Source organism: Nitrospirota bacterium (assembly GCA_016194305.1).
GTDB lineage: Bacteria > Nitrospirota > Nitrospiria > JACQBW01 > JACQBW01 > JACQBW01.
In genome coordinates this window covers 1-115343 of the sequence record JACQBW010000019.1, presented here as the reverse complement: position 1 = coordinate 115343, position 115343 = coordinate 1, and the positions used below count along the sequence as shown (strand labels likewise).

Here is a 115343-nt window from a genome sequence, read left to right as displayed (position 1 = left end):
GGGGGTTTTGCTCCCAATTTGAGTTCAAATGCCCAGGCCATTGAATTGCTTCTCGAGGGAATTCAAGGGGCAGGTTATCGAACAGGTAAAGATGTGGGAGTGGCGCTGGATGTGGCAGCAAGCGAATTGTATCATCAAGGCAAATATCGCTTGAAAGCCGAAAAAAAAGACAAATCCATGGAAGAGATGATTCTTTATTACGAATCGCTTATCAAGCAATATCCCATTCTGTCTATTGAAGACGGTCTTTCAGAGAATGATTGGAAGGGATGGAAAGCGATGACGAAACATCTGGGAAAGAAAGTTCAGCTGGTGGGGGACGACGTGTTTGTGACCAATCCGGAAATATTTGAAAGAGGTATTTCCGAGGGGATTGGGAACGCAATTCTGATTAAGTTGAATCAAATCGGAACATTGACCGAAACCCTGGAAGCCATTGAAATGGCCAAGAAAGCGGGTTACACCGCAATTATTTCACACCGCTCCGGGGAAACGGAAGATACAACGATTTCTGATCTGGTGGTGGCAACTAACGTAGGCCAGATCAAGACGGGCTCGATGTCGAGGACAGATCGCGTTGCGAAATATAATCAACTCATCAGAATAGAAGAAGACCTGGGAGAAGCTGCGAAATTTGATGGCTCCAAAATATTCTATAATTTGAATTGAGATCAGACATGACCCCGAATGTATCTCGTCAACAAATCGAAATATCGAAAAAGAAGAAGAAGAAGATGGTTTACTGGGGGACCACTTTTGTTCTCGGATACCTTCTCGTACTCGTTTTATTTGGTGAAGTGAGCATTCCCCATTTTCTTTCAATGAGAAATGCGTACCACAAGATGCAATCGGAAATCAGCGATCTAAAATCTGAAAATGGCCGCTTGAAAAGTGAAACGGAAGCGCTCCGTTCCAATCCGGAACAGATCGAAAAGCTCGCCCGGGAAGAGCTTGGTCTGGCCAAAAAAGGAGAGATCATCTATGAGTTTCCAAACAATAATTCCCCGACTTCCCTGACGTTCAAAAAGTAAACACGCCGTTTCAACTGACCTTTTTTTCAATCATCATTTCAAATTAATGTTTTTTGTATTCTCAAAGAGACCGTATCTGTTAAGATACAGATAGCGTGATCAGTGTGGAACAGAACCGGCTCTCATTCTATCTGAGCCCGAAGGGGGTAAACCGTGCAAGGAAGAAAATTCAATCGGGAGCGAATACTCGTCGTAGATGATGATCCTGATATTCGAAGGATACTTCAGGATCGATTGGAATCGAGCGGTCACGAAGTCTGGGTCGCTGAAAGTGGCACAGAAGCGTTGAGCAAAGTGGATCAAAAAGACCCCGGACTCATGTTACTCGATCTCCAGATGCCAGAAAAGGACGGTTTTTACGTGCTCGATAAACTTAAAGGAAGAACAACGCCCAGTGTCATCGTGATGACCGCTTTTGGTTCGATCGATAAAGCCGTGGAAGCGATGAAAAAAGGCGCCTTTGACTTTGTTACGAAGCCTTTTACTCCCGATCATCTGGACCTGGTCATATCCAGGGCCATCGAGTCAAAAGCGCTTAAGCAGGAAAACTTCTATCTTCAGGACGCTCTCAATACCCCCTATCTTCAAATCCTGGGAGAGAGCAAGATTATTAAGAAGGCGATCGAGAATTCCAGAAAAGTTTCGACGACCTCTTCGTCCGTCCTGCTGCTGGGCGAAAGCGGTACGGGAAAAGAAATCTTTGCCAGGACCATTCACCGCTGGAGTCCGCGATCAAAAAAACCTTTTGTTGTAGTCAACTGTGTCGCCTTGCACGAGGATCTGCTGGAAAGCGAGCTTTTTGGGCATGAAAAAGGTTCGTTTACCGGAGCCTATCAGGTTAAGGAGGGAAAGCTCGAAATTGCGAACGGAGGGACTGTATTTCTGGATGAAATTGGGGATTTCAATCCCGGCCTCCAGTCCAAATTGCTCAGAGTCATACAGGAGCGCGAATTTGAACGGGTAGGCGGAAACCGTCCCATCCGCGTTGATATCAGGATTATCGCGGCGACCCATCGTGATCTGGTTAAAGAAGTTAAGGAAGGCCGTTTTCGTGAGGATCTTTTCTTCCGGCTGAATGTCGTTTCCATCGCTCTGCCGTCGCTCAAAGAGCGAAAGGAAGATATTCCCCTGCTTGCTGATTTTTTTCTGGAACGTTTTAGCCGGACGATGGGTAAACCAGGAATGAAGATCTCGGAAGCGGCCAAACGTCATTTAATCAATTATCATTGGCCGGGAAACGTCAGAGAGCTGTCGAACCTGATTGAGCGGGGAGTTGTCCTTGCCAATGACAATGAGATCAAGCCGGATGATTTGCCTCTTCAGGTTTTCAAGGATGACCGGCATGATATGGTACAGGAATTACTGGAGGAACCGTATCATGAAGCTGTTTATCAGTTTCAAATTAGAGTCATCAAGAATGCGCTTCAAAAAACCGGAGGCAATCAGGCCCGCGCGGCAGAAATTCTCCGGCTTCAAAGAACCTATCTATCCCGTCTCATCCGAAATTTCAAAATTAAAACGACTTCATCTTGAAATGGTAACGTTGTGAAAATCAGGTTTGTCGCTTTTGTTACTTTAGCCGTTCTGGTCACTTGCTCCTTTCTGGGTCTGAAGGGATTGAAGGCTGAAGAGATTTCTGTATTGTTGAGCCAGGATATTTCAATTTATCGAGACGCGCTTGAAGGGATCAAAAAGATCCGGCCCGGCGAGATCAAAATCTATCACTTAAAAGGCGATCCGAATGAGACAAAACGGGTCATGTCACAAGTCAGGAGGCACCCGGGTGACCTGGTTATATCCATCGGTTTACTGGCATCACAGGTCGCCCGTGAAAATATCAAATCAACACCCCTTTTATTTTGCATGGTCTATTATCCTGAAAGATATTCTTTCTTTAATCAAAATACGACCGGTATTCGACTGGAATTTTCCCCAACAGAAAATTTTTCAGAAATAAAGAGAATATTCCCTGAAGTCAAAAAGATCGGAGTCCTTTATGACCCGAAGAAAACGGGCAAGGTCATCATTGAAAGCCGCGAGGCAGCAAGGAATATGGGCCTTTCTCTCATAGAAATGAGACTCGGAACCGAGAAGGATTTGCCGGCAGGACTGAATGCTCTTCAGGGAAATGTCGATCTTCTCTGGTTGATTCCCGACAGCACCGTGGTTTCGCCCCAGTCTATCGATAAAATTCTCTTGGCGTCATTCAAATTCAACATGCCTGTTATGACTTTTTCTGACGAATTTGTTGTAAAGGGTGCCGTGGCATCCCTCACACCGGATTTCGAAGCCACCGGCGAAGAGATCGGTCGCCTGGCCGAAAAAATTATTCTAGGAGAGCTTCCCTCCCGTTTTCCGATCCGTTCGGTATCGAAGAAACGTCTTTCCCTCAACTTAAAGATGGCAAGAAAAATGGGAATTGAGATCGCGCCAGAGGCGATTCAGAAAGCGGATAAAGTTTATGAATAGCCGATCTCTGAAATTCAAATTCTCGCTCTTCTTTGGTTTGATGACGGTTATTATCTGCCTTTTCCTGGGAGGCTTCCTGTTTTATCAGATTCGTAAGGAAATGACGGATGATTTTATTTCCAGGGGGATTTCCCTGGCAAATGATTTGGCTCTGGATGGCCAATATGCGGTCTTCCTGGAAGACCGCACAGCTCTGGAAGGCATGATTCGCGATATATTTCATCTTGAAGAGATCGTGTATGTCGATGTGTTTAATCGGGACGGAAAAATTATCATTCGAAAAATCAATGAGCCCTTTATTCGGGAACATTTGAAAGAAGGTTTCCTTCCGCCCATGGGCTTAGAACCGGTCACAAAGGGAACCAACCGGATCGAAATGACTCATTCCTACAGTGAAGAAGATCTATATCAATTTACTTCTCCGGTGATCTTTAAATCCGTTTCGGAAGAGAGGGAACGGTCTTCTTTGAAAATGCTGGAAGAAGAAAAAAGGGGTGCCATCAAGGTTGGAGAGGATGTGAATGAGGGATGGATCCGAATCGGCATGTCGACGTTCCACCTGACCCATCAGCTCAGATTAATGATGGTGCGGGGCATCATTGTGACCCTTTTGATGATGGTGGCCGGTGTCCTCTTTATTTATGGACTGTCGTCCCGATATTTCAAGCCTCTTGAAACGCTTGCTTATTTTACCAGAAAGGTGTCTGAAGGAGATCTTTCTCAAATTGCACCCGTTGTCAATCAGGATGAAGTGGGCGAACTCACTGAGATTTTTAATCAGATGACCCGGTCTATCGCTTCCCGGAATCGCGAGCTCAAGTCGAATGCGGAGAAGTTACAAGTGCTGAACGCGCAGTTGGCCGAAGCCAATGCAACTCTTGAAGAGAAAGTGATTCAGAGAACGAATAAAGTGGAGTCTGTTTTGCAGGAGGTGTTATATGAAAAAAAGAAAAGCGAAGGGATAATACGAGAAATAGCCGATGGTGTAGTCGTGGTGGATGAAAGACGGGACATCGTGCTCATTAATCCCGCTGCCGAAAGGATGTTTGCAGGTCAGAGCGGGGAATTCTTAAAGGATGTCTTTAGGAATGAAAGCCACGTTTTTAGCCACGATATCGAAATTCCGGGAAGAAATGGCGAGAGCTCACGAATGATCAGAGCGACCATTGCGCCGATACAGGATGAATCGGGAATTCCGTTCGGACAAGTTGCGGTATTTCATGATATTTCACGGATGAAAGAGGTTGATCGCCTAAAATCCGAGTTTGTCTCTCACGTCTCCCATGAGCTCAAGACACCATTAACTTCAATCAAAGGATACATCGACAACTTGCAGGATAGAATACCAGGACCCTTAACTGAGAAACAATCGGACTATCTGGAAAGAATGAAAAAGAACGCGGATCGCCTTATCCGTTTAATTGACGATCTCCTGGAAATTTCCAGAATTGAATCGGGAAAGATTGAAATGGTGCCGGTCTCGATTGCATTTCGCTCCTTGTTAGATGAAGTTATCCTGGGCTTATTGTCTCCGATGAAGGAAAAAAATATTGAAATAAAGGTGGAAACTCCGGGGGATGTCATGGTACGCGGGGACAAGGACAAACTTGAAGAGATTTTGATCAATTTGCTGGATAACGCAATTAAATTTTCTCCTGCATCCGGCATCATTAGCGTTTCGTTTCAAACAAACGCCGGATTTATGACGACGACGATCAGTGACCGGGGGATTGGAATTTCTCCGGAAGATGCCGAGCGGATATTTGATCGTTTTTACCGGGGTAAAAATAATGCTTTAGCCGGGACAAAAGGAACAGGATTTGGATTATATATAACCAAGAAGCTGATTTCGATCCATGGAGGCGAGCTATGGGTATCGAGTGAGTTGGGAAAAGGGAGTCGATTTTCTTTTACCTTGCCATTATCAGGTCTTGAAATATGATTTCAAATCAGTATAATGCCTATCGATGAGAAAAGAGATATTCGTTTTCGTATCGCTCCTTCTGATTTTACATAATGACGCCTTTTCGGAAGACCTTTCTTCGCATGATTCCGACGCGTTATCTGTTATGTCCGAGGAACAGATGGTGGTTACCCCCTCGAGACACCTCCAATCTGTCTACCAGTCCCCATCCACGATTTCAGTCATTTCTGCCGAGGAAATTCAGGCGAGCGGCGCCACGAATCTTCCGGATCTGTTGCGAGGCGTTCCAGGCATGGAAGTGATGGAGACCACATCGGCCGAACATATTGTGAGCATCAGAGGTGACAATCAACTCCTTGCAAACAAGCTCCTTGTCCTCATCGACGGGAGAACTGTGCATGAAGAGCTTGAAAATCTGGTTTTTTGGAGCTCTTTCCCGATTGGTCTAAATGAAATTGAACGGATTGAAATTATTCGAGGCCCGGGTTCTGCCGTCTGGGGTGCCAATGCCTTTGATGGTGTCGTGAATATTATTTCCAAGAGTCCCGCTGATGTGAAAGGGATCCACATTTTTCTCACTGGCGATGGGAAAGATTATCCCAATGGTCATTTCCTCTTCGGGGGAGAAACAGGATCTGTTGAATATAAAATCTCGGGGGGCTATGAAAGATTCAAAAAGTGGAGGGACTCGGGCGCTATCGGGAAGGAGGTTTATCGAGGCAATTTCCTGGCACTCCATGAATTTGAACCAGGGAAAAAAGTCAGTTTTTCCGCCGGCATATCAGATACGCCCCGTTATGATGGCCCGCTATTCGATAATGGACTCGGTTCGAGCGGGATTCGCCAGGCTTATCTTCAAGGAGGTTACGAAGAGAAGGAATCTTATCTTCGGGTGTACTGGAATACGTTCAATTATAAAACCGACTTTTATTACTTCGATACGGATCCCGTACTTTTTCCAAGCTCACTGAGTCAGCTTCCATATTATCCGGATCCCCTTCTCAATTATGCCTTTGATCTCTATCATGTGGAGGGTCAACATCTGTTCCTCCTTTTCCCGGAATTCGAGCTCGTCACGGGAGCGAACTACCGATTGACCGACGTGAGAGGCGACCTGATCGGCGGAAGACATCAAATCGAGTTATTTGCAGCCTATTTCCAGGGAGAGTGGACTCCGCTAGATGCACTCACCCTTATCGCGGGTGCGAGATATGACGATATCAATTTTGACACGATGCATCCCCGTCTCGTGTCACCCCGCGAGTCGCTGATTTACCGATTTGAAACCTGGCATCAACGGATTCGATTGTCTCACAGCGAAGCGTATCGCACTCCGACGCCTCTTGAGATGTATCAAACATTTATAGCCCTTCCAACCTCGAATCTCAATCCCGAACGGATCGAGTCCTATGAGGCCGGTTACTCCGTGCTTCTTTTTGAACAACTGACTACCGAAATAAATCTTTATTATAATCAGTTAAAGGATCTGATCGATGTTCAGGGTATCTCGATTACCAATCTCATCAATGTGGATATCTATGGCGGAGAAATATCCGGCCAATTGTCGGTGAATAGAAGACTAAAACTCTTTGGTAATTATGCCTACCAGGAGCTTCATCAATCACTGGAAGGTCTTGATACGGTCCTGAATCCTTATAATTCAGCTGTCCGGGCCGGACCGACTCAGAAGATCAATGCAGGTGGGGAAATTAAATTTTTGAGGAATTTTACGGCTCGAACGGAAATTTATTACCAGACAGCGGTTCATTTTCCTACAACGGAGCTAGTCGGCCCGGTGGTTCTGACCGATATTCCTGCATATACTCAGGTGAATTTTAAATTGGGTTACCGGTTCTGGAAAGATAAAATGGAACTCGGAATTTCTGTCTTCAATCTTTTACATGCCGTTCATAGGGAATACCCGCTCGGCGATGAAATAGGAAGCCGTCTTTTGGCGCAATTAAATGTTGAGATTGACTAGTTTGTATCCTTTACGATTTATCTTTGTATCTGTTTAGATAATAATCCTGAATAGAAAATTCCAATTAATTTCGTTTTTGCTCGCCTCCAAAAGCCAATGTAATATTTAACTATCTGATATTGCTTGGTATTTTAGTTCGTCGTTTTCAATTTTTCTATTTCCCTCTTTAGGGCATACTTTATGCTCTTTTATACTCGCAATAATTTAGATCCTTTCTATCTATCTTCAGAATAGGTCCTAAAATGAATTTATGGAAAATTTCTATTCAGGAACAGAAAGAGATTTTCCCGGGCAAACGGAAGAGCCGACACGATTCCCATTTGTCTTTTGATTCGGAAGAAATAAAGGATCGCTGGATGTCAGGAAAAAAGAGAGTTCTGGTCGTCGATGACGAAGTGAGCGTCCTGGAAGTCGTCCGGGAGATGCTTAGATACCTTGGATTTGAAGTCACCACGGCAGAGGGTGGAAAAGAAGCCATCCATCACTTCAAGAAACATCATGAATCCAATCTGAATTTTGACTTTGTTATCACGGATTTGACCCTACCGGGAGATCTTGACGGTATTGAGATTTTGAAACAATTGAAGGGAATTGATCCTGGCGTGAAGGTGATCATTTCGAGCGGCTATTTTAACGACCCCATTATGGCGGACTACAAGAGGCATGGTTTTCTAGGCGTCATGGTCAAGCCTTATACCGTTCATGATTTAGAAAAGAAACTCAATCAACTCAAAATTTGTTCGAAATAGCCCTTCAGGTCTCAAGTCGTCAATTTTTTGTAGATCAGGGGAAGTTTAATGGGTAAAGTTTCGATATCAGAAATATAAGTAAAGTTTACATCCTGGTACATCTTCTTAATATAATCGTTGGCCTGCTTGTCCACCGTGATACAAAAAGGGTGGATTCCTTTCTGCCTTGCTTCTTTTAACGCCTGTTTTGTGTCTTCGAGCGCATAGAGGTCGGAATAGTCGTCATCCAATGGCTTGCCATCGCTAATGGTAATAAATAGCTTCGTCCTGGCGTCCCGATGAGAAAGTTTTTCAATCAGGTGACGGATGGCCGCGCCATCCCGGTTCTGTCCGAGTGGTTCAAGGGATTCCAAATTGATTCGCATCGAAGAATCATTCTTCATATTGAAATCCTTAATGATATAGAATTCAACCGAATTGCGGGATTGTCCGGAGAACCCGAATATACCGTAGTCGTCTCCGATTGTTTTTAACGCTTCGGCCATCAGGTGCAGACTCTCTTTTTCTATGTCGATGACTCTTTTCTTACTTCCAGGAATCGCCTGGCCGGTCGAACCGCTCAAATCAACCAATAAGGCGACCGAGATGTTCCGGACTCTCTTGGCTCTTCTGATATAGAAATTCTCAGAGGGCGGCGTTCCGGTCCGGATATCGACGACCAGGTCGACAATTCGATCAAAATCAAGTTCTTCTCCCTCATACTCTTTTCTTGTTTTATGAATATTTTCAGGTTTCAATTTTTCAAAATACCTCCGAATCGAAAGGAGGGATCCTCGGGAGCTTTCCATCACTGCGGACGCCTTTTGTGAAGAATCTACCCTTTTTTCGATGACGCTGCACCAGCCGGGTTTGTAATCCTGAATCATCCAGTCCCATTCGTCGTAACTGAAACCTTCTGATTTATTCCCTTTCCAGTTCAAGGGAAGATTTGCTTCATCTTTATTTGCTTGAACATTTGGAACAAGAGGATTCCCCTGTTTGGAAGAGAGATTGTCTTTTTCGGTCATGTTCAGATTACGGATGAAATTGTTCTGCGCGGAATCAGTCTGAAACGCAAGTTCAGGTGTGATCAGACCATGATGTGAAAAGGCACTCTCGGGAATGATACCGTAATTTGGAATCATCTCTTCAACTGGAATAAGTTCCGGGGTCTTGACTCCAGGAAGGGATATGTTGATCTTGTTTTGGATCTTTTGATAAATAACGCAAACGGTATGGAGTGTATTCTCGTTCGAACTTCCAGGGCGCCAGAGCGTTTTCAGGTCCGCAAAAACAGAGGAGACAAGATTGGCAATCGGGAGTGGAACCACGATATTTTCGTGGACGGAAAGCTGGAAGAGAGCCTCCATAATCCCTTTTTCTTCCGGGAGATTAAACAGGTCAGGCCGGACTGACTTTTGAGATTGTAAAATAGGACTCAAATCTTTAACAGCTCCGGGATACTCGGATCGAAGGAGAAAATCGATCCGTGATTCCTCCGCAATGGTCCATAGATTCTGGGCTAGCACCGGATCCGGAAAATAATTCCAGACCGGACACGGATCTACAGAAAGGCCCCTGTTTCCAGGGAAGAGGGTTTCGAGTTCCTCGAGAGCGTGGAGGGAGAGAGGCGCATAACTTCCAAATTCGATATGAGCCGACTCATGTAAAAGCATCATTTTATAAAGTTTATAATTGTCTTCCTTGTTCGTATAGCGATTAATTTTTTCCGGCAAAAGAATCGTTCCCGTTTGATTTTTAAAATAACTTGAAGGAATGGGACCCGGCAGAATTTCAACCGGATGCCCGGTAATCATCTCCGCAAAGTAAGTAAGACGTTTCCTGACTTCGGACAGAAAAATGGCATGGGACAACTCTTGAATTGCCTCAATCGATTTTTTTGACTTTAGAGAGAAAAAGGATTTAATTGCGTCAGGAGGTGCATGCATCTGACTGCCCGTTTCGACAAACCTTTTTAATGAATGGAGACTTCCATTCATCATTTTCAATACGTCTGTTGCATGAGTGAGGAAATCAACAACAGCGACCGGCGTCTGAAACGCAAGTTCTGCGGCAAGTGAAAAAATAAGTTCCGTACCTTCGTTCTGAGGGAGGTTTTTAAATATTTGCGGGAGCGTTTTAAAATAGGACAAGGTATCCTTTGGCACTTGCAAGGCGAGCGCGTGTCCGATGTATAGGCATTGCGGGTAAAAAGAAGCTTTCTTGACCTGTCTGAAGAACTCCGGGGTCGTACGGAAATATTCCAGGGTCATGAATGATTTATTGAGGCGATCTTCCTGAGATAGCAGGAGACCGATACTGCCCCAGGGTTTCAGCAGGGGCGGATCCAACACATTTAGAATGGCCGATCCAGATTTGAAATATTCCGATCCTGTCAAATAGTCTGTTTCGGCAATCTCTTTCCCGATATCAGCCCAATGGGAGATGACCTCTGCCGGATAAATATGAATCAATTCGGAGAGCATGCGGAAATAGTCCAGCGCCATGCTGTTTTGAGCAAATCCGAGTTGAATTCCCTTTTGAAGGAGAAGGTTCAAAGAGGCGTGTGAGGCCATTTTTCTGATCTGTTGGCCGCTTTCGTTAAAATATCGTATTCCGTTGGCAGAGGAAGAGTAGGAAATCACGGAACCCAGGTGAAACCAGGATTGAAACACTTCGGATGAAAGTTCTCCGTGGAGTTCTTCTCCGATCGTCTGGAACGCACGTGCGGCTTTTGGAGAGATGCCATTCAAATCGTGATAAAAATTATCCATTTCACTAGGCATGAAATGCCTTTCTCCGAAAGTAGATATAGCCCGAGATGACCAGGAGTGAAACGATAAAGATCATACGGATTCTTCCGTAACCCAAAAAATAGAGATTGGCAAATGCATTGACGAGTCCAAATGCGGCATAGGCCATATAAAGGAGATAGGACCATCGTTTGGTTCTTATGAATCCAATGCCAAGCAGGCCATGTAAAATGGGTGATTGAATTTTAAAGGCCCATCCCGCCCATCCCGAGAAATGTGTTCCAAATATTTTTAGAGAATAAGTCGGATTGGCAAAAATGAGGTAACTGTCGAGAAGGAGATTCGTCAGAAAAATCCAACCAATAAGAATAATATCGTATGGCCTACTCATTTACGAATCCGGTTTTGCCTTTGGATAGTGCGCACGTTGGCACGAAGAAGTGCCAATAATCCTGTGCGCGGGTGCGAGACGGTGAGCACCCGGAACGACGCGAGCCCCTATTGGAGATCCAGCGAGCAAAGCGAGCGAGAAGGGGAGGCTCCATAAGGCTATGCCGTTGGAGGGGGCGACGCGAGCCCCTTTCATAGTATGGCAGATACAATTTCTGCGATACTCTTTTGCATTTCAGGGTCGTCGGTGACCGGTTGACCTAATGCGGTTCTGCAGGCGAGTAGAGGCTCAATACCATTTCGAATCAGAGTGCCGGCGTAGATCAGAAGACGGGTACTGACGCCCTCATCAAGGCCTTGGTTCTTAAGGTTTCGGATCTTGTGGCCTATTTTGACCAGTTTCTTGGCCAGTTCATCCTTAATTTCAGCCTCGTGCCTGATAATTTCTACCTCCTGTTCAAACAGGGGATAGTTAAATTCCAAAGCGAGAAATCTTTGCTTTGTACTCTGTTTCAATTCTTTTAAAACGCTTTGATACCCGGGATTGTAGGAAAGAACAAGCATAAATTGAGGGTGGGCTTCGAGAACGCTCCCTCTTTTTTCAATCGGAAGCAGACGTCTGCTGTCCGACAGAGGATGTATCACCACGGTTGTATCTTTTCTGGCCTCGACAATTTCATCAAGATAGCAGAGGCCTCCTTCTTTTACTGCAGTCGTGAGAGGACCGTCCATCCAGACGGTTTCGCTCCCTTTCAGGAGATATCTCCCAACCAGGTCGGAAGCGGTAAGATCTTCATGGCAGGAAACTGTAATCAGCGGGACTTTGAGCTGATGGGCCATAAATTCGACAAATCGGCTTTTTCCGCATCCGGTAGGGCCCTTTAGGATGACAGGAATCTTGGAATGAAAGGCGATCTTAAAGAGAAGTGCTTCGTCGCCGGTAGGGAGATAATAGGGTTCGCTGGAAATGGGCACCTCGTTCTTTAAGAGTTGATTTCAGTTTTTAAATATAGCATAGTAACTTTTTGCCTGACAAGGCCCAAAAAGGGAGGATTGAAAATGAATAATGCCGGAAATGGAGAAGAAGGAGCTATTCCGCCCGATCAACCCGAGGCTCGGAATCTCCTGAAAGGGGCTTACGAAACAACCTATCGCTGGGAGAAAGGTTTTAAAGGTTTTTCCTCCGATCTTGAAGTTATTCTAAACGGAAAATCGTATAAAGGGAGGGCCGAAGTTCAGCTTCCTGATCAAGTTAAAGTCCTGCTGAGTGACATGGAGGCTGGAAAATGGGCAGAAGGACAGATTGGAATGATGGCGGTCCATAGGGCTTACCGTCTCTTTGATGCCGGTGACGGAAAGCATTCATTGAGCTTAGGAGAGTTCGATTTACATCCACTTGGGCAGCTCGTCCGAATTCATGGAGATGGTCTGAACACGCGATACCGAATAAAAGAGAATCGGATCCTCCAGATTAATCGGAATATGGGTCCTGTTCGTTTTACGATTAATATCCAGGATTCGATCAAAACTTCTGATGGAAAATACCTGAATACCCGCTATGTGGTCTATTATTTTACGCCAAAGGGGGATTTAAAACAGGTTGAAAGTTTTAATGATGACCCGAAATGCGTCGACGAAATCTATCTCCCGGGGAGAAGGAGAATTTTCCTTTCGGATGGAGGAGAGGTTTCCGTCAAGGAGCTCTTATTTTCAAATCATCAGCTTTATTAAGTCAAATTCTTTACGGGGTCATTGTCTGTCTGATCCCCGTAACCGGACTCGCCGAAGATTCCGTAGAAAAAGCATATGAATTAAATCGAAAGGGCATGATCGATATGTCGGAAGCCAAGTTTGAGGAAGCGATTGTGCTGTTTCGACAGGCTTCAGAGCTCAGATCGGACTATGAGATTACCGGCAGGCCTCTTCTTTATACGCCGCTCTTTATGACCGCCTGGGCTTATGAAAAGATTGGCAATTCCCGTAAAGCCTGCGAATTCTTTCATCTTTTTGCCAGTCGATCCGGAAAACTTGCTGAACTCACTAAAAAAGAACATGCCGATCGCTTTATCAAAAATTACTGCTCATAATATGATCATCGCAGGGGGGATCATTCTCGGCTTTACGGGAGGGGTGGTCGGATTTTACCTGGGGAAATGGATTTCTATTTCGATTGGATCGATCTTGGGAGCTTTACTCGGCGGATTTGTCGGCGCATTGGGCGCCAGGATATTCTTTTTCTCTGTGGTAACGGGCGCATTCATATTGGGGATCACGGGGTATTACATTGGAGGCTGGGAAATACTGGATATTTGTGCGGGGACAGGTGCTGCAATGGGCGGTTTTACCGGAATTGTTATCGAAAATTTCTTGAAACAGCGGAAAAGAAGCGATGAAAATAGGTTTATGGATTCAGGACTCTACCGGTAACGAATTCTTGATTTGTAAAGATAGCAGGGGTTATCCCCACCTCATTTCATTTCATGCCAAAGAGGTTTTTTTTCAAGAACGGGGTGCGCCTCAGGTTCTCTCCATCGAAGAGGGAAAAAAGCTTTATCAGGAAATGACCGGAAAGGCTTATCCGTTTGGTCATGCGACGACGAGGCAGGTTCTGTGGGATCTCATAGAAGCCGCCCTCAAACAACTTCCGTAGCAGGTTGCTGAGAAATGCTTTCTGCTGCGTTCTCAAATCTCGGCTTCGTCAACGTATAACCTCATACGCCTCCGTCGCCTCGATTCTGTGGCCTGGCATAAAGACTTTTCTGACCAACCTGTAAAACTTTGCTTTCACTAAATACTTAAGGATATAGGTAGTTATACTCTATGAATAATAAAATGCAAAACGCGGCAAGATCAGTGCTGCTCGCAATGTTTGGTCTCATGCTCACGGCGGTCATGATTCCCCGTGAATGTTCACGGGAAGAGGCAAAATATCTGGAACAATTTCAATACATCACGCATCAACCGGGTTATCAAAAACCGAAAAATGGAGAAATCACTTTTTACCAGACCAATGGACCCATCGCCGGAGGAAGTGTTTCAGCCCTGATTCATGAAGATCGTGTTGTTTATGCCGGAATATTTGGAGACGGAGTCTACCGCAAGAATCCGGAAGATGATCTTTGGGAACCTCTAAGCAAAGGAATAAGAGATCCCTTTCTTCTTTCTCTCAGCAGGTCAAAAGACGGAGTCTTTCTGGCCGGAACGATCAAAGGGGGAATTTTTAGAAGCGTGGATAAGGGAAAAACCTGGCTCCCCTCGAATTCGGGATTGACTAATTTTGAAATTGCGACCATTACGGAATATCACGGCGAATATTTTATCGGAACCGGTAGCGGTGTTTTTAAAAGCAGGGATCAGGGATTGAGCTGGGAAGGCCTGAATAAGGGAATGGAATCGACTCTGGTCAGGGCTTTTCTCATCGACCATTCAGGGACCTATTTCGAAATGAAAATTATATCAGGGCTTTTGTCCAATCTCCAAAAAACTTTCTCTATGCGGGAACCTTTGGAGGAGGCATTTTTCGGTCAACCGACGGGGGTCGAAGATGGATACCGGTCAATTCCGGCTTAACCAATAACTCCATACGTTCGCTCGTGATGAGCCCTGATGGATCGTTAATTACCGGAACAGGAGAAGGGATTTTTGTCAGTTCGAATGAAGGGGAAAACTGGAGATCGGTGAATGGTGATCTGCCCGATAAGAATGTTCAATCCATGATGCTGGCACTCGATCAGCTTTATATCGGAACAGCCAGTGCGGTCTATCGAAAACCGATGAATGAGACTCATTGGACTCAATTGGATAAAGGGATAACTTTTCCTATCGTGTCCTCTTTAACCGGAGATCCGGAAAGGGGCTTTTATGCCGGAACGGACGGCGAAGGGGTTTATAGAAGCAAGGACGGCGGATTCTCCTGGTTTCCAATGAATGAAGGTTTGGCAGATTTGAATGTTCGTTCAATTGTTGAAGACGCAACCCACACCCTGTTCATCTTAACAGAGGAGGGGATCTATAAGGGAGACCGGGCTAAAAAAAGCTGGGTTCTGATGAAGGAAGGTATCGGTCAGAAAGGCATTCACGCGCTCTATCTGGATTCGGAAAATGTTTTATACAGCGGGACAGATAACGGACTTTTTAGGAGAGATGTGGTCTCTAACTATTGGGAAAAAATGATACTTCCAATAGACAGGGCGATCAAATGGGTGGCTGGAGGCAAAGGCAGGCTCTTTGCAATTTCCGATCAGGAAATTTTCTATATTCAAAAAGGGGAATCCAATCCAGTGCCGATCAGCTTTCCGGAACTTCAGGGAGATATTCGAGGTGCCTACTTTAACGACAATCTTTATATCTGGACCGGAAAATCTATTTATGAAGGGAAATTTGAGAAACAGGATCTCTTCTGGAAAACATTGCCTGATATCCCTGCCGGATTGAACTGTCAGACTCTGGATGTTGAAACTCTCAACGGGAAGAAAGTGATCATGATCGGTACTGACAAAGGAGCGTTTTGGAGCGACAATTCCGGTACGTTATGGCACCCTGCTATCGGAAAAGGGGCCTCGGTGGACGCAAGAAGCTTTTTTTCTCCTTATCCCGGAACTCTCCTTTTGGGAACGGGCGATCGAGGTGTGTGGGTGGGAATCGGTCTATAATGAAAACTCGATTCCTGGTCCTGGCGATATGCATGGTTTTCTTGGTCACGGGATGCGAACACAAAGAGCCTACTGTTTTTACTATTGCTATGAATCCTTCGAATCCGGACATCATGTACATTGCAACGATGAAAGGAGTTTACAAAAGCAGAGATGGGGGTGAAACCTGGGAATTTCGGAGCCAGGGTTTGGGAGATGCGCACGTCTTGTCCCTCGGTATTGATCCCGCATCTTCTTCAACCGTTTATGCGGGAACTTTTGGAGATGCGATCTATAAGACCCAGGACGGAGGTCAACAATGGTATCCGGCAAATATTGGACTCAAGGGGCATGTTTCGGTCGTCAACGGCTTTGCGTTCTATCCCAAAGATCCTAAAACTATTTTTACGGCAACGACTGTGGGAATATTTAAAAGTCCGAACGAAGGAGGAGAATGGATAGAAAAAGTGGGAAGCATGGAGTCTGTTTATACGGTTTCTCTCCTGTTCAATCCCCATAATCCGGACATTCTTTTTGTCGGAACGAGCGGTGGAATTTATAGGAGCAGTGACTTGGGTGAACGCTGGGAAAAGAAGAATGAAGGTTTAATCAAGAGCGATGTCGGTAGCGCAATGGCGCTGGGTGTGAATAGCATCCTGATGAATCCAAAAATCGCGAATGAGATTCTCATTGGGACAACTGCCGGAATTTTCAAGAGTCAGGACGGCGGCGACCACTGGTCGAAAATGACGGAAGGAATAGGTTCCCGGTTTGTCATTGGTCTCGAACTGGATGAAAAAGATGGCAAGACTGTCTATGCCGGAACGGATTTGGGAGTCTATAAATCTTTCGATGGAGGGCGAAGTTGGTCGCAAAAAAACAGGGGACTTGAGTCCAAAGTCGTTCGTTCTATCGCACTTAATCAATCCAGACCGGAAATTTTATTTGCCGGTACACAGAACGGTCTCTATAAATCGACGGATAGCGGCGAAAATTGGAAGATTATTAAAAGGTTCGAAAAATGACTCCTCCCTTTAACTCATCGGAAGTGACGGGTGTGGTACTGATTAATTTGGGAGGGCCGGACTCTTTGGAAGCAGTGGAGCCCTTTCTTTTTAATCTCTTTTCCGATCCCGATATCATCGCATTGCCGTTCGGATTTCAGTGGATGCTCCCTTTTTTGGCACGTTGGATCTCGCGGCGAAGAAGTCCAATCGCGAAAGGGTATTATCGGGCCATGGGAGGGAAATCCCCCATTGCGGAACTGACAGAGGATCAGAGATCCGCATTAGAAAAGGCTCTTGGAACGGCTGGAAAATACCGTGTCGTCGTCGGGATGCGGTACTGGCGTCCCAACCTTGAATCGGCTCTGGACCAGATTATTCGGGAAGGAATTAGACAGGTTGTCCTTCTCCCCTTGTTTCCGCAATACTCTATCACTTCGTCCGGTTCGGGCGTGAACGAGTGGAACCGCTTGGTTGAGAAAAGGAAAGTTCAGCTTCAAACGGTTGTCATACGGGACTGGTATTCCCACCCGACCTATATTCAAGCCGTGGTTGAAAATATTCAGATCGGTAAAAAGTCCTTTCCAGAAGAGGTTCCAGGAGAGATTCATATCCTTTTTTCGGCCCACGGCGTGCCGGAAAAGATCATCATGAAAGGCGACCCCTATCAAAGACAGATCGAAGAGACGGTTGAGTTGGTGCGGAAAAATTTGGAAAACGGGGAGAGAATTCACCTGGCCTATCAGAGTAAAGTCGGACGATTGAAATGGATCGGTCCGTCTGTAGAAGAAAAATTAAGAGAGCTGGCCGATCTCAAGATAAAAAAGATCCTGGTCGTGCCCATTAGTTTTGTCTCTGACCATTCTGAAACGCTTTATGAAATTGATATCATGTTCAAAAAGATTGCCGACGAGCTTCATATTCCGTTTTTCTATCGTATGCCGTCTCTCAACGCTTCTCCTACTTTTATCCGAGCTCTCACAGAGATTGTGGCTGGAAAGTCCAAATGAAAGAATATATCAGACCCAGTGAAATAAAAAATATACGGGGTGTTGGTATTCATATGACCTGGGAAGATGGTCACTTGAGCGATTATTCGTATGAATATTTAAGAGTTTCCTGCCAATGCGCGGCATGCGTTGACGAATGGACAGGAGAATCGCTGATTAAACGGGAAAGTATTCCGAAGGACATTCACCCGGAAGACCTCTTCCCGGTTGGAAATTACGCGATTCAAATTAACTGGAGCGACGGGCATACCACCGGAATTTATTCTTTTGATCTGCTCCGGAAGATCTGCCCATGCGAATCCTGCATGAGTCACAACCGATGATCATGGACTATCTGCTGCGTTCTCGCCACTCGGCAATCCTCATGTACTGATGATGTACATTCCGGATGCCTCGCGCCTGCGGCCTTGCATCTAATCCATTCTCTTCGGTTTAGACGTCATAGGTTTCTGTTCACTTTAAAGACTTAATTAATTGCTTTGCCGGGCGTGGGAACAATCAACTTGATTCCTTTACCTCTTTTGTTCAGAGCGGTTTTAAATTCAGAGGGAGTGCCGGGAAGATTAAAAGTGCCACCATAGTGCATGGGGATGACATATTGGGGGTGAACCAGTTCCACGGCCATTGCGGCCTCCTTCGGACCCATGGTATACACGCCTCCGATTGGAACCAGCATCAGATTGGGATGATAGTAAGTATTGTAGGTTTTCATTTCACCAAAAAGTGCCGTATCGCCTGTATGATAAATTTTAAATCCGTTATTCATTTCAATAATAAATCCCGCCGCTTCACCTCCGTAAGTGAGACTTTTTGGAGAAAAAGGTCCGATACCTGAACTATGAACCGCCCGGACCATCGTGATTTGAACGTCATTCACCTTTACGCTTCCCCCGATATTCATCGGTACGAGTTTCTTTTGATCGACGCCTTCCTGCCACAGGTAAGTCATGAGTTCAAAAATAGAGACTATTTTTAACTCTTTCTTAGATCCAGGATCATTCGCAATCGGAATGGTGTCTCCCAAATGATCAAGATGCCCGTGAGTTATGAGAATGATATCGGCGGATAGAAGCGGAGAAAGATCAGGTTCTCCGGTCGAATTTTTGTAGGGGTAGAGATTATTCCCTTTGGCCCAGGGATCAATAAGAATAACCGTTCCGCTGGGTGACACAATTTTAAATCCCGCCTGGCCTAGCCAGGTGATTTCAAACTTTTTTCCGATTTCCGCCGCGGCGGAAATTGAGTTCAGGAAAAAAAGGAATGCCAGAAGGACTAATAGGTGAAAACGACTTTTTGATCCCATTCTATTCGGCCCTATCAGGGGTTATTCTGCCTTTTTCAGCGCTTCCTCGTTTATGGTAACTTTTCCCTTAGATTTCAATTTTTCAATTTCGTCATTAATAATCGCGGTACGAATGGTTCTGGTATTTTCCTGGGTTAACTCCTCAAATTTTTGATTTTTAACTTCCAGGACTTTAATCAGGTGGAATCCAAATTGGGTCTTGACGGGCCCGCCCATTTCCCCTGGCTTTAATTTGAATGCAAGGTCCGAAAAAGCGGGAACCATCTGTTTCCGACTGAAAAATGAAAGGTCTCCCCCTTTTGAACCCGATCCGGGATCGGTGGAATATTTTTTTGCAAGTTCCGCAAAATCTCCTCCCGCAGCGAGTTCCTTCTTGATTTTCTGAGCTTCTTCTTCTGTTTTGACTAAGATGTGGCTCGCATGGACTAGCTGAAATTCCTTAATATTTTTATTGAAATAAGCCTTGATCGCATCGTCACTGACTTTGTCTTTGTTTAATTTCTGAGCCATAATATTGACCAAGATCTCTTTTTTGGCCAATTCCACTTCTTCCAGATAGGCAGGATCTTTATCCATTCCGGCCTTTTTAGCTTCCTGGGAGAGGACTTCCCGATCGACAATAATATTCAGAAACTTTTTCTTTTCCTCAAGTGTTGAGAATTGACTTTTCATTTGGGGCGGAACCTGGGCCATATTCTTTTTGTAATCTTCGGTGGTAATCGATGTGCCATTGACATTGGCCAGCTCTTCGGCAACAGCGGGATAATTAACTGAAAGCAACGCAATGGCGCAGAGTGTTAAAAACGGCATTCTTTTCACAGTTTTCTCCTATCTTCTTGTTAAAGACCAAGTGATGGTTAAGATTAATAATAATCCGCTGAATGTACCACGGGTTATTGTTTTAGGCAAGTCTTAACATGATAGAAGAGAAATCCAGGCGGATCATTTTATCGCAATGCCCGGCTATTCCATTCCTCTAGACCGGTTGATGGTCTTGATGAGGCGTTCTATGGCGTCGCGCTCGTTGCCCGAAATTTTGCTAAATTCGATTCCCATTCCGGGAAAGTGAAGAACCTTTTCAAACTGGTTTCTTGTCCAGACCACTTTTCCCTTTGTTTTAACGGTTTGGGGAGGACTGTCAGGAAGAAACAGTTCAAGGGCGATGTCGGAGCCTTTGTCAAAGGGTGAAGGGGTTTCAATAAACAGCCCTCCGGTACCCAAAGTTCCGGTTATACTTTCTTTCCAGGAACCATTTTCACTCTGATATTTTATCTTGACGGCCATGGTTGTTCTCAAATGCTTTCTTCGGGTTCCCATTTTTGATTCAAGCAACAGGCTCGCCATTTCATCGAAAGTCGCGGATTTGAGAAAATTACCTTCTCCGTCGAAAAGGGAAACAATTTCTTTTCCCGGTTCAATTCTAAAAAAATGTTTCCTGTGCTCTGATGATTCCGTTATCAAGAAATCCATCTAAAACTCGATCCAGGGCTCAAGCTCGGTCAAATATTTCTTTCCTTTAAAATTGAGTCGGGTTCTTATCCGGGAAAATTTTTCACCGAGGACCAATTTAACAAGTTCTCTCACGGCTTCTCCGGGGGTGGGGTAATGAGGTGACTCCAGAAATAGCTCTTCATAAGAAAGCTGAGCGGAAAAGCTCCTTTCTTTCCTGTAGACAGAAATATTTCTGTTAAACATTCGGTTTCTTGGGTCAAATCCTTCAATCTGATGAATTTCAACCGGTTCCATATCCGCTCCAAATTCCAGGCCTATGAGAATTCATAATATAGGGGAATAAACTCATAAAAATAGTTAAAAATCAAAGAGTTATATTTAGGGTGAGTTATACATTAATTTTCTGTTTTTGTAAAGCAAAACTTATCATTTTACTCGAACCTGGGTTGACATGTAAATCAAATTGACCCTATAATCTTACCCTTGTTCCCTGATGCATATTCCGTATTCAATTTCGCTCTTTGGAAACCTGCTCATCCCTTTTTTCATCAATTGCCTGGTCTACGTTGATTATCAAATTGATCCCGGTATAAGTCTCTGTTATTCTAGTGAGCCGGGATGTCGTTTTGGTCATGGGCGCAATAATTCTGGAAAAGGTTCAGATCGAGGTCAATATTACTCCGACCCTGGTGGGAAAAGGTTCCATTATATATACCGAGGTTTTATTAAATAAATGAAGATTGCTGAAGTCAAAACAATGAGGCCAAAGGGTCTGCTCATCGTCAATGTGGAACCTGGAAGCATTGCCGAAGAGGTGGGCATCGAAAAAGAGGATGAGCTTTTGACTGTCAATGGCAAATTTCTCCGGGACGTTATCGATTATAAATTCTATTCAACTGAAGAAGTGATCACAGTCGAACTGGCGAAACAAGATGGCGAAATCTGGGAGATCGAGATCGAAAAGGAATTCGATGAAGGGTTGGGTATCGAGTTCTCTCCTATGAAGATTCGACAGTGTCCGAATGAGTGTGAATTTTGTTTCGTCGATCAGATGCCGGATGGATATCGCAAATCCCTTTACATTCGTGACGAGGACTATCGTTTTTCGTTTATGTTTGGAAATTATATTACCTTAACCAATCTTTCCAGGAAAGATAAGGAGCGAATATACGAACAGAAGCTCTCTCCCCTATATATTTCTGTTCATACAACCGATGTCGAGCTAAGAAAAGACCTCCTGAAAAATGAACATGCTCCTCCCATCCTGCCACAGATTTCGGAATTGACCGCACAAGGAATTCGTCTTCATACCCAGATCGTCCTGACGCCGCAACTCAACGATGGCGATTATCTGGAAAGGAGCGTGAGAGACCTGGCGAAATTCTACCCGGGTGTCATGTCGCTCGCGATCGTTCCAGTCGGGCTCACGAAACATCGTGAAAATCTCCCTTCTCTGCCGACATTTACCCCCGAATATGCCAGAAAAACCATTCTTGCCATTGAAGCCTGGCGAGAGGAATTGAAGCGGGAGATAGACTATCCGTTTCTCTTTCCGGCGGATGAAATGTTTATTATCGGAGAACTTCCACTCCCTTCTTTGGACTATTATGCTGATTTTCCTCAACTTGAGAACGGTGTTGGAATGGTGACCGCATTTTTATCGGAAATGGAGATGTTTATAGGTCAATTTCCGGATAAAATCGAGGGAAAGAAAACAGTTTCCCTGATCACGGGGGCCTCATTTTATCCCTATTTGAAAAAGATTTTGGATCAAATTCAAATCGACGGAGTGACTTTCCAGCTTTTTCAGATTCAAAATGATTTTTTAGGGCATTCGGTTACGATGACCGGATTAATTGCAGGCGGCGACATCCTGGCGCAGCTTAAAGACAGGGATTTGGGCGATGTTCTGCTCATTCCATCTGTTGCACTTAATGAATTTAATCAGTTATTTCTTGACGAGACGCCTTTTGAAAATCTGGAAAAGGTTCTGGGTGTTGAGACCATTCTGGTTGAATCAACGGCGAAAGGACTCGCGGAATTTATAGAGAATCTGGGATGAAGGGAGAAAATACCACTTACCTGGCCATTATTGGCCATCCCGTTTCGCATTCCCTCTCACCCCAAATGCACGAAGCCGCGTTTAAAAAGCTGAATCTTAACTATCGTTATCTTTCCTTTGAGATTTCCCCACTAAACCTTAAAAACGGAATTCAAGCACTCAAGAACCTGGGATTTAGGGGTTTCAATGTAACCCTTCCTTTTAAAGAAAAAATCATGCCCTTCCTGGATCAAATTTCTCCGGAAGCGAAAATGATCGGTGCGGTGAACACCGTCCTGATTGAAAACGGAAAATTAAAAGGATTCAATACAGACGGAGCAGGCTTTTTAGCATCTCTTAAAAAAAAATGGAACTTCTCGGCGAAAGCGAGAACCGCGGTGATACTCGGCGCGGGGGGTGCGGCGAGAGCTGTCGCGATTCAGCTTTGTCTCGAAAAAATTAAAGTCATCGGAATCGCGAATCGGACAGCAGAAAACGGGATGAAACTTAAAAAAACGCTCAATCGGTATTTTCCCGGCATTAAGGTTGTTTCCTTATCTCTCCACGATCCTGAATTAAAAAAGCTCATTTTGAATTCAGATCTTCTCGTTAACACGACTTCGGTCGGACTTTTTCCGGGTGAACCTTCGCCGATTCCCTCTCACTATTTTCATGCGAAATTAAAGGTTTGTGATCTCATCTACAATCCCCCTTCAACCGCCTTTTTGAAAGCAGCCCGGAAAAGGAGGTGTTCCGTGATTAATGGGGCAGGAATGCTCCTTTTTCAGGGTGCCTTGGCTTTTCAGATCTGGACCGGTAAACGGGCCCCATTGCGTGCCATGTCCGGAGTTCTTTCAATCCGGTCATCTTTCTTAAAATAGTCCTTTCCTCCAAATTATAATTCCCCTTTCGTGTCATGTAAGTTTTCATTTCCAAGAGCCCTCGAATCCTCCGTTCAGTCCGGATGAAAGTCCCCCGTGCTGGTTTGACAAAAAAAAGGTTCGTGGATACACTTCTTATCAGGTTGTCAGTCAGTTTGGACACCTTTTTTTCTCCTTCTTTTTACATTTTGGAGTCACAATGGTTCCTGAAAAATTGGGAAAATTACTTGTGCAGGGCAATCTCATTTCCGAAGACAATTATCAAAAGGCGCTCGTTTCGCATAAGAAAGACGGAGGTATATTCGACTCCGTATTAGTCAAAATGGGTGCCATCGAGGAAATTAAACTCCTTCAGTTTTTGAGCACACAGCTGAGACTGCCTTACATTGATTTAACTAAAGTAGAGATTGAATCCAGCGTGATCAAACTGGTTCCTTCAGAGCTTGTCCAGAAATACAAAATTATTCCGGTCAAGAGATCGGGCGCTCTGCTTCATATTGCCATGATCGATCCATCCAATATTTTTGCCATTGACGATATCAAATTTATGACCGGTTATGATGTCTCGCCGGTTCTCGCGTCAGAAAGTGGCATTTTGTCTGCCATGACAAAATATTATAATTCCTCGGATCAGATCAATACCATGCTTCAGGATATTGAAGAAGAAGAGGTGGACGTCCTCCAGGATGAGGATGACGATGTCGATCTGAATAAGTTAAAGGCCGAGGTTGAAGATGCTCCGGTGATTAAATTGGTGAATCTTATCTTGACCGAGGCAATCAAAAAAGGAGTGAGCGACATTCATATTGAATGTTATGAGAAGAAATTCCGGGTGCGTTATCGATTGGACGGCGAATTGCAGGAAGTCATGGCGCCTCCCATGAAGCTGAAGGCTGCTCTGACTTCAAGAATTAAAATCATGTCAAACCTCGATATTTCCGAACGGCGTCTTCCCCAAGACGGAAGAATCAAGCTAAAAATGACAGAAAAGGAGGTCGATCTCCGCGTTTCCATTCTCCCCTGTCTCTTCGGTGAAAAGATCGTGATGAGAATTTTGGACAAAGGGAATCTGAACGTGGACTTGAAAAAACTTGGTTTTGAGCCCAAGGCAATGGAAAATTTCCTGAAAGCAATCGAAAGTCCCTGGGGAATGGTGCTCGTGACCGGACCAACCGGAAGCGGAAAGACGACAACTCTTTATTCCGCGATGCATCATATCAATACCGTCGATATCAATATTATGACAGCTGAAGATCCTGTCGAATATAACCTGGAAGGGATTAACCAGGTTCAAATGAAAGAAGATATCGGCCTGAATTTCGCAGCAGCACTTCGGTCATTTCTCCGTCAGGATCCGGATGTGGTGATGGTGGGGGAAATCCGTGATTTTGAAACCGCAGAAATTGCGGTGAAAGCCGCTCTGACGGGTCATCTCGTCCTGAGTACCCTTCATACCAATGACGCGCCCGGAACGATTAACCGTCTATTAAATATGGGAATAGAGCCATTCATGGTGGCATCCTCCTGTGTGCTGATCCTGGCCCAACGACTTGTTAGGAGAGTCTGCCAACAGTGCAAAGAGGTTGAAAAAGTCCCCGCCGAGACTCTCATCCTCATGGGCTTTTCAAAGGAAGAAGCCGGTTCTATCGTTTGTTACAAGGGTAAGGGTTGTACCGCATGCAGCAATAAAGGATACAAAGGAAGGCTTGGCCTCTACGAGGTACTTCCAGTTGGAGACGAGATTAAGGCTTTGATTTTGCAGGGAGCGAACGCGGATGAGCTCAAGAAAAAAGCCATTGCGGTAGGAATGAAAACCTTGCGAATGAGCGGGCTTGAAAAAATAAGAGAGGGGTTGACATCCGTTGAAGAAGTGGAAGGTTCCACGTTTACGGACTGACTCCTGATGGTGGTATTTAACGGGCCATGTTTCAGCCTCATGACACTCCGTCTCTATTCAATCCGGGTTACGGTGGATTGAGGGAATGAGAAAGACGAAGAGCGTCTTTTAAATTATTAAAGTAGTACATTCATAAGAGAGGACTAACATGGCGAATTTACAGCAATTATTACAAGCCTTATTGGAGAAAAAGGGAACGGATTTACATATTACCACCGGGACCCCTCCCCAGATGCGCATTGACGGCTCCATGGTCCCCATGGCAGTACCCCCCTTGTCGCCAGTTGATACCAAACAGCTGATTTATAGCATATTAACAGATGCCCAGAAACATTCCTTTGAAGAAGAAAATGAGCTCGATTTTGCATTTGGACTTCAGGGTCTAAGCCGGTTCAGAGTGAACGTCTTCATGCAACGGGGAGCCTGCGCGGCAGCCATTCGTGTGATTCCGTTTAAAATCAGATCTTTTGAAGAACTGGGTTTGCCAAAGGTGATTAAGGATCTCAGCGAGAGGCCGCGAGGCCTGGTTCTCGTGACTGGACAGACCGGGAGCGGAAAATCAACAACGCTTGCCGCCATAATCGATAAAATCAACTCGGACAATCATTCACACATTATCACCGTGGAAGATCCGATCGAATACATTCATCCGCATAAGAAATCGATTGTCAATCAGCGCGAGGTCAAGCAAGACACGAAATCCTTTAAGTCTGCCCTTAAGTATATACTACGGCAGGATCCTGACGTCGTTTTGGTTGGAGAAATGCGGGATCTGGAGACGATTGAAGCCGCTCTGACTATTGCCGAAACAGGGCATCTTACCCTGGGAACGCTTCATACCAATTCCTGCGTTCAGACCATGAATCGTATTATAGACGTGTTTCCTCCCATTCAACAGCCCCAGGTTCGTGCTCAACTTTCGATGGTATTAGAGGGCGTGGTCTCCCAACAACTGATTGAAAAACACGGGGGAGGAAGATGTCTGGCCATGGAAATCATGATTCCGAATGCGGCCATTCGAAATCTGATACGTGAAGACAAGCTTCATCAGATTTATTCAACAATGCAGACGGGTCAAGGAAAATATGGAATGCAGACAATGAACCAGGCTTTATATGAACTCGTGGTCCGAAAGCAGATTTCCAAAGAAGTGGCATTGCAAAGGTCCAGTGCCCAGGACGAACTCAACGCGATGTTCAACCGTGGTGGATTAACGCCGACTCCCGGCGGCATGAAAGATGGAAAAATGGCGCATGTCTGATCTCAAAATGGGGATTCAAAGTCTAACTGTGCAAGTACAATTCGCACTTCGCGAGAGCGGGTGTCTGGTTTCGGTTTATTGATAGAAAGAGGAACGTTATGGCAACATTTGTCTGGACAGGAAGAACAAGGCAAGGGGGAGTTCAAAAAGGGGAAGTCGCCGCTGCCAATAAAGATGAGGTGGTCAATATTCTGAGAAAGCAGAATATTCTGGTGACGACTGTCAATCCGAAACCGGCAGGAATTAGTCTTTCGTTTGGAGGAGGTAAGGTTAACGAAAAGGACATTGTTATCTTTACACGGCAATTTGCCACGATGATCGATGCAGGCCTTCCACTGGTCCAATGTCTTGAAATCATCTCGACCCAGTCCGAGAACAAACTATTGGCGAAGACGCTCGTCCAGGTTCGTCAAGATGTGGAAGGGGGAGCTACCTACGCAGATTCACTGAGAAAACATCCTAAAGTGTTTGATGATCTTTATGTCAATATGGTCGCCGCCGGCGAGGCCGGAGGAATCTTAGATACAATTTTAAACCGGCTTTCCAAACATATTGAAAAAAATATGAAACTCAAGAAACAGATAAAATCCGCTATGGTTTATCCGGGTGTGATTGTCAGCGTTGCGGTCATCGTGATCACGGTATTGATGGTGTGGGTCATCCCGCAATTTGCAAAAATGTTCACTGATTTTGGAGGAACTCTTCCTCTCCCGACGGTCATCGTCATTTCAATTAGCGAATTCATGCAGCACAACATTGTTTATATCGTGATGATCCTGGTGGCGATAGGCTATGTATTCAAGAGGTACTATAAAACGCCCAAAGGAAGACGCCTTGTGGACGGACTCCTTCTTAAAACGCCCGTTGCAGGAGATCTGATCAGGAAAGCCTCTGTGGCCGGATTTACAAGAACCCTGGGCACGCTCATCAGTTCAGGCGTTCCCATTCTCGAGGGACTTTCCATTGTGGCAAAGACCGCAGGAAATAAAGTGGTCGAAGAAGCTTTGTTGTCAGTGAAACAGAGTATCAGCGAAGGAAAAACTATTGCTGAACCGTTGAAAAAGACGAATGTCTTCCCTCCGATGGTGGTTCAGATGATCGGTGTCGGGGAGTCTACCGGCGCCCTGGATGCCATGTTGGAGAAAATAGCCGACTTTTATGATGATGAAGTCGATTCGGCTGTGACGGCGCTCACTTCTCTTCTTGAGCCAATGCTCATGGTGTTTCTCGGAGTGACGATCGGGTTCATCGTGATTGCAATGTACCTGCCGATCTTTAAAATGGCCTCTGTAGTTGGATAACCCTCTACCGAGTCGTTTATCCTTTCAAATCCCATTTTTTATGAAAATTGCCACGGCGGAAGAGAAACTCAATATTCGAATGGAGGACCTGAAGGAAAGAATCAAGTGGTTAAACATCGTCAGAGTCTCCCTGATGACGCTTCTTTTCGGAGCCTCTCTCCTTTTTCAGATCGGGACCATTAATTCACCTCTGTCTCTCTATTTTCCCTCCGTCTTGCTCGGTTATATTTATTTTCTCACTTTGGGCTATTTTTATCTGTTAAATCGGATGGAAAATCTCGTCCATCTTTCACTGGTTCAGCTTTCGATAGACGTGTTTATTGAGACCTTGCTGGTGATGTTTACCGGATCTGTTGAAAGTCCGTTCTCGTTTCTTTATATCCTTTCCATTATATCCGGGGCTCTCTTATTAAATCGTTTTGGAGCCTTTTTTGTCGCATCGCTTGCATTCATATTATACGGTACCGTGGTTGACCTGGAGTACTTTAAATGGGGCGTGTTTGGCTATTTCAGTCCGACTAATATTTCAGAACGCGAGGTGTTTTACTCTTTTTTTCTTTACCTTATTATTTTCTTTACGGTTGCATTGATGAGTGGTCTCCTTTCCGAGAAATTGAACAGGACCCGAAAGGAACTGGCTGAACGGGATCGGGGATTATTGGCGTTACGGGCTTTTCATGAAAATGTGGTACGCAGCATGGGTAGCGGATTATTAACCACGGACCTGAAGGGAAGCATTCTATCCTTTAATACGGCCGCTGAAACCATTTCGGGTTATCTTCGGGAAGAGGTTATCGATAAAAAATGGTGGACTGTTTTCGGGTGGCCGGGAATTCCCGTTTCCCAGGAGCAGTGGGAAATGAAATTCGGAACGATTCGATTTGACAAGGAAGGCAAAAAGAAAAATGGAACTCGTCTCCTGATTGGCATGACGTTATCGGCGTTAAAAAACGATGAGGGTGAACAAAGGGGTTTTGTCGGAACCTTTCAGGACTTAACCAAAATTAGAGAGATGGAAGAGTCTATTAAACTTAAGGAACGGCTGGCTCACTTAGGAGAGATGGCCGCAGGTATTGCCCATGAGATCAGGAATCCACTGGCGTCCTTGAGCGGTTCAATGGAAGTCCTCAGGCAAGAATTGAACTTAAAGGACCATCAACATAAATTGATGGAAATTGCGCTGAAGGAGGCAGAGAGATTAAATCATTTGATCTCCGATTTTCTGAATTACGCGAGGCCTCGCTCCCCACAAAGAACGATGACACAAATAAAATCCTATATTGAGGAAGAAATCTTTTTCTTTCAGAACTCCGGAGCCTGTGCTCAGGGGGTTCAAGTTGACCTGATCCTGGACCCCCTGTTAGCCACTGTGTTTTTAGATCAGGATATGATCAAACAGGTGTTCTGGAATCTCCTGTTAAACGCATCTGAAGCCATGCCGAACGGGGGAATCATAAAAATTCGAGCCGGAAAGGAACCTTCGAAAAATGAAAAGTCGTATTGGTTTCTTTCATTTGAGGACAATGGTATCGGAATTCCGAGCAATTCAATTGGTAGGGTATTTAATCCATTCTATTCCACTAAAGATCATGGCACCGGACTCGGTCTATCCATTGTTCACCGGATTGTTGAAGAAAATGGCGGAAAGATATCCGTTAAAAGTGGTTCCGGTGAAGGAACCGAATTCAAACTTGTTTTTCCAATTTTGCAAGATGAACAAACGTTAATCGTGGATCGCGTCAAGGAGTATTTGATTGGCTAAAATTCTGATTGTCGATGACGAGAAAAGCATGAGGGAATTCCTGGGCATTGTTCTCTCCAACGAAGGATATGCCGTGACGACCGCATCTGACGGTGAGGAGGCCATTCAGCAGATCGGAAAGGACATTTTTGATCTCGTCATTACGGATATCAAGATGCCGAAAATGAGCGGCCTGGATGTATTAAAAGGGGTCAAAGAAGTCTCTCCGGACACCCTTGTCTTAATGATAACTGCATTTGCGACGACAGAAACCGCGATAGAGGCCATGAAGCAGGGAGCCTACAATTATTTGATAAAACCGTTCAAAATTGACGAGGTAAAGCTGATCATTCGAAATGCGCTCGAAAAACAGTCTCTCCGCAAGGAAAACAGTCAGCTGCGCCATTCCTTGAATGAACTGGTTTCGCCACGAAATATTGTTGGAAAAAGCCAGGCTTTGAGTAAAATTCTCGATTTGATCGAAAAAATCTCTGATAGCAGCAGCAATATCCTGATTACGGGAGAGAGCGGAACCGGAAAGGAGCTGGTGGCCCGTGCTATTCACGAAAGATCGGGACGAAGGGAAAAACCTTTTGTGACCGTAAACTGCAGCGCTCTCCCAGAGAACCTGCTGGAAAGCGAACTTTTCGGACATATGAAAGGATCTTTCACCGGGGCCGTTATGAATAAACAGGGACTGTTCGAGATTGCGGATGGCGGAACACTCTTCCTGGATGAAATAGGGGATACGTCGTTATCCATACAGGTCAAACTGCTCCGAGTCCTCCAGGAAAGGGAGTTTAGAAGAGTGGGCGGGACGAAAGATATTAAAGTTGACGTGCGGATTGTCGCCGCGACGAATAAAGATTTGGTAAAAGCTGTTGCCGAAAGCTCATTTCGGGAAGATCTCTTTTACCGTCTTGATGTGATTCCGGTTTTCCTTCCTCCTTTAAGAGAGCGAAAAGATGATATTCCGCTGTTGTCCGACTTCTTTCTAAAAAAATTCAATAAGCTTTTAAATAAGCAACTTCTCGGTATTGATCAGGAAGCGATTAATGTCTTGATGGAACAGGAGTGGAAAGGAAACGTTCGAGAACTTGAAAATATGCTTGAGAGAGTTGTCTCGCTCACCTCAAATTCCAGGATCATGAAAGAAGATGTATTGGCGAGCATGCGTCCTATCGCGTTGTCGGATTCTGTAAAGATTCGGGAAATTCCGGAAGCTGGAGTGGATCTGGAAAAATATATTGAAGAAGTCGAAAAGGACATTTTAATTAAGGCGCTGGAAAAGACCCGCTGGGTAAAGACGGAGGCAGCTAAATTGCTCCATCTGAATTTCAGATCCTTTAGGTACAGGCTCGACAAGTACCAGATCGACAAACAACCCTCGTAATCCGCTGAAAAAAGATTTATCTGTTACGTTCTCGCCTTCCAGTCCTCTCAACGTACCGTAATCGTACGCCTTCGTCGCTCGAAAAATTGCGGCCTGACGACCTACGACCAGTTTTAATCCAATAGTGGAAGTCCTCCACAGGCGACATCTAAACCTTTTTGAGCAGATTAAGGGATTCTTGTCTTTCGGGCAAGAAGCATCGCTTCCTGGCTCGGAACAAAACCGAATTTTTTGTAAAATTCCGGCTGTTTGGTGTTTAACCAGAACCGATCGACGTTTCTGAGTGAGGGATGGGCAATGATTTTTTCAACGATCATCGATCCGATCCCTTCTTGTTGGTAATCTGGACGAACGATGACATCCCAGATAGTTGCTCGAAAAACTTTGTCCGACAAAACTCGTGCGAAACCGACCAACAGGTCCCTTTCCCATGCAGAAATCACCAAAGTAGATTGTGCGAGGGCTCTTTTGATGTCAGCAAGTGAACGATCTTTGGCCCAGGGGGCATGTTGATAGAGTTCTTTCAGAAGAGCGATGTCGATGCTCTTGGACTCTTTAAGGGTAATCTGTTTTGGCATGCTGAAAAAGTTTCAGAATCGGAAGGGAAGAATGAGTCCTTCTGTAAGGTGTCAGGGGTAAAGGGCAAGGGATATCAAGACCTGAACTTTGCCCCCGACGCTTCACCCCTGTCTCCTCACAAGATTCTAAGCGATCAGTTTTGCATCCATCGTGATCTTGGCATTTAGCAGACGAGAGATGGGACAACCGGCTTTTGCATTGTTGGCGGCTGTTTCAAATTTAGATTTGTCGGCTCCCGGAATTTTAACGGTCGTATTCAAATGAATTGAAGTGATGGTAAATCCCGCTTCCAGTTTTTCCATCGTCAAAGAGGCCGTTGTTTCAATACTTTCAGCGGTCATGCCAGCATTGCCTAGCTGTCCTGAAAGAGCCATTGAGAAACATCCAGCATGGGCGGCCGCGATTAATTCTTCAGGATTTGTTCCCGCAGCATTTTCGAAGCGTGTTCCGAATGAATACTGGGTGTTTTTCAATACTCCGCTCGGCGTTGAAATCGTTCCTTTTCCTTCCTTTAAATTTCCGTTCCATGCGGCTGATGCTTTGCGATTGATGGACATAATTGCCTCCTTTTTGATTCCCGTTATTAATGGATTGTTAATTTGAGCGAATTCTCTCAAGTTCTCATTCAAGACGCTGAAGTGGGTAGCCTAACATATTTAGATCTTTGAGGGCCAGAAAAAACTTGGCCAGCTTGGCACCCATGAAAGTAATGGTTTAAAAACAAGATGAATTTTATTATGATGGAAAATCGAAGTGACCTCAGAGGGTTTGAAATGAAACGATTCTATTTCTTGTTGAAAGTCGTGATGACCGGATTTCTCCTCACAGGATTCGGGAGTGTCCCGGGTTTTGCGTATGAAATGGGAGAGACACTCCATGGTGGATCTCTGACAGGGAAGGTCAAATTGAGGGGGCCTGTTCCTGAAAATCGAACGTTTCCGATCGCCCTTTATGAATATGGCGTCTATTGCAAAAAGATTTCTGATGGAAACGGACATGTACTCCTGAAAGAATTCCATGTTGATCTTGAAGGAGGATTGCAGGATGTCGTGATTGCCATTCAGGATGTAAAAAGAGGAAAACCATTTCGATATATTAAAAATGAATTCGTAGCTGTGAATTGTATGTTTCACCCCTACGATGTAGCTGATGCCGAACAGTTTGAGACCCATGAAGGAACATTGACCCATGTCCATCCTCTCGTGATGATTCTGAGAAACGATTCTCCGTTAGCTGTTTTAAATCGTGATCCAATCGTGCACAATGGACAAGTGTATCAGCCGGAAAAAGGCAATGTCATCTTGAACTTTCCGATACCGGTCGCCGACAATAGGCATGGCGGGAGTCTCCACTTTGAAGAGGGAATGAAAATAGCACAGATGATTTGCGGCATGCACGAATATATGCAGACTTGGGGTTGGATTGTGGACAATCCTTACTATGCTAAAACGGGGAAAGACGGGAAGTATATGATTGATCGAATTCCGCCTGGGAGTTACCACGTTACGGCGTGGCACCCGCATATGAAGCCGGTAGAGAAAGAGATTGTGATTCCACCTCAGGGGGCAGTTGATCTTGATTTTGAATTTGAATCTCAGGAAGTTGAACGCCCCTTATATGAAACGCAGGAACAGTTCCGCATTGGTCCCGGTTATCGTCCGAAAGAAGATCTCATGGGCTGTGAAGGACCGTACTGTGTCCATCGACACGACCACTAACTTTGGAAAGCTCGGTTCCCGAACTTGGGCTTGAGGCGGAATTTCTCAAAACGGTTCGGTTGAATCATGAAGTGCCTTTTCCAGAAATCTTGCTATGAATTCGGGTGGCTGGGCTCCCCGGACGACGTAACGGCCGTTGATCAGAATGTTCGGCACCCCCAGGACGCCTCTGTTGTGAGAGAGCGCTTTTTCGACTTGAACCTCATCTTTTCCCTGGGATGAATCGAGAAATGGTCTCACTTCGGCGGGGTCAAGCCCCGCGGTTATGGCGATTTCAACGAGTGTATGATGATCTCCAATAAATTTCCCTTCAAGAAACACGGCTCTAAAAAGAGCCTCTACGAGTTGATTCTGCCGGCCTGTCCGGTTGGAAAACCAGACCAGACGATGCGCATCAAATGTATTGGGCAGACGCTCGATACGATCAAATTCAAGATGCAGTCCTATTGATCCGGCGGCTTCCTGAACCCGATGCTGAACATTTTGAAACTCCTCCTCATCTCCAAATTTATTTGATAGATATTCGTGATAATTGACACCACCTTGCGGAAGGTGAGGGTTGAGTTCAAATGGTTTCCAGGAGAGTTTCAGTTCCGAAGAAGTTGAAACGAGAGTCAACGCTTTTTCGAGATGCCTTTTCCCGATAAAACACCAGGGGCAGACCAGATCCGAAACAATATCAACATTCAAACTTTTCTTTCCGGTGATCGTCACCCTTTAGACTTCCTGACCGGACCCCACTGCGGAAGAGTCATGATGACTTCCCATTCCCTGGCCGTGACGGGTTGTACTGAAAGCCGCATTCCGCGCTGGAGCAATTTCATCTCTTGAAGAGACGGAATCGTACGGAGCTGTTTCAGAGAAATGATTTCGCGACATTTTCGGACCAACATAATCTCGATTGTGAACCAGGTGGGCGATTTCGAAACGCTCTTGGGATCGTAATGAGGATCTGCCGGATTGAATGCAGAGGGATCTGGATATCCCTCCCGTACCACGACTGCTTCACCCGCAATTCCGATGGAATCTGAACTGCTATGATAAAAAAGAACGCCGTCGCCTTTTTTTATCTGGTCCCGCAGAAAGTTTCTCGCCTGGTAATTCCGGACGCCGTCCCACGAAGCCGTACCATTTCTGGACTTTTCCAGATCCTCAATCGAGAATGTGGAAGGTTCTGATTTCAAAAGCCAGTGCTGTTCTGTTATATTCAATTTTGAGTCGGTCACAAGATTGTCCTATATGATGTAATCATAATTGGATCAGATTTTCAACTTCGGAGTAGCCTTAACGTTAAAAACATTGTATGTTACCTGGATTAGAAGTTCAGCGCATGCTCACTCGAGGTACATATGACCTATACAATCGTGGCTCTCCAACAAGGTGAGAGGGAATGGCTCGACTGGCGATGTCAAGGAATAGGAGCGTCGGATGCTCCGACGATTATGGGAGAAAATCCCTGGAAGACACCCGAGGAACTTCTGTCCGAGAAATGTGGAGGCAAAAGAGAAGGCCCGAATGCTGCGATGATAAGAGGGACGGCGCTTGAACCTTTGGCAAGAAAACAGTTCGAGGCCAAAGTTGGCATTCAGGTCGATCCCGCCTGCCTTCAAAGTGTTGAATACGAATGGCTCCGTGCAAGTGTCGATGGTTTAGCCAGGAATGGAAATACGGTTGTCGAAATTAAATGCGGCGAGAGTGTTTACCGCAAGGCTTCAATTTATCGAAAAGTGCCAGACTATTACTACGGTCAGTTACAGCATATTCTGGCAGTCACTGATCTTCCCGTCATCGATTTTTACTGTTACCTTCCGGATAAGCCGGATATACATCTTCAAATTGCCAGAAACGATCATTATATTATACGTCTGCTCGAGACAGAGAGTTTATTTTGGGAGCAGGTTCTCGAAAAGAAGAAATTGATTGGTTGACCCGAACTTGATTTAATCCGTAATAGAAACGCCATATTGATTTAGGCATTCATATAGGGAGACTCAAAATGATTAAAGAATTTAAAGCTTTTATCATGAGGGGTAATGTAGTCGATATGGCAGTGGGAATTGTCGTTGGGGCCGCATTCGGCAAAATCGTGGCTTCTTTGGTGAACGATGTTTTATTGCCGCCGATAGGCCTCCTGATAGGTGGCGTTGATTTCAGCAATCTATTTATTACCCTCAGAGGGGAATCCTTTCCGACGTTGGCAGCCGCACAGGCGGCTGGAGCCCCCACATTACGGTATGGGGTTTTCATTAATTCCCTTGTTGATTTTTTAATTGTTTCTGCCGCAATATTTATGGTGGTTAAAGCGATGAATCGTTTGAGAAAGGGAGAAGTCGCAGTCCCAAAAGAAATAACGACGAAGCCATGTCTGGAGTGTCTGTCTGAAATTCCGATTGCAGCAAAAAGATGTGCGCACTGCGGTTCTCCCGTTCAACCTTGAACCGGCCGGAGTGAAAGAATGGGAAGAATCAATAGTATAAGGAGATTGCCTCCTTTTGAACATTGGAGTCATCCAGCCCCATCAAACTTCTTCTCGTCGAAAATAGCCCGAAAAAGATCTGGAATGTCGATCGTAATCGGGACCCTTCAGTTGCGAATTATAAATCGTATGGATTTTCAGGTTTTATCGCAAGGGCTCACAGCCTGATTGATCTCAGTAATATTCTCCAGAAAATAATTCCATAGAATAATCCGTAAGTACAAAATCAAATTATTTCAAATAAAATTTATTAATCTCCCGATCGTCTTGTTTTCAAGACCCGCTTCACGGCCTCGCTCACTTCAAAGGCGCGGTACGGTTTCTTGAGTCGATCTGAAAAGCCAAAACGGTTAAAATCGGACATGGCCGGATCATTTGAATAACCACTTGAAACAATCACTTTCACCCGGGGTTCGAGATCGCGCAGCATTTGCAGGATCTCGACTCCGCCCATATCTCCCGGAACAGTCAGATCTGTGATGACCAGATCAAACGGATGACCGGAATTTAATTCATCTTTATAGATTTGAACAGCTTCGGTTCCTTTTTTGACTAATTTGGCGGAATATCCGAGATAAGTCAGAATTTCGCCGGCGAGACTAAGGATACTCTCTTCATCATCCACGACGAGAATCCTCCCATTTCCTCTGGTCATGGTATCGGACTCAATAACTTCTTGAGGAATAACGGCGAGAGGTGCGGCAGGCAGATAGATAAAAAAGGTGGTTCCCCCTTCCGAATTGGATTCCGCCGTAATATATCCCTGATGTCTTTTGATAATCGAATGCGTGATCGAAAGACCCAGACCGCTCCCATGGGTTTTGGTCGTAAAATAGGGATCAAAAATCTTTAAAAGGTGTTCTTTCGGAATGCCGACCCCTTGATCCTTTATCGTGATGAGCAGGTAATTTCCCTTTCGGATGGCCATCTCATGTGTGGCCGAATCTTCCACCGAATGGTTACCGGCTTCAATTCGAATCGCCCCTCCGGACGGCATCGCCTGTTTCGCATTGATCGTCAAATTTTGAATGACCTGGATGATCTGTCCCTCATCTGCTTCAATCGGCCAGAGGCCTTCTTGAAAGAAATGCTGGCATTGGACATTCGAGCCCGTCAGGGCAAACTGGACGGAGTGCTCAATCAGGGTTTGAATGGAAACGATCTTCTTGATAGGCGCTCCCCCTTTGGAAAAGGTAAGAAGCTGTTTTGCGAGTTCTGAGGCCCGCAAGGTGGCCCGTTCCGCCTCGTCCAATCTGGTCAAGAGCTGCGATCTTGACTCGAGGAAAGATTTGGCGAGCGAGATATTTCCCAAAACCGCTGTTAAGATATTGTTGAAATCATGGGCAATTCCTCCTGCCAGAAGTCCCAAAGACTCGAGTTTTTCTATCTTCATCTCGTCCTCCTCCCGGCTTCTGCGATCCGTAATATCGGTAGAGACACCACACACAGCGTATACGTCTCCATGATTGTCTACCAGCGGGAATTTTACAGAAATATAGTAATGAACTCCATCACCATGAGGTGCGGTCTCATCGAATTCCAGGGGCGCTTTCTTTTTGATGACCTCCCGATCATTGGCTCGAAATTTTTCTGCCAGTTCGGCCGGAAAAATATCGTAGTCCGTTTTTCCGACGACGTCATTTTTTGAAATGAGGAATAATTCTTTAAATTTTCTGTTAACCAGCAAATACTTGCCGTCGAGGTCTTTCAGATATATGACGGCAGTCGAGTTATCGATTACGGCACGAAGTCTCTCTTCGCTTTTCTGCAGGATTTCTTCGGCGTTTTTCTTTTCCGTAACGTCCCGGCTAATACCAAAAAATCCGATTATTTTATCTTCATGGTTCCGGACGGGTCCTCTTGTTGTTAAGAAAGTACGGTCCGTTCCATTGATCGATATCCTGGTTTCACTGGTATCTATTTTCCCAGACTTCAGGATCATCCGGTCTTTTTCTTCGAAAATTCGGACGTATTGGGGTGAAAAGAATTCTGACATATGTTTCCCGACGATTTCTTCGGAAGGCTTTCCGAGAATTCGCGACGCACTGGAATTAATCATTAAATAACGTCCATCAAGATCAATTAAATAAATCGAATCATTTGTTCCTTCCACGATTGATCTTAATAAGTTATGACCCTCTCTCAGCCTGGTTTCGGACAGTTTTTGATTGGTGATGTCAGCTATTGTGGAAACCATTCCAATCTTGTTTCCGTGCCCGTCCGTAAGAGGAGCGCTCTTGATGAGAACAGGAAAACGTTCACCATCCTTTCTCTGAAACCGGATTTCAATTTCCGGTGGACTGTCGGTCAGAAAACGGCTCTTTAAAATCTCGAAGATCTTATCCGTGTCTTCGGGTGGCCAAAATGGGAAGGGGGGAGTCTGCCCGAGCAGTTCCTGTTCACTCCATCCCACGATTTTACAAAATGCAGGGCTCACGTATATGATCTTTCGGGTTATGTTGGCCATCGCCACAACGCCTGCCTGCATGGCTTCTTCGATCGGTTTACGATAGGCATGTTCCGTCCGAAGAGTTTCCTCAGCGAGTTTCTGTTGGGTAATATCCCGACTGATACCGATCAGCCCGATAATTTTTCCATGATGGTCGCGAAAGGGCGATTTCGTCGTGAACATGGTTCTAGGCCCCTCAGGTCCATTGAGAGTCACTTCGTACGATATTGATTTCCCTGTTTGAAAAACCGCCTGGTCCGTTTCTTCCATGGAGTTTTTGCTCATACTCGGGATTGGCAAATCTCGGTTTGTCTTCCCAATCATCTCCTCAGGTCTTTTCCCGAGGTTGCCTGCGGCAGTTGAATTGAGCAGTAAAAACCGACCCTCATTGTCTTTGACGAAAATCGTATCTGTTGTTTCTTCCATAAGGGCGAGGAGCAGATCATGGTACTCCTGATGTTTTGTCTGAAGCCGGGATTTTTTGGCAAGCTGTCCCTCCATTTTATGGAGTGATATTTCCATCTTCTTGAATTTTATCGCGTAATTGATGGCTTGAAACAATAATTGGGGATCTAATTTATTTTTGAACAGGCAGTCCTGAGCACCCAATTGGAGAGTCTCGTTCGCAAAGTTCTTATCGACTCGATCCATGAGGATGATGAGAGGAACATTCAGAGCAGCCACCGTTCTAATTTCATTGATTGACAAAGAGTGCTGAGGACCCTCAGTTTGCACAGAGAGAAGAATAAGATCGAACTTTTTCTCCTTTAGAATGGAAGAAGCGGTTTTTATGGAAGATTTTTGAATCGTTTTAATTGGGGTTTCTTTTGTCCCGACTATCAGTTTGACTAATTTTTTTCTTTCATTTGGACTGCTTTCGACCAATAAGACTCTTATTAGGTTTACGCTCATCAAGTCGACCTCGCGCGAAGAATATTATTTCCAAATCGATAAAGAGGTAGAATATCATTTTCTATATAGAGAAATCGATATTCTCTTTTTCATCAACTCATTGCGGATCGAAAACAGTTTGGAAAGAAGGAATAAATAAAAAGATTAAAGTTAGAATGAGTTTTTGAGTTGGGAATAAGAAAATGCCGAAATGATTCTAGAGAGCGCGAGTCGAGTGTGCATGGGAGTGATTAAAACGTCCTGAAAATTTGAGGACAAGGGATTTAGCGGGGAAAAGGGTCTCCTTTACACAACAAGCGATTAGACGGGACCAAAGAAGACTGTCGGGATTAGATAGCTCCGCTGAAGAAGAGACCGCTCCGCTCATCTAGCAAGGTAATGTCCCCAACGAGATTTGAACTCGTGTTACCGCCGTGAAAGGGCGATGTCCTGGGCCGGGCTAGACGATGGGGACCCTGTGGCAGATTGCTGAAAAAGGGACCATCGACGTCTTTCTCGAATCTCGGCTTCCTCAACGTACCGAAAAGTACGCCTGCGTTGCCTCGTTTCTCGGGCCTTGTCGCTGGACCTTTTTGACCAATCTGCTTGTGTAACTGTTAGCCGCTCAAAAATCTGCGGTTTGGGGGCATCGGAGGATTGCGCTTTGCGAATCCTCACGGGCCCCCAAATATAATATGAGCCGCGTTGGATTCGAACCAACGACACCCGCCTTAAAAGGGCGGTGCTCTACCAACTGAGCTAGCGGCTCTAAAACAAGAGAGCTAATTTAACAAATCAATTAATGCAAGTCAAGAAAAAGGGTGGTCAACGAATATTGTCTGATTTCTTTTTGAACCGGTTGAAATCATTTCGATTTTGCACTGGCACCACGCTTCAATTTTTTTCAGGTAACTTTGAGCGTTTTTTGGAAGTTTGTCGTACTGAGTGATTCCGACTGTGGGTGTTTTCCAACCTGGAAGGATTTCATAGACCGGTTCCGCCCCGAAAAGAATGGTCTGGTCGGTCGGCATCTCCTGGTAGACTTTTCCGTTATACCGATAGGCGGTACAGACTGAAATCGTATCGAATGAGTCCAGCACGTCAAGTTTTGTGATAGCGAGACTTGAAAGTCCATTGACCATGACAGCGTATCGTACTGATAAAACATCAAACCAACCGCATCGTCTGGCGCGACCGGTGGTTGAGCCGAACTCTTTTCCGATTTTCCGGAGGTTTTCGCCCTCGGCACCCTGTAATTCCGAAGGAAATGGTCCGCTTCCGACACGGGTCGTGTATGCTTTCGCGACGCCCAATACTTTGTTAATTGAAGTCGGACCCACTCCCGCGCCGGTACAAGCTCCTCCTGCAACTGCGCTCGATGAGGTAACAAATGGATACGTTCCGTGGTCAATATCGAGATGCGTTCCCTGGGCCCCTTCGAACAAGACCTTTTTTTTATTTTGTATTGCCTGATTGATCATCAAATAAGTATCGGCAGTATGTTCTGTAATCTCTTTGGCATATCCCATATATTCCTGATACACCGATTCAAGTTCAAATCCCTTGGCCCGGTACAAATGTTCGAGAAAAAAGTTCATCTCGGTCAAATTTGTTTTTAATTTCTCACGAAAGAGATGGGGATCGAGGAGGTCAGAAACCCGGATTCCGATCCGGGAGATTTTATCGGCATAACTGGGTCCTATTCCCCGGCCGGTAGTGCCGATCTTTCTGTTCCCTTTTAGGTTTTCACTTTCCCGGTCAATTGCCCGGTGATAGGGCATAATGAGATGGGCACTCTTGCTGATCCAGAGATTTCGGGCAACTTCAATATTTCTTTTGACAAGTAGTTCTTTTTCTTCAATAAATGCCGCGGGATCGAGTACAACCCCGTTTCCGATAATACAGGTTTTCCCCGGATGAAGAATTCCGGAAGGGATTAAATGCAGAATAAATGTTTCCTGATCGACCATGACCGTGTGACCGGCATTATGGCCTCCGGCATAACGGACAATCATATCGGACTGTTCGGATAAGATATCGACGATTTTTCCTTTTCCTTCGTCTCCCCATTGGGCGCCAACAATCACTAAAGTGGACATCTCATTCCTAAAGTCGAAGATCTCAATAAAAAAAGCTCTGAAAAAAATTTCCAGAGCCGATGAAAGGTAAAATAGTAATATTTTGCTTTTATTTTGTCAATGATTTCCTTCAAAAGCCTCTGAATTTTCAAAGGAAAATGTTTTTCTTGACCTCTATTTTTAACTTTGTTAAACTTGACAATCTTAATCATTTTAAAGTCAATCGAAATCCGCATTAAAAAGTTCTTGTAAAATCAATTAGTTTAACTGGAAAAGAGCGTCAAATTGCCTAAAGAAAATCATTCAAAAGAAATCGAAATCGGCCTGACGTTTGACGATGTCTTGTTGCTCCCTGCCTATAGCAATACGCTTCCGAGAGAGGTGAACACCGAAACGTTATTGACCCAAAATATCGCGTTAAAAATTCCGATTGTCAGCGCCGCGATGGATACCGTTACGGAATCACGCCTGGCGATCGCACTGGCCCGCGAAGGGGGAATTGGAATCATTCATCGGGCTTTTTCGATCAAGGAACAGGTGGCGGAGGTCGAACAGGTGAAGAAATCCGAAAGCGGGATGATTATCAATCCGATTACGATCTCTCCGGAACAGAAAATCGGTGACGCTTTTGCAATCATGTCGCAGTTCCATATTTCGGGAATTCCGGTTGTGTTAAATAATAAGCTGGTCGGCATTTTGACCAATCGTGATCTCAGGTTTGAAAAGAGAATGAATCTAAAAGTTTCCGAAGTCATGACGAAGGAGAATTTGATTACCGTTCCAGAAGGAACGACTTTGATGGAAGCTCGTGAAATTCTGCAGAAAAATCGTATCGAAAAACTTCCCGTCGTAAACAGAAAATTTGAGTTGAAGGGATTGATTACCATTAAAGATATTGAAAAAGAAATTGTTTATCCCCACTCCTGCAAAGATAAATTAGGCCGACTCAGAGTCGGTGCGGCGGTTGGAGTCGGACGCGATTCAATGGAGAGAGTGGATGCCCTGGTGAAGGCGGCGGTCGATGTCGTCATTGTCGATACAGCCCATGGACATGCGCAGTCGGTTCTCGATACCGTCAGAAACGTCAAAAGGAAACATCCGAGATTAGAGGTTGTCGGAGGAAATATTGCAACAGGGGAGGCGGCCGCCGCTTTAATGAAGGCAGGTGTGAATGGCCTGAAAGTGGGTGTCGGTCCGGGTTCAATTTGTACAACCCGCATTGTTGCGGGAGCAGGCGTTCCCCAGATTACTGCCATTTCTAAAGTCGCCGAAGTGGCGGCTAAAGGAAAAATTCCTGTCATCGCTGACGGCGGGATCAAGTTTTCGGGGGATATTACTAAAGCCATTGCCGCGGGAGCCAATTCCGTGATGATCGGGGGTATGTTTGCGGGTACTGAGGAATCACCGGGAGAATCTGTGATTTACCAGGGGAGAAGCTATAAAGTCTACCGGGGTATGGGATCCCTCGGTGCGATGGAACGCGGGGGGAGAGACCGATATTTTCAGGAAGGGGAGCCTCAGCATAAATTAGTGCCTGAAGGGATTGAAGGAAGAGTGCCTTATAAAGGTTCGATGTCTGCCATTGTTTATCAGCTGGTGGGCGGTCTTCGATCAGGCATGGGATATTGCGGTTGCGAAACGATTGAAGAACTTAGGAAGAATGGAAAATTCATCCGGCTCACTCAGGCGGGATTGAGAGAAAGCCATGCGCACGATGTCATCATTACTAAAGAAGCGCCGAACTATCAAAGAGAATGGGACCGCTAAATGCATGAGGATCGAGAAAAGGTCGTTATCCTTGATTTTGGTTCGCAGTACACGCAGCTGATCGCCCGTCGAATCAGGGAGAGCAGTGTCTATTGCGAAATTTTCCCCTATAACGCTCCCTATTCCAGAATAAAAGAGTTTCAACCGAAGGGTATTATCCTATCGGGCGGTCCGGCCTCGGTTTACACGGCGAAATCTCCTCTTTGCGACAAACGCGTCTTTGACATGAAAGTTCCGATACTCGGTATCTGCTATGGGATGCAACTCATGACCAAAGTGTTGGGAGGCGAAGTCATCAAGTCAGTCCGAAGGGAGTTTGGAAAGTCTGATATGTTTATTGACGACTCTTCCGATCTTTTCAAGGATATTACCACCTTTACGCTGTCCTCGGTGATCACCGTCTGGATGAGCCACGGAGACAAGATTGAAAAAATGCCCCCGGGTTTTATTAGAGCGGGGCACACTGAAAATTCCCCCATCGCGGCGATGAAAGAGGCCAAAAAAAGATTCTACGGCATTCAGTTTCATCCCGAAGTGGCTCATACCCCGATGGGAATCAAAATTCTTCAAAATTTTGTATACGGTGTCTGCGGATGTTCACCAACCTGGACGGTCTCGTCTCTTTTGCATAAAGTCTCGAAGGAAATTCAGGAATTTGTGGGAAATGACCATGTCATCTGTGCGTTAAGCGGCGGAGTGGATTCGACCGTCGCGGCCTCGATCGTTCATCGCGCAGTGGGCAACCAGCTGACCTGTATTTTTGTCAATAATGGACTTCTAAGAAAGGGTGAAGTTGAAAGAGTTGTACATACTTATAAGAATAACTTAAAGTTTAACCTTCAGTATGTCGATGCCTCAAAACGATTCCTATTGAAATTAAAAAAGATCGTTGATCCGGAAAGAAAGAGAAAACTGATTGGAACAGAATTTATAAAGGTCTTTGAGCAAGAGGCCAAAAAATTGAAGAAAGTGGGCAGAGTCAAGTTTCTGGTTCAGGGGACGCTTTATCCCGACGTGATCGAATCAGTTTCGTTTAAAGGTCCGTCGGCCAAAATTAAAACCCATCACAATGTAGGTGGTCTTCCCAAGAAGATGAAATTCAAAATCATCGAGCCGCTCAGAGAACTTTTTAAAGATGAAGTCAGAAAGTTAGGCCATGAATTGGGCGTGCCGGATGAAATTTTGTGGCGTCAGCCCTTTCCCGGACCTGGGTTGGCCGTTCGAATCATAGGCGAGGTCACTAAGAACCGGCTGGAAATACTTAAGGAAGCGGATGCCATCGTCAGTGACGAAGTTCAAAAATTTCCGATTTACAAGACAATTTGGCAGTCATTTGGGGTTCTCCTTCCCATTAAGACAGTGGGCGTGATGGGTGATGAAAGAACCTATGAAAATGTACTGGCGATTCGTGCCGTCACCAGCCAGGATGGGATGACAGCCGATTGGGTCCGGTTGCCTTACGAACTCCTTGGGAGCCTTTCGAATAGAATTATTAATGAAGTAAAAGGCGTCAACCGGGTCGTCTATGATATCAGTTCAAAGCCACCCGCAACCATTGAATGGGAATAACTTGGTCCCTTGATAAGGAGCCATCTGCGGTGTTGTCGCTTCAGCCTTGATCCTCATGTACTTACATTGTACACTCCGGTACAAGGCTTTGCTCCGCCTTGCATATGACCCCTTCTGAATGGCCCTTATGAAGGATGTTGGTCATCTTCGGAACTGTGGTCTTGCGACCCTCCTCCAAAAGTTTAATGGGGGAAGTCCCCGGCAGGGGATCTCTGAAGTTTTTGAGCAAGCATGTTAACCTGAGTCTGATATAAGGAAAAAGAAGAGTGTTAGAACGATTACAGAAAATCATATCCAAATCGGGGGTGACTTCCCGAAGGAAAGCGGAAGAATTGATCCTGAGCGGCCTGGTCACCGTCAACGGCAAAGTCGTGACTGAAATGGGAAGCAAGGCGGATTCAGACCAGGATCATATCAAAGTGAATGGCAAGCTGATCAATCCCAAACAGACCAAAGTTTGTATTCTACTGAACAAGCCTAAAAACTATATCACTTCGATGAGTGATCCTGAAGGTCGTCCGACGGTCCTGTCGCTATTAAAGGGAATTAAAGGGAGGGTTTATCCGGTTGGAAGGCTCGATTACGATACGGAAGGTCTTTTGTTGCTGACCAACGACGGAGATCTGGCCAACGCATTGATGCATCCCAAAAGCGAAATTCAGAAAACCTATCAGGTCAAATTAAAAGGGGTATTGGAAGAGGGAGAAATCAAGAAGCTGGAGGAGGGGGTCGTTCTGTTCGGAAAAAAAACCGCTCCGGCTTCAATAAAAAAGCTGGGCATTACCGAAGAAAACTCCTGGATTGAAATGAAAATTCATGAGGGTAAAAATCGTCAGATTAAAAATATGCTCTTGAAATTGAGACATCCGGTTCTGAAAATCAAGAGAACCCGATACGCATTTCTTGATTTAAATGACGTTCCGACAGGGATGTTTCGGTATCTCGATTCCAAGGAGATTAAAATGCTCAAGAATCTTGCAGTGCCCCTTGCACCTGCAATTCGTCGAGTTCCTAGGAGAGCCGTCAATCAATTCAATGGTCTTGAATCGCCTCTTCACAGGCCTGGCCACTAACTCTTCCGCAGTTTGATCGCATAGATTTCCGATAGGGTCGAACTGGGACTTTCCCAATAGAGAAAATCATGAAAAGAACAGACTATTGCGGTCACATCGACGATCGATTCATTGGCAGAAAGGTCATTTTATCCGGATGGCTCCACAAAAGGCGCGACCATGGCGGACTGATATTTATTGATCTTCGAGATCGGGAAGGCATCGTCCAGATTGTCATCGATCCGAGGGAAAAATCGGCTTATGAAACAGCAAAGGAGGTTCGAGGCGAGTTTGTGTTATCGGTGACCGGAGAAGTCGTTGCCCGTCCTCAAGGGACGGAAAATCCACATCTCAAAAGCGGCAAAATCGAGGTTCACGTGAGCCAGCTTGAAATACTCAATACCTCCAAGACGCCTCCTTTCTCGATAGAAAAAGGGTCAGAGATGGCCAATGAAACCCTCAGACTTCAATATCGGTATCTTGATTTGCGACGGGCAGAAATGCAGGAGAATCTCAAAATCCGGCATCGGATTACCCGGTTGACACGGGAATTTCTTGACGACAACGGATTTCTGGACATCGAGACGCCCTGTCTAACTAAAAGCACGCCCGAAGGAGCAAGAGATTTTCTAGTCCCCAGCCGACTGAATCCGGGAACATTTTTTGCGCTTCCCCAGTCGCCCCAGCTTTTTAAACAGATTTTGATGGTTGCGGGTTTTGACCGTTATTATCAAATCGTCCGCTGTTTCAGAGATGAGGATTTACGAGCAGATCGCCAGCCTGAATTTACCCAGATCGATATCGAAATGTCTTTTATCGAGAGGGAAGACATCATGAACCTGATGGAGGAAATGATAGCCAAGATTTTCCGTGAAATCAAAGGATTTGCAATTCAAACTCCCTTTAAGAGACTTACTTATCGCGAATCGATGGACCGGTTTGGATCAGATAAACCCGATATCCGTTTTGGTCTCGAACTCAAAGATATTTCAACAAGCGCCAACATAAGTGATTTCAAGGTTTTTAAAGATGCCATTGAAAAAGGGGGCAAAGTAAAAGGACTCAACGCGAAAGGTCTATCCGGTCTATCCAGAAAAGAACTCGATGAATTGACCGAGGAAGCCAAAAGCTTCGGAGCAAAAGGGATGGCCTGGATGAAGGTGACCGGGCAGGGCGTCGAGTCTCCGATCGCAAAATTCTTTAACGAGGAAATTCGAATGGCAATCGTCAAAAAGCTTGCCGGTGAACCAGGGGACCTTCTCCTCTTTATTGCAGACTCGGCGGAGGTTGTTTACAAAACCCTCGGGAATCTCAGAATTTCCCTTGCGGGAAGACTTAATCTTGTGCCCGTAGACAGTTACCAGTTTCTCTGGGTGACAGACTTTCCTCTCCTGGAATATGATTCGGATGAAAAAAGGTATGTTGCGATGCATCATCCGTTTACCTCTCCGATGGATGAGGACCTCTCTTCTCTGGAAAAAGAACCTCTCAAGCTCATGGCAAAAGCTTATGATATGGTATTGAACGGGACTGAAATTGGAGGCGGGAGCATTCGAATTCACCGTAAAGAACTCCAGAGTAAAATCTTTTCGCTTCTTGGAATTTCCGAAGAACAAGCTGTCAAGAAATTCGGTTTTTTACTTGAAGCGCTCGAATATGGTGCGCCTCCTCATGGAGGAATTGCCTTCGGATTAGACCGTCTGGCCATGATCATGACCGGAATGAACTCCATTCGTGAAGTGATTGCATTTCCCAAGACACAAAAGGGAAGCTGTTTAATGACGGATGCCCCTTCCCAGGTTGATGCCAAACAACTTAAGGAACTTGGGATCAAACTGAACGTCCCACCCGTCTGATTCGTTATCATGTCCGGGATACGCGGCTTTCTAATCAAATGCTGGTGCGGAATAGGAATCGGTTTCTGGATCATTGTTTTCAAAGTCTTCAACAAAATCGAAATCCTTGGAAAAGATAACCGGCCTCAATATGGAGAGAAATCTATTCTTCTCCTCTCCAATCATATCTCGGCGATCGATCCCTTTCTCATTGCGGTTACCTCCTATACGATTTTTTCTCCGGTTCGATGGCGCGCTCCCGCAAAGGAGGAATTGTTTCATTATCCGGTTGTCCGAAATATCATTTCGGCCTGGGGCGCATTTCCCGTTCGGCGGGGAAAAGGAGACACGGTTGCTATGAAGCAGATGGCTGAAATGTTAAAAGAGAGTGTCATGGTCATATTCCCCGAAGGGACCCGTTCGCGGGATGGTTGTTTATTGACTGGGAGGCCCGGAGTCGGAAAAATAATCTGGGAGGCAAAGCCCGACAGAATCATTCCGGTTGTGGTTGAGGGAACCAACTGGATACTTCCAAAAGGGAGGATCATTCCCGTAAGAGGGAAAAAAACAAGGATTTATTATGGGGCTCCTGTAGAATTCAAACCTTATGAACCCGCCTGTCCTACCCTTGAAACCAGTCAGAAAATGGTGGATTTTGTGATCGATCGTCTAAAAAAGATGCAGGAAGAGATGCATTTCAAGTTTCAGGAAGAATAGGTTACCTGGTATTTACAAAAGCTTGACATTCTGATTGGAAAAAGCCACTATTTCGTTTGCTGATTTAAAATTATTTCATGTTAAGGAGGAGGAAAAGTATGAAATATCTTCACGTTCTGTTCGCAGTCGTGTTCTTAATCGGATTAACAGCCGTTTCAAAAGGCGAAGAAAAAAAGGGGAGTCCCCTTAAAGGGATGAGCAAGGACGATCTCGTAAAGCTCGCCTTAAGTGCCGCGCCCGCCGCCATTGCCAAAGACGCCACTGTGATGGTGCCCGGAGAAGATGGAAAGATGACGGAAGGGAAAAAAGGGAATAATGGATTCACCTGTTTTCCAGATGTGGATGGTCAGGATGTTCCCGACCCCATCTGTGCCGATCAGGCCGCTTCCCAATGGATCAACGATTTAATGAGTGGCGCACCCAAGCCGACGAATACGGTACCCGGTATTTCTTACATGGCAAAAGGGGGTTGGCATTTTGAGAAGGGCGGAAAAATCTTGATGAAACCTGAGGAAGGTGCAAAACGAGTCAGCGAACCGCCACATTGGATGGTGTTCTGGCCGGTGGATTCCAAAGCCAGCGGAATTCCCGCATTGCCAGGAAAGTTCGGGAGTTATGTGATGTTTGAAGGAACGCCCTATGCTCATTTGATGATCTACCAGAACCCCAATCTGCTTAAATAGCCTGGAAAGGATAGTAGGCCGGTTTTGTCAACGCAGGGCCGGCCTACTAATTGATTCCTTTTTCACGCAAGGTATCTCTAAGTTTCTCCTCCCCCTGAAAGTGTATTGCGTCAATTCCCGAACGTCGTGCTCCTTCGACATGTATTTCAAGATCGTCAATAAACAGACATTCACCGGGTTCGGTTCGCGTCTGTGACAGTACCCTATTGAAAATATCAGGATTGGGTTTCAATGCCCGCATGATAAAAGAATAGAATCGATTGTCAAACTGCATCAGGAAAGGATAGTTCCCCTCGAGATACCGCCAGTGCAAGACATTGGTATTCGAGAGAATCGAGAGTTCATATTTCCCGACCAGGGTTTCGACTAAGCTTATCATTTCGGTCCGCGGAGAAAAGATAGGAGAAAAAGCGTCATCAAATGCGGAGACGGTCAAATCCTGGTCAAACTTTTGATTGAATTTGGACACCAGTTCGACGGGACCGATATCTCCCTTCTCAAACTGGACAAAAAAATCGGACCGGAAGAGGTAATGATATATTTCCTCTTCCGGCATTTGAAATTCCTTCGCAAGCCTTTCTGAAGCGAGGTGAAGATTGAAGTTAATCAGAGTGTTTCCGAGATCGAATATCAGGTGATTAACTGCCAACGCTAATATTCCACAAGGCGTGTTTCCGAAAAGACAACAAGAACGCCTGAATAGTTATGCCATTGTGGTCCGCATGAAGTCGGGGCGATCTCTGCGTAGCTGAAGAATCCGATCAGCGGCATATTTCCGAAATGTTTTCGAATGAGTGCGGTATCGACATTTTTTTTGCCATAGAGCGAATTTCCCCGGCCGCAGCAATTGATATAAATGCCAAATTTCGGGACATTGTCCGGGAACTTGCTGGCAAGCGCGGTCACCATTTCCTCAGCCTCTTGATAGGCCCGCTTCGGGTCGCGAACCATGTAAGAGATCACTTTCCCCTCCTCGATATGGCCGCTGACAGTCAGTGTTCCTTCTTCCGGATTGAGAGAGAGTATATTTCGAACCACATATTCCTTATTCTGAAGCGAGGTATTGCAGGGGTTGAACCCCAAGCCGACAAGAATAAGAGATGCAGCGTCTTCCAACTCCTCCTGGTGATGCAACTTATCCTTGAACAGTTCTGTAAAGGATTGGGTGGCAGGCTTGCCGCAAATCTCGTAGACGACATTCCCTTTTGATTTCGTAACCATCAAAGGCGTTCCAATCGGATGGCAGGCGTGGGTCACTCCGGCTTCGTATTGAAAATTACCGGAAATCAGAAGCCCCGCGATCGCGTTTGACGTGACGCCACGTCCATGGAACTGGAACGTCTCATTCGAACTTCCATCTTCAGATGCTCCTCCTCCAATCATTTCAGGAATAGGGTCGTTGGAGGATTGTATCGCGTTTAGAAAGCCTTGATAAAAATGATCGAACTGGAAATTAAAGGTATCTGGAAAAAGAAGCATGAGCGGACTCACACGAGAATCTGACGCAAGAAGTCTCGATACCTCTGCTCCTGCCTCGGTCTGCCTGTTGAAGATATTCTGTATGAGAAAGGTATCTACGACTATGGATTTCGATGAGAGCGCCAGAACGACAATAGAAGGCCCCTGTTCGACTTCTTCTTTTTCGGTCAGGACACCATATGCCGAACATCCGCAGAGCTGTTTTGGAGTAGCGAGGTCATGTAAAACATTTAAAATGAGGAGATAGTCGTGGTGATAATGAGAGGTGGCGAAAACCAGGATTAAATCTGCCTTTTTAATGCCTGCTTGTTTCATGGCCGCCGAACCCGCTTCTCTGGCGGCATAATCAGATTCTTTATGTTTTGAAATTCCAACTCCGACTTTAAGCATCGATCCTTTATTTCTGAAAGTAATTGCTTTTATTTTATCATTCTTTGAGCACGATAACCATCTCAATCCCTTGTAATTCATTTGATTTCAAAATTGACCGGATGATATACTTTGCCATCCTTCCACAACACAGTAAGGTGAGACAAAATGATTGAAATTGAAATTGCACATCATTCAGGATTCTGTTTTGGCGTCAAGGAAGCCATCGTCAAAGCCACCGAGGCTGCTGCACACTCGACGCTTCCGACTAAGTCTTACGGTCCCTTGATTCATAATCCTCAGGAAATCAAGAGGCTTCAGGATCAATACGGAATTGAAAAAGTGGAATCCTTTGACGAGTTTTTTGATGGAAATCTTGTTATCCGTGCCCACGGGGTTCCGCCGGAGGAATATGAAAAAGCGAAAGGAAATAATCTTAATGTCATTGATGCAACCTGCCGGTTTGTCGTCGATGTTCAGGAATATGCCATTGAATTTTGCAAAAGAGGATACCACTTGATTGTCGTCGGTGAAAAGCACCATGCGGAAGTCAAAGGAATTGTAGGTCATGCCCTTCATGCCTGTCCCGATGCAGAGGTCAGTGTGATTGAGAACTTGAATGATCTACTGGAACTCAATCCGGAAAAGGCTGGCATTGTTTTTCAAACGACCCAGGAATACAGCAAATTCAAGCGATTCGAACAGCATTTAAAAGAAAGCCAGAAAAAGAACTGGAAAATAAAAAATACGATTTGCGGCGCTACCAAAAGCAATCAATATTCAGCAGACGAGTTGGCTCGACGGGTCGATCTCATGCTGGTCATCGGAGGCAGGAATAGCGGTAATACTCAGAGGCTTGCCGAGATTTGTCAAAAATATACACGCACATATTATATTGAGACCCGTGACGAACTGATACCGGATTGGTTCAATTCCGTTACGAAAGTGGGTATTACTGCAGGTGCTTCGACGCCCCAATGGCTTATTGACGAAGTCGTAGAACAGGTTCAGACATTCGGGTCCTCCGGAGATCGATCTTTATAAACTTCTTTTTCCAATTCTCCCAATCATGAGTATTTTGCAAAAATATCACCAGGAAGATTGGCACACTCCTGAAGGAAAATTGCTTCGGGATGTTATTTTCGGACTGAATGATGGCCTGGTCACCTCAATCGGCTTTGTGTCAGGGGTAACCGGAGCGGTTTTTCAAACCAAGGTGATCATCCTGACGGGAATCGCCCAGCTTGCGGCAGGCGGTGTCGCAATGTATATTGGCGCTTATCTTTCAAACAAGTCCCAGCAAGAGTTTTTCTACAAGGAGATCGCGCGGGAAAAAAGAGAAATAAAGGAGATTCCTGAAGTAGAAAAGCAGGAAATTCGGGATATTTATGACCAGATGGGTTTTAAACGGGACGAAATCGAAATGATCGTCAATCGAATTACTTCCGATGAAAAACTGTGGGTGAGGTTTATGATGAGAGAAGAACTTGGCATTCTTGAAGAAGAAATGGAAAATCCGATGAAAGCGGGGATGATCATGGGTGGAACCTTCCTGGCAGGCGGAATTTTCCCTTTGATACCTTACTTTTTTTTTGAGGATACTCTTCTGGCGCTTAAGACAAGCATTCTTCTTTCTGTTTTCGTTTTCTTTATGATTGGAGTCGGAAAATCTTCTTTAACCAAGACGAACTGGTTTAAAAGCGGTATGCAAGTCACTTTATTGGGAGGTTTAGCAGCGCTGGTGGGGTATTTGATCGGCAAGGGTATCTCTTTTATACTTTAACGGAGCGTGCTGCAAGCAACTCATCCAGTTTCTTCCTGGAGTCTGCCATAATGCCTTCATGGAGGCTCTTTCCATGGGCATCCATTGTAACGATAGCCGAAAAGTTTTCAACTTCGAATTCCCAAATCGCTTCCGGCGTCCCAAATTTTTCAAGAAGCGTGACTCCGTTAACTTTCTTTACCGCTCGGGCCAGCACCTGTGCGGCTCCTCCCACGGCATGGAGATAGACGCATCCAAACCTTTGACATGCCTTCAGGGTCTTTTGTCCCATTCCGCCTTTTCCAATGACCGCCCTGATTCCGAATTTTTCGATAATTTCAGCCTGATAAGGTTCTTCTCGAATAGAAGTCGTCGGACCGGCGGCTTTTGTGACCCACCGGTTTTTCTCTTTGACCATGACCGGACCGCAGTGATAAATAATCTGATTGTTGAGCGAGATGGGTATTTTACCCCCTTCGTAGAGATACTTATGTACGGCGTCCCTTCCGGTAAAGAGGATACCGTCTATTTCAATCCGGTCTCCGACATGTAAACTTCTTATTTTTTCTTCGGTGTAGGGGGGAGTGAGTCTCATTTTAATAAAGCCATTTCTTGATTTTTCCAGATGAATCGAGGTGAACTCCCTGCCTCCTGAAGGCCCAGCACATATAGGAGATCGATACAAAAAAACTTGCAGGCAATCGATTCAATTTAGAGGCCTTCACACCCAGTAGGGTTGTTTTCCCCCCAAATCCCATGGGTCCGATTCCAAGTTGATTTCCCATGTCAAGAATCGTCTGTTCCAGTTTTTCAAGAGAGGGATCAGGAGAACGGTCATCCAGGAATCTCAGAAACTGTTTTTTGGCATGCTCATATCCCGTTGTCCGGTCCCCGCCGACGCAAATTCCCAGAATGCCAGGACCGCATCCTTTCCCCTGCGCCTGCAATACGGCATCCAGCGAGACTTTTAATACGCCTTCCCAGTCTCTTCCGGCATTGACATTGCTGTCAGGAAGTGAATACTGCGCGCTGACATTTTCGCATCCACCCCCTTTGAGGATCAACTTGAGTTCGACCGACTTCTTCTTCCACTGTTCAAAGTGAAAAACCGGGGTTCCGGGACCTAAATTATTTCCCGAGTTATCTCCGGTCATGGAGTCGACCGAATTCTGTCGTAAATATCCGATCCGGGTTGCCTCGCTGACCGCTTTCTGGGCCGCTTTGATAAAAGAAACCTGGTCAAAACCCACAGGGGCGTGAAGATAAAAAGTGATCGTTCCGGTATCCTGACACAAGGGAAGGGAGGTGTCGGAGGCGATCTGAATGTTTTCCTGAATGACCTCAAGGGCATATCTTCCACGCGAATCCGACTTTTCCGATTGGGCTCCGCTCGCAATCCCTCTCTGAATATCTTTAGGAAGCTCGGTAGAGGTTTTTCGAATAAGTTCCAGAATTGATTTTCTTAAATGTTTCACATTTTTACCATTTGGACTGGGTCAGTGTGATTTTGTATCCATTGGGGTCCTCAAAAGTGGCCGAAAAACCATAACCTTGATCCATGGGAGGCATGGGAAACGTTGCCCCTTTTTTTCTCAGATCGGAATAGGTTCGGTCCAGGTCTTTAACCTGAAACCCCAGGGAAATGCCCGAATCATTATTCATGGGGTCAATCTTGGTTTCAGCCGTTTCAGGAGTTAGCGCGAGAGAGGTTCCTTCCATTTCGAACTCGGCCCATTGCGGCATGTTCATTTTGACCGTAAGGCCGAGTACTTCCTTGTAAAACGAGATGGATTTTTGCATATCTTTCACGACAAGTGTGATGTAATTGATCTTATTAAACATCGGATAAGTCCTCACTATTAGATTTGAACATACGATTCAAGTTCCGTAATTGTTTTTATTTCGATGTCGGGAGACTGTCCCACATCCGGAAACGGGTATTGACCCGGATTGATCCAGGCCGTTCCCATCCCCAGTTTCTTAGGTCCAAGTATATCAGCTTCCGGAGTATCACCTACAAATAAGACATCCGAGGGGGTCACTCCCATTCTCGCCACGATCTGACCGAAAAGATCGGCATGAGGTTTAATCATACCGGCTTCTTCTGAAAACAGGATGGTGTGAAAGAATCGGGACAGGTCCAGTTCATCCAGAATCTGTTTGCCCGTCGTGGTGTCGTCAAAATTGGACAAAAGTCCGATTCGAAGAGGCGTCAATTTTTCCATAAATGGACGATATCCCTCGGGCAGATAGACGCACTGCTTCATCCACCTCATATGGGTTTCTTTCATCTGAAATGCGAGTCTTTCAGTCTCGTTGTTTTCAGGAAAACGCAGGTGGCTTAACAGGATCTTCATTCGGGTTAAACAACTGAATTCTTTCAGCCGTAGCGACTTTTCATTTCTGAGACGGAAAATAATATCGGTAAGTGTCTGGTGAAAGAAATCTACCGAATAGCCATTTTGAGTCTGGAATGCCAGTTCATACAGAGGCTGCGTTGTACAGCGTATTTCCTCATTTTGAAACTCGAAAAGGGGGAGCCTGGAGACATCGAAATGGACAAGCGTTCCGAAGAGGTCGAATATAACCACCTGATATTTTTTCATTGTTTTTATCATAAAGGTTTTAAGACGGAGTTGTCAATATGACCCGGAAATGGGTCATTTGACAATACGATGAGAGCTGATAATATTTAATAGGACATTTTCCATGGGTTTAGAACACGATGAGAGAGAATACCGTTTCCGAAATATCGTTCAATCCGACCGGTCCCGGAGAAATGGATGGAAAAAGCGATGAATAAGAATATGGAAATACTTCTTGTTGAAGACAATCCCGACCACGCCGAATTGACCCTTCGAGCTTTAAAAGATGAGAATTTTCCCTGCCGGATTCAGTGGCTGAAAAATGGACAGGAGGCACTGGATTACCTGCTCTTCATTGAAAAAAATAAAATGTCCCAACTGCCCCATTTCATTCTACTTGATATTAAGCTTCCCAAATTAAACGGTCTGGAAGTTCTTAAAAAGGTTAAGGAAAATGACAATCTTAAGAATGTTCCCATTATCATGCTTACGACTTCAGACCGGTCCGAAGAGATCATCGGCTGCTACCAGTTAGGGGTCAACAGTTTTATTGTAAAGCCTGTCAAATTTGAAGAATTCTATGAGAAAGTCCGGTCGATTAAAGAATATTGGACCAAGATCAATAGAGGACCGGAGAGCGCTTGAAGATTTTGTTGATAGAAGACAATCTAGATCAGCAGCTTTTGATCAGAAGGGCGTGCGAGCAGGCTCTTCCGGAATATGCCATTGAAGCGGCGAAAGAGGGTGTCGCGGCTTTGGACTATTTGGAAAATAATCGGGTTGATGCGGTTGTACTGGATTACAGTCTCCCTACCATGACAGGGCTGGAAGTCCTGGGTCAAATCCATCTGAAATATCCCGGAACTCCCGTTATTATGGTGACTGGACAGGGGGCGGAATCGATTGCGGTCGAAGCCATGAAACTGGGAGCGTACGATTATATTATCAAGACGGGACATTATTTTGAGAATATTCCGCGAGTCATTCAAAAGGCCATTGAGAAAAGTCAACTTAAAGAGAAACTGGAGAAATCCTCTCTCAGACTCAGGAAGTTGCAGGAAGTTTCATTGTCCCTGACTTCTGAAAGAAATCTGGAGACACTGGCCAATATGCTGGTCAAAGGAGTTTCCGACCTGCTGGAATGTGAGGGAAGCATCCTTTTCTTAATCGATCCCCAAAGCGCTCAGATCAACTTTACCTCCTCCTTTGGCGTGGATATGGCATGGGCCGCTTTTAATTCGAAAATAGACACAATCGGACTCCTTGGCACTTCATATCTTAACCGGAAACCTTTCATAACGGATAGCCCTGAAAAGGATCCTTTCTGGAATGAGACGCCCGAGATCAAACCAATGCCGAAACAGCTCATTTCGGTCCCGCTGATTCAGCAGGGGAAAATTGGAGGAGTCCTTGTCGGCCTGAATCGAAATAATGGTTTGGGATTTACTCAGGAAGATCTGGATGCGCTGTTGACATTGACGATTAACGCAGGTGTCGCTTTTGACAACGCCCGTTTTATTCAAGAGAAGGAAAAGCAGGCCGTTACGGATAGTCTGACCGGACTGAATAACAGACTGGAATTTCAAAAACGATTTTCAATTGAATATGAGAGAAGCTTAAGAAACCAGAGCCCATTTTCGCTGCTGATGATCGATATTGATCATTTTAAGAGAATTAATGATACCTATGGTCATCCCTCCGGCGATTCGGTCATTATCGAGACCGTGAATAGAATCCAGGGATGTATTCGGAATTTTGATTTGATGGCTCGATATGGTGGAGAGGAATTTGTGGTTATTTTGCCGGAATCTGACGGGAGTCAGGCGAAGCTTGTCGCCGATCGTGTTTTGAAGGCGGTCAACGGAGGACATTTCCTATTACCTCATGAGGTCCGCGAGCACCTTTCAGTCAGCATCGGAATCGCATCCTTTCCACATGATTCCGGGGGAACAGAAGGGCTAATCAATGCGGCCGATGAGGCCCTCTATTATTGCAAAAAAAATGGAAGAAACAGAATTTGCAAATATCAGGATATTGTCAAAGCCTCTTAGCGCCGGGTATATTTCATTCTATAAAAAGGTAATCAAATATGAATAAGAAAATGATTGTTTACGGATGGATTGTCTTTATGTTTATCGCCCTGGTGAATCCGCATCCAGGCCTGTCGATGCAGGTCACCAATTCCCTTCGAATCGATGGGTTCGGAATGCAGGGATATTACATAACGAGCAAGAATAATTATTTGGGCCCCAATGATACACAGGGGACATTTAATTTCAACGCCCTGAACCTTGTGATGAAAGCCGATGTCGATCCCCATTTCAGAGTCTGGTTAAAATTGTTTGCCTATTCCGATATTAAGGACGCAGTGGAAGTGACGTGGGCCTTTGGCGAATATTACCTGAATGACCGCCTCCAGATCAGAATCGGAAAGGTCAAAATGCCTCTCGGCATCTATTCTGAAATAGGCGGTGTTTATCCGATTCTCCCGACTTCAATCCTGCCGTTAATCTACCTGGATACGGCGAACCTGTCTCCCGATGAACTCAAAGGCATATCGTTTACAGGACGCCTGAACCAGAGGAATCTGAAATTGACCTATGATCTCTTCGGAGGCAGGAGCGGGGGAGATATAGATACCGCGACACATCTTCAGGTCGAAAACCTGGTGGGATCGAGAGTCTGGATTCTTTCACCCGAGGACAATTTGAAACTTGGCCTGAGTTATTTTCGCGGGTTAATTGTTTCGCCTCAATCTCTGGCCAATATCGGACTCTCCCATTATCAAGTCTCCCTTGAATATCGCTACCTCAGTCATTTTAATTTGAGGAGCGAATACGCCCTGCATCAGGAGGAAAATGGCAATGCGAGCGTGGGTTATTATGTTGAAATGACCTATCAGATCAATGATGCCTGGCTGCCAGTCCTTCGGTATGACCTGTTCTATCCGTTACGCGGGAAGGATAATTTGATCACCGATTATCAGAAAGAGACCGTCGCAGGTCTCAACTATCGTATTTCCGATTTTCTGACCTGGAAAGGAGAATTCCATTTCGTACAGGGCGCTGCATTGCTCGATTCGGAAGTTCCAAATCCCTCTCCGGAAGAGAACTGGAATATTTTTATAACAACCGTCACGTTCCTGTTTTAATATGAAAAAAACCGTTCTTTATCTCCTGTTTATGTTAGCCATGTTTCCTGGTCCGGCATTGCCGACGGGGGACGAAGAGATCGTCATCATCGTTTCGCCTGAAAATCGGCGAAACAAGATTCTCGATGCGGAACTCAAATCCATTTATCTCGGTGAAAAAAAGGAATGGGAAGACGGCAAGGGAATTATTCCGGTGGATCTCGATGAAGCGGATCCGTTACGTGAAAAATTCGATATCACTTATTTGAACAAATCTCTTTCGAGTTTAAAATATTATTGGGTTCAACAGATTTTTACCGGACGCGGCGTCCCCCCTTTAGAATTGAAAAACGAACAGCTCGTCAAGGAATATGTCGCTTCCCATCCCGGTTCAATCGCCTATATTCACGCCAGAAATCTCGATGCCACTATCAGGAAGGTCCAGATAACCGGAGACCGATAGGGTTCTAATGGAAAAGCTCAAGAAATGGATTCATCTCTGGATCGATCCAAAAAAATATATTCCCCTCCTGGTAGGCCTTATTTTTGTGAGCGGCCTTCTCTTTACGGTCATGGTCTCGAATAATAATTCGGCAAGCCTCCTGGAAATACAGAAAAATACCTATCCACTTCTTCAAAATAGCACCCTTTTAAAAATTCAGATCAAATCAATTCAGTCTCAGTTCTACTACGCGATTACGCAAGAAGACTGGGACGCATTTCTAAGGGTCGAGATGGCGAGTTCGGAGCTGATGGACCTTCTCAAGGAGACTCAGCCCTATATTGAGGAAAAAGAATTTTACACTCAGATTGAAAAACAGACCTTGAATTATATTCAGCTATCGAACCGGGTCGGGCAGGATTTAATTCAGAAAACGATGAAATTTGAAAGCTCCAGGCCGGTGCTCACGGAACTGAGCAAAAAGGCAAAGGAAATCAATGATATGTACGAGACGCTCAGTAAATTGGGAGAGGACGAGTTTAGAAAGAAACTGGTCCGTTCAAGAGAGAACTCTCTGCTGACGCTTCGGATCGAAATCGGGACGGTTGTCCTGGGACTCATTATTATCGGCGGATTCTTATGGTATATACTCTTTCTCAATAAAAGCTTAACGGTATCCAACGAAAAGCTGGAGAAAAAGGTTAAAGAGCTGGAGGCATTTGTCTATACCGTGTCACATGACTTGAAATCACCTGTAGTTTCAATGCAGGGGATGGCTTCGTTGTTCAAAAAGGACTACGGGGGACAGATCGACGAAAAGGGAAAATATTATATCGACAGGATCATCGCGAATGCAGGGTTTATGGAAGACTTGATTCAGGGGTTGCTTCTCCTGTCGCGAGCCGGCAGAAAATCTGAAAAAATGGAGATGGCTTCAGTCTCGAAAGTCCTCCAGGATCTCCTCCTGATTAACCAGGAATCATTTAAATCCAGAAACGTGGAAGTGACAGTGGAAAGTGACCTCCCTGACCTTGTCTTTGAACGAACTCAGCTTCAACAGATCTTCCAAAATCTGATTTCCAATGCAGTGAAGTTTGTCGGGAACCAGGCATTTCCGAAAGTGAGTATCGGGGGATGGCAGGACAGAGACAGAATTGAGTATTATGTCAGAGACAACGGAATTGGTATTGATCCCGCCTACCATAAAAAGGTGTTCGGTGTGTTCCAGCGACTTGAAGATGTCGCCGTCGAGGGAACCGGTATAGGACTTTCAATAGTAAAAAAAATCATCGATATGGCGGGAGGTGAAATATGGATTGAATCTGAAAAAGGAAAAGGCGCAACTGTATTCTTTACTCTCCCCAAAAATCTCGCCTGAAGCCTGCGTTCTCCGTTTCAAATTGCCTCCCATTGACTTGACGTAATGGTTTAGATAATATCCGGCAGACATCACCATTCTTGAGTAACTCAGAGAAAGATCGAAAATGAAAGTCATCGCGACTTACCAGATTCCGGCTTCCCGGTGTCCGGATCCGGATAAACGAGGACGGGGAATAGCCCTGGGAATGACCATTGGCTCCTGGAGCGGCATTTCGTCCGCCCAGCAAGATCGGCAATCCCGATATGCCGGCGTTTATCTCGGTTCTGAAAATGTATTTTTGAATTCGGAAGAAAAAGTTCAATTAAGAATCGGATTTCCGATATCGAATTTCCCTGTTCGACTCAGTGAGATTCTAGTTGCCGTTTTCGGAAAGCTTTCCATGGACGGAGAGATCAAACTGGTCGATCTCTTTTTTCCCAGTGAAATGGCCAAAGAATTTCCAGGTCCGAAATTTGGAATCGAGGGAGTCCGGAAACACTTAAGACAGTTCCACCGGCCCCTCCTGATGAGCATATTTAAAAGCGGATTTGATCTTTCTCCGGAAGAATATGCCGAGGCTTTTGGAGAGCAGGTGAGCGGTGGTGTCGATATCGTGAAAGACGACGAAATCAATTTTGACGAGAAAGACCGGCTTGAAAGAGTGAAACATTGCCGGAAGGTCATCGATGATATCTCACGGAACGAAAATCGTCAGGTCCTTTACGCCGTGAATTTGTCAGCCCCGCCCAGTAAATTAATAGAAACAGCGTGCCACCTGGTGGACGAAGGAGCGAACGCCCTGCTGGTGAACGTGCTGGCCTACGGCTGGAATGTCATGCAGGAGTTGGCAGAGCATTCAAAAATAAATGTCATTTTGTTAGCGCATCCCGCACTGGCAGGATGCTTTTACCCTTCTTCGCGGCATGGCATTTCCGCTCCGCTGCTGCTGGGGAGTTTGATGAGAATGTCGGGTGCGGACCTGGCCTTGTTTCCATCGCCCTATGGAAACGTTTCGTTGCCTAAAGACGATGCGCTTGAAATCGCCGGACGGCTCTCGGAAAAATCGATGTTTAAAAGTTCCTTTCCGGTCCCTTCAGCGGGGATTCATCCCGGTATGATTCCGCAAATGATGATCGATTTTGGCAAAGACGTTGTGGTCAATGCGGGAGGAGGCATACATCATCACCCTTCCGGTACCCGCAACGGGGCGAAGGCTTTTCTCGATGCCATCAATGGACTCAGCGAAGGGATTGAGATTAACCGCATCGCAGAAAAGTCACCTGCTCTAAAAGAGGCTCTCTCCATTTGGAAGTCATGTTAAGCAGACGCCCTTTTGTTTTTATGGATTTTGACGGGACGATTACAGAAAAAGACAGCTTGATCGCCATTATGGAAAGATTTGCTCCTGAAAGCTGGATCGAGTTAAAGGATCTGACTCTTTCACGCCAGATCAGTGTCCGGAAGGGTGTTGGAGAGATGTTTTCACTTTTAGGTTCAAGTCAAAAGGAGGAAATCATCGCCTTTGTAAAAAAACAGACCATTTTTAGAGCGGGATTTCTGGAATTTCTGCACTGGTGTTCGGAAATGCAAATCGAATACAAGGTCCTGAGCGGAGGGATCGACTTCTATATCTATCCCTTGTTGGAAAAAGTCATTCCTCGGGAAAACATCCTTTGCAATCAGGGTGACTTTTCTGGGGCGAATATCCGGATTAACTGGAACAGTCCATGCGATTCCTATTGTCATCTCGATTGCGGAATCTGCAAAACAAGTTTTATCCGGCGCTATGATCCTTCCCGGTTCTTTCGCATTCTCTTAGGGGACAGCGTGACAGACTTTGGAGCGGCCACGGTGGCTGACCGGGTTTTCGCCCGTGATGCCCTGATGGCCGAATGCCAGAAGATCGGCATTCCGGCCGTTCCATTCAATGAATTTTATGATGTGATTCAGACCCTGAGAGATGACCCCTCGTTATTCTAAAACACTTCAAGACCTAGGCGGTGTCAAGAGTCTTTTTGCGTCCCGGGGCTGGATGAGAGCTACGAGCGGAAACTTTTCTCTCCGAGTTCAGGATGACCCTCTTGAATTTTTCATTTCGGTTAGCGGGAGGGATAAATCGATCAATCGAGCAGACGATTTTATTCGGGTCAATGAGAGAGGAGAGGTGAAGAGGGAGAAGGGGAGAAAAGGGCTGAAGAATCTCAGCCCTTCGGCTGAAGTCGGGGTTCATGCCGAGATTTACAGGAAGTGTTCTCCCGGTGTGGTCTTGCATGTCCATTCACTTTATAATACTTACATCTCACTTCACTCACCGGATCCGGATCTGTTTTTAATACAGGATTTGGAGATGATAAAAGGACTGGGTATCGGAGGCGACAATCCCGTTGTGCGAATTCCCATCGTTCCCAATGCGAGCAACCTGGAGGAACTGGCCCGGTCGGCTGGAAAAGTGATCCAGTCGTCGACGCCCGGCATTTTGATCAGGGGTCATGGCCTATATGCCTGGGGCGCGACGCTCCATGAAGCGAAGCGAAATGTGGAAGCTTTCGAATTCCTGTTTGAATATCTCGCGCTCGAAATGAGGCGGCCCGATTAATCACATCGTTTTTTTTTAAATTCGGGCGAAACCAGAAAAATGAATCGAGATAGATCGATCAAGAGAGAAACTTATGCGGATGGTTCAATTAAATCGGAAACGGAGTGGAAGAAAGACCGCAAGGACGGATTATTGCGCACCTACTTTGAAACAGGTGAATTGAAAAGTGAATTGAGGTTTAAAAACGGCATTTTGGAAGGGATGGCCAAAGGGTATTACTCAGGAGGACGGCTTCGAAATGAGCGCGAATATCATCGAGGAAAACCGGTAGGCAAAGGCCGGGAATTTTACGAAAGTGGTTTCCTGAAGTCGGAATGGAACTATCGCAATGGTAAACGCGAGGGGGTTATCCGTGAATACTATGAGGGGGGAGAAATTAAAGGAGAATGGAACTATCAAAAGGGTAAACCGCACGGCAGGGCCACAGAATATTATGTCAGCGGCGTCGTGAGAGTCGAAGGGGAGTTTCAGGAAGGAAAACAGATTGGCGAAACAAGGGTCTATGATGCAAAGGGCCTCATTCAGGAGGTTTGGAACCATCGCGAAGGAAAGTCTGAAAGAATTCAATGAAACGCGATAAAAGACTGGTTCCTCTTTCCTGGGGACATCACGAACTCCTGGTCTATGCCGACCGGGTCAAGATGGCTTTGACAACAGACCATCCCGCTTATCGTCATTCGGTGAAGGAACTTATAGAAAAGAGTAAACGGATTTGGGACGGCGTGTTGCGGCTCCATATTGAGGTGGAAAAGGAAGTTCTATTTCTATCTTTGTATCAAGAGATTCAGTTTAAAAGTGAATTAGAAATTCTGAACCGTGAGTTTGAGGAAATAACTCGACTTTACTTCGAAATTTCGGGCCCTCATGGGGATTTTCCCGATGCAGATCGCCGGCAGGTCGATAAACTGATTCGATTTTCCGAGTTGATTGTTCACCATGTCCGCTTTGAGGAAAGAGAGCTTTTCCCTAAGGTTCAGGAAGGGCTTAAGCAGGAGATCTTTAACCAGGTTGGGGAAGAGCTCTCTCGAAGGCTTCCCCGGCACTGTCGTATGCCGATCAAATAAAAGCGATTAAGCACACGACAAGGCCTGCGCGAAAATAGAAATCAGTTGAGCTGAGCGATATCCTTGTCGCTGATTCCAAGGAGATAAAGAATTGAATCAAGGTTTTTTCGGGTAATGCTATGCTGGGCGGCCGCACGAACTTTCGGCTTGGCGTTGAATGCGATACCCAACCCGGCCTTACCGATCATCATCAGGTCATTGGCCCCGTCGCCGATTGCAATGGCCTGATCGAGTGAAATTCCTTCCTTGGCTGCAATCTCTTCCAAAAGGTCAGATTTTTTCAAGCCATCGACAATTTCCCCGACGACCTCGCCGGTCAACTTTCCGTTGATGATTTCCAATTGATTGGAATAAGCATAATCGAGATTGAGTTCCTTCTTCAGACGATCGGTAAAATAACTGAATCCTCCGCTCAGGACAGCCGTCTTATACCCCATTTTTTGAAGAATGCGGATCAGTTCTCTTGCACCCGGCGTAAAGGGAATCCGGGAATATACCTTTTGCAGGGTCTCCTCGGGAAGACCCTTTAGCAGCCGGACACGTTCTCTCAACGCTTCTTTAAAATTGAGTTCTCCGTTCATGGCCCGTTCGGTGATCTCGGCCACTTTAAGGCCGACGCCCGCCTCCTTTGCCAGTTCATCTATTCCTTCCATCTGGACCAGTGTGGAATCCATATCCATCACAATCAGCCGCTTTGCTCTCCGGAAGAGGGTTTCTTTCTGGACAGAGATGTCAACGCCAAACTCTGCATTTAAATGGAGTAATTTTTTGGTCATGTCGCGCGGATGAATCGTTTTTTCAGCATTGATGATCATTTCGATACAATTTAATTTTTCCTCAGTCAATTTGCCGATTTTCTCTATATTGATTCCCTCTTCAAATAGGAGAAGACTGAGTTTTGCGATGACTTTTGCGTTGACTTCATCACCCAGGCAGGTAATGACATAGGATTGCCTTTGGGCCAGTTTATCGAATGCCTTTTCCTCAAGGATATCGAATCGAACCTGGATGCCAAGTTCATGGGCCTTGAACAACAGTTCTTTAATGAGATCTTGACTCTTTTTGCCCGGATCGAGGCTCACGATCATGGAAAGCGACAGGAGAGAACGGGTAACCACCTGCTCAATATCAAGCAGATTCGCACCCATCTCGGATATGAGGCCGACCAGTCCGGCCGTAATGCCAGGTTTGTCAGGTCCTGACACCGAAATGAGTATTTGAGGAGATGTCTGACTCATGCTGGCTATTTTTCTTTTGCTTTAAGTACGATAAAAAATGATCTCGATTCCCGGTTGATGTAAATGAGAGGAGAATCACTCTCTTTTATTTTTTTTGCTGCTTCGTTGAATTCACTGACGCTTTCAATTTTCTGTTTGTTGAGTTCCTTAATGACGTCTCCCTCCTTCAAACCCTCAATCTCAAAGCGGCTGTCGGGATCCAACCGGGTGATCAGAACACCTTTATCTGCTTTAAGCTTGTATTTCTCTTTTAACTCAGGCGTGATTTCGGTCACCGTAATTCCGAGAAGTGTCTCATTCTGTTTCTGTACGCTTGCGAGCTTCGGATCTTCCTTTCGTTCTCCCAAAATAATGGGTAGATTTTTCGCCTTCCCGTCCCGGAGTATAGCCAATTCAATTTTCTTTCCCGGAGTGATGCTGGCAACGATGCGTGATAGTGTGCTGGTTGAAGTAATTTCCCGGCCATCTATCCGGGTGATAATATCGCCTGGCTGAACGCCGGCTTTAAAAGCAGGTTCCCCTTCAAAGACTTCGCTGACCAGAATGCCCTCTCCCTCCTTGATGTGAAACTTGTCGGCAAGATCAGAACTGACTTCCTGGATCCCTATTCCGAGCCATCCCCGCGTTACCTTTCCGGTCTTTATTAATTGCGTAATGACCTCCTGGACCATGTTGGAGGGGATAGCGAATCCAATGCCCTGGGCAAAATTGATGATGGCCGTATTGATGCCAATGACTTCCCCTTTTAAATTGAGAAGCGGACCCCCGCTATTGCCCGGATTGATGGACGCATCCGTTTGGATGAAATCTTCGTACCGGGAGAGATTGACGCTTTCCCGACCCGTTGCGCTGATAACGCCGAGCGTCACGGTCCCTTCTAATCCGAAAGGATTTCCAACGGCGATTGCCCATTGACCCACTTTCACCTTGGTTGAATCTCCGATGGCCAGCGAGGGGAGGTCTCCCGGCGCCTCTATTTTGACCACGGCCACATCCGTATCATTGTCTCGTCCGATCACTTTGCCGATAAATTTGCGTTTATCTGAAAGCCGGACTTCCACTTCCTTTGCATCGGATACCACATGCTGATTGGTGATAATCGTTCCTTTTTTATCGATAATGACGCCGGATCCAGAGCCTTGAGGAACATCGGGGCGCTTCCTTTCGGGGCTCGAGTCGTCTGATTTTGCGGAATGTGAAGAGGTCTGGACCGGGGAGATATTGACGACGGCAGGTTTGGATTTAGCCGCGATTTCTATAAAAATCGTTTGAAATTGTTCGAGAGTCTTGACCGCTTCATCCAATCCCGCGCTTTTTGCCGAAGCCGGAATAATCATGATCATGCTGAATGAGACCAGTAAAAATGTGATTAAATGTGTCCATTTTGACGACCTCTTGAACTTCATTAAAAGCATTGAAAAACCTCCTTAAGTCAATAATTTATCCTTTATATCATATTCATCCAGATCTATACTAAAGAAAAATAGGGTCAAAATCCGATTCTTGTTGACTCGAGTCCACTTTATCACTAAAATTGGGGATAGTAGATTAACCATTTTTGTACTGGTATTAATGTATTTTCAGTCATTTAAGTGTATGATTCCTGGCAAGTTTCTTCTTGACTTTGATCAAGGCTCTGACTAAGATTTAACTCTTTTTTAGCACAGTATTTCGAGTAGATAAAAATAAACGACTGCTTCGACAAGGGGAGGAATGACTCATGGCTGGCAATAATATCATAGGAACATTGAATAAAAAAGGGCAGAAGTTTGTGAAGCCGGAATATATGTTTTTTGAGGCTCCCAGACAAGAATATTTTTTGACCGGGAGCGAAGTCGTGAAGGAGGCGATCCGGAGAGCGAGCGTTGATATTTCCATCGCTTACCCGATCACTCCCCAAAGCGAAGCCTCTGCTCTGATCGGTGAACTTTGGACAGAGGGTTATGTCGGAGATTATTTTAGAGGTGAAAATGAATTCGGCGTGATGAGTGAATGCGCCGGTGCGGCGTTTGGGGGGGCCAGGGTCTTTACAACGACCTCCGGGCCGGGGACTTTGCGCGCGTTTGAAAATTTTCCGATGTGGTCAGGTGCCAGGCTACCGATCATGATCAATGTGATGGTTCGAGGAGTTAATTCCCCATTGAATATTCAACCGGATACGCTCGAAATGTCCTTTCTTCTGGACACCGGCATGCTTATCTGGCATGCGGAAACCGCCCAGGAGCTCTTTGACATGCTGTTAAAGGGTTTTATCGTAGCGGAACAGCCCGATGTTCATCTTCCGATTGCCGTTTGTATCGATGGGTTCTTTGTCAGTCATACGAAGGAGATGGTCTCGTTGACCGGGGCTGATATCTGTATTCCCCCCTATGATCCATATCGCTCGCCCGTCCCTTGCATGGATATGGAGACACCTCCGGTCCGGATGATGAGAGATCCTTTTGTGATGAAAAGTAATTATATTAGTTATGCGACCCATGCCAGCTGGCAGCAGGAAGTCCGGGCCGCAATTGAAAGGTCGCGAAAATACTCGATCCAGTATCTGGGAGGTCTGATCGAAGAAGAAAACAGCGACGCAGATATTTTAATTGTTTCGTCTGGAACTGCCGTGGCCCAGGGACGGGAAGCCATCCGTCTGATGGCTGATGAAGGATTGAAAGTCGGGATTGTCAGAATTAAGACCATTCGGCCATTTCCCACTGAAGAGATTCGCCGCGCTACCCGAAATGCAAAGTTGATATTTGTGCCGGAGTTTAACGTCAGCGGTTGGATGGCGAGAGAAATCAAAGCATCGATCGATCGGAATGATCGCGTGATCGCGGGACCGCATGTTGCGGGCGGCATGACCTTGCCACCTGAAATCATCGTCGAGGAAATTAAAAAGCAGATCCATCTTAGAAAAAAGGAGCTCGTCCATGGGTAAAGATAAGATAAAGATCAGTCCTTCTTTGGAAGATATCATGCCGGTTGAATATCGGGAGCTTGTCGCCGATGCGACCTATGGAAAAGAAGGTCGAGGCTGGAAAGATATCGGGAGCGCGAAGGAGTTAATTGAAGAACATTCCCTCTGTGCCGGATGTCCGGAGTCAATTGCTTTTCGCTATGTTCTCGCTTCCCTGCCCAACCCTGAAGATACGGTGATGGTCGGCTCCACAGGATGTACAAGCCTTGTTTTCCCGCATGTCGCAGTACACAATATTCACTCTCTTTTTGGAAATCAGAACTCGGTTGCGTCTGGCCTGAAAAGAGCCCTGAAACTGAGGTTTCCGGAAAAGGAAAAGGATGTGGTTGTTTTGGCCGGTGACGGCGCAACGGTCGATATCGGTCTTGATATGACTCTTCAATCCTGGTTTCGCCAGGAAAAATTCACGACAATCTGTTTTGATAACGAACTTTACGCAAATACCGGAGGCCAGGAGAGCGGCCTCACCCAAAAAGGTTTCGTGATGAAGATGGCCCCGCAGGGCAAGAAATTTAATAAAGTGAGAATGCCTGAAATTGCCAAAGAATCCGGATGCGCCTATGTGGCAATTCTGACCGTCAGCAAGCCAAATCTTGTTGAACGGGTATTGAAAAATGCGGTCATGATCGCGAGGACCATTGGACCGACTTATGTGCAGATTTATACGCCATGTATTCTTGAAATCGGAAAGCAGAGTATGGAAGGCCTTCAGGAGATGAGAGATTCCGAGGGTCCCAGTGATCGATTTGCATTTAGGGAATACATGACAGACGAAGCAAAAGCCTATCTTGCTGAATTAGATGCCAAGAAAAAGGCCGCTGCGGCTCCCAAGATCGGAACCCCGGCCCCGGCGGGAGTAAAATAAAAATGAGAAAAAGAATCAATGTTCGGATCTCGGGACTGGGAGGTCAGGGCGCTGTGACATCGGCGCATGTTTTGGCAACCGCTGTTTCTAAAGAAGGAAGAAATGCGATCTCGAATCCCTTCTTTGGGGCTGAAAAGCGTATGGCTCCGGCGGAAAGTTATGTTCGGATTGCAGATCAAAAAATTTATGACCGGGGTGAGATTGTTTATCCCGATATCATTATGCTCTATCATCCGCAGGTTTATACCCAGGGAAAATGTTACACCATGCCGTTTTATTCCGGATTGAAGCGGGGAGGAATCGTGATTATCAACACGGATCATCCCATCTTGAGTGAGGAAGACGTAGAAAGGCTGAATGATCTGGATGCGAAACTGCTATACATAGATGCCACTCAAATTGCGGTCGATGTCGCCGGGACAGAGTTAGCCACGAATATGGCGATGCTTGGTGCGCTGGTGGGTTCGACGAAAGTCGTAAAAATGGAATCCATGGACAAGGCCCTGCAAGACCGGTTTGGAAAGAAATATGTTGCCTCCGGCGGCACCGCGACCCTTGACGAAGCAATCAAGAAGAAATTCGCCAAAAAGGAACAACTTCTTCAGAAAAATCTCCAGACGATCCAGAAGGGTTATGACATTGGAGAAGCGTGGGCAGAGTCTCTCAAGGTTCCGATGCTTGTGTGAGAGAAGTGCAGATGATAACCCGTTGAATTCCAGATTATAAGGAGAATGAATGTACGCAGTTGCTTTCGTAGAAGATGATAAATGTATTGCCAATAAAGGTTGCAGGCTTTGTATCCTTTATTGCCCTGAAGCGGATACACTGAAGCTGGACCCAGCCAAAAAGAAAGCCTATGTCGTGGAAAATCGTTGTAAAGGATGCGAGCTCTGCGTGGTTGTCTGCAAAAATGCAAAACACGATGCGATCACCATGGTGATGAGATAAGAAAATAAGAACGCTATTGATCAGGAGAGATTTCCGTTAAAGGGAATCTCTCCTTTTTTTCGAAAGGACCCATTCATGACCATCGATCCCGAAATAGAACAATCTTTAACAAAGCTATTGAAGGCCCTACAGGCATTTTCGGAGATCTATGATCGTAAAGCAGACGAGCTACGTATCAAGGGTCTTTCCGCCGAAAAGCTTCAGCCCATCATTGACGGTTCAGAAGCCATGAAAGACAGTGCCTCGATTTTATTGAGCTGGGCAAAATTTTACGTTGAGAAAATCAGTAACCCGATGGCTGAAAAAGAATCCGAATCGTACTACAAAGAATCCTGATGTCCTCTTTCAGGATTTTTTATTCTTAAACCCTTCCTCCTCACCTCTCTCATTTCCGACTTTGACCAAAAAGAGAGCCCTTTCTAGCCCCGGAACTACCGGAGAACTTCGTCGTCAGGGAAATATTTTGACAACCCAAACAGCAACGACTATAATTCAATGATTTTATGAGTAAAATTCAAAAACACATTCGAAATTTCTGCATTATCGCCCACATCGATCATGGTAAATCAACGCTTGCCGATCGGCTTTTAGAATATACCGGAACCCTTTCGCAGAGAGAGCTCAAAGAACAGTTTCTTGATGACATGGATCTGGAACGCGAACGAGGCATTACCATCAAAGCTCACGCAGTTCGGCTTATTTACGAGGCCCTCTCCAAAGAAAAATATATCTTGAACCTCATTGACACCCCGGGACATGTTGACTTTACTTACGAAGTCTCAAGAAGCCTTGCCGCTTGCGAGGGCGCGCTCCTTGTGGTTGACGCGACTCAGGGGGTTGAAGCCCAGACGATTGCCAACGCTAATCTGGCACTCGACAATCACCTCGAAATTATTCCCGTGATCAACAAAATCGATCTTCCCAGCGCTGATGTGGAGAAAGCACGCGAACAAATTGAAGATATCTTGAGTATTGATGCGGCCGATGCGATTCCGGCCAGTGCAAAGGAGGGGATCGGAATTCAGGAAATTCTTGAAGCCATTATCGCCAAGATTCCTCCTCCGGAGGGAGACCCCGAGGCACCGTTGAAAGCGCTGGTTTTTGATTCATGGTTCGACAATTATGAAGGCGCGGTGGTCCTTGTTAAAATCGTTCAGGGCACCATTCGTGTTGGTTCGAAAATTCGTTTTATGTCCAATCAGAAGGAATTTGACGTCATTTCGCTCGGTATTTTTACTCCCGGCAGAACCCCTGTCCAGGTACTGAGCGTCGGAGAAGCGGGTTGCCTCACAGGGGCCATCAAGAAGGTGGGCGATACCAAAATCGGAGATACGGTGACACTTGCGTCCCGACCTGCAGAGGAGGCGATTCCAGGATACCGGGACGTCAAGCCGATGGTTTTCTGCGGGCTTTATTGCCAGGATACCGCTGAGTATGAGAATCTCAGAGATGCGCTTGAGAAACTCCGTCTCAATGATTCTTCTTTCCGATACGAACCGGAGACCTCATTGGCGCTGGGATTCGGATTTCGCTGTGGGTTCCTGGGCCTTCTTCATATGGAGATCATTCAGGAAAGGCTGGAGCGCGAATATAACCTGAGTCTCATTAGCACCGCCCCGACCGTGGTTTACCGGATTACGACGGTCAAGCAGGAGATTTTGCTGATTGATAATCCCGCTAAATTGCCGGATCCTCAGAGAATTGAGAAATATGAAGAACCGTATATTGTTGCTTCGATTATTACGCCGGAGGAATATATGGGCTCCCTCATTACGCTTTGTCAGGAAAAAAGAGGCAATCAGAAGGATTTCAAATATATTGACAGAAAACGGGTGTTGCTGACCTATGAGATGCCGCTGAATGAAATCATTCTCGATTTTCATGATAAATTAAAATCTCTGACGAAGGGCTATGCGTCGTTTGACTATGAATTAATTGGCTACCGGGAATCTGACCTGGTCAAAATTGATATTCTCTTGAACGGAGAGACGGTCGATGCGCTTTCGTTTATGTCGCACCGGGCCAAATCGGCCCAGCGCGGCAAACAAATTGCGGAAAAGCTCAAGGAACTGATCCCCCGCCAGATGTTTGAAATTGCAATACAGGCGGCAATTGGAAGTAAAATTCTGGCCAGGGAAAATGTCAAGGCGCTGAAAAAGAATGTCACTGCGAAATGCTATGGAGGAGACATTTCCAGGAAAAGGAAATTATGGGAAAAGCAGAAGGAAGGGAAAAAGAGAATGAAACAGATTGGAAAAGTTGAAATTCCCCAGGAAGCTTTTCTGGCGGTACTAAAAATCAAGGAATAATTTTATATAGAAACGGGATATCAGGTCATGATGGTTGAAAAGAAAAAAAAGAAATCGATAATCAGAGAATACCTGGAAGCGATTGCCACCGCCTTCATTCTGGCACTTATTGTCATGACATTTGTGGTACAAGCATTTAAAATTCCTTCCGGATCGATGATCCCGACTTTGAGTGTGGGGGATCATATTTTTGTCTTGAAATTTATTTATGGTGTTAAAATCCCGTTTTCAGATACAATTCTATTTCATACTTGGTCTCCAAAAAGAGGCGACGTTGTGGTTTTCAAGTACCCACGAGATGAAAAAACCGATTTTATCAAGAGATTAATCGGAGAGCCGGGCGATACGATTGAAGTCAAGAATAAACTCCTTTATCTTAATGGGGAGCTCCTTAAGGAAACCTATACCATTCACACCGATTCCAATATGATCCCTGAAAGGGATAATTTCGGCCCCATCACGGTCCCTGAAGGTAAATATTTTATGATGGGAGACAATCGTGATCAGAGTCTTGACAGCCGGTTCTGGGGGTTTGTCAGTGAAAATAAGATTAAAGGGAGAGCGTCACTTATTTACTGGTCCTGGGATAGCAAGGAAGGCTGGGTCCGATTCGGAAGGATTGGAAAATTAATTCACTAATCGAGAATATTTGATTTGTATGCATTTCTCCTGAAGGTTTGGAGCGATAATGAAAAAGACAGCTGATCGAAGGCGAAAAAAAGTGAACCCGCTGGTCCATTATGTCAGGAAGTTCCCTCAATCCAAAGTCCTGGTGTTGGGCGATCTGATGCTGGATCATTATATTTGGGGTACCGTAAAACGGATCTCTCCGGAGGCGCCGGTTCCTGTCGTCAACGTGACATCGGAAAGCATGTTACTGGGCGGCGCCGCGAATGTCTGCCATAATATTCTTTCTCTGGGAGGACAGACTGAACTGGGTGGAACGATTGGAAAAGATGACTCCGGAGGCTGGATCAAACAGCGGTTAAGAGAAATGAAAATGAGAGGGGAGGGTGTCGTCGAGGAAGAAGGGCGTCCGACAACCCGAAAAACGAGAATTATTGCCCATAGTCAGCAGGTCGTCCGGTTTGATCATGAAAGAAAGGGAGAGATCTCCACTAAAAGCCAGCAGAAACTTCTCTCCTGGTTAGAGAAAAGCCTTGACGAATTCCAGTGTCTCGTGATTTCGGATTACGACAAGGGAGTGGTCACCGAAGATCTGGTCAGGGCGGCCATTGATCGCGCCCGGGAACTTAAAATAAAAATCATCGTAGATCCGAAGATCAGCCATTTTTCCTATTATAAAGGGGTCACCCTCATCACGCCCAATCATCTTGAAGCCTCCCAGGGAGCCGGGATCGAAATTGAAAATGAAAAAACGCTTATTCAGGCGGGTTGGACGATTCGGGAAAAACTGGAATGTGAATCCGTGCTCATCACCCGGGGAGAGTCAGGAATGTCTTTATTCGAAGAAAGTGGTGAAGTAACGCATATTCCGGCCGTCGCACAGAATGTCTATGATGTGACCGGCGCTGGAGATACGGTGGTCAGCGTCCTGGCCCTGGCGTTGTCGGCAGGAGCCGATTTAAAAGAGGCCGCTTGTCTGGCGAATCATGCCGCCGGGATCGTAGTGGGAGTCGTTGGAACGGCAACGGTAGATCCCGAGCGATTGATTTCCGAACTGAATCAATCGGAATGACCGCGAATTTGCCGATGAATAAGGTGACGGTCATTATTCCTGCAAGGTACGGATCGTCACGGTTTTCCGGAAAGCCGCTTGCGGAGGTTTGCGGGAAGCCTCTCATTTACCATTGCTATCAATCGATTGCACGGTCGAAACGAATCGATCGGGTTATTGTGGCAACCGATGATCTCCGGATCCAGAAAAGTGTGGAAGCATTTGGCGGAAACGCGATTTTGACTTCGACAAATTTGAAAACCGGAACTGACCGCCTTTCACAGGTGGTTGCAAGTCTGGACGGGGAGATCTTTATTAATGTGCAAGGGGATGAAATCCTGCTTCAGTCTGATTTTCTTGATCCCCTGATCGATCTGTTTATTAAAAATACGGCGATTCAAATGGCAACGTATAAAAGGGAGATCACTTCCTGGAAAGATCTCAATAATCCGAATATCGTTAAAGTGGTGACCGACCTGGAGGGATATGCTCTTTATTTTTCCCGTGCGCCCATTCCGTTTCTTCGAGACCGATCAGAGAATCAACCTTTCCCCGGCAAGAGTTATTTCCGTCATTTCGGAATTTATATTTATCGAAAAGAACTTCTTAAACGTTATTCAACCTGGGAGGAGTCTTTACTGGAGCAATTTGAAAAATTGGAGCAGTTAAGAGCGATGGAACATGGAGTCAGAATATTTGTAAAGGAGACGACCGGTGATTCTCTCAGGGTAGATACTCCGGAAGATCTGGAAGAGGTCAAAAAAATAATCAAGGGGAATCATGGGTAAATTTATCTTTGTCACCGGAGGGGTAATTTCGTCATTAGGAAAGGGGTTGGCGTCCGCTTCAATTGGAGCGATTCTGGAAGCTCGGGGATTAAAGGTCACCTTTTTGAAACTCGACCCTTACATCAATGTCGACCCGGGAACGATGAATCCCTACCAGCACGGAGAAGTATTTGTGACCGATGATGGTGCCGAGACGGATCTGGATCTGGGTCATTACGAACGGTATACTTCGGTCACCATGCTGAAACGAAATAATTTTACCACCGGCAAGATCTATGACACCGTTATTCGAAAGGAGCGAAGAGGTGATTATCTGGGCGGAACCGTGCAAGTCGTGCCCCACATCACAGATGAGATAAAGAAATGCATCCGAAATGTCGACTGGGGAGTCGATGTCGTGATTGTCGAAATCGGAGGAACAGTCGGAGATATCGAGTCGCTTCCTTTTCTTGAGGCAATCCGGCAAATTCCCTTTGATGTGGGGAGGGAAAATGTTCTCTATATTCATTTAACCCTGGTGCCCTATATTTCTACGGCGGACGAGCTCAAAACAAAACCCACCCAACACAGCGTCAATAAACTGAGGGAGATCGGAATACAACCCGATCTTCTTCTTTGTCGAACGGACCGTCCTATTGCGGCCGATATCAAAAGAAAGATCGCTCTTTTTTGCAATCTTCTTCCAGAAGAAGTCATTTCGGCGGAAGATGTTGATACGATCTATGCCGTTCCAGTGCATTTAAATAACGAGAAGCTTGACGACATGATACTTGAAAAACTCCACCTGACGGGACAGCCTGCTCATTTGGAGAAATGGAAAGAAATCGTTCAGGTTTTGCGAGCTCCGGATGAAACGGTTGAAATCGCGCTGGTTGGCAAATATATTGAATTGAAAGAATCGTATAAATCACTTCTGGAGGCGTTGGTTCATGGAGGACTTGCAAACCGATCCAAGGTAAAGGTGAAATGGGTTGACGCAGAAGAAGTTGAAAAAAACGGGCCGGATCAATATCTTGCTTCTGTTCATGGCATTCTCGTTCCAGGTGGCTTCGGCGATCGCGGTATAGAGGGGAAAATTACGACAATTCAATACGCACGCGAAAACAAGAGGCCTTTTTTTGGAATTTGTCTTGGGATGCAGTGCGCCGTCATCGAGTTTGGCAGGCATGTCCTGAAAATGGAAAAAGCCAATAGCGCAGAATTTGACCGGGAATCCCCTTATAAACTGATCGCCCTCATGACGGATCAACAGGAACTGACTGACAAAGGCGGGACCATGCGGCTCGGTTCCTATCCCTGTATCTTGCTTAAGGAGAGTAAAGCCTATCAATCGTACGACAAAATTGAAATCCGGGAACGGCATCGACATCGATATGAATTGAATAACCAGTATCGTGATCAGCTGCAAAAGGGAGGATTAGTCATCAGCGGCGTCTCACCGGATCAAAGGCTTGTCGAAATTGTGGAAATAAAAAATCATCCCTGGTATGTCGGTGTCCAGTTCCATCCTGAATTCAAGTCAAGACCCCTTGATCCTCATCCTTTATTTAAGGACTTCATCAAAGCTGCTCTTACCCACCTGAAAGGGAGTGCATGATTTCTAAAACAGTCTCTCTGGGTCACATGTCTCTTGGAGGGGGGAATCCGATATTTTTGATTGCAGGACCCTGTGTGATTGAGAACGAGTCCTTTATGCTGGAAACGGCAAAGCGTATTCAGGAGATCTGTACTAAACACCAGGTTCCGCTCATCTTCAAGTCTTCCTATGACAAGGCAAACCGTTCCTCCCATGCCTCGGTCAGGGGGCCAGGCATTGGTAAAGGGCTCGAGATCCTTCAGAAGATAAAGGATCAGCTGCGTGTTCCGGTGTTGTCCGATGTTCATAATATCGAAGAGGTGAAATTGGGAGCTAAAGTCCTGGATGTTCTTCAGATTCCTGCGTTTCTTTGCCGCCAAACCGATCTTCTTTTTGCCGCAGCAGATACAGGGTGTATTGTGAATATTAAAAAGGGTCAGTTTCTTTCCCCGTGGGATGTCAAAAATATTGTTGAGAAAATGGAATCGATTCATTGTGTGCGATTCATGCTTACGGAAAGAGGCGCAAGTTTTGGTTATAATAATCTGGTGAGCGATTTGAGGGCGCTTCCGATCATGAGGGGTTTTGGTTACCCGGTTGTCTTTGACGGTACCCATTCTGTCCAATTGCCCGGTGGAGGGGGGACGACTTCTTCCGGACAACGGGAATTTGTAGCCCCGCTGGTAAGAGCTGCGGTTGCTGCCGGCTGTGACGGTCTCTTCCTTGAAGTTCATCCAGATCCTGACCACGCGCCGTCGGACGGTCCGAATATGATTACTCCGCTTCAACTTGATCAGCTCCTGTCACAAGTCAGACGGATCGAATTGGCTTTAAAATAGAAAATATAAAAGAGCGCGTATGGATATCATTCAGACGGGAATAAAAGTTTTAAAGACAGAAATAAGCGCCCTCAATCGTTTATTACCTCATATTGACCAGCGATTTGTCGATGCGGTGAAACTCCTAGAGCAATGCGAAGGCAGAGTCGTCGTCACCGGGATGGGAAAATCAGGGATCATCGGGAGAAAGATTTCTGCAACCCTTGCCAGTACGGGAGCTCCCTCATTTTATCTCCATCCTGCAGAAGGTCTTCACGGTGATATCGGAATGATTTCCAGGGGAGATGTAATTCTGGCGATTTCCAATAGCGGCGAAACGGAAGAACTCCTTAAGATCCTTCCTTCCATCAAACGTTTAGGATTGTCTTTGATTGCCATGACCGGAAATCTCCGTTCAACACTTGCGAGGGAAAGTGACGTGACACTCGATGTGAGTGTCATCGAGGAGGCGGGTGCTATGGGGATCGTTCCCACGTCGAGTACGACCGCTACGCTTGCGATGGGAGACGCATTAGCTGTGGCGCTTTTTGAACTGAGAGGAATTAAGGAAGAGGACTTTGCCTTTTTACATCCTGGAGGAAACCTGGGGAAAAGACTCCTGGTACGGGTAAAAGAAGTGATGCATCTGATGCCTCAAATACCCATTGTTCAGGAAGGCTCATCTTTAAAGGAAGCCCTCTTTGAAATGACCCGCAAGAAAATGGGTATGACGACAGTCACCAATGCTTCAGGTCAATTGACTGGCGTGATTACGGACGGAGATCTCAGGCGACTCCTGGAAAAAGAGGAGAAGATATTTGAAAAAAAAGCGCGGGAAGTGATGAGCCATCATCCCAAAGTCATTCAGGAGAATGAATTGGCAGCCAAGGCTATTCAGATCATGGAAAAACACGCGATCACTGTTCTGCCGGTTCTTAACGAAAAAGATCAGTTGGCGGGGGTGGTGCATCTGCATGATCTATTAAAGATCGGAGTGGTCTAATTTTAACCGACATTAAGGGTCATCTACTGTGTTCTCGTCATTCGGGCAGGCCCGGCCACCTCACGGACTCGGCGGCGCTCAAGGCACAATGCCACTTATTCGGGGCATTTTTCGCCCTCATGTACGAATTTAGTACATTCCGGTGGCCACTTTCCTGCGGCCTTGTAGACGCAGCCTTCTTGTCGGTTAGGAGGCCTTAAGACTTGAAACAGGAATTGATTAAGAAGGCGAAACAGGTACGCCTGCTCCTCATGGATGTGGATGGCGTATTGACCGATGGAAAGCTTTACTACGACGAAAATGGAAAGGAGCTCAAGTCTTTTCATATTCAAGACGGGCATGCAATAAAAATGTTACGTGAGGCGGGAATTAAGACCGGACTCCTTTCAGGAAGAAAATCGAAAGCGGCCGAGATCAGGGCGAAAGAACTTCTCATGGAGGAATGTCATCTGGGAATATCCGATAAGGTCGAACAATTTGAGAAGATCATAAAGAAATTGGGATTGAAGGAGAGCGAAGTCGCCTATATGGGAGATGATCTCCCTGACCTCCCGTTGTTAAAGCGGGTCGGGTTCTCACTTTCGGTCCCGAATGGTGTGGATGAAGTGAAAGATCAGGTCGATTGGGTGACCAAGAGGCCAGGGGGAGCAGGGGCGGTACGAGAAGCCGTCGATTTTATTTTGTCGGCCCGGACGGGACATCATAAGGCAAAACCGGTGGGTTTCTTAAAATGAGGGTGCGAGCCTGCGAGCGCCCAGGACCTTTGAGCGAATGATGCGAAGGCCCCAAATAGGATGAAGCAAAAAGTGATTCGATCGATAATTGTCGTCGCCCTCAGGATGACATCGGTCATTCTTCTGCTGTTGCCCTGGGATTGGGCTCTTGCAGGAGGAGGTTACCTGGGAAGAGCCGCCTTTCGGTATCTGAAAAGAGAAAGGGATAAGGCAGAGCGCAATTTTACCCTTGCGTTTCACGACGAATTTACCGCACTCCAAAAGAGGGAGATTCTATCCAAAAGTTTCGAAAATCTTGGCAAATCCCTCGTTGAAGTATTGAAGTTCAGTCAGATTCATTCCGGGAATATTGATCGATTTGTGACCCTCGAAGGGGAGGAAAATCTAAAAAGGGCTTTTTCTCGCAAAAAGGGAATTGTATTTGTAACCGCCCACTTTGGCAACTGGGAGCTGATGGGCATCACGCTTGCTATTAAAGGATATCCTACCCAGGTCATTGCGGCCCCTCTTTATGATGCCAGACTTGACCGAATGATGAGCAGGTATCGTTTGTTACACGGAGTTCAAACGATCACAAGGGGAGGGGAAAGAGGGCCGAGAAGGATCCTTTCAGCGCTTAAAAACAATCAAATTCTGGGTCTCCTGATCGATCAGGATATTGATGCGGAAGGCGTCTTTGTCGAATTTTTCAATCGAAAGGCATTTACTCCCTCAGGAGCGGCCTCTCTCGCACTGAAGAGCGGCGCAGCGGTTATTCTCGGATTTATCAACCGGGATGAGGATAATCGGCATAAAGTGGTTCTCGAAGGTCCTCTTGAACTGGTCCGAAGCACGGACTTGAAGCAGGACATTTATGACAATACCGCACTCTTTACAAAAGCGATAGAAGAGAAAATTCGAAAACATCCCGATCAATGGGTCTGGATGCATAACCGCTGGCAAACTTCTGATCCAGGTTCCCTTCATGAATCTTCCTAATCTTTTAACCCTTCTTCGGATTGCTCTCATACCCTTGTTTGTGATGATCTATTCCGAGCCGACACCTTTACGCTCTTTTTTAGCCACGGTGGCATTTTTGTTAGCGGCCTTAACAGATTTCCTGGATGGTTATCTGGCACGCAAAAGAGGAGAAATTACCCAGTTCGGAAAATTAATGGATCCAATCGCGGATAAACTCCTTGTCATTTCGGCCCTTCTCCTGCTGGTTTATTTTCAAAGAATTCCAGTCTGGATGGTCATCATTCTTGTTGGACGGGAGATGGCTGTGACCGGATTGCGTGCCGTTGCGTCGCTGGAGGGCGTTATCATTCCCGCGGATCGATGGGGAAAATACAAGATGGGAGCGCAGATTACGGCACTGGCGCTGCTCCTTTGGAATCTCACCTTTCCCCTTGATTTTCAGTTTTGGGGAATTTTCTTCCTTTGGATTGCGCTTTTTTTATCGATATTTTCCGGGTTTCAATATTTTATCAATTACGCCAGAGCGGCATATAAATAGGAATGAATTGTGGGTGCGAGTTTTTCGATGGCAGGGATCCTGATGGTTGTTGTAGCCTTCCTCATGGGAGGAATTCCTTTTGGTGTGATTGTTTCCAAATCGTTTTGGAAGATTGACCCGAGAAAAGGAGGGAGCGGAGGAATCGGGTTCACCAATGTGATGAGAGTCGTTGGGAAAAAGGCCGCGTTTATGACACTGACGCTCGATACACTGAAAGGCACGGTACCAGTTCTCCTCATCCGTCAATTCACTTCCGATCCAAATTGGATTTCCCTGGTTGCATTATTTGCCGTATTGGGCCATACTTTCTCGATTTACCTTGTTTTTAAAGGAGGAAAAGGAATAGCGACGGGATTCGGAGTCATTCTTGGCATATCTCCCCTGGTTGCCGTCATTACCTTTTTTATCTGGAACGCTGTTTACTTCACGTGGAAATTCTCATCTCTTGCAGGACTGATTTCATTCACCTTTCTTCCCGTCACGCTCTTTTTAACAGGATACCCGCAATATCTCCCATTTTCCTTTCTTTTGATGTTGATGATTTATTATAAACATATCGCCAACATCAAGAGATTAATCAACGGGACGGAGAACAGAATGTCAAGCAGGCCGAAATAGGCCCGATTATTCATCCGTTCGCCCCTTACGTTGACTTTTAACGGTAAAACTGGTAGGTTAAAAATAGATTTTCGATTGATTTCGGGGCGTGGCGCAGACCGGTAGCGCACTCCGTTCGGGACGGAGGGGTCGAAGGTTCAAATCCTTTCGCCCCGACTCTATTTTGGGGCCTTCGCGAGACTCGCTCAATGCCCCAATCCCGCGCTTGAACTGGCAAAGCCAGTTCTGCGTTTTCACATTTTTTTGTCTAGGCAGGTTTGTCAAAAAGTCTCATCTGTAAGGCCGCAGTTTTGAGAACGACGGAGGCGTACTCATTCGGTACGTTGAAGAAGTTCGAGAAACGAGAACGCAACAGATGACCTTTTTCACAAACCTGATTCGAGGTATACATGGCTGAAGAATGGGACAATAAAGACCGCACTCCTGAAATTGGAGAAAACCTGGAAGAGGGGGTCACAATTCCGGAAGGAGAGGTGATTTTCGAAGGGGAAGCGATCGCGGAAGAGGAGCGTGAAAAAGACTATTCTGGCGGGATGGATGCCATGAAGAGTTATCTCAAAGATATCCGAAAAGCCTCCCTTCTGACGTTTGATGAAGAGCAGTCCCTGGCCAAAAAAATTGAAAAAGGGGACGAACAAGCACGTGCCAGAATGATCGAATCGAATTTAAGGCTGGTGGTCAGTATTGGAAAAAAATATATGAACCGGGGAATGCCTTTTGCCGATATCATAGAAGAAGGAAATATCGGTCTGATTAAGGCGGTCGAAAAATTTGAATATCGAAGAGGATTCAAGTTCAGCACCTATGCCTCCTGGTGGATCAAACAGTCAATAGAAAGAGCCATCATTAATCAGGTCAAGCTGATTCGTCTCCCCGTTCATGTTGTGGAAAGAGTGAATTACTATCTGAATGTGGTTGAAGAACTGGTACAGGAACTCGATCGCGACCCGATTCCGCAGGAGATTTCCCATAGAATGGGAATTCCAACCGATGAGGTTGTGGATATCCGGCAGGTTATCCGCAAGACCTATTCTCTCGATAGCCCGATCAGTTTTGCCAATGAGACGACTTTAAAAGATGTCATTGAAGACGGAGGTCAGGTTTCGCCTTACAAAAGGGCGGAGGGGGTCAAGCGCCGGGAAGATGTGATGCAATGGATTAGCCACCTCAAGGATACGGAAAGACAGGTTTTGACGCTTCGATTTGGTTTGGATGGGGGAAATCCCCAAACGCTGGAGGAGATCGGTGTTTATTTTGGATTGACGAGAGAACGGGTGAGGCAGATCGAAAGCGGAGCTTTAACCAAGATAAGGGAAATGATCGGCAGCCGATCCATCAAACCGGAAGAAATTCTATAGTGAAGCCTAAAAAGACTCCCATAGACTTGAAAAGCAAGATCAGAGGCATTCCGGACTATCCTAAGAAGGGGATCTATTTCTATGACGTGACCACTCTGCTTAAGGATGGCCCCGCTTATATTCAGGCACTCGATCAGATGGCAGAACCGTTCCAGAATCAAGGCGTTAAAAAGGTTGTAGGAATTGAATCTCGAGGTTTCATTTTAGGTGCTCCCGTGGCTTACCGTTTAGGGGCTGGATTTGTGCCAGTAAGAAAACCAGGAAAGCTTCCGCATGAAACTTTTGAAGTCAAGTATGACCTGGAATATGGTAGCGACGGCCTCTCAATCCATCAAGACGCGATCGAAAATGGAGAAAAAGTCCTGATTGTTGATGACCTCCTGGCCACAGGTGGAACCTGCGGTGCGACGGTCCAGCTGATTGAAAAACTGGGCGGAAAAATTCTCGGAATCGCTTTTCTGATTGAACTTAAGGAGCTAAAAGGCCGATCCAAATTAGGCAAGCATCCGATCACATCCCTCCTGACCTATTAGTCAAGAGCGCTCCAGCCCTCTCGGCAAAGGGCAATCTCTTCGCTCCACTCGTGCCGCAAAGTACTCTCCATTTTCCTTAAATATGATCGGGTTATGAGACTTTCCACAAGAATTGTGGATAACTCGTCTCAAAACCAATAATACGCAATACAGACTCTCCTCTCAGCAAAGCGCCCAAAAATTAGGCGATTATTTTTAAATAAAATCAATTACTTACAATCATATTGTTCATGACCTCCACCGTGTTTAAAGAACCCACCATATCTTGACAATAAATTTACTTGACACAATAGCTTGATTTATCCACATGCTCTCACCGGGCAGTCTCCCATGATATTGACCATGCCAGAAACAGGAATTTTCTTCAATTATCCTCGGGGATGGAACTGCTGATGGATTTTTTTTAGTCGCTCCCTGGTTATATGGGTATAAATCTGCGTGGTTGAAATATTGGCGTGTCCGAGCAGGGATTGGACCGATCGGAGATCAGCTCCCCTTTCAAGGAGGTGAGTGGCAAAGGAATGCCGGAGGGTATGCGGAGAAAATGTCACTTTTATTCCTGCTTCCGCAGCCCTTTTCTTCAATAAATACCAAAAGGCCTGCCGGCTGAGTCCATTTCCGGAATGGTTCAAGAATAAAAACTCAGAATGCCTGTTTTTTAAAAGAGTTGGCCTAATTAAATTTATGTAATTGTTTAACTTTTCGGAAGCCATTTCACCGATCGGTATCCATCTTTCTTTTGCCCCTTTTCCGACTGTTCTAATAATCCCTTCCTTTAAGGATACCGCGCTGAGCCTGAGGGAAATGAGTTCAGAAACCCGAAGTCCCGTTGCATAGAGGAGTTCGATCATGGCCAAGTTTCTAACCGATAGGGGATCCTTTTTCGCGGTCGGTTCAAGCAGTTTATCCACCTCGTCAACCGAGAGCACTTTGGGGAGTCGCGACCAGGTCTTGGAGGATTCGATAAAAAGTGTCGGGTCGCTCTCCACCAACTTTTCAAACTGCAAATACCTGAAAAACATGCGCATCGAGGAGAGGAGTCGGTTTAGAGAGGAAGGGTTCAATCCACTTCGTTTAGATTCAGTTAAGAAAGCGACAAGGTTCTCTTTCCTGACCCGGTCGAGTCCTGAAATTTTTTTCTTGTCGAGATGCCGGATGAATTTGGAGAGATCACGGCGATAAGCCTGGAGCGTGTTTGATGAAAGTCCTTTTTCGACCCGGTTAAAATCCAGAAAGGCTTGAAGGGTTTCTAGCATCGATTTGTCAGGATCATTTCGAACCCAATTTGACAACGGTAATTGAATTATCTTACTATACGCTTCTTTGCTTTTTAGCTCGTTTTCTATTCCTTGGTGGTATTCGATTTCTTCTTGAATTGCAAACAAGAGTGAAAATATTTCAGACCCATGAATGACTTCCGGCGATCTTCAATGAAAACAAACCTTTCGATTTATCTGATTGTTTTTCTTTTTCTGCTGATCAGCTCCCGCGGAACATGGGCTTCAGAATTAGAGGAAAAAGCGGCATTAAACAGTGTCTATAACGCTTTTTCCGCCGGAGACCTGGACGGAGCCCTCTCTCAGGTGACAGAATTTATCTCTAAATATCCCGATTCGCTGATCAAAGATCAAGCTTTTTTTTGGCTCGGGGAGTCGCAATACAAGAAAAATCACCTTCCTGAAGCCAGAGAGGCCTATCGGGAAATTATCAACAAATATAAGGCATCCACGTACTTTTCGCAGGCTTCCGCGCAGTTTGCGAACGTGACCTTTGACCTGGGGGAACTGGATCAGGCAAAACCGCTATACGAGGAAATGCTGGATCAGGTCAAAGAGCCTCAGAAATTAATCGAAATCTTCGATAAATTAATTGAAATTACCACTCGACAGGAAGATTGGTTTCAGGCAACGGATTTTTTGATTCAAAAGAGCAAATGGGTTACCGTCTCGACAGATCTTGAGCAGGTGAACAAACGGGTCGTGGCGCTGATTCAAACCAAAATGGATAAAAAAACGCTTTGGAAATTGGCGGCAAGATACGGCAGGAATTTTCCGGCGGACACGGCTTATTTGCAATTGAGTTTCCTGTATGACCAGGAGAAAGACACGTTTCATTTTGAAAAAACAGCAAAACGATTTCTCGATCTTTTCCCAAAGAATGAGAGTGGCGAGAGTCTGAAACAGAGGCTGAAGCTTGTTACCGAGCTGATTAAAAAACATAAATTTGTGGTTGGTGCAATTGTCCCTTCTGCGAAACAGGCGGAAGAGGTTACAGAACAGGTCATCAATGGGGCCAATCTGGCCCTTTGGGAATACGAGCGGGCAACGAATGACAATACGATTGGAATTGCATTTAAAGAGACCACCGGTCCGGGAGGAAAGATATCGGGCGAAACCGAGACTTTTATTAAGGAGTATTCTCCCAAGGCGATCATTGGCCCTCTTTTCAGCAAAGACTTTGAAAGTGTCGGCGGATTAGCCGAAACTTACGCCCTCCCTTTTATCACGCCGACAGCGATCCGTGCTGGAATCACCTCCCGTTCCAGGTATCTCTTCAGGAACGGGTTGACAATCCCTGCACAGGCAAGAGAATTAGCGGACTACGCCATGACACGGGGAGGAATGAAAAGAGTCGTTGTCTTTTATCCCAAGAACGGTTACGGAGAGGAATTATCCCGAGGATTTATTGAGGAAACAACCCGGCTTGGGGGTGAAGTGATCGCCCAGGAATTTTACCCGCCCGAATCGTCTGATTTTTCCGCAGAGATCAAAAAGATCATTAAAGTCGATTTGTCAAAATACGGAATTGAAGGAGAGAAAATTGAAGAAAAAGATTTTAAACATAAAGTAAAAAGAGATTATACGCCCGGATTCGACTCCATTTTCATTCCAGGAGAAGGTCTGAACGCAGGGCTCATCCCTTCCCAGTTGGCTTTTTTCGACATCAAGGGGGTCGCGCTCTATGGTTCAAACGGCTGGGATTCGGCAGAATTCTTGAAAGCCGGCGGAAAATATCTGGATGGAGCCGTTTTTTCAGACGGTTTCTTTATCGATGCAGCCTCTCCGGTGACAACTCAATTTGTCGCCCGTTATCGAAAAACGTTTCAAAACGACCCAACCATTTTCTCCGCGCAAAGCTATGATGCGATGAATATGATCCTTCAGGCAAAAAAGAATGGCGCGACAACCGGGGCAGAAGTCAGAAGCGCGCTTTTGGGACTGAATCCTTATGACGGCGCTGCAGGAACGATTCGATTCTCTTCGTCCGGAGAAGCGGAAAAAAAGCCCTTTATCCTACAGATTAAAAATGGTAAGTTACATCAGATCAACTAAATAGAATGTTGATAACAGGCCATTTTCTTCGTTCTCGTCGCTCAGCTTCGTCAACGTATAGGGTGATTTACGCCTCCGTCGCCTTGCTCCTGCGGCCTTGAATCTGGTTCATTTTGAACATTCTCAATTGAAAACATGATGAAACCGCCGCTATTTAAGAAAATCCTCATTGCCAACCGTGGAGAAATTGCTCTTCGGATAATCCGTGCCTGTAAAGAGTTGAAAATTCCGACAGTCGCCATTCATTCGGAGGTTGATGCGACAACGCTCTATGTCAAGAAAGCCGATGAAGCTTGTCTTGTGGGTCCGGGACCGATTGCAGGGTATCTTAATATTTATCGCATCATCGAACTTGCAAAACAGAAAGGGGTCGACGCGATTCACCCGGGATATGGATTTCTGGCAGAAAATCCAGATTTTGCCCAGGCCTGTGTCGAAAACGGCATTACTTTCATCGGTCCGAGTGCTGAAACGATCCGTCAGATGGGTAACAAAATTCAAGCCCGGTTAATGATGAAAGAAGTCGGGATTCCCATGGTACCCGGTATTCTTGAACCGCTCCAAAGTGTCGAGGCATCTTTAAAAGCCGCAAAAGAGATCGGTTTTCCTGTTATTCTCAAGGCCTCCAACGGGGGTGGAGGAAGGGGTCTCCGGATCTGCCGAAACGCAGAAGATTTAGAAAAGTTTTTTCCGATTATTCAACTCGAATCCCAGGCGGCATTTGGGAGCTCTGAAATTTACCTTGAAAAATATTTTGAATCTCCCAAACATATCGAAATCCAGATCCTGGCTGACCGTTTTGGAAAAGTGATTCACCTGGGAGAAAGGGACTGCTCCATTCAGAGACGCCACCAGAAATTAATTGAAATTGCTCCCTCGCTCTTCCTGACGGAAGGGATGAGGCAGAAGATGGGAGAAACAGCGATCAAAGCGGCAAAGGCTTCAAAATATGTGACCGCGGGAACAGTTGAATTTCTGGTCGATGCCCAGAATCAATATTATTTTCTCGAGATGAACACGCGTCTCCAGGTGGAACATACTGTCACGGAGGAGGTGACGGGTATCGATATTGTTAAGGAGATGATCAAATTGGCCGCAGGGAGGCCGCTATCCTATCAGCAGGAAGATATCAAGATTCAAGGTTATGCGATGGAATGCCGTATCAATTGCGAAGATCCGATGAAGAATTTCATGGCGACTCCGGGCAAGATTACCGCCTACTATTCTCCGGGCGGATTCGGTGTTCGGATTGACGGGAATGTCTATCGGGGGTATACGGTCCCGCCGTATTATGACTCGCTCTTGGCAAAATTGACGGTCAAAGGGAGAAATTGGGAAGAAACGGTCGACAGAATGTACCGCTCACTCGATGAATATGTCATTCGGGGTGTGAAGACTACGATCCCGCTGTACAAGAAAATCATGCTGGACGAGGCCTTTAGGAATAAAGAGTTTGACACCAATTATATCCAGAATAATTTTGACCGCCTGGTCTATGGCAAGGAAGAGGACCGTAGAGACCTTGTCCTGGCAATCTCAGCGGCGGTTGTCGCCCACTCCAGGATGAGTCACCAGGTGATTCAACGTTAAGAAATGGAACTGATTTGAATTCAACCCATCCAAAGAAAATCGTGAAAAGGCCCGTAAAAATTACGGATACCACGCTTCGCGATGCCCATCAATCGCTAATCGCCACGCGGTTAAGAACGGACGATATGCTTCCGATTGCTCCCAAAATTGACGAAATCGGGTATTGGTCTGTCGAGATGTGGGGAGGAGCTACATTCGACGCGATGTTGAGGTATCTTAGGGAAGATCCGTGGGAAAGAATCCGAAAGTTGAAGGCCGTCATGCCCAAAACGCCTTTTCAGATGTTATTACGAGGCCAAAATGTGGTTGGTTACCGGAACTACGCTGATGACGTCGTTGAAAAATTTGTCGAACTGGCGATTGGAAACGGCATCCAGATTCTTCGGATTTTCGACGCGCTGAACGATTTTAGAAATATCAAAACGGCAATTAAAGCGGTGACGAAGTACGGGGGGAAAGTCGAAGGGACACTCTGCTATACGGTCAGTCCGGTTCACGATACGGATACGTTCGTTGATATGGCAAGACGTCTTGAAGATATGGGTTCCGATACCATTTGTATCAAGGATATGGCTGGAATACTTTCTCCTTACATTGCTCAACAGCTGGTCGAAAAGATTAAGAAAGCGACTACAGTTCCTCTTCATCTTCATACCCATGATACCAGCGGGATGGCGGTATCGACCAATTTAAAAGCGATCGAAGGGGGTATTGACATCATTGACGGGGCAATATCTTCACTCGCCAACGGGACTTCTCAACCTCCGACAGAGGTCTTTCTGAATGTATTGAAAGGGGGTCCGTATGACCCGGGTTTGGACTTAAAGCTTTTGGCAGAGATTGCGGAGTATTTTAAAGAGGTTCGGAAGAAATACAGGCAATTCGAGTCAGAGTTTACCGGTGTCGACCCGAATGTTCTTATTTATCAGATTCCGGGAGGCATGACTTCAAACCTTGCGTCCCAGCTTAATGAGCAGAAAGCGCTGGGAAGGATGAAGGAGGTATTGGAAGAGGTTCCGAAAGTTCGGGAAGATCTTGGATATCCTCCATTGGTCACACCGTCAAGCCAGATCGTCGGCACCCAGGCGACACTCAATGTTCTGACCGGAGAAAGATACAAAGTCATTACAACAGAAACCCGCAATTATCTTAAAGGGCTCTACGGAAAGCCTCCTGCGCCGATTAACGAAGAGGTGAGAAAAAGAGCGGTTGGAAATGACGAAATCATCGAAGGAAGACCTGCAGATATGCTTGAGCCGGAGCTCGAAAAGAACCAGCAGGAATTGAAGGATAAAATCAGATCGATCGAGGACCTGGTCAGTTACACGCTTTTTCCGAAAATCGCCCTGGAATTTTTTGAATTGAGGGAAAAAGGGGAAATCAACCGGCCGCTTCCCGAACCGGTAAAAAATGAGGAAGCCCCTCCGACTGTTCCTCTCTTGACGCCGAGCGAATTTAATATCAAGGTGCATGGAGAGACTTATCATGTCAAAGTCGGTGGCATGGGGCATCAAGGAGAAGGAGGAAGGCCTTATTTTCTCTATCTCGACGATCAGTTGGAAGAGGTTATGGTCGAATCGCTGATGGAGATTGTTCCAAGTGAAGAAGGGCGGATCGATAAAAAGGTCGGTGGAAGATCGACACGACCCAAGGCAACCCATCAGGGAGATATCACCGCGGCGATGCCCGGAACGGTCATGAAGGTTAAAGTGAAAGTGGGAGACAAGGTTCGCGCCGGAGAGACGATACTCATCGTTGAGGCGATGAAGATGGAGAATGAAGTTCATACTGCAATTCAAGGTGTCGTCAAAGAAATTTTTGTCAGTGAAGGAGATAAGATCAATCCGGATGAAGTATTGGTAATGGTTCGAGAATCATAACGGATGGAGGCCTACTATCCGATATTTGCCCAAATCGCCGTTTCCGCAATACCGATACTCTTCGCCATTACCCTCCATGAATCAGCGCATGGCTGGGTTGCGGATAAGCTCGGCGATCCGACTGCCCGGCTTCAAGGGAGACTCACTTTTAATCCGATTCCCCACATTGACCCGGTGATGACGATTGTCTTTCCTATCGCGACGATGATTCTTTCAGGGGGCCATTTTATTTTTGGCGGGGCGAAACCGGTTCCTGTTAATTTTGCCAATCTGAGGAATCCAAAAAGAGACATGATCCTTGTTGCGGCCGCAGGACCTGGGGTGAATCTGGGTCTGGCCGTCTTGTCGGGCATTCTATTCCGGTTCATCACGGGACTTCATCCGGAGATTTTCTCTTATATTCATTCTTCCAGACATTTGACCTCGCTATCCCAAATCGATTTGGTTTTCATGGTGCCCCTCAGTCTGATGCTGATTGCCGCTGTGAAATGGAACGTTCTTCTTGCCGTGTTCAATATGATTCCGATTCCCCCCCTGGATGGAGGACGAGTGATGGTCGGACTTCTCCCTTACCGGTTTTCAACCTGGCTGAGTCAGCTCGAACCTTTCGGCATTTTTATCGTCATTTTGTTGATATATTTGAATCCTTTGGGAATTATGTCGACGCTTGTGTTTCAAACAATGCTGGTGATTTCTAAAATCATCATCGGCATCAACCCGTTCATGGTTTAAAGTATGGCCGCCAAAAAGATGGGACAAGATTGATGACCAGGATCGGGAAAAAAAGGGTATTGAGTGGCATGCAGCCGAGTGGCAAGATGCATCTCGGGAATTGGGTGGGTGCCCTCGAGAACTGGAAAAAGCTTCAGATCGAATATCAATCCTTCTTCTTTATTGCCGACTGGCATGCTCTTTCAACCAATTTTGAAGATACCGGGAATCTCCGCGAAAACACCTTTCAGATGGCGGTGGACTGGTTCGCATCCGGAATTGATCCTGAGAAATCCACCGTTTTTCTCCAATCCAAAGTAAAAGAACACGCGGAATTGCATCTCCTTCTTTCGATGCTCACGCCAGTGTCATGGCTTGAGCGGGTTCCCACTTATAAGGACCAGCAGACGGAGCTGAAGGAGAAAGATCTTTCGACCTATGGTTTCCTGGGATATCCCGTCTTGCAGGCCGCCGATATTCTGATCTATCGAGCGGATCTGGTTCCAGTCGGTGTGGATCAGCTTCCTCATCTTGAACTGACCCGGGAAATTGCGAGACGTTTCAATGTTCTTTATAAAAGCGATCTTTTTCCCGAACCGATACATCTCTTGACAAAATTCCCCAAAGTCCCTGGACTGGACGGGAGAAAGATGAGCAAGAGCTACCAGAATGCAGTCTATTTATCTGATTCCGAAGAGGAGGTTTGGGAAAAACTCCGGACCATGATGACCGATCCGGCAAGAAAAAGAAGAACGGATAAAGGTAATCCTGATCTCTGTCCGGTTTTTGATCTGCACAAAATATTTACCCCTGCCGCAAAACTTCCTTATCTGGCCGAAGGATGCCGAACGGCAGGGATCGGCTGTATCGAATGCAAGGGGGTTCTCAACGAATCCTTAAAAACAGCCATGAATCCGGTCCGGGAAAAGAGAGCATCGCTTCTTCAGGACAAGAGCGGCATTCTGGAATTGCTGGACAAGGGCTCAAAAGCCGCCTCTCTTGAAGCGAATCAGACGCTTTTAAAGGTCCGGGAAACGATGAAGCTTAACTAGAATCCCATTCTCCCTAAACACATCATATAGCGCCTCATTCAGAAAAAACACGATATATAGTACTGAAGCATTGATTTTATCTAAATTTTCTGTTATAAATCCGTGGAAACAGGAGAAACTTCGGCCCATGGATGAAATCAAGACAGAGAATCAGGAGAATGACTGCTATTCCATCAAGCTCGATGTTTTTGAAGGGCCGCTTGACCTCCTCCTCCATTTGATCAAGAAACATCAGATTAATATTTACGATATCCCCATTGCTTTGATTACCCGGCAATATATTGAATATCTGGAACTCATGCAGACACTGAATTTAAATATCGCAGGAGATTTTCTCGTGATGGCGGCCACGCTGGTCTATATTAAATCGAAAACACTTCTCCCCCCTGAAGAAAAAGGTCCCGAAGAGGAGGAAGAAGATCCCCGCGACGAGTTGGTCTCGCGGCTTCTGGAATACAAAAAATTCAAGGAGGCAAGTCTGAATCTGGAAGAACGCGAATCCATCTGGATGGAGGTTTACAGAAGACCGACGGCACTCGATTCGGAGCCGGTCAACGAAGAGTTTTGTTTTACCGATTTAAACCTGTTTGATCTGGTTGAAGCGCTTCAAAAGGTCATTGAACGGCTGCCAGAGAAAAATTGGCTGGAAGTAACCCAAGATACCCTTTCGGTGACGGATAAGATTAACGATCTTCTCGAATTTCTGGAAGGGAAGGAGAGTGCGACTTTTTTTGAACTTTTTCTTGGCGATACCACCCGGGGCATGGTAGTGGTCACTTTCCTTGCCCTGCTTGAATTGTGCCGGTTACGCCTCGTGAATATCCAGCAGATCGAAGAATTTGGAGTAATTCGTGTCAGAAAATTGGGGTCCAACAAAGATTTGGAGGAGACAGAAAATGGAAATCCATGAGCTCAAACAGATTATTGAATCTATTCTCTTTGTGGCGACGGAGCCGGTGCCTGTTGAAAAAATCAGAGAGGTGACCGGAGCCGAAAAGAAGACAGTCATCCAGGCGGTAAACGATCTGATCAGCCATTTCAGGTCCGAGAACCACGGATTGCAAGTGGTCGAAATTGCCGGAGGCTATCAAATGCTGACTCTTTCTGAAAATTCTCCCTGGGTCAAGAAATTTCTGACCGTCAAGACCACCGGCAGACTTTCAAAGCCAGGTCTCGAGACCCTGGCGATCATTGCGTATAAACAGCCGATTATCCGGTCAGAGGTTGAATCCATCCGGGGCGTCGATTCAGGTGGCGTCATTCGAACCCTTCTGGAAAGAAGATTGGTCAAGATTGTGGGTCGAAAAGAGATGCCGGGCAAGCCGATGCTTTATGGAACCACGAAAGAGTTTCTCGAGTATTTCGGGTTGAACAACCTGTCAGGACTTCCCACCTTGAAAGAATTCAAAGAGACCGTTTTCCCGATTTCAGAACCCGTATTTATCGATACGCCTCCGGATGCGGCGATAGGGAACGAGCCGATCGTGTCGCAGGAGGGGGCATTGTCGGACGTTTCCCCCGGGGGGGAGCTTGAACTCCTTCTCAACGAGGGGAATTGAGGCGCAAAGGCAATCCTGCTTGACTTATTTTTTCCGTTTCGATACCATGAAGTCACGGGTTCAGAATTGTTCATTTTAAACTTTAAGTTTAACCAGATTCGCGAAAAGCAGGATAGAGGTCGGGAATAAAATGTGTGAAGCCAATGCCTATATGGTCAAAGAAGGTAATGAGGAACTTTTTCTTGAAAGTGTCAATGTTCTGGAACCCAAAGAAGGGGGAAAGATCTATCTTGAAAATGTTTTGGGGGAGCAGAAGGTCTTTTCAGGAAGAATCAAGGAGATTCGTCTCGTTGAACACAAAATCATTCTTGAAAAGCTAGTCAAATCGAATTAATCAACTGGAAGAGCCATATAGGCCCTTCGGTTTAAATTAAAATTAACAGAGACCATGAAGGTCAAACATATTGTATAATATAGATTATACAATATTCCGCATTCCTTCATGGTTTTTTTTTGGAAACGAGAAGATGATCCGACCCTTGTTGCGAATCTTAGTTTTAGTCTCCTTTTTCCTGTTAATCGGGATAAGACCACACGCCCTAATTGCGGCCAATGGCAAATTAAATGTCGTCACGACCGTCGCTCCGATAACCAACTTGATATACAATGTCGGAGGGAACGCGATTGAGCTTCATGGAATGGTCCCTGAAGGGACCGATTCCCACACTTTCGAGCCATCTCCTTCTGATATCAAATGGATTGCCGCAGGAGATCTTTTTATTCTCAATGGATTGAACCTGGAGACACCCACAGAAAAATTGATTGCCTCGCAGAGAAAGAAGAAATCCGAGGTGGTGAAATTGGGAGACCGTGTCATTACCCAAAAAGAGTGGATCTATGATTTCAGTTTTCCCAAAGAACATGGCGATCCAAATCCCCATCTCTGGTTGAATGTGGAATATGCCATGAAATATGTCGAAGAGATTCGGGATGAGTTAATCAGGCAAGATCCGACTCATCAGGAGAATTATGTTGAGAACGCCAGGTCATTTCTGGTCAAGCTGAAGCTGCTTGACCAAATAATATTTGAAGTAACCGGAACCATTCCAAAGGAAAACCGGAAATTGGTCACCTACCACGACTCCTGGCCGTATTTTGCCGGGCGGTACGGGTATACCGTCATCGGTGCAGTTCAGCCATCCAGTTTTTCTGAACCGTCTGCCCGGGATATCGCTTCCCTGATCGACCAGTTGAAAAAGCTCCGGGTACCGGCTATTTTTGGTTCTGAAGTATTTCCGAGCAAGGTCTTGGATCAGATCGGCCGGGAAGGAGGCGTAAAATATGTCAGTACGCTTCGGGATGATGATCTTCCGGGTGAACCGGGAACTCGCGAACATACTTATATCGGCATGATGATTGAAAATATGAAGAATATCTCCAATCCGTTAGGCGGAAGAATCGATTCCCTCAAGAAAATGGATCCCTCGAATATCATTCAGGAAAAAAGATAAGTCATGGAATCCTATATTGAATTAAGGGAGGCCGTGGGTGGGTATCATCGAACCCATGTTTTCAGGCCGGTTAATCTTTCCATACCCCAGGGCGAATTTGTCGGAATTGTCGGGCCGACGGGGTCGGGGAAAACGACGCTATTAAAAACAATTTTGGGAATTTTGCCGCCCTTGTCGGGCGAAGTCCTGGTAAACGGTTACCCGGTGTACGGGAATAAGAAAGTGCGGATTGGTTACGTCCCCCAGGTTGAAACGGTGGATTGGGATTTTCCGGTCACGGTTGAAGAGGTGGTGCTCATGGGACGCTGTATGACCATGGGTTTTCTCCCCTGGCCGAGCAAGAAGGATAAAAAGGATGCCCAGGTTCTCCTGGAAAGATTGGGCTTGGGGGAGTATTCAAAGCGACATATCCGGGCACTTTCGGGAGGTCAGCAACAGAGAGTGTTTTTGGCACGCGCTCTGATTAGTAATCCCATGCTGTTGATACTTGATGAACCGACCGCAGGGGTGGATGTCAAGACGCAACATAATGTTCTTCATCTGCTGGGAGAGCTCAACAAGGAGGGGATGACGATCCTGCTGACAACGCATGATCTTAATGCCGTTGCGGCACATCTCCCCTGGGTCATTTGTTTCAACAAGGGGATGATTGCCCAGGGCCATCCCGACAAGATATTCACCTCAGCCGTTTTAAAGAAAACCTACCAGGCTGACATGAAAGTCATCCGTCATGGCGATTTCGTATTAATGGCCCATAGCACGCCTCTTGATCTCAAAAATAACCGGATCCGACGGTAAGATGGATATCCTGCTTGCCCCCTTGCACTACGAGTTCTTCCGCACCGGTCTGATTGCGGCTCCGATTATCGGGGCGCTCTGCGGGATGCTTGGGGTTTATATTGTCCTGCGGGGAATGAGTTATATTGGCCACGGTCTTTCCCATGCCGCGTTTGGAGGGGCAGTCATTGGCTATGTCCTCAATCTCAATTTTTATATTGGTGCGGGCCTCTGGGGATTTCTGGCCGCAATTTTGATCAATCAAGTCGTACGAAAAAACAAAATCGGTGCGGATGCCGCAATCGGCGTCATTACCACGGCCAGTTTTGCGATCGGGGTCGCGTTGATTAGCCGGGTACGGCATTTTACCAAAAATTTTGAAGCGGCCCTGTTCGGAAATATTCTCGGCGTCACCTGGAACGATGTCATGATTATCCTGGCGGTCTTCTTTCTGACCCTGATTGTGATTTTTGTCCTCTATAAACAACTTTTATTTACGACCTTTGATGAAGAAACCGCCCGCGTCTACGGTGTATCGACTGCCTGGGTGGATACCTTTTTTTCGCTGATTCTTGCCGCGGCGATTATTGCATCGATGCAGATACTCGGAGTCACCCTGATTGCCGCCGCGATTGTGATTCCCGCCATTACAGCCCGACAACTGACCGATAGTTTTAACAAAATGCTTTTTTATTCCGTGGGGATGGGTGCCCTGACCTCGGTGCTGGGAATGTACGCCAGCTTTTATCTGGATATCGCTTCCGGCGCCTCGATTGTGCTCTTTGCCGCGGCGCTTTTCTCAGGCGTCCTTCTATTCAAAAGTATTAAAAGAGCGGGGGAGTCGTTTCAATCGACCTCACCGGAGCCGCTCCTGGATGAGGTGCCTCATGAACACCCCCATCGGCATCAGGGTGTACTTCATCTTCATGAACATAAAGGATTGGCTGATCAGAATCATGATCATCATCAAGTGGAGCATGGCGATGAAAAGGGGGAGGAACATCCGCACCCCCATCCACATTCTCATGGCAAAGGGGATCATCAGCATGATCATGGGCATCCCCATCAGGATGACCATAAATAGAATTTGCAGGTTGATGAAAATGTCCATCTGCTGCGTACTCGTTTCTCGGTCTCCTTCAACGTACATGCTCAAGTACGCCTCAGTCGCCCTCAAAACTGCGGCCTTGCATATGGCCATTTTGACCAACCTGACAGTAGGGTTTAAATTTTGACTTAAGCGGAAATATTCGCAGACTGTTTTGGAAAATCGAGAACGCTGCAGTGGACCCGAACTCAAGTTTCACTCGGAGGTTTTTTGGATCCGTTCCAGGAGTTTCTCATCCAGGCCCTTAGTTTCAAAATATTCCCTTTCGAGCTCTTCGACATAATAACGGTCGAGCGCGCTTTCCCTCAAAAAGCTTTCTCTCTGGTTTCCACTCTTGACGCTTAGTACGATTGGAAGAATCTCAAATATATAAGTCGCTTCTTTTCGAATGTCGACAATGATTTTTTCGAAGAGGGCAGGGGAGATATCCGATTTAATCAAACCCTTGTTCAAAAGCTCTTTAGAGAGATCCACCCGGATATTTTCCAGTTCGGTTGCCGACTTGATTTCGATGTAGAATGATTTCATCATTCTCTTAAGATGGAAATGAACGGTCTTGTAAAGGAGCGCATCCTGGTTGATGGCATCAATCTGCCGGACGATATCAATCAGGCCGAGATTCCCATGTTCGACTTCCTTGATTCCATTAAAAACAAGATAGATTTTCTTTTTTCCATAACTGGTTAAATATTTGTCTTTCAGAATCGTATCGATAAAAATTTCTTTAAAGATTTTTACGTCGAGGCTGTCGAAAACCTTCTTATTTCCGTAAATGGTTCTCAGCATCTTCTCAGTGATTGAGATCCCTTCCATAAAAACAAGCTGGTTCAAAAAATTATAGGTCGAGTCATACCGGTCAAAAAAGGTAATGATGTAACCGAACCTTTCCATGATATCCGGATTGTTACTGTTGACAGAATGTTCGTCGCAAAGCCGCCCCATATCAAGCAGGAGTCCGTCAAAGCTGTAGTCTCTTTTTTCAAGAGAGGATTGCTTCGCTTTAATCAGGAGAATTAAATCTTCGTTGGAGATCAAGGTATTGACGTTCTGACCTTTCAGGAAAAGCCCTTCGAGAATTTCCCGGGTGGTCGCAAGATAAGAGGGCTCCTGGGTGGCGACGATCGATTTTCCCTTCAGAAAAAGTTCGTCGAGCGCGATGAAGAGTTCCAGAGGGATGTTATTCCGGACGCTTAGGGTACGAAGTCTGTTTAAAATGGCCAGTTTGCTCTGAGAAATTTCCGGTGTGGATGAAATTTCTACCAGGATGTCTTTATATTCGTCAATCAATCTTTTATTGTCCGGATGTTTATAGATGACGTCGATTTTCGTTCTCTCTTGCTGATATTTTTCAATTTGATTCAATCTGGCGAGTTCATCCAGTGTGGCCTGTTCCTGAGGCGTAATCAGCTTTTTTTCGGAGTAAAATTCTTTAAAAAGCTGATAGTATTCCTGATTTTTTCTCTGAACAAATTTAATGAGGTAAATGGTGACATCGTCTGTTTTCAAATAGGAAAAAAATTCGTTGATCAATGCGAGATCATCTTGTTCAACAATATGAATCGATCTTTTGATCATTTTGCCCAGCGCTTTCAATAGAAGTTCTTGCTGCGTTCTGGGGGCAATGGCTTGATGGAGTTGAATGAAGAAATAATAGTTGCAGATGGCATTGCCATTTCTAAACATTTCGACGAGCCGTTCGCTGCCTTGAGTCTGATTTGTAAAAACCAGACGCTCGCTCTCTTTTTCAAAATGGGTTCCATTCAGAACGAGGCGGTTGATCACCTCTTTTCGAATCATGTCTTTTAACGGGAGATTGACGCCAAACATATATTCACAGAAACTTCCTCCATTTCCCTTGTAATATAACCTTTGGTCATTGATGATCAGTTCGTTGGAAGGTGAAAATAACCGGAGTGATTTGATATTTTCTTGAATTTGCTGCTCGAAAAAGAAGAGATTCTTGATCTCTTTTCCGGCGATCGTAGCGTAATATTCGATATTGGAGTCGACCTGACCGTGTAGACGGATATCCTGAATCATACTTATTAGTATAACCTAAAAAGAAAAAAATGTATTATAATCCACGGAAGTTTTTGCTCGCATGATTGGGGAAATTTCTTCCAAAAAATGTGTATGGGACTATACATTGAACTGATTGATATAATGCGAAAATATCTGACACGAACCGTATTTATTTTGATGTTCCTTTTTCCTCTCTTGTGGCCGTCTTTTATCTGGGGAAATCCGGCGTCTTTTCGAATGAGCATTGGCACGGAACCCCCGACTCTGGACCCTTCCCTGGCAACGGACGGAACTTCGATCTTGATTATTGAAAATCTCATGGAAGGCCTGACTCAATTTGATCAGACTTTGACGCCGAAACCGGCTTCGGCTTCCAGCTGGGAGATTTCGCCGGATGGAAGGCGATACCTGTTTCACCTCAGGAAGAACCTTTTTTGGTCGGACGGAAAGCCTGTTACCGCGCAAGATTTCGAATATGCCTGGAAGAGGCTGCTCAATCCGCAAACGGCTTCCGAGTATGCTTATTTCCTGTACGATATTGAAAACAGCGAAGAATACAATCAGGGTAAACTGAAGGAGTCCGACAAAGTGGGGGTCCGTGCTCTGGATTCCGAGACGCTGGAAGTCCGGTTAAAAAAACCGGTCATCTATTTTATCAGCATCACCACTTTTTCTGCGACATTTCCCCTAAGAAGAGATCTGATTGAAAAATACCAGAATCATTGGACCGATCCGGATAAAATGGTCGTAAACGGACCTTATCGCCTGAAAGAGTGGAGACATGAATACAAACTCAGGCTTGAGGCCAATTTGAATTATTACGGAACCCCGCCGCTTTGCAATACGATTGAAATCTTTGTGATCAATGAAAGGACAACCGCCCTGACGCTTTATGAAACCGGGGGTCTGGATATGGTCTCGCTACCCCCTGAAGCGATAGAACATTACCGGACACGAGCAGAATACGTCAACCAGCCGCTTCTTCGCGGATATTATTACGGTTTCAATACTGAAGCGCCACCTTTTAACAACCCGAAAATTCGAAGAGCTTTTTCGATGGCAATCGATCGGGAGGAGTTTCCCCATGTTTTAAAAGGGGGAGAACGTTCGGCCTATTCCTGGATTCCTCCCGGAATGTTCGGATATGAACCTCTGGTAGGACTCCGCTTCAATCCAAAAGAAGCGGCGCGTCTCCTTTCTGAAGCAGGTTTTCCCGGAGGGAAAGACTTTCCGGTCGTGACAACCGCCTTCAACACGGACACCGTGAATGGACTGATTGCCGAAAACATACAAGCCCAGCTCAAACGGAACCTCAACGTGACGATTTCGCTGGACAATATGGAGTGGAAAGTCTATTTAAAAAAGCTTCAGCTGAATCCGCCCCAGATTTTCAGACTCGGCTGGGGAGCGGATTATCCGGACCCTGATAATTTCATGAACCTTTTTATGAAAGGGGGAGGAAACAACCATACCCGCTGGGGGAATATGAAATATGATCAGCTGATTGTTTCAGGATCGTCGGAGCGTGACCCGCAGAAACGACGTATGATTTATCGTGAGGCACAGAAGATATTAACGGAAGATGAAGTGCCGATCATGCCACTCTTTATTTCGGCGCAAAATTTCTTGGTGAAATCCTATGTCAGGGGAGTCGAGACCAATCCCATGGAACTGATATTTTTCAAAACAATTAGCGTTATTCGGTAATTTTCCTTGTTTTCCCGGGTGGAAATTGAACGAAAGAACCGGGTGTGCTATGAACGGAGACTCGGCGAAATTCGCCTATGGCACATTGAATTGTTTAATTGAGATCAGCATGAATTTCGGCGCCATGGGAGAGAATGGCGCGCCCGGTTCTTGACGCCTCCAAAAGAAAGCATTGAAGCCCATGTTAAAATTTCTTATTAAGAGAATCCTCTATTCCATTCCGGTTTTCATTGTCGTCGCCACGTTGACTTTCTTTATTCTTTACTGCGTCCCGGGAGGACCTTTTGACTCCGAGAAAAAACTTCCACCTGAAATCCTGTTGAATATCGAGACAAAGTATCATCTGAATCTTCCGGTCTGGCAGCAATATTACCAGTATATGAAAGGATTGGCCCAAGGCGATCTTGGCCCCTCATACAAATATACCGGAAGGAGCGTCAATGAAATTATTGCTGACACCTTTCCTGTTTCAATAAAATTGGGTTTGCTCTCTTTTAGTGTGGCGATCAGTTTCGGACTTTTCTTCGGGACCGTGGCGGCAATTTATAAAGAAAGCTGGATAGACCGGTTAAGTATGACCGCATCGTCCGGGGGAATTTCGCTTCCGACATTCGTCCTTGGATCCCTGCTCATATTCATTTTTTCAATTTTATTTCATCTCTTGCCTCCAGCCCTTTGGGAGGGGTGGTCTTATACCCTTCTCCCGTCTTTGACACTTGGCCTGGGTTCCGCCGCCTATATTGCGCGGCTTGTCCGTTCAAGCCTTCTGGAAAATGTTTTGAAAGATTTTGTCAGAACCGCACGGGCAAGCGGCATTCCCGAGAAGAAAATAGTCTTCAAATATCTTCTCAGGAATTCTATTTCTCCCGTCATCAGCATTTCCGGACCACTAATCGCAGGACTACTGACCGGATCGTTTATCGTGGAATACCTTTTTTCCATTCCGGGAATGGGAAGATACTTTGTGACGGCTGTGACCAACCGGGATTATCCTCTGATCATGGGCGTGACCCTGGTTTATGCGGTGGTGATTGTGGTTGCGAATATCATGGTGGATCTTGTTTCCTCATGGATCGATCCAAGGATGAGAGAACATGAAAGATAAGATGTTGGCAGTTTCCGTCTGTTTTCTGGTTCTCCTTTCAGGGATGACTTTAACGGGTCCTTATTTGTCTCCCTATCTATATGACCAGCAGGATCCTCATGCCCTTCTTTCTCCACCCACCCGTCAGCACTGGATGGGAACCGATAAATTGGGAAGAGATCTGTTGACCCGCCTCATGAAAGGGGGAAGACTTTCCATCTTGATCGGAGTGACTACGGCGTCTTCCGCGCTGCTCATTGGGACAATCTTTGGAGGAATATCCGGATATTTTGGAAAAAGAGTGGACCAGGTCATGATGAGGATCGTCGATGTGGTCTTTGCGCTTCCGGATCTTCTCCTGATCATTTTAATGATGCTTCTGTTCGGGAGAGGATTTCTCGGAATCTTTTTCGCCCTGTCGATTGTGAGTTGGGTGACTGTTGCCAGACTGGTGCGGGGTGAAGTGCAAAGGATAAAGGGAGAGGCCTATTTTGATGCGGCACAGGCCCTCGGGGGGAGCCATTACCGGCTTCTTTTTCGTCATATGATTCCGAATATTCTGGGTCCGTTAATGGTCACCCTCACCTATCGCGTTCCGGCGGCGATTCTTGCGGAGTCTTCTCTCAGTTTTATTGGATTGGGCCTTGCCCCTCCGTCTGCAAGCTGGGGAATCATGGCCAACGACGGGTGGAGCAGCATGAGGTTTTATCCGCATCTCATACTTTTCCCTTCGATGGCCATCTTTCTAACCATTCTTTCTCTGAATACGGTGGGGGACTGGCTGAGAGATTATCTGGATCCCCGAAATTCCAGACGGTAACTTTTTTCAGTTTGACGTGTTTAATTAAACAAAGGAGCCTTAAATCTGTTAACCTGAGTGAAACAAAAAAAGAGTTGCGAGGATGATTGACATTTTCGGAATCATTCAGGTAAGATACACCCGCTGAGCTGTAAGAAAGGGGGGATAATAAGAAAAACTGTTTTCAAGAATTTCTTCTGTAGTTATTTAAAAAAATAAATTAATAGAACAAGTTACTTAATGAGGAGAGTCGTTCAATGAAATTAGCCAATGCAATTTTAGGTGGAGTTTTAGCAATCGGCTTTATGGCTCCGGTCGCAATGGGTGTGGAAAAAGATGTTACCAAGCCTCGCGTTCCTGCCGGCGAAATTGCCGCTGCCAAAGCTGTAAAACCTCCAGTTGATATTTCTTCAGCCGCGGTCATCGCGAAGGGGAAAGAAATTTTTAATGGAAAAGGGGGATGTTTCAGCTGTCACGGTCCCGAAGGTAAAGGGGATGGAATTGCCGCTGCCGGAATGGAACCGTCACCCCGCAATTTCACCAACAAACAATTTGACAGTCTGAGAACTCCGGGCGAAATGATGTGGGTGCTTAAAAATGGAAGTCCCAACACGCCCATGATCGCTGTGATTCCCGCCCAGATTACTGAGTCAGAAGGATGGGAAGTCATCGCATACGAAAGAAGCCTTGGCAAATAAATTAGTGAATCTGCTGTTTTTAAAAAGAAGCCCCTTATCAAGGGCTTCTTTTTTTTTACGGAAGGGGAGAGGACCCATAAGTGAATCAGCCCATATCTCGAAAACGGGTTTACGAAGGCAAGATTCTGAATATTGAACTCGATCAGGTCATTCTTCCAAACGGTCACAAGATGGAACTGGAATTCATCCGGCATCCGGGCGCCGCGGCGGTCGTCCCACTTACAGAAGATGGGAACGTCGTCTTGATTTATCAATACCGGTATGCGGCCGGTGGATATCTCTATGAAATTCCGGCGGGTAAGCTTCATTCAGGCGAGGATCCTCTCGAGTGCGCAAAAAGAGAGTTGAAAGAAGAGACCGGTTACGAGGCTGAAACATTTCAAAAGTTGCTTTCCTTTTTGACTACACCCGGTTTTTGCGATGAAGTCATTCATATCTATCTGGCGGAGTCACTTACTTTGGGATCTCAGAATCTGGAGGAAAGCGAAGTGCTCGAAGTGAAAAAAATGCCACTTGATAAGGCCCTTGAAATGATTAAAACCGGGCAAATTCAGGATGGCAAGACGATTATTGGCCTGCAAAACGCCTATTTGAAGTTAAAAAAGTAATTTTCAAAAAGCCTCCTGGTTTGTAAATTGCCTGTCGGGTCACGCCGCCAGGCAATTTTTTTTGGGGAAATAGAAGAAAATTTATGCCGTGACAGGACAAAGAAGATGGCAATCTGGAATCTTAAAATCGGGTATAATTTAGAAAGGAGTGAGAAGAAAAAGAGAGAAAAAATTGAGCTTTCTTTTCAATAAGTTATGAGGAGGAAAGGAAGTCTTCTAATCCAAAAACAGACCTGTCTCATGGCATAAATCATGCATTTAAATCCGTTGGTTCAGCTTGCCCGGCAATTTAAATCTTATTAAAAATATCGGATTTAATGAAAATAAGCAAAATTAAAACTTCACTCCCAGGAGGGTGGAGGTGGGGGGCAGGAAGCCTTCTCATTTTTTGGCTGATCTTAACCGGACTATCTCTCACTGCTCACGCTTCTCTCATCGGAAACGCCATTCAGGTCGATACGCTGACGGGGAATGATGATAATGCATCGATGGCTTTTGACGGTGCGAATTATCTCGTCTCCTGGCAAAACTCCAGCGGTACTTCCAGTTCAATCGATATCTACGGAAAAGTATTTGACTCAAACGGAAATTTAATTGTTGCCCCGTTTGCAATCAATGCTTCGACCAATGACCAGATATTCCCTTCAGTTGCAAACTATGCCGCCGGACAATTCCTGGTGGTCTATCAATCTTTTAACGGAACCGATCAGGATATTATCGGGACTTTTGTTTCTTACAGCGCGACCAATGCCGTGATGGGGACCACCTTTACCATAGCCGGAGGTGCGGGCAATCAACAGGTTCCTTCCATCGCCTACGACGGTACCAACTTTTACGTCGCCTATCTGGATGGAGGCACATCCGTCAGGGCAATCAGCGTAACGAAAACCGGCGTAGTCGGTACGGCCGTGACTGTAGCAACCGTGACTTCCAATGCGACACCGCCTTCTGTTCTTCCCCAAATTACTTTTAGCAATACAACCGTTGGAAGATATCTAATTGCCTGGGAAGATTTTGGCACAGATCCCTCCGGAAATGTTTATGGCAATACCATCACGACCGCAGGAGCTATCGGAACCGTAACAGGGGTCGCGGTGACGTCAGGTCTGGCCGAGCGTCACCCGTCAGTTGCTTTTGACGGAACCAATTTCCTGGTTGTTTATGATACCGGCGCCTCCGGAGTCCGGGACATTTACGGACAGTTGATCACGACGGGCGGAACGCTTTCAGGAAGCCGATTTGCGATTTCCACCGCGATCAATGATCAGCTTTTGCCCAAGGTCACCTATTCCACGGGAGCCGGTCTTTATTTTGCCTCCTGGCAGGATTATCGAAACAGCACATCGATCGCCGATATTTATGGGGCGCGAATTTTAAGAACGGGAAGCGTCGTGGAATCAGCGGGCATGGTCGTGAACTCCAATACGACCTTTCAGAAACAGAGCCCGGTTTCCGGAAATGACGGAACAAATTTTTTTGCCTTATGGACCGACTTTAGAAATCCTCCGTCCGGGAGTGATATCTGGAGCCAAAAATCAGAAGGTCCTCCTCCTGTTCTCTCTTCGGTCACCCCCAGTGTCAACTTGACCGTCGGTGTACCGATGACCCTGACCGGGAATTATTTTGGGGACCTTGCAGCCGGATCGCGATCAACCTCGACCGATTACGTCATGATCAATGGTTTAAAAGTTTCGGATGCCTATTTCAGCAGCTGGATGAACAACCTCATCTCATTTTCTCTCCCCCCGAATAGCAATTCCGGTGCCGTTCAGGTTTACTCCGGAAATTTAGGGAGCAATACGATCAGTTTAAGCGTCCAGGATTTTTCGCTGACCACGGCCTCCTCGGCCACGGTGGCACAGGGATCTTCCGGAACGCTGTCACTCACCCTTTTTAGTGTCAACGGCTTTTCTTCGCCGGTGACGTTAAGCGTTTCGAATCTTCCGGCAGGGGTGTCGGCAGGATTTAATACGAACCCGGTCACTCCGCTCTCAACAGGTGCCTCTGCGACTTTGATGATTTCAAGCGCACTGTCAACACTTCAGGGAGTCTATTCCATTCTGGTTACCGGGAGCGGGGGAGGGGAAACCCATACCGCATCCATTTCACTTTATATTGCCGCGCTCCCTTCGGCCATGACTTCTCCGGTAACTTCCATTACCCAAAACAGTGCAACCTTAAATGGAACCGTGAATCCCAATGGACAATCCGGAACCGCCTGGTTTGACTATGGAACCACGATTGCTTACGGTATTTCGACTGCACCGTTTGTGCTTACGTCCAGCTATTCAATAACCTCGTTATCGACTCCGATCTCGGCGTTGACTCTCGGAACCACCTACCATGTCAGAATGACTGCCAGAAACAGCCTGGGTACCTCCTATGGGGGCGACTACGCCTTTTCGACTCTTGCCACGCCACCCATTGTGGCGACGGGAATCCCTTCGAACAAGACGACCAGCTCGGTCACACTGAATGGAACGGCGAATCCGAATGGCGTGACCGGAAGCGCCTGGTTTGAATATGGCACAACAAGCAGTTATGGTTCCACCACGGCAAGCGTTTCGATTTCAGGAAATTTCGAAAATTTCATTTCGTTCAATCTGATCGGACTCTCATCCTATTCCATTTATCATTTTAGAATCGTGGCCTCAAATAACGGAGGCATCACGACGGGACTGGATCAAACATACAATACCTTTACGATTCCTTTTTACGGACAACCGGATATTGAACTTCTTTCCAGTCCCGTGACCGCCTTCAACGGAGTCCACTCTTCGGATTATGCCGGAGGTGCTGTCGCCAATGGAGGCGATGTCAATGGGGATGGAATCAAGGATTTCATCATTTGCGCCGACCAGGCCCCCGGGCCCAATAACCGACTGAATGCCGGCGCTTGTTATCTCTTTTTCGGGAGGCCGCCCGGATGGCCCTCGCCCACGACGCTGGACCAGGCGGATCTGATTATTTATGGCGCGAATCCAGGAGATATGATCGGTCATTCCGTTTCCATCGCCGGAGATCTGAACGGAGACGGTTTTTCGGAGATCGTCATCGGTGCCCCGAATGCGAGTCCCATATTAAAAACTACGACAAGAATTCAAGCAGGCCAGGTCTATATCATCAATGGCCGGGGAAATTTTTACAAAGATTATCCGAGCGGCATTATCGATCTGGCACAACAGACCGTAAGTGTCACAATCAGCGGGGCCAACTCGTTTGATAATATCGGTGATGCCGTCACGACCGCAGGCGATATCAACGGAGACTTTATTGCCGATCTGGTAATCAGCGCGCCAAAAATTAGTGCGACCGGAGTGAATCAGAGCGGTGAGGTCTATATCATTTATGGCAAGTATACCTTTCCCGGGGTCATTGATCTCAGTACGACGACCGGTGGTGCGGATGTCATTATTGGAGGATTTCAGACCAGTGGACTGTCGAGTGCTCTCTCCATTTCAGGGGATGTCAATGGGGACGGAATCAATGATCTGATTGTCGGTGTTCAGGGGTACTCGCCGTTTAACAAGGCGGGGACACAACGGTACCAGGCCGGCGGGGCCTTTCTTTTTTTTGGTCGAAAAACCTGGCCGACTGCGGAGACACCTCTGAGTTTTCAAAACGCCGATTTGACTTTCAACGGGGTGAGCACGGGAGATCAGGCAGGGTCAGCCGTTTCTCTGGGAGATTTAAATAAAGACGGGAAAGCCGATGTCATCATCGGGGCCAGACTGGCGAGTCCAAACGGAAAACCCGGAGCGGGATCCACCTACATCGTTTTGGGACAGGCCGCGTTCACGAGTCCGGTAATTGAACTCAACAGCGCCAATGTGACCATTAACGGGGTTGGGACTAACGACCAGTCGGGCAGAGTCTTAAGCAGCAGCAGTGATCTGAACGGTGATGGATACACGGACCTTTTGATTGGAGCGCCCAACGCCAGCCCCGGGGGGCGATCGAATTCGGGGTCGATCTACGTCATTCTTGGCAAATCTGTTTTTCCCTCCGTGATTAACCTTTCCACAGGATTTGACACGATTATCAATGGTGCCTACGCAGGTGACTATGCGGGGAGCTCTTTCGATGCAACAGGCGATGTCAACGGGGACCTGCTTCCTGATATCCTGATCGGGGCCTATTCTGCCAGTCCCGCATTGAAGGCCTATCCTTTCGTGAATAAATTTGCCGGACAGGCCTATCTCATTTTTGGCAACAATCAGTATGATGTCGTTCCCCCTTCCGTTCCATCTGGAATTGTGGTGGCTCTTGTTTCAGACAGTCAGATCGGTTTTACCTGGACGGCATCGACCGATAACGTTGCCGTGGCCGGGTACGAAATTTACCGAAACGGAGCGAAGATCGCAACCGTGGGCGGAACCAAGTTTACGGATAGTAATTTGCCGACTAATACGAAATTTAATTATCAGTTTGCGGCGTTTGACCTGGCGGGGAACAAGTCTGCCCTCACCGCTCCACTTTTTGTATCGACTTTGGCCGATACCGTCCCTCCGACCTCTCCGACCAATCTCATTGCAACGGCCGTTTCCCCCTCGCAGATTAACCTGAGTTGGTCTCCGGGAAGCGACGACATCGCGGTGGCCGGGTACAAGGTCTGGAGGTCAGTCAACGGAACGACCTATATTCAAATCGCCAATGTATCCGGAACGACTTATTCAAGCACCGGTTTGCGGCCCTCTTCGATCAACTACTATTATGTACAGACCTATGATGCGGCCGGGAACAGTTCGCTCTCTTCCAACGTGGCCAGTTCGGTAACCTTACAGGATACGATAGCACCCTCGACTCCTACAGCACTTCGTGCGACGACTATTTCCGGAAATGAAATTGATCTTTTATGGTTTCCCTCTTCGGACGATACCGGTGTGACGGGATACCAGGTCTGGCGTTCGATCGACAATGTCAACTTCACCCAAATTTCGGCGGTAACTTCGTCTCTCTATCTTGATACGGGGCTGCCGTCAGTTCAGAAATATTACTATTACGTGATCGCCTACGACTATGGAGGAAATCTATCGGGAAGGTCCAATACGGCCTACGCGGTCAATGATATTACGGCGCCCACAGCCCCTGCGACGGTCACCGCGGCTGTAGCAGGTCCGGGACAGATCAATGTCTCCTGGACGCCCGCCACAGACAATTCCGGTATGATCTATCAATATTACATTTACAGCAGTACTCCGTTGAACGGCCCATTCTCCCTTGTCGGTGTGGTAGGAGGCAATCTGACCAGTTTTTCCCATATGGGTCTTCTGGGCAATCGAAATTACTATTATTATGTGAGAGCGGCTGATCTGGCTGAAAATCTTTCTCCGGTCTCTCCGACGGCGGGCCCCTTTACCACCACAGCGGACGCGACAGCTCCTTCAGCACCCGGCGGTTTGACCGCTTCCCCCGCCATTACTTCCGTAGGGTTAAACTGGACCGCTTCGACTGACAACTCTGGCACCATTGCCAGCTACCAGGTCTGGAGAAGCACGGGAATCGCGACATGTGCCAATCCTCCGGTGGCGCCATTTGTTCAAGTCTCTCCGATAGGAATTCCAACGACCAATAGCTATAGCGATGCCGCTTTGTCACCTTCAACCACTTACAGTTACTGTATTCTCGCTTTGGATCCTTCAAATAACCGGTCAGTACCATCCGGAACAGTCCAGTCAACAACCCTTCCAGATACGGTTGCTCCCGCGTTTCCGACAAACCTGAGAGCGACGGCTGTCAGTGAAACGCAGGTGAATCTTTCCTGGTCTCCTGCCGTTGATAATCTGGGAGTCTCCGGATATCAGGTTCTCAGAACGACCACGTCAACAACCATTTTTACCGTGTTGTCGACCACTTTTTCAGATATCGGTTTGACCCCTTGGACGACTTATAGCTATACCGTCAGAGCCTTTGATTTTTCGGGTAACTATTCGCCGTCTGCTCCTTCGGTCTCAGCGACCACGCTGGATTCCACCCGCCCAGTCTGGCCCGGGACAACCGGTTTTAGCGCGACCGCGGCTGGAGGAGCCTCTGGAGCCAGCCAAATTAATGTAAGCTGGCCGCAGGCGACTGACAATTCAGCGGTAGCCGGGTATTCCATTTATTACTCCACGAACAATATCACATTTGTCCAGATTGGTTCGGTATTAGGTGCCGGGACAACGTCGTTCGCCGCGGTTGGACTACAGCCCAGTTCTACATACTATTTTTATATCGTCGCGTTTGACGGAGCCGGAAATAATTCACTCCCTTCGATTACAGTGACCGCCTCGACGATTGCCGATACGGCTCCCCCGTCTGTTCCAGCAAATCTCGTTGTGACGGCGATCAGCGATTCCAAACTGGGACTCGTCTGGACGGCATCTTCCGACAATGTCGCCGTTGCGGGATATACGATATCCCGTTCTACGTCCTCTACAGGTCCATTTATTCCGTTAGGGAATTGGCCGGTCAATTCGTATACAGACAGCTTTAATCTGATCGCGTCGACCCCGTATTATTATTTCCTGGTGGCGTACGATGCCGCGGGAAATGTGTCCGGGCCAAGCACCATCGCAAGCGGGACGACTCTAGGAGACACCACGCCACCGACGGTTCCACGAGGAATTGTTGCCCTTGTCGCGTCGAGTCAGACCCAGGTCAATTTGAGCTGGATTCCCTCGCTTGATAATTCCGGGAGCATCGCCTCTTATTCCATCTATCGAAATGGCAATCTGGTGGGAACGTCTCCCTCCAACAGTTTTTCGGATCTCGGCCTGCTGCCGAATCAAACCTATGTTTATACGATTTCGGCAAGGGATTCCGGCGGGAATGTTTCTTCGCTGTCAGCCCCTGTCACGGCCGTTACCGATGTTTATCCCCCTTCGGTCCCTTGCGGTAATCTGGCAGCCCCATGTACTTCACTCGGAGCCCCGTTTGCCGTGGCGGTCTCGGTTTCTGAAATCGATATCAGCTGGTCCGCTTCGATTGATAAGGATCTTACGAATAATGGTTCAGGAAGCGGAATTGCCGGGTATAAAATTTACCGGAGCGATCTCGTAAATCCTATCGGAACTTCCTCTGCAAGTTCTACCATCTTTGCAGACAAGGGATTGGTCCCCAGGACCACCTATAATTATCGGGTGAGCGCATTTGACTGGGGCGGGAACGAATCGGCCCTGTCGCCCGCCACGGTGATCTCAACGCCCCAGGATACGACTCCGCCCTCCATTCCGGCAAGTCTTGTTGCTTCGCTGGCCACATCCCGTCAGATTAATCTGGACTGGGTTCCGTCATCCGATAACGACAAGGTCGCAGGGTATAAAATTTACCGAAGCGGCGTTCTTTACATGTACACCACCGCAAACAGCTTTGCGGATCCGGGACTCAGCGCAAATACGACCTATTCCTATACCGTTTCGGCCTATGATCGCTCCGGAAACGAATCGGCTCAGTCAACAGCCGTGTCAGCAGCAACAGGGCCTTAAAATGACGCTATTTCGAAATCAAATGGGCATTGAATTGATGATGATCGGTCTTTTCCTCCTGGAAAGTTGCGGTGGAGGAGGGGGAGGGGCTTCGTCAATTTCAGTCTCAAAGGTCGTCATTTTTCCAAAGCCGACTGCGGTTCGGAAAACGGATTCGATTCAACTCACTGCGACGGCAAGCGATCCCGCAGGCAACTCTATTTCTCAGCCAGGCCTGACCTGGAGTCTCGTATCGGGACCCGGGTCGATTACATCCGGAGGATATTATTCGGCCCCGTCAGTCATACCACCCTTGAATAAGGACATCTATGTTACGATTAAGGCCGCGTCCACTGCAGATCCGTCGAAGAGCGATCAAGCGACATTTCCTGTCGTAACGGGGTCCTCCATCACTTTTTCATCGCAGCCCATTGAACTGACCTCATCCATCAATGCGGTGGGTGCTCCGCCCAGTTTTGGTATGGCTATTTTTGGTCAAAATATCTATTTAACCTGGGCCACCACATACGAGACCGGAGATACTCACCTATGGAACTTAGCATTAGATCTCGACGGGAACAAAGTCTTTCCCGCTATTGCACCCGCTTACGATGTCCTGACCGATATTCTGCCCTATATTGGAAATAGTGTAAGCACAGATACCTTTGAAAACCCGGTAATTGCCGTTGACAATCCGGATGCGAATGGAAATCCCGATATTTATCTTGCCTGGGACGATAACTCATCATCGTCCGTTGTTTTTCAAATTGCGACGGTTATGCTGCCCCATGCTACGTTGTTGGGATGTGAAAGTATTCCTCCTTGTTTTGTTCCTTATGCAGTGACCTCTGCAAACCAACCAAGCACGCTCTATATTGAGGTTAGTTCCAATTCAAATCAGAAGAATCCTGCCATCGCTTATAACGCGTCAGGAAAGCTTGAAATGGCCTGGGAAGAAGATTTTTCGACGTCTTTTTTGAATGGAATCTATGTGAATTATAAAGAGATCGGGCTAGGCGGAACCGTCTCGCAATCTTCATCTCTCGTCTCTTCATTGGTTAGTCCAAATCTTCAAAAGAATCCAAAAATACGAACCGATCATTTGAGTAACGTTTCGGTCTCCTGGATGGATTTCGGGACAAGCGATTTTCTCGTGAATTTTGCCAGGCGATTGTCTGGTCAAAACACTTTCGGCGCCCCGATAACGGTAGAATCGAGCCTTTCCTTGCAGGGAAAAGATACCTTGGCGCTGGATCTCGATTACAATGGCTACCCCTTTCTTGCCTGGTCCAATTCAACCCTGACGCACTCCGGCATGTACTATTCGAAGTCTTCAAATTTTGCAACCTTCGAGTGTTTTCCGGCTGTTCAAATTTGTCAAATGCCAATCGGATTTCAACCTTCTTCACGGCCTTCTTTGAAAGTCGATCAGTTCCAAGGCATCGGTGTAAACGTAAACGAATTTCTTAATCTTGTCTGGGAAGATTCCGGAAACATTTACTTCGACAAATTTCAGGCCGGTTCACCGACTAGTTCCATGCTACCTTCTGTAGCGTATGGATTCAATCCGGTCATGGATCTTGATGCAGCCGGCCGGGTCTATTTGATCTACTCAGTCTCCAACGGATCCTCATATTCAACGTATCTTTTGAAAGGGGAGTAATAAGACAAAATGGCATACACCTGCTACTCTTAAGGGATACCTTTTATGGAACCTTAAACAGGACCTTTTTTGATGAATGTTGGCCCGATCCAGATTTTGTAAAAAGGAAAGACCTTTCCATTATAATTGGTTTAATAGAAAGTGATAGGCCCGGGAAAGGGAAAAACTTTTCCACTTTTTGAGTGTATCGAAAATAGATTAGGGATTTTAATTTATTTTTTCCTTATGTTTCAATTTGTTACATTAATTTTTAAATAAGAAAATTTCATTTTTTAGGGCATATTACTTGCATTTTTTATCACAGTCTTTTCCTGATATACGATTCCAAGAAGGAATTCACAGCCTGAACGAATCAGGACATTTTTAGGGAGAAAATGTACCAAACCTATCGGTTTAAGCATCCTGCAATCACGCTGGAACGGAATGTCTATGATCAGTTTCTTAACGGCTCCGTTTTTTTCTCAATTTTTCTTTATCTCTTCTCTTTCTATTTTATCTATCAGACCACTGAAATCTTAAAAGCCTATCGGAATTCAAATAGCGAAGGTTACTCTTCCAGTGAAAGAGGTCTGAATCCTCCCAAGGTTGAAACGGGGCAGGGTGTCGTTCCTCCTTATATTCTGGAGCCTCTTCCCTCTTATCCCACTCCGGCGCCATCTCCAGTTCAGAACGGACCTTACCAACCTAAAGAAGAAATAACGCCAGTTCAGGGAACACCTTCTCAGACTCAAATTGTTCCTCCGACTGCTGTTCCATTCGATATTCCGAAAGCCATTCAAAGTGCGAGCCATCCGGTGAAAGAGCTTGAACCGGTGGCCAATCCTGCGGGAGAGATCCCGCGATTCAGCTACCGCGTGACAGACTCCGGTTATGAGGTGCTGTTTGCTTCGGGTCAGATTCTGATCCTTCCAAAGAACGGCATCCAGGGTGAAAATGGAATTGAACTGGAAACGGCCCGCTTGCAAAAAGGCACAGAATCGATTCTGGCAAGTGGACTTTCCAAAATCGAAAAACCAGACGTAAAAGAAAATAGCGTCACCTATCAGCGGTCGGATGAAGTCAAAGAGAACTACGAATCGCGATCGGATGGATTGGAACAGAGCTGGATATTTGAAAAACCATTTGCTGTCCAAAATTCAGAAGATCTCGTTATCTCGCAAAAAGTCACGACAAAACTCATTCCACGCTACGGTCGCGAAGGCGAGATTGATTTCTATGACCATCAAGGCAATTATATTACGACTTATGGAAAGGGGACACTGAAAGACGCCGACGGTGTTTCAATCGAGATTTCTCCGGCAATCAAGGAAGGAGCAGACAAAGGCTTCTTTGAGATTGAATTAAAGATGCCGGCCGATTGGCTTGCCAATGCCGCTTTTCCGGTCACACTCGATCCGCTTATCGGAAATAAATTGAGAGTCGATACATTGACGGGTGGAGATTACAAGGTTACAGCGGCCTATGACGGCACCAATTATATGCTTGTCTGGATGAACGGTGCCGTACCTGGTACAGGAACGACAGGCGCCTCCAATATTCAGGGAGCAGTGGTGAGTCCTTCCGGGAGTGTGGTCGTAACCGCTTTTGCGATCGATAACACGCCAAACGACCAGATGTTTCCCTCGGTGGCCTTCAATGCGGGAAGAAATAACTTTTTAGTGGTTTATCAAAACTATGTGAGCGGCACGGTTCTTAATAATATCTTCGGTAGAGTTGTAAGCTATGCGGCTACGACCGCTACGGTACAGACCCCCGGGGTAGCAATTGCGGCTGCGACAGGGGCGATCAATGAACAGTATCCTGCTGTTGCGACCGACGGAACAATCACGGCGAACAATAACTATGTGACCTATGCGTCAACAAGCGGGACGTTGACCACCATCAATGTGATTCCAGTGACCACTGCTGCGACCACATTTACGGTTGGAACCGCAGTCACCATGGCGACGGCAACTTCGACGACAGCTCCTTCGGTATTGCCCAATATTACCTACGGGACAAACGGAACATTTATAAGGTATTTTGTAACATGGGAGAACTTTTCTGCCGCAGGGACGACCGGTAATATATATGGCAATATGATCACCAAAGGTGCCGCCGCGCCGGGGCTTGCTGCAACGACTCCTCTTGGAATTGCGGTTGTGTCGGGAACAGCGGAACGTTATCCTTCGGCAGCCTTTGACGGTACAAACTTTCTTGTCGGTTATCAAAGTGGGGCAACGGGTACGATCAATATTATGGGCCAGTTTGTCACCGCTGCAGCCGCCCCGGCTCTGACCAATGGCGCTGCCTTTACCGTATCCAGCGCGACCGGTGATCAGACGGAACCCTCTTTAGCTTACAATGCATCTCAAGGCGCCTATCTGTTCGCCTGGACCGATTCCCGAAATGGCACGACCGATATCTATGGAGCGAGAGTCACTCCTGCAGGAGCGATTCTGGATGCAAGCGGGGTCAATATTTCCAATGTCGGCACCTCAGGAAAAATGAATCCTTTTGTGGTCAGTGGAGGCGCCAATTATTATGTCGCCTGGAGAGACCTGGTCACCAGTCCGGGGAATATCTACGGTCAGCTGGTCGGTCCACCTCAAGTTCTGTCACTGACCACTTCCCCAGTCGATGCGAGAAGTCCGCTCACCATTAATTCTACGCTCTACGGAACGTTTGGTACTTTTGGCCCCGATCCCGGTTCCGCAAACCGGTCGACCCTTCTCAACAATGTTACCTGGGGAACGAATTTTACGACACAAGGGCTTTTGAACGGGGATGTCACCACCTGGAGTCTTTCTGCCGGAATCAATAGCTCAATCGGAATTATTGCACCTTATTATACTGCGCTAGCCGGGGGTGCCGGACCTCTGATGGTCACCAGTTCCGGTTGGTCCAGTACTCCGAACCCCACGTTGACGATCCGGGATTTCAGCCTTTCCAATACCTTGAATACCACAACGGTGACTCGCGGGACGACCGCTCTGGCGACGGTGACCTTAACGCCTTTGAATAGTTTTACGACCAGCGTGAATTTATCGATGGATGCCTCCGGTCCCTGTCCGGCCGGTGCGACCTGTACCTTTTTGCCTGCGGCCATTTCAAGCGTGACACCGAGCTCCAGTCTTTCCATCGTGACCACGGGAGCAGC

At 46.2% G+C, this 115343-nt stretch carries 102 protein-coding genes, 3 tRNA genes and 1 pseudogene (1 of these 106 running past the window's edge); 82 read left to right on the top strand and 24 right to left on the bottom strand.

Annotated features, from left to right (window positions below; all coding sequences use genetic code 11):
- The 7 genes from eno to HY200_07270 all read left to right on the top strand — a co-directional run.
- Nucleotides 1-669, top strand: the 3' portion of a protein-coding gene (gene eno / locus HY200_07300; GenBank protein MBI3594749.1) for a phosphopyruvate hydratase. It extends 615 nt beyond the left edge of the window; 669 of the gene's 1284 nt are visible here — the last part of the coding sequence; its start codon lies beyond the left edge, outside the window; it ends in the stop codon at nt 667-669.
- A gap of 8 nt (nt 670-677) precedes the next feature.
- Complete coding sequence (locus HY200_07295; GenBank protein MBI3594748.1) at nt 678-1031, top strand: septum formation initiator family protein; 354 nt, start codon at nt 678-680, stop codon at nt 1029-1031.
- 153 nt (nt 1032-1184) lie between these two features.
- A complete protein-coding gene (locus HY200_07290) occupies nt 1185-2564 on the top strand; it encodes a sigma-54-dependent Fis family transcriptional regulator (protein MBI3594747.1) in 1380 nt (459 codons plus the stop codon).
- A gap of 12 nt (nt 2565-2576) precedes the next feature.
- The gene (locus HY200_07285) at nt 2577-3500 is read left to right on the top strand and encodes an ABC transporter substrate-binding protein (GenBank protein MBI3594746.1); all 924 of its coding nucleotides are present in this window, start codon (nt 2577-2579) and stop codon (nt 3498-3500) included.
- Nucleotides 3493-5442: a HAMP domain-containing protein gene (locus HY200_07280; protein ID MBI3594745.1), complete on the top strand. Its 1950-nt coding sequence runs from the start codon at nt 3493-3495 to the stop codon at nt 5440-5442. Before HY200_07285 ends, HY200_07280 begins: the two co-directional genes overlap by 8 nt.
- Nucleotides 5443-5467: 25 nt before the next feature.
- The gene (locus tag HY200_07275; protein MBI3594744.1) at nt 5468-7405 is read left to right on the top strand and encodes a TonB-dependent receptor; all 1938 of its coding nucleotides are present in this window, start codon (nt 5468-5470) and stop codon (nt 7403-7405) included.
- 242 nt (nt 7406-7647) lie between these two features.
- On the top strand, nt 7648-8154 hold the full coding sequence (locus HY200_07270; protein ID MBI3594743.1) for a response regulator: 507 nt from the start codon (nt 7648-7650) through the stop codon (nt 8152-8154).
- A gap of 11 nt (nt 8155-8165) precedes the next feature.
- Here HY200_07270 and HY200_07265 read toward each other — a convergent pair whose 3' ends face one another.
- The 3 genes from HY200_07265 to HY200_07255 all read right to left on the bottom strand — a co-directional run bounded on the left by HY200_07265 (nt 8166) and on the right by HY200_07255 (nt 12251).
- Entirely contained in the window at nt 8166-10919 is a 2754-nt protein-coding gene (locus HY200_07265) for a VWA domain-containing protein (protein MBI3594742.1), read from the bottom strand.
- Nucleotides 10912-11277: a hypothetical protein gene (locus HY200_07260; GenBank protein ID MBI3594741.1), complete on the bottom strand. Its 366-nt coding sequence runs from the start codon at nt 11275-11277 to the stop codon at nt 10912-10914. Before HY200_07260 ends, HY200_07265 begins: the two co-directional genes overlap by 8 nt.
- 191 nt (nt 11278-11468) lie before the next feature.
- Entirely contained in the window at nt 11469-12251 is a 783-nt protein-coding gene (locus HY200_07255; GenBank protein MBI3594740.1) for a CbbQ/NirQ/NorQ/GpvN family protein, read from the bottom strand.
- Nucleotides 12252-12335: 84 nt separating this feature from the next.
- On the opposite strand from HY200_07255, the gene HY200_07250 reads away from it, so the two are divergent.
- From HY200_07250 to HY200_07210, 9 genes are all read left to right on the top strand, one after another.
- On the top strand, nt 12336-13007 hold the full coding sequence (locus HY200_07250) for a DUF3386 family protein (GenBank protein ID MBI3594739.1): 672 nt from the start codon (nt 12336-12338) through the stop codon (nt 13005-13007).
- A 95-nt stretch (nt 13008-13102) separates the two neighbouring features.
- Nucleotides 13103-13363, top strand: a complete 261-nt coding sequence (locus tag HY200_07245) for a hypothetical protein (protein MBI3594738.1) — start codon at nt 13103-13105, stop codon at nt 13361-13363.
- A complete protein-coding gene (locus tag HY200_07240) occupies nt 13329-13703 on the top strand; it encodes a hypothetical protein (GenBank protein MBI3594737.1) in 375 nt (124 codons plus the stop codon). The genes HY200_07245 and HY200_07240 overlap by 35 nt, the downstream gene beginning before the upstream one ends.
- Entirely contained in the window at nt 13666-13926 is a 261-nt protein-coding gene (locus tag HY200_07235) for a hypothetical protein (GenBank protein MBI3594736.1), read from the top strand. The genes HY200_07240 and HY200_07235 overlap by 38 nt, the downstream gene beginning before the upstream one ends.
- A 170-nt stretch (nt 13927-14096) precedes the next feature.
- Nucleotides 14097-14846, top strand: coding sequence for a hypothetical protein (locus HY200_07230; GenBank protein MBI3594735.1), 750 nt, complete (start codon nt 14097-14099; stop codon nt 14844-14846).
- A gap of 26 nt (nt 14847-14872) precedes the next feature.
- On the top strand, nt 14873-15928 hold the full coding sequence (locus HY200_07225; protein ID MBI3594734.1) for a hypothetical protein: 1056 nt from the start codon (nt 14873-14875) through the stop codon (nt 15926-15928).
- Nucleotides 15928-16932, top strand: coding sequence for a hypothetical protein (locus tag HY200_07220; protein ID MBI3594733.1), 1005 nt, complete (start codon nt 15928-15930; stop codon nt 16930-16932). The genes HY200_07225 and HY200_07220 overlap by 1 nt, the downstream gene beginning before the upstream one ends.
- Nucleotides 16929-17921, top strand: a complete 993-nt coding sequence (gene hemH / locus HY200_07215; protein ID MBI3594732.1) for a ferrochelatase — start codon at nt 16929-16931, stop codon at nt 17919-17921. Before HY200_07220 ends, hemH begins: the two co-directional genes overlap by 4 nt.
- Entirely contained in the window at nt 17918-18244 is a 327-nt protein-coding gene (locus HY200_07210; protein MBI3594731.1) for a DUF971 domain-containing protein, read from the top strand. Before hemH ends, HY200_07210 begins: the two co-directional genes overlap by 4 nt.
- A gap of 143 nt (nt 18245-18387) precedes the next feature.
- Here the strand turns inward: HY200_07210 and HY200_07205 are convergent, their stop codons facing one another.
- The 4 genes from HY200_07205 to HY200_07190 all read right to left on the bottom strand — a co-directional run bounded on the left by HY200_07205 (nt 18388) and on the right by HY200_07190 (nt 20970).
- A complete protein-coding gene (locus tag HY200_07205; GenBank protein MBI3594730.1) occupies nt 18388-19224 on the bottom strand; it encodes a metal-dependent hydrolase in 837 nt (278 codons plus the stop codon).
- A gap of 21 nt (nt 19225-19245) precedes the next feature.
- Nucleotides 19246-20034 (bottom strand): peptidylprolyl isomerase, encoded by a 789-nt coding sequence (locus HY200_07200; protein ID MBI3594729.1) that lies wholly within the window; start codon nt 20032-20034, stop codon nt 19246-19248.
- A 153-nt stretch (nt 20035-20187) separates the two neighbouring features.
- Nucleotides 20188-20694 (bottom strand): PilZ domain-containing protein, encoded by a 507-nt coding sequence (locus HY200_07195; GenBank protein ID MBI3594728.1) that lies wholly within the window; start codon nt 20692-20694, stop codon nt 20188-20190.
- Nucleotides 20695-20970, bottom strand: a complete 276-nt coding sequence (locus HY200_07190; GenBank protein MBI3594727.1) for a hypothetical protein — start codon at nt 20968-20970, stop codon at nt 20695-20697.
- A 439-nt stretch (nt 20971-21409) separates the two neighbouring features.
- Here HY200_07190 and HY200_07185 point away from each other — a divergent pair, with 439 nt between their 5' ends.
- The 7 genes from HY200_07185 (at nt 21410) to HY200_07155 (ending at nt 31191) form a co-directional block, all read left to right on the top strand.
- Nucleotides 21410-22738, top strand: coding sequence for a DUF512 domain-containing protein (locus HY200_07185; GenBank protein MBI3594726.1), 1329 nt, complete (start codon nt 21410-21412; stop codon nt 22736-22738).
- A complete protein-coding gene (aroE, locus tag HY200_07180) occupies nt 22735-23598 on the top strand; it encodes a shikimate dehydrogenase (protein ID MBI3594725.1) in 864 nt (287 codons plus the stop codon). Before HY200_07185 ends, aroE begins: the two co-directional genes overlap by 4 nt.
- A 199-nt stretch (nt 23599-23797) precedes the next feature.
- Nucleotides 23798-25495 (top strand): type IV-A pilus assembly ATPase PilB, encoded by a 1698-nt coding sequence (pilB, locus tag HY200_07175; GenBank protein MBI3594724.1) that lies wholly within the window; start codon nt 23798-23800, stop codon nt 25493-25495.
- 148 nt (nt 25496-25643) lie between these two features.
- A complete protein-coding gene (locus HY200_07170) occupies nt 25644-26756 on the top strand; it encodes a type IV pilus twitching motility protein PilT (protein MBI3594723.1) in 1113 nt (370 codons plus the stop codon).
- A 98-nt stretch (nt 26757-26854) separates the two neighbouring features.
- Complete coding sequence (locus HY200_07165) at nt 26855-28057, top strand: type II secretion system F family protein (protein ID MBI3594722.1); 1203 nt, start codon at nt 26855-26857, stop codon at nt 28055-28057.
- 40 nt (nt 28058-28097) lie between these two features.
- Nucleotides 28098-29819, top strand: coding sequence for a PAS domain S-box protein (locus tag HY200_07160; protein MBI3594721.1), 1722 nt, complete (start codon nt 28098-28100; stop codon nt 29817-29819).
- Nucleotides 29812-31191 carry a sigma-54-dependent Fis family transcriptional regulator gene (locus HY200_07155; protein MBI3594720.1) on the top strand — a complete coding sequence of 460 codons (1380 nt, stop codon included), beginning with the start codon at nt 29812-29814 and terminating at the stop codon, nt 31189-31191. The genes HY200_07160 and HY200_07155 overlap by 8 nt, the downstream gene beginning before the upstream one ends.
- 167 nt (nt 31192-31358) lie before the next feature.
- Here the strand turns inward: HY200_07155 and HY200_07150 are convergent, their stop codons facing one another.
- Both HY200_07150 and HY200_07145 read right to left on the bottom strand, forming a co-directional pair.
- Nucleotides 31359-31769 carry a GNAT family N-acetyltransferase gene (locus HY200_07150; protein MBI3594719.1) on the bottom strand — a complete coding sequence of 137 codons (411 nt, stop codon included), beginning with the start codon at nt 31767-31769 and terminating at the stop codon, nt 31359-31361.
- 126 nt (nt 31770-31895) lie between these two features.
- Nucleotides 31896-32327 carry an OsmC family protein gene (locus HY200_07145; protein ID MBI3594718.1) on the bottom strand — a complete coding sequence of 144 codons (432 nt, stop codon included), beginning with the start codon at nt 32325-32327 and terminating at the stop codon, nt 31896-31898.
- Between the two features lie 216 nt (nt 32328-32543).
- On the opposite strand from HY200_07145, the gene HY200_07140 reads away from it, so the two are divergent.
- Nucleotides 32544-33488 carry a carboxypeptidase regulatory-like domain-containing protein gene (locus HY200_07140; protein MBI3594717.1) on the top strand — a complete coding sequence of 315 codons (945 nt, stop codon included), beginning with the start codon at nt 32544-32546 and terminating at the stop codon, nt 33486-33488.
- Between the two features lie 45 nt (nt 33489-33533).
- On the opposite strand, the gene HY200_07135 is transcribed toward HY200_07140, so the two are convergent.
- Entirely contained in the window at nt 33534-34202 is a 669-nt protein-coding gene (locus HY200_07135; protein ID MBI3594716.1) for a DsbA family oxidoreductase, read from the bottom strand.
- Entirely contained in the window at nt 34199-34693 is a 495-nt protein-coding gene (locus HY200_07130) for an EVE domain-containing protein (protein MBI3594715.1), read from the bottom strand. The genes HY200_07135 and HY200_07130 overlap by 4 nt, the downstream gene beginning before the upstream one ends.
- A gap of 144 nt (nt 34694-34837) precedes the next feature.
- Between HY200_07130 and HY200_07125 the strand changes: the two genes are divergently transcribed.
- Both HY200_07125 and mscL read left to right on the top strand, forming a co-directional pair.
- Nucleotides 34838-35416 (top strand): YqaJ viral recombinase family protein, encoded by a 579-nt coding sequence (locus HY200_07125; protein ID MBI3594714.1) that lies wholly within the window; start codon nt 34838-34840, stop codon nt 35414-35416.
- A gap of 68 nt (nt 35417-35484) precedes the next feature.
- On the top strand, nt 35485-35925 hold the full coding sequence (gene mscL, locus HY200_07120) for a large-conductance mechanosensitive channel protein MscL (protein MBI3594713.1): 441 nt from the start codon (nt 35485-35487) through the stop codon (nt 35923-35925).
- A 289-nt stretch (nt 35926-36214) separates the two neighbouring features.
- On the opposite strand, the gene HY200_07115 is transcribed toward mscL, so the two are convergent.
- From HY200_07115 to HY200_07100, 4 genes are all read right to left on the bottom strand, one after another.
- Nucleotides 36215-39325, bottom strand: coding sequence for a PAS domain S-box protein (locus tag HY200_07115; GenBank protein MBI3594712.1), 3111 nt, complete (start codon nt 39323-39325; stop codon nt 36215-36217).
- Between the two features lie 379 nt (nt 39326-39704).
- Nucleotides 39705-39779, bottom strand: a tRNA-Glu gene (locus HY200_07110).
- Between the two features lie 221 nt (nt 39780-40000).
- Nucleotides 40001-40073, bottom strand: a tRNA-Lys gene (locus tag HY200_07105).
- A gap of 40 nt (nt 40074-40113) precedes the next feature.
- Nucleotides 40114-41403 carry an adenylosuccinate synthase gene (locus HY200_07100; GenBank protein ID MBI3594711.1) on the bottom strand — a complete coding sequence of 430 codons (1290 nt, stop codon included), beginning with the start codon at nt 41401-41403 and terminating at the stop codon, nt 40114-40116.
- 291 nt (nt 41404-41694) lie between these two features.
- On the opposite strand from HY200_07100, the gene guaB reads away from it, so the two are divergent.
- The 6 genes from guaB (at nt 41695) to HY200_07070 (ending at nt 49005) form a co-directional block, all read left to right on the top strand.
- Nucleotides 41695-43149 (top strand): IMP dehydrogenase, encoded by a 1455-nt coding sequence (gene guaB, locus HY200_07095; protein ID MBI3594710.1) that lies wholly within the window; start codon nt 41695-41697, stop codon nt 43147-43149.
- A complete protein-coding gene (guaA, locus tag HY200_07090; protein ID MBI3594709.1) occupies nt 43150-44718 on the top strand; it encodes a glutamine-hydrolyzing GMP synthase in 1569 nt (522 codons plus the stop codon). It abuts the gene before it with no gap.
- 266 nt (nt 44719-44984) lie between these two features.
- Nucleotides 44985-45791 carry an rRNA pseudouridine synthase gene (locus tag HY200_07085; GenBank protein ID MBI3594708.1) on the top strand — a complete coding sequence of 269 codons (807 nt, stop codon included), beginning with the start codon at nt 44985-44987 and terminating at the stop codon, nt 45789-45791.
- A gap of 68 nt (nt 45792-45859) precedes the next feature.
- Nucleotides 45860-47626, top strand: coding sequence for an aspartate--tRNA ligase (aspS, locus tag HY200_07080; protein ID MBI3594707.1), 1767 nt, complete (start codon nt 45860-45862; stop codon nt 47624-47626).
- A 9-nt stretch (nt 47627-47635) separates the two neighbouring features.
- Nucleotides 47636-48322 (top strand): 1-acyl-sn-glycerol-3-phosphate acyltransferase, encoded by a 687-nt coding sequence (locus HY200_07075; protein ID MBI3594706.1) that lies wholly within the window; start codon nt 47636-47638, stop codon nt 48320-48322.
- 98 nt (nt 48323-48420) lie between these two features.
- On the top strand, nt 48421-49005 hold the full coding sequence (locus HY200_07070; GenBank protein MBI3594705.1) for a hypothetical protein: 585 nt from the start codon (nt 48421-48423) through the stop codon (nt 49003-49005).
- A gap of 46 nt (nt 49006-49051) precedes the next feature.
- Here the strand turns inward: HY200_07070 and HY200_07065 are convergent, their stop codons facing one another.
- Nucleotides 49052-49654: an HAD family phosphatase gene (locus HY200_07065; protein MBI3594704.1), complete on the bottom strand. Its 603-nt coding sequence runs from the start codon at nt 49652-49654 to the stop codon at nt 49052-49054.
- Nucleotides 49655-49656: 2 nt separating this feature from the next.
- Nucleotides 49657-50874 carry an FIST C-terminal domain-containing protein gene (locus HY200_07060; protein ID MBI3594703.1) on the bottom strand — a complete coding sequence of 406 codons (1218 nt, stop codon included), beginning with the start codon at nt 50872-50874 and terminating at the stop codon, nt 49657-49659.
- A gap of 147 nt (nt 50875-51021) precedes the next feature.
- On the opposite strand from HY200_07060, the gene ispH reads away from it, so the two are divergent.
- Nucleotides 51022-51897, top strand: coding sequence for a 4-hydroxy-3-methylbut-2-enyl diphosphate reductase (gene ispH, locus HY200_07055; GenBank protein ID MBI3594702.1), 876 nt, complete (start codon nt 51022-51024; stop codon nt 51895-51897).
- A gap of 34 nt (nt 51898-51931) precedes the next feature.
- On the top strand, nt 51932-52636 hold the full coding sequence (locus HY200_07050) for a VIT1/CCC1 transporter family protein (protein MBI3594701.1): 705 nt from the start codon (nt 51932-51934) through the stop codon (nt 52634-52636).
- On the opposite strand, the pseudogene HY200_07045 reads toward HY200_07050, so the two are convergent.
- The 3 genes and pseudogenes from HY200_07045 to HY200_07035 all read right to left on the bottom strand — a co-directional run bounded on the left by HY200_07045 (nt 52626) and on the right by HY200_07035 (nt 55221).
- Nucleotides 52626-54090 (bottom strand): annotated as a pseudogene (locus tag HY200_07045) (fumarate hydratase). The gene HY200_07050 and the pseudogene HY200_07045 overlap by 11 nt on opposite strands.
- Before the next feature lie 4 nt (nt 54091-54094).
- Entirely contained in the window at nt 54095-54457 is a 363-nt protein-coding gene (locus tag HY200_07040; GenBank protein MBI3594700.1) for a VOC family protein, read from the bottom strand.
- 17 nt (nt 54458-54474) lie between these two features.
- Nucleotides 54475-55221, bottom strand: a complete 747-nt coding sequence (locus HY200_07035) for an HAD family hydrolase (GenBank protein ID MBI3594699.1) — start codon at nt 55219-55221, stop codon at nt 54475-54477.
- Between the two features lie 189 nt (nt 55222-55410).
- On the opposite strand from HY200_07035, the gene HY200_07030 reads away from it, so the two are divergent.
- The 10 genes from HY200_07030 to HY200_06985 all read left to right on the top strand — a co-directional run bounded on the left by HY200_07030 (nt 55411) and on the right by HY200_06985 (nt 63792).
- Entirely contained in the window at nt 55411-55845 is a 435-nt protein-coding gene (locus HY200_07030) for a response regulator (protein MBI3594698.1), read from the top strand.
- Nucleotides 55842-57251 carry a diguanylate cyclase gene (locus HY200_07025; GenBank protein ID MBI3594697.1) on the top strand — a complete coding sequence of 470 codons (1410 nt, stop codon included), beginning with the start codon at nt 55842-55844 and terminating at the stop codon, nt 57249-57251. Before HY200_07030 ends, HY200_07025 begins: the two co-directional genes overlap by 4 nt.
- Before the next feature lie 38 nt (nt 57252-57289).
- On the top strand, nt 57290-58351 hold the full coding sequence (locus HY200_07020) for a hypothetical protein (GenBank protein MBI3594696.1): 1062 nt from the start codon (nt 57290-57292) through the stop codon (nt 58349-58351).
- Nucleotide 58352: 1 nt separating this feature from the next.
- Nucleotides 58353-58793 (top strand): phosphate ABC transporter substrate-binding protein, encoded by a 441-nt coding sequence (locus HY200_07015; GenBank protein MBI3594695.1) that lies wholly within the window; start codon nt 58353-58355, stop codon nt 58791-58793.
- Between the two features lie 7 nt (nt 58794-58800).
- Nucleotides 58801-60150, top strand: a complete 1350-nt coding sequence (locus tag HY200_07010) for a hypothetical protein (GenBank protein MBI3594694.1) — start codon at nt 58801-58803, stop codon at nt 60148-60150.
- 106 nt (nt 60151-60256) lie between these two features.
- Nucleotides 60257-61453, top strand: coding sequence for a 2,3-diketo-5-methylthiopentyl-1-phosphate enolase (locus tag HY200_07005; protein ID MBI3594693.1), 1197 nt, complete (start codon nt 60257-60259; stop codon nt 61451-61453).
- Nucleotides 61447-62112: an MtnX-like HAD-IB family phosphatase gene (locus HY200_07000; protein ID MBI3594692.1), complete on the top strand. Its 666-nt coding sequence runs from the start codon at nt 61447-61449 to the stop codon at nt 62110-62112. Before HY200_07005 ends, HY200_07000 begins: the two co-directional genes overlap by 7 nt.
- Nucleotides 62113-62164: 52 nt before the next feature.
- Entirely contained in the window at nt 62165-62728 is a 564-nt protein-coding gene (gene mtnB, locus HY200_06995) for a methylthioribulose 1-phosphate dehydratase (protein MBI3594691.1), read from the top strand.
- A 39-nt stretch (nt 62729-62767) separates the two neighbouring features.
- Nucleotides 62768-63298 carry a toxin-antitoxin system YwqK family antitoxin gene (locus HY200_06990; protein ID MBI3594690.1) on the top strand — a complete coding sequence of 177 codons (531 nt, stop codon included), beginning with the start codon at nt 62768-62770 and terminating at the stop codon, nt 63296-63298.
- Nucleotides 63295-63792: a hypothetical protein gene (locus tag HY200_06985; GenBank protein ID MBI3594689.1), complete on the top strand. Its 498-nt coding sequence runs from the start codon at nt 63295-63297 to the stop codon at nt 63790-63792. The genes HY200_06990 and HY200_06985 overlap by 4 nt, the downstream gene beginning before the upstream one ends.
- 41 nt (nt 63793-63833) lie before the next feature.
- Here the strand turns inward: HY200_06985 and serB are convergent, their stop codons facing one another.
- Nucleotides 63834-65030, bottom strand: coding sequence for a phosphoserine phosphatase SerB (gene serB / locus HY200_06980; GenBank protein MBI3594688.1), 1197 nt, complete (start codon nt 65028-65030; stop codon nt 63834-63836).
- A 5-nt stretch (nt 65031-65035) separates the two neighbouring features.
- Nucleotides 65036-66445 carry a Do family serine endopeptidase gene (locus HY200_06975; protein ID MBI3594687.1) on the bottom strand — a complete coding sequence of 470 codons (1410 nt, stop codon included), beginning with the start codon at nt 66443-66445 and terminating at the stop codon, nt 65036-65038.
- 305 nt (nt 66446-66750) lie between these two features.
- On the opposite strand from HY200_06975, the gene HY200_06970 reads away from it, so the two are divergent.
- The 19 genes from HY200_06970 to HY200_06880 all read left to right on the top strand — a co-directional run bounded on the left by HY200_06970 (nt 66751) and on the right by HY200_06880 (nt 82718).
- Nucleotides 66751-67953 carry a ferredoxin oxidoreductase gene (locus tag HY200_06970; GenBank protein MBI3594686.1) on the top strand — a complete coding sequence of 401 codons (1203 nt, stop codon included), beginning with the start codon at nt 66751-66753 and terminating at the stop codon, nt 67951-67953.
- Entirely contained in the window at nt 67946-68857 is a 912-nt protein-coding gene (locus HY200_06965) for a ferredoxin oxidoreductase (GenBank protein ID MBI3594685.1), read from the top strand. Before HY200_06970 ends, HY200_06965 begins: the two co-directional genes overlap by 8 nt.
- A 2-nt stretch (nt 68858-68859) precedes the next feature.
- Nucleotides 68860-69543, top strand: coding sequence for a 2-oxoacid:acceptor oxidoreductase family protein (locus HY200_06960; protein MBI3594684.1), 684 nt, complete (start codon nt 68860-68862; stop codon nt 69541-69543).
- A gap of 49 nt (nt 69544-69592) precedes the next feature.
- Nucleotides 69593-69805, top strand: coding sequence for a pyruvate ferredoxin oxidoreductase (locus HY200_06955; protein ID MBI3594683.1), 213 nt, complete (start codon nt 69593-69595; stop codon nt 69803-69805).
- A 75-nt stretch (nt 69806-69880) separates the two neighbouring features.
- Nucleotides 69881-70141: a hypothetical protein gene (locus HY200_06950; protein ID MBI3594682.1), complete on the top strand. Its 261-nt coding sequence runs from the start codon at nt 69881-69883 to the stop codon at nt 70139-70141.
- A 167-nt stretch (nt 70142-70308) separates the two neighbouring features.
- Nucleotides 70309-72114: an elongation factor 4 gene (lepA, locus tag HY200_06945; protein ID MBI3594681.1), complete on the top strand. Its 1806-nt coding sequence runs from the start codon at nt 70309-70311 to the stop codon at nt 72112-72114.
- A 27-nt stretch (nt 72115-72141) separates the two neighbouring features.
- Nucleotides 72142-72753 (top strand): signal peptidase I, encoded by a 612-nt coding sequence (lepB, locus tag HY200_06940; GenBank protein MBI3594680.1) that lies wholly within the window; start codon nt 72142-72144, stop codon nt 72751-72753.
- Nucleotides 72754-72802: 49 nt separating this feature from the next.
- Nucleotides 72803-73813 carry a D-glycero-beta-D-manno-heptose-7-phosphate kinase gene (rfaE1, locus tag HY200_06935; protein ID MBI3594679.1) on the top strand — a complete coding sequence of 337 codons (1011 nt, stop codon included), beginning with the start codon at nt 72803-72805 and terminating at the stop codon, nt 73811-73813.
- Nucleotides 73810-74580, top strand: a complete 771-nt coding sequence (gene kdsB / locus HY200_06930) for a 3-deoxy-manno-octulosonate cytidylyltransferase (protein MBI3594678.1) — start codon at nt 73810-73812, stop codon at nt 74578-74580. The genes rfaE1 and kdsB overlap by 4 nt, the downstream gene beginning before the upstream one ends.
- Complete coding sequence (locus HY200_06925) at nt 74573-76177, top strand: CTP synthase (GenBank protein MBI3594677.1); 1605 nt, start codon at nt 74573-74575, stop codon at nt 76175-76177. Before kdsB ends, HY200_06925 begins: the two co-directional genes overlap by 8 nt.
- Entirely contained in the window at nt 76177-76995 is an 819-nt protein-coding gene (gene kdsA, locus HY200_06920) for a 3-deoxy-8-phosphooctulonate synthase (GenBank protein MBI3594676.1), read from the top strand. The genes HY200_06925 and kdsA overlap by 1 nt, the downstream gene beginning before the upstream one ends.
- Nucleotides 76996-77014: 19 nt before the next feature.
- A complete protein-coding gene (locus HY200_06915; protein ID MBI3594675.1) occupies nt 77015-77977 on the top strand; it encodes a KpsF/GutQ family sugar-phosphate isomerase in 963 nt (320 codons plus the stop codon).
- Nucleotides 77978-78228: 251 nt separating this feature from the next.
- Nucleotides 78229-78711: an HAD hydrolase family protein gene (locus HY200_06910; GenBank protein ID MBI3594674.1), complete on the top strand. Its 483-nt coding sequence runs from the start codon at nt 78229-78231 to the stop codon at nt 78709-78711.
- A gap of 72 nt (nt 78712-78783) precedes the next feature.
- Nucleotides 78784-79689, top strand: a complete 906-nt coding sequence (locus HY200_06905; GenBank protein ID MBI3594673.1) for a lysophospholipid acyltransferase family protein — start codon at nt 78784-78786, stop codon at nt 79687-79689.
- On the top strand, nt 79676-80209 hold the full coding sequence (gene pgsA / locus HY200_06900) for a CDP-diacylglycerol--glycerol-3-phosphate 3-phosphatidyltransferase (protein ID MBI3594672.1): 534 nt from the start codon (nt 79676-79678) through the stop codon (nt 80207-80209). Before HY200_06905 ends, pgsA begins: the two co-directional genes overlap by 14 nt.
- A 9-nt stretch (nt 80210-80218) precedes the next feature.
- A complete protein-coding gene (plsY, locus tag HY200_06895) occupies nt 80219-80827 on the top strand; it encodes a glycerol-3-phosphate 1-O-acyltransferase PlsY (protein MBI3594671.1) in 609 nt (202 codons plus the stop codon).
- Between the two features lie 82 nt (nt 80828-80909).
- A tRNA-Pro gene (locus HY200_06890) sits at nt 80910-80983 on the top strand.
- A gap of 233 nt (nt 80984-81216) precedes the next feature.
- The gene (locus HY200_06885; protein ID MBI3594670.1) at nt 81217-82185 is read left to right on the top strand and encodes a sigma-70 family RNA polymerase sigma factor; all 969 of its coding nucleotides are present in this window, start codon (nt 81217-81219) and stop codon (nt 82183-82185) included.
- 20 nt (nt 82186-82205) lie between these two features.
- Nucleotides 82206-82718, top strand: coding sequence for an adenine phosphoribosyltransferase (locus tag HY200_06880; GenBank protein ID MBI3594669.1), 513 nt, complete (start codon nt 82206-82208; stop codon nt 82716-82718).
- Between the two features lie 368 nt (nt 82719-83086).
- On the opposite strand, the gene xerD is transcribed toward HY200_06880, so the two are convergent.
- Nucleotides 83087-83974, bottom strand: coding sequence for a site-specific tyrosine recombinase XerD (gene xerD, locus HY200_06875; GenBank protein MBI3594668.1), 888 nt, complete (start codon nt 83972-83974; stop codon nt 83087-83089).
- 174 nt (nt 83975-84148) lie between these two features.
- Between xerD and HY200_06870 the strand changes: the two genes are divergently transcribed.
- From HY200_06870 to HY200_06820, 11 genes are all read left to right on the top strand, one after another.
- Complete coding sequence (locus HY200_06870; GenBank protein MBI3594667.1) at nt 84149-86050, top strand: penicillin-binding protein activator; 1902 nt, start codon at nt 84149-84151, stop codon at nt 86048-86050.
- 138 nt (nt 86051-86188) lie between these two features.
- Nucleotides 86189-87640, top strand: a complete 1452-nt coding sequence (gene accC / locus HY200_06865; protein ID MBI3594666.1) for an acetyl-CoA carboxylase biotin carboxylase subunit — start codon at nt 86189-86191, stop codon at nt 87638-87640.
- Between the two features lie 38 nt (nt 87641-87678).
- The gene (gene oadA, locus HY200_06860; protein MBI3594665.1) at nt 87679-89520 is read left to right on the top strand and encodes a sodium-extruding oxaloacetate decarboxylase subunit alpha; all 1842 of its coding nucleotides are present in this window, start codon (nt 87679-87681) and stop codon (nt 89518-89520) included.
- 3 nt (nt 89521-89523) lie between these two features.
- Nucleotides 89524-90252 (top strand): site-2 protease family protein, encoded by a 729-nt coding sequence (locus HY200_06855; GenBank protein ID MBI3594664.1) that lies wholly within the window; start codon nt 89524-89526, stop codon nt 90250-90252.
- Between the two features lie 32 nt (nt 90253-90284).
- On the top strand, nt 90285-91283 hold the full coding sequence (trpS, locus tag HY200_06850) for a tryptophan--tRNA ligase (protein ID MBI3594663.1): 999 nt from the start codon (nt 90285-90287) through the stop codon (nt 91281-91283).
- Between the two features lie 127 nt (nt 91284-91410).
- On the top strand, nt 91411-92193 hold the full coding sequence (locus tag HY200_06845; GenBank protein MBI3594662.1) for a segregation/condensation protein A: 783 nt from the start codon (nt 91411-91413) through the stop codon (nt 92191-92193).
- Complete coding sequence (gene scpB / locus HY200_06840) at nt 92180-92842, top strand: SMC-Scp complex subunit ScpB (GenBank protein MBI3594661.1); 663 nt, start codon at nt 92180-92182, stop codon at nt 92840-92842. Before HY200_06845 ends, scpB begins: the two co-directional genes overlap by 14 nt.
- Nucleotides 92843-92972: 130 nt before the next feature.
- On the top strand, nt 92973-93176 hold the full coding sequence (locus HY200_06835; protein MBI3594660.1) for a CooT family nickel-binding protein: 204 nt from the start codon (nt 92973-92975) through the stop codon (nt 93174-93176).
- Nucleotides 93177-93309: 133 nt separating this feature from the next.
- Nucleotides 93310-94293, top strand: a complete 984-nt coding sequence (locus HY200_06830; protein ID MBI3594659.1) for a zinc ABC transporter substrate-binding protein — start codon at nt 93310-93312, stop codon at nt 94291-94293.
- Between the two features lie 3 nt (nt 94294-94296).
- The gene (locus tag HY200_06825) at nt 94297-95091 is read left to right on the top strand and encodes an ABC transporter ATP-binding protein (protein MBI3594658.1); all 795 of its coding nucleotides are present in this window, start codon (nt 94297-94299) and stop codon (nt 95089-95091) included.
- A 1-nt stretch (nt 95092) separates the two neighbouring features.
- A complete protein-coding gene (locus HY200_06820; GenBank protein ID MBI3594657.1) occupies nt 95093-96154 on the top strand; it encodes a metal ABC transporter permease in 1062 nt (353 codons plus the stop codon).
- 219 nt (nt 96155-96373) lie between these two features.
- Here the strand turns inward: HY200_06820 and HY200_06815 are convergent, their stop codons facing one another.
- Nucleotides 96374-98218 carry a TIGR04442 family protein gene (locus HY200_06815; protein ID MBI3594656.1) on the bottom strand — a complete coding sequence of 615 codons (1845 nt, stop codon included), beginning with the start codon at nt 98216-98218 and terminating at the stop codon, nt 96374-96376.
- A gap of 219 nt (nt 98219-98437) precedes the next feature.
- On the opposite strand from HY200_06815, the gene HY200_06810 reads away from it, so the two are divergent.
- From HY200_06810 to HY200_06775, 8 genes are all read left to right on the top strand, one after another.
- A complete protein-coding gene (locus tag HY200_06810; protein MBI3594655.1) occupies nt 98438-99907 on the top strand; it encodes a peptide ABC transporter substrate-binding protein in 1470 nt (489 codons plus the stop codon).
- A 181-nt stretch (nt 99908-100088) separates the two neighbouring features.
- Entirely contained in the window at nt 100089-101012 is a 924-nt protein-coding gene (locus tag HY200_06805) for an ABC transporter permease (GenBank protein ID MBI3594654.1), read from the top strand.
- 1 nt (nt 101013) lies between these two features.
- Nucleotides 101014-101811, top strand: a complete 798-nt coding sequence (locus HY200_06800; GenBank protein ID MBI3594653.1) for an ABC transporter permease — start codon at nt 101014-101016, stop codon at nt 101809-101811.
- A 236-nt stretch (nt 101812-102047) separates the two neighbouring features.
- Nucleotides 102048-102488, top strand: a complete 441-nt coding sequence (locus tag HY200_06795) for a cytochrome c (GenBank protein MBI3594652.1) — start codon at nt 102048-102050, stop codon at nt 102486-102488.
- Between the two features lie 170 nt (nt 102489-102658).
- The gene (locus tag HY200_06790) at nt 102659-103096 is read left to right on the top strand and encodes an NUDIX hydrolase (GenBank protein MBI3594651.1); all 438 of its coding nucleotides are present in this window, start codon (nt 102659-102661) and stop codon (nt 103094-103096) included.
- Nucleotides 103097-103413: 317 nt separating this feature from the next.
- The gene (locus HY200_06785) at nt 103414-110562 is read left to right on the top strand and encodes a fibronectin type III domain-containing protein (GenBank protein MBI3594650.1); all 7149 of its coding nucleotides are present in this window, start codon (nt 103414-103416) and stop codon (nt 110560-110562) included.
- Nucleotide 110563: 1 nt separating this feature from the next.
- Nucleotides 110564-112204, top strand: coding sequence for a hypothetical protein (locus HY200_06780; protein MBI3594649.1), 1641 nt, complete (start codon nt 110564-110566; stop codon nt 112202-112204).
- A gap of 374 nt (nt 112205-112578) precedes the next feature.
- The coding region (locus HY200_06775) for a hypothetical protein (protein MBI3594648.1) at nt 112579-115343 on the top strand (2765 nt) is incomplete at its 3' end.

Excerpts from the sequence above, each read along its gene's own strand:
- HY200_07295 (MBI3594748.1), top strand. The coding sequence starts at position 678 with ATGACCCCGAATGTATCTCGTCAACAAATCGAAATATCGAAAAAGAAG.
- HY200_07280 (MBI3594745.1), top strand. The coding sequence starts at position 3,493 with ATGAATAGCCGATCTCTGAAATTCAAATTCTCGCTCTTCTTTGGTTTG.
- HY200_07275 (MBI3594744.1), top strand. The coding sequence starts at position 5,468 with ATGAGAAAAGAGATATTCGTTTTCGTATCGCTCCTTCTGATTTTACAT.
- HY200_07270 (MBI3594743.1), top strand. The coding sequence starts at position 7,648 with ATGAATTTATGGAAAATTTCTATTCAGGAACAGAAAGAGATTTTCCCG.
- HY200_07265 (MBI3594742.1), bottom strand. The coding sequence starts at position 10,919 with ATGCCTAGTGAAATGGATAATTTTTATCACGATTTGAATGGCATCTCT.
- HY200_07260 (MBI3594741.1), bottom strand. The coding sequence starts at position 11,277 with ATGAGTAGGCCATACGATATTATTCTTATTGGTTGGATTTTTCTGACG.
- HY200_07250 (MBI3594739.1), top strand. The coding sequence starts at position 12,336 with ATGAATAATGCCGGAAATGGAGAAGAAGGAGCTATTCCGCCCGATCAA.
- HY200_07245 (MBI3594738.1), top strand. The coding sequence starts at position 13,103 with ATGATCGATATGTCGGAAGCCAAGTTTGAGGAAGCGATTGTGCTGTTT.
- HY200_07240 (MBI3594737.1), top strand. The coding sequence starts at position 13,329 with ATGCCGATCGCTTTATCAAAAATTACTGCTCATAATATGATCATCGCA.
- HY200_07235 (MBI3594736.1), top strand. The coding sequence starts at position 13,666 with ATGAAAATAGGTTTATGGATTCAGGACTCTACCGGTAACGAATTCTTG.
- HY200_07230 (MBI3594735.1), top strand. The coding sequence starts at position 14,097 with ATGAATAATAAAATGCAAAACGCGGCAAGATCAGTGCTGCTCGCAATG.
- HY200_07225 (MBI3594734.1), top strand. The coding sequence starts at position 14,873 with ATGAGCCCTGATGGATCGTTAATTACCGGAACAGGAGAAGGGATTTTT.
- HY200_07220 (MBI3594733.1), top strand. The coding sequence starts at position 15,928 with ATGAAAACTCGATTCCTGGTCCTGGCGATATGCATGGTTTTCTTGGTC.
- hemH (MBI3594732.1), top strand. The coding sequence starts at position 16,929 with ATGACTCCTCCCTTTAACTCATCGGAAGTGACGGGTGTGGTACTGATT.
- HY200_07210 (MBI3594731.1), top strand. The coding sequence starts at position 17,918 with ATGAAAGAATATATCAGACCCAGTGAAATAAAAAATATACGGGGTGTT.
- HY200_07205 (MBI3594730.1), bottom strand. The coding sequence starts at position 19,224 with ATGGGATCAAAAAGTCGTTTTCACCTATTAGTCCTTCTGGCATTCCTT.
- HY200_07200 (MBI3594729.1), bottom strand. The coding sequence starts at position 20,034 with ATGCCGTTTTTAACACTCTGCGCCATTGCGTTGCTTTCAGTTAATTAT.
- HY200_07195 (MBI3594728.1), bottom strand. The coding sequence starts at position 20,694 with ATGGATTTCTTGATAACGGAATCATCAGAGCACAGGAAACATTTTTTT.
- HY200_07190 (MBI3594727.1), bottom strand. The coding sequence starts at position 20,970 with ATGGAACCGGTTGAAATTCATCAGATTGAAGGATTTGACCCAAGAAAC.
- HY200_07185 (MBI3594726.1), top strand. The coding sequence starts at position 21,410 with ATGAAGATTGCTGAAGTCAAAACAATGAGGCCAAAGGGTCTGCTCATC.
- aroE (MBI3594725.1), top strand. The coding sequence starts at position 22,735 with ATGAAGGGAGAAAATACCACTTACCTGGCCATTATTGGCCATCCCGTT.
- pilB (MBI3594724.1), top strand. The coding sequence starts at position 23,798 with ATGGTTCCTGAAAAATTGGGAAAATTACTTGTGCAGGGCAATCTCATT.
- HY200_07170 (MBI3594723.1), top strand. The coding sequence starts at position 25,644 with ATGGCGAATTTACAGCAATTATTACAAGCCTTATTGGAGAAAAAGGGA.
- HY200_07165 (MBI3594722.1), top strand. The coding sequence starts at position 26,855 with ATGGCAACATTTGTCTGGACAGGAAGAACAAGGCAAGGGGGAGTTCAA.
- HY200_07160 (MBI3594721.1), top strand. The coding sequence starts at position 28,098 with ATGAAAATTGCCACGGCGGAAGAGAAACTCAATATTCGAATGGAGGAC.
- HY200_07150 (MBI3594719.1), bottom strand. The coding sequence starts at position 31,769 with ATGCCAAAACAGATTACCCTTAAAGAGTCCAAGAGCATCGACATCGCT.
- HY200_07145 (MBI3594718.1), bottom strand. The coding sequence starts at position 32,327 with ATGTCCATCAATCGCAAAGCATCAGCCGCATGGAACGGAAATTTAAAG.
- HY200_07140 (MBI3594717.1), top strand. The coding sequence starts at position 32,544 with ATGAAACGATTCTATTTCTTGTTGAAAGTCGTGATGACCGGATTTCTC.
- HY200_07125 (MBI3594714.1), top strand. The coding sequence starts at position 34,838 with ATGACCTATACAATCGTGGCTCTCCAACAAGGTGAGAGGGAATGGCTC.
- mscL (MBI3594713.1), top strand. The coding sequence starts at position 35,485 with ATGATTAAAGAATTTAAAGCTTTTATCATGAGGGGTAATGTAGTCGAT.
- HY200_07115 (MBI3594712.1), bottom strand. The coding sequence starts at position 39,325 with ATGAGCGTAAACCTAATAAGAGTCTTATTGGTCGAAAGCAGTCCAAAT.
- HY200_07100 (MBI3594711.1), bottom strand. The coding sequence starts at position 41,403 with ATGTCCACTTTAGTGATTGTTGGCGCCCAATGGGGAGACGAAGGAAAA.
- guaA (MBI3594709.1), top strand. The coding sequence starts at position 43,150 with ATGCATGAGGATCGAGAAAAGGTCGTTATCCTTGATTTTGGTTCGCAG.
- aspS (MBI3594707.1), top strand. The coding sequence starts at position 45,860 with ATGAAAAGAACAGACTATTGCGGTCACATCGACGATCGATTCATTGGC.
- HY200_07075 (MBI3594706.1), top strand. The coding sequence starts at position 47,636 with ATGTCCGGGATACGCGGCTTTCTAATCAAATGCTGGTGCGGAATAGGA.
- HY200_07070 (MBI3594705.1), top strand. The coding sequence starts at position 48,421 with ATGAAATATCTTCACGTTCTGTTCGCAGTCGTGTTCTTAATCGGATTA.
- HY200_07060 (MBI3594703.1), bottom strand. The coding sequence starts at position 50,874 with ATGCTTAAAGTCGGAGTTGGAATTTCAAAACATAAAGAATCTGATTAT.
- ispH (MBI3594702.1), top strand. The coding sequence starts at position 51,022 with ATGATTGAAATTGAAATTGCACATCATTCAGGATTCTGTTTTGGCGTC.
- HY200_07040 (MBI3594700.1), bottom strand. The coding sequence starts at position 54,457 with ATGTTTAATAAGATCAATTACATCACACTTGTCGTGAAAGATATGCAA.
- HY200_07035 (MBI3594699.1), bottom strand. The coding sequence starts at position 55,221 with ATGAAAAAATATCAGGTGGTTATATTCGACCTCTTCGGAACGCTTGTC.
- HY200_07030 (MBI3594698.1), top strand. The coding sequence starts at position 55,411 with ATGAATAAGAATATGGAAATACTTCTTGTTGAAGACAATCCCGACCAC.
- HY200_07020 (MBI3594696.1), top strand. The coding sequence starts at position 57,290 with ATGAATAAGAAAATGATTGTTTACGGATGGATTGTCTTTATGTTTATC.
- HY200_07015 (MBI3594695.1), top strand. The coding sequence starts at position 58,353 with ATGAAAAAAACCGTTCTTTATCTCCTGTTTATGTTAGCCATGTTTCCT.
- HY200_07010 (MBI3594694.1), top strand. The coding sequence starts at position 58,801 with ATGGAAAAGCTCAAGAAATGGATTCATCTCTGGATCGATCCAAAAAAA.
- HY200_07005 (MBI3594693.1), top strand. The coding sequence starts at position 60,257 with ATGAAAGTCATCGCGACTTACCAGATTCCGGCTTCCCGGTGTCCGGAT.
- HY200_07000 (MBI3594692.1), top strand. The coding sequence starts at position 61,447 with ATGTTAAGCAGACGCCCTTTTGTTTTTATGGATTTTGACGGGACGATT.
- mtnB (MBI3594691.1), top strand. The coding sequence starts at position 62,165 with ATGAGAGCTACGAGCGGAAACTTTTCTCTCCGAGTTCAGGATGACCCT.
- HY200_06990 (MBI3594690.1), top strand. The coding sequence starts at position 62,768 with ATGAATCGAGATAGATCGATCAAGAGAGAAACTTATGCGGATGGTTCA.
- HY200_06985 (MBI3594689.1), top strand. The coding sequence starts at position 63,295 with ATGAAACGCGATAAAAGACTGGTTCCTCTTTCCTGGGGACATCACGAA.
- serB (MBI3594688.1), bottom strand. The coding sequence starts at position 65,030 with ATGAGTCAGACATCTCCTCAAATACTCATTTCGGTGTCAGGACCTGAC.
- HY200_06975 (MBI3594687.1), bottom strand. The coding sequence starts at position 66,445 with ATGCTTTTAATGAAGTTCAAGAGGTCGTCAAAATGGACACATTTAATC.
- HY200_06970 (MBI3594686.1), top strand. The coding sequence starts at position 66,751 with ATGGCTGGCAATAATATCATAGGAACATTGAATAAAAAAGGGCAGAAG.
- HY200_06965 (MBI3594685.1), top strand. The coding sequence starts at position 67,946 with ATGGGTAAAGATAAGATAAAGATCAGTCCTTCTTTGGAAGATATCATG.
- HY200_06960 (MBI3594684.1), top strand. The coding sequence starts at position 68,860 with ATGAGAAAAAGAATCAATGTTCGGATCTCGGGACTGGGAGGTCAGGGC.
- HY200_06955 (MBI3594683.1), top strand. The coding sequence starts at position 69,593 with ATGTACGCAGTTGCTTTCGTAGAAGATGATAAATGTATTGCCAATAAA.
- HY200_06950 (MBI3594682.1), top strand. The coding sequence starts at position 69,881 with ATGACCATCGATCCCGAAATAGAACAATCTTTAACAAAGCTATTGAAG.
- lepA (MBI3594681.1), top strand. The coding sequence starts at position 70,309 with ATGAGTAAAATTCAAAAACACATTCGAAATTTCTGCATTATCGCCCAC.
- lepB (MBI3594680.1), top strand. The coding sequence starts at position 72,142 with ATGATGGTTGAAAAGAAAAAAAAGAAATCGATAATCAGAGAATACCTG.
- rfaE1 (MBI3594679.1), top strand. The coding sequence starts at position 72,803 with ATGAAAAAGACAGCTGATCGAAGGCGAAAAAAAGTGAACCCGCTGGTC.
- kdsB (MBI3594678.1), top strand. The coding sequence starts at position 73,810 with ATGACCGCGAATTTGCCGATGAATAAGGTGACGGTCATTATTCCTGCA.
- HY200_06925 (MBI3594677.1), top strand. The coding sequence starts at position 74,573 with ATGGGTAAATTTATCTTTGTCACCGGAGGGGTAATTTCGTCATTAGGA.
- HY200_06915 (MBI3594675.1), top strand. The coding sequence starts at position 77,015 with ATGGATATCATTCAGACGGGAATAAAAGTTTTAAAGACAGAAATAAGC.
- HY200_06910 (MBI3594674.1), top strand. The coding sequence starts at position 78,229 with ATGGATGTGGATGGCGTATTGACCGATGGAAAGCTTTACTACGACGAA.
- pgsA (MBI3594672.1), top strand. The coding sequence starts at position 79,676 with ATGAATCTTCCTAATCTTTTAACCCTTCTTCGGATTGCTCTCATACCC.
- HY200_06885 (MBI3594670.1), top strand. The coding sequence starts at position 81,217 with ATGGCTGAAGAATGGGACAATAAAGACCGCACTCCTGAAATTGGAGAA.
- xerD (MBI3594668.1), bottom strand. The coding sequence starts at position 83,974 with ATGCTAGAAACCCTTCAAGCCTTTCTGGATTTTAACCGGGTCGAAAAA.
- HY200_06870 (MBI3594667.1), top strand. The coding sequence starts at position 84,149 with ATGAAAACAAACCTTTCGATTTATCTGATTGTTTTTCTTTTTCTGCTG.
- accC (MBI3594666.1), top strand. The coding sequence starts at position 86,189 with ATGAAACCGCCGCTATTTAAGAAAATCCTCATTGCCAACCGTGGAGAA.
- HY200_06855 (MBI3594664.1), top strand. The coding sequence starts at position 89,524 with ATGGAGGCCTACTATCCGATATTTGCCCAAATCGCCGTTTCCGCAATA.
- trpS (MBI3594663.1), top strand. The coding sequence starts at position 90,285 with ATGACCAGGATCGGGAAAAAAAGGGTATTGAGTGGCATGCAGCCGAGT.
- HY200_06845 (MBI3594662.1), top strand. The coding sequence starts at position 91,411 with ATGGATGAAATCAAGACAGAGAATCAGGAGAATGACTGCTATTCCATC.
- scpB (MBI3594661.1), top strand. The coding sequence starts at position 92,180 with ATGGAAATCCATGAGCTCAAACAGATTATTGAATCTATTCTCTTTGTG.
- HY200_06835 (MBI3594660.1), top strand. The coding sequence starts at position 92,973 with ATGTGTGAAGCCAATGCCTATATGGTCAAAGAAGGTAATGAGGAACTT.
- HY200_06830 (MBI3594659.1), top strand. The coding sequence starts at position 93,310 with ATGATCCGACCCTTGTTGCGAATCTTAGTTTTAGTCTCCTTTTTCCTG.
- HY200_06825 (MBI3594658.1), top strand. The coding sequence starts at position 94,297 with ATGGAATCCTATATTGAATTAAGGGAGGCCGTGGGTGGGTATCATCGA.
- HY200_06820 (MBI3594657.1), top strand. The coding sequence starts at position 95,093 with ATGGATATCCTGCTTGCCCCCTTGCACTACGAGTTCTTCCGCACCGGT.
- HY200_06815 (MBI3594656.1), bottom strand. The coding sequence starts at position 98,218 with ATGATTCAGGATATCCGTCTACACGGTCAGGTCGACTCCAATATCGAA.
- HY200_06810 (MBI3594655.1), top strand. The coding sequence starts at position 98,438 with ATGAGCATTGGCACGGAACCCCCGACTCTGGACCCTTCCCTGGCAACG.
- HY200_06805 (MBI3594654.1), top strand. The coding sequence starts at position 100,089 with ATGTTAAAATTTCTTATTAAGAGAATCCTCTATTCCATTCCGGTTTTC.
- HY200_06800 (MBI3594653.1), top strand. The coding sequence starts at position 101,014 with ATGTTGGCAGTTTCCGTCTGTTTTCTGGTTCTCCTTTCAGGGATGACT.
- HY200_06795 (MBI3594652.1), top strand. The coding sequence starts at position 102,048 with ATGAAATTAGCCAATGCAATTTTAGGTGGAGTTTTAGCAATCGGCTTT.
- HY200_06790 (MBI3594651.1), top strand. The coding sequence starts at position 102,659 with ATGGAACTGGAATTCATCCGGCATCCGGGCGCCGCGGCGGTCGTCCCA.
- HY200_06785 (MBI3594650.1), top strand. The coding sequence starts at position 103,414 with ATGAAAATAAGCAAAATTAAAACTTCACTCCCAGGAGGGTGGAGGTGG.
- HY200_06780 (MBI3594649.1), top strand. The coding sequence starts at position 110,564 with ATGACGCTATTTCGAAATCAAATGGGCATTGAATTGATGATGATCGGT.